At 36.2% G+C, this 115,343-nt stretch carries 120 protein-coding genes (2 of these 120 only partly in view); 115 read left to right on the top strand and 5 right to left on the bottom strand.

The genetic code is table 11. The features are described from left to right. The 95 genes from flgB to glnA form a co-directional block, all read left to right on the top strand. Nucleotides 1-229: the 3' portion of a flagellar basal body rod protein FlgB gene (flgB, locus tag BME96_RS10885; protein WP_071649075.1), read on the top strand. The gene continues 161 nt to the left of window position 1, outside the view; the window shows 229 of its 390 coding nt (coding positions 162-390); its start codon lies off the left edge, out of view; its stop codon occupies nt 227-229. A gap of 3 nt (nt 230-232) precedes the next feature. Continuing rightward, on the top strand, nt 233-679 hold the full coding sequence (gene flgC / locus BME96_RS10880) for a flagellar basal body rod protein FlgC (RefSeq protein WP_019375694.1): 447 nt from the start codon (nt 233-235) through the stop codon (nt 677-679). 16 nt (nt 680-695) lie between these two features. After that, on the top strand, nt 696-1,001 hold the full coding sequence (gene fliE / locus BME96_RS10875) for a flagellar hook-basal body complex protein FliE (protein ID WP_071649074.1): 306 nt from the start codon (nt 696-698) through the stop codon (nt 999-1,001). Nucleotides 1,002-1,058: 57 nt separating this feature from the next. Beyond that, nucleotides 1,059-2,654: a flagellar basal-body MS-ring/collar protein FliF gene (fliF, locus tag BME96_RS10870; protein ID WP_071649073.1), complete on the top strand. Its 1,596-nt coding sequence runs from the start codon at nt 1,059-1,061 to the stop codon at nt 2,652-2,654. Between the two features lie 12 nt (nt 2,655-2,666). Next, nucleotides 2,667-3,680, top strand: a complete 1,014-nt coding sequence (gene fliG, locus BME96_RS10865) for a flagellar motor switch protein FliG (protein ID WP_019375697.1) — start codon at nt 2,667-2,669, stop codon at nt 3,678-3,680. After that, nucleotides 3,673-4,428: a flagellar assembly protein FliH gene (fliH, locus tag BME96_RS10860; protein WP_071649072.1), complete on the top strand. Its 756-nt coding sequence runs from the start codon at nt 3,673-3,675 to the stop codon at nt 4,426-4,428. The genes fliG and fliH overlap by 8 nt, the downstream gene beginning before the upstream one ends. Continuing rightward, complete coding sequence (fliI, locus tag BME96_RS10855; protein ID WP_071649071.1) at nt 4,425-5,738, top strand: flagellar protein export ATPase FliI; 1,314 nt, start codon at nt 4,425-4,427, stop codon at nt 5,736-5,738. Before fliH ends, fliI begins: the two co-directional genes overlap by 4 nt. 5 nt (nt 5,739-5,743) lie before the next feature. Then, a complete protein-coding gene (fliJ, locus tag BME96_RS10850) occupies nt 5,744-6,190 on the top strand; it encodes a flagellar export protein FliJ (protein ID WP_071649070.1) in 447 nt (148 codons plus the stop codon). Between the two features lie 5 nt (nt 6,191-6,195). Next, nucleotides 6,196-6,780 (top strand): MotE family protein, encoded by a 585-nt coding sequence (locus tag BME96_RS10845; RefSeq protein ID WP_060680122.1) that lies wholly within the window; start codon nt 6,196-6,198, stop codon nt 6,778-6,780. 37 nt (nt 6,781-6,817) lie between these two features. Next, nucleotides 6,818-8,071, top strand: a complete 1,254-nt coding sequence (locus BME96_RS10840) for a flagellar hook-length control protein FliK (protein WP_231478717.1) — start codon at nt 6,818-6,820, stop codon at nt 8,069-8,071. 9 nt (nt 8,072-8,080) lie between these two features. Then, the gene (gene flgD / locus BME96_RS10835; protein ID WP_071649068.1) at nt 8,081-8,530 is read left to right on the top strand and encodes a flagellar hook assembly protein FlgD; all 450 of its coding nucleotides are present in this window, start codon (nt 8,081-8,083) and stop codon (nt 8,528-8,530) included. A gap of 20 nt (nt 8,531-8,550) precedes the next feature. Continuing rightward, nucleotides 8,551-8,922, top strand: a complete 372-nt coding sequence (locus tag BME96_RS10830) for a TIGR02530 family flagellar biosynthesis protein (protein WP_071649067.1) — start codon at nt 8,551-8,553, stop codon at nt 8,920-8,922. Nucleotides 8,923-9,005: 83 nt separating this feature from the next. Then, nucleotides 9,006-9,866 (top strand): flagellar basal body rod protein FlgG, encoded by an 861-nt coding sequence (flgG, locus tag BME96_RS10825; protein ID WP_019375705.1) that lies wholly within the window; start codon nt 9,006-9,008, stop codon nt 9,864-9,866. 46 nt (nt 9,867-9,912) lie between these two features. Next, nucleotides 9,913-10,128 carry a flagellar FlbD family protein gene (locus BME96_RS10820; protein WP_019375706.1) on the top strand — a complete coding sequence of 72 codons (216 nt, stop codon included), beginning with the start codon at nt 9,913-9,915 and terminating at the stop codon, nt 10,126-10,128. After that, nucleotides 10,121-10,540: a flagellar basal body-associated protein FliL gene (gene fliL / locus BME96_RS10815; RefSeq protein ID WP_071649066.1), complete on the top strand. Its 420-nt coding sequence runs from the start codon at nt 10,121-10,123 to the stop codon at nt 10,538-10,540. Before BME96_RS10820 ends, fliL begins: the two co-directional genes overlap by 8 nt. Nucleotides 10,541-10,572: 32 nt before the next feature. Continuing rightward, nucleotides 10,573-11,571: a flagellar motor switch protein FliM gene (gene fliM, locus BME96_RS10810; RefSeq protein ID WP_071649065.1), complete on the top strand. Its 999-nt coding sequence runs from the start codon at nt 10,573-10,575 to the stop codon at nt 11,569-11,571. Then, nucleotides 11,561-12,697, top strand: coding sequence for a flagellar motor switch phosphatase FliY (gene fliY, locus BME96_RS10805; protein ID WP_071649064.1), 1,137 nt, complete (start codon nt 11,561-11,563; stop codon nt 12,695-12,697). The genes fliM and fliY overlap by 11 nt, the downstream gene beginning before the upstream one ends. Before the next feature lie 19 nt (nt 12,698-12,716). Beyond that, complete coding sequence (locus tag BME96_RS10800; RefSeq protein ID WP_019375710.1) at nt 12,717-13,079, top strand: response regulator; 363 nt, start codon at nt 12,717-12,719, stop codon at nt 13,077-13,079. Nucleotides 13,080-13,093: 14 nt separating this feature from the next. Further along, nucleotides 13,094-13,735, top strand: a complete 642-nt coding sequence (gene fliO / locus BME96_RS10795) for a flagellar biosynthetic protein FliO (RefSeq protein WP_231478608.1) — start codon at nt 13,094-13,096, stop codon at nt 13,733-13,735. After that, a complete protein-coding gene (fliP, locus tag BME96_RS10790; RefSeq protein WP_071649062.1) occupies nt 13,728-14,393 on the top strand; it encodes a flagellar type III secretion system pore protein FliP in 666 nt (221 codons plus the stop codon). Before fliO ends, fliP begins: the two co-directional genes overlap by 8 nt. A gap of 35 nt (nt 14,394-14,428) precedes the next feature. Continuing rightward, nucleotides 14,429-14,698 (top strand): flagellar biosynthesis protein FliQ, encoded by a 270-nt coding sequence (gene fliQ, locus BME96_RS10785; protein WP_019375713.1) that lies wholly within the window; start codon nt 14,429-14,431, stop codon nt 14,696-14,698. A gap of 3 nt (nt 14,699-14,701) precedes the next feature. After that, nucleotides 14,702-15,481, top strand: a complete 780-nt coding sequence (fliR, locus tag BME96_RS10780; RefSeq protein ID WP_019375714.1) for a flagellar biosynthetic protein FliR — start codon at nt 14,702-14,704, stop codon at nt 15,479-15,481. A 1-nt stretch (nt 15,482) separates the two neighbouring features. Further along, nucleotides 15,483-16,562: a flagellar biosynthesis protein FlhB gene (gene flhB, locus BME96_RS10775; RefSeq protein WP_019375715.1), complete on the top strand. Its 1,080-nt coding sequence runs from the start codon at nt 15,483-15,485 to the stop codon at nt 16,560-16,562. A 19-nt stretch (nt 16,563-16,581) separates the two neighbouring features. Next, entirely contained in the window at nt 16,582-18,615 is a 2,034-nt protein-coding gene (gene flhA, locus BME96_RS10770) for a flagellar biosynthesis protein FlhA (RefSeq protein ID WP_060680126.1), read from the top strand. Further along, nucleotides 18,612-19,733 carry a flagellar biosynthesis GTPase FlhF gene (gene flhF / locus BME96_RS10765; protein WP_019375717.1) on the top strand — a complete coding sequence of 374 codons (1,122 nt, stop codon included), beginning with the start codon at nt 18,612-18,614 and terminating at the stop codon, nt 19,731-19,733. Before flhA ends, flhF begins: the two co-directional genes overlap by 4 nt. Next, a complete protein-coding gene (locus BME96_RS10760) occupies nt 19,726-20,589 on the top strand; it encodes a MinD/ParA family protein (RefSeq protein ID WP_019375718.1) in 864 nt (287 codons plus the stop codon). Before flhF ends, BME96_RS10760 begins: the two co-directional genes overlap by 8 nt. A 6-nt stretch (nt 20,590-20,595) precedes the next feature. Further along, nucleotides 20,596-21,636: a protein-glutamate methylesterase/protein-glutamine glutaminase gene (locus tag BME96_RS10755; protein WP_060680128.1), complete on the top strand. Its 1,041-nt coding sequence runs from the start codon at nt 20,596-20,598 to the stop codon at nt 21,634-21,636. A 38-nt stretch (nt 21,637-21,674) separates the two neighbouring features. After that, complete coding sequence (locus BME96_RS10750) at nt 21,675-22,136, top strand: chemotaxis protein CheW (RefSeq protein ID WP_019375720.1); 462 nt, start codon at nt 21,675-21,677, stop codon at nt 22,134-22,136. A gap of 4 nt (nt 22,137-22,140) precedes the next feature. Then, complete coding sequence (locus BME96_RS10745; RefSeq protein ID WP_019375721.1) at nt 22,141-22,776, top strand: chemotaxis protein CheC; 636 nt, start codon at nt 22,141-22,143, stop codon at nt 22,774-22,776. Then, nucleotides 22,769-23,266 (top strand): chemotaxis protein CheD, encoded by a 498-nt coding sequence (locus BME96_RS10740; protein ID WP_060680130.1) that lies wholly within the window; start codon nt 22,769-22,771, stop codon nt 23,264-23,266. The genes BME96_RS10745 and BME96_RS10740 overlap by 8 nt, the downstream gene beginning before the upstream one ends. Before the next feature lie 114 nt (nt 23,267-23,380). Next, the gene (locus BME96_RS10735; protein WP_071649061.1) at nt 23,381-24,157 is read left to right on the top strand and encodes a FliA/WhiG family RNA polymerase sigma factor; all 777 of its coding nucleotides are present in this window, start codon (nt 23,381-23,383) and stop codon (nt 24,155-24,157) included. 369 nt (nt 24,158-24,526) lie between these two features. Further along, the gene (locus BME96_RS10730; protein WP_060680132.1) at nt 24,527-24,790 is read left to right on the top strand and encodes a hypothetical protein; all 264 of its coding nucleotides are present in this window, start codon (nt 24,527-24,529) and stop codon (nt 24,788-24,790) included. 81 nt (nt 24,791-24,871) lie between these two features. Beyond that, nucleotides 24,872-25,312, top strand: a complete 441-nt coding sequence (locus BME96_RS10725) for a DUF6115 domain-containing protein (RefSeq protein ID WP_019375725.1) — start codon at nt 24,872-24,874, stop codon at nt 25,310-25,312. A 184-nt stretch (nt 25,313-25,496) separates the two neighbouring features. Beyond that, nucleotides 25,497-26,252 (top strand): 30S ribosomal protein S2, encoded by a 756-nt coding sequence (gene rpsB / locus BME96_RS10720; protein WP_019375726.1) that lies wholly within the window; start codon nt 25,497-25,499, stop codon nt 26,250-26,252. Between the two features lie 101 nt (nt 26,253-26,353). Then, nucleotides 26,354-27,238, top strand: coding sequence for a translation elongation factor Ts (gene tsf, locus BME96_RS10715; RefSeq protein ID WP_019375727.1), 885 nt, complete (start codon nt 26,354-26,356; stop codon nt 27,236-27,238). 153 nt (nt 27,239-27,391) lie between these two features. After that, on the top strand, nt 27,392-28,114 hold the full coding sequence (gene pyrH, locus BME96_RS10710; protein WP_019375728.1) for a UMP kinase: 723 nt from the start codon (nt 27,392-27,394) through the stop codon (nt 28,112-28,114). Continuing rightward, complete coding sequence (gene frr / locus BME96_RS10705) at nt 28,114-28,662, top strand: ribosome recycling factor (RefSeq protein ID WP_060680134.1); 549 nt, start codon at nt 28,114-28,116, stop codon at nt 28,660-28,662. The genes pyrH and frr overlap by 1 nt, the downstream gene beginning before the upstream one ends. 210 nt (nt 28,663-28,872) lie before the next feature. Continuing rightward, the gene (locus BME96_RS10700; RefSeq protein WP_019375730.1) at nt 28,873-29,634 is read left to right on the top strand and encodes an undecaprenyl pyrophosphate synthase; all 762 of its coding nucleotides are present in this window, start codon (nt 28,873-28,875) and stop codon (nt 29,632-29,634) included. Between the two features lie 11 nt (nt 29,635-29,645). Beyond that, nucleotides 29,646-30,440, top strand: coding sequence for a phosphatidate cytidylyltransferase (locus tag BME96_RS10695; RefSeq protein WP_019375731.1), 795 nt, complete (start codon nt 29,646-29,648; stop codon nt 30,438-30,440). A gap of 51 nt (nt 30,441-30,491) precedes the next feature. After that, entirely contained in the window at nt 30,492-31,757 is a 1,266-nt protein-coding gene (gene rseP, locus BME96_RS10690; protein WP_019375732.1) for an RIP metalloprotease RseP, read from the top strand. A 110-nt stretch (nt 31,758-31,867) separates the two neighbouring features. Then, nucleotides 31,868-36,157, top strand: a complete 4,290-nt coding sequence (locus tag BME96_RS10685; protein ID WP_060680138.1) for a PolC-type DNA polymerase III — start codon at nt 31,868-31,870, stop codon at nt 36,155-36,157. A gap of 173 nt (nt 36,158-36,330) precedes the next feature. Beyond that, the gene (locus BME96_RS10680) at nt 36,331-37,200 is read left to right on the top strand and encodes an STAS domain-containing protein (RefSeq protein WP_060680140.1); all 870 of its coding nucleotides are present in this window, start codon (nt 36,331-36,333) and stop codon (nt 37,198-37,200) included. 279 nt (nt 37,201-37,479) lie between these two features. After that, nucleotides 37,480-37,950 carry a ribosome maturation factor RimP gene (gene rimP / locus BME96_RS10675; protein ID WP_060680142.1) on the top strand — a complete coding sequence of 157 codons (471 nt, stop codon included), beginning with the start codon at nt 37,480-37,482 and terminating at the stop codon, nt 37,948-37,950. 15 nt (nt 37,951-37,965) lie between these two features. Beyond that, complete coding sequence (nusA, locus tag BME96_RS10670) at nt 37,966-39,072, top strand: transcription termination factor NusA (protein ID WP_071649060.1); 1,107 nt, start codon at nt 37,966-37,968, stop codon at nt 39,070-39,072. A gap of 57 nt (nt 39,073-39,129) precedes the next feature. Then, nucleotides 39,130-39,411, top strand: coding sequence for an RNase P modulator RnpM (rnpM, locus tag BME96_RS10665; RefSeq protein WP_060680145.1), 282 nt, complete (start codon nt 39,130-39,132; stop codon nt 39,409-39,411). After that, the gene (locus BME96_RS10660) at nt 39,401-39,700 is read left to right on the top strand and encodes a YlxQ family RNA-binding protein (RefSeq protein WP_019375738.1); all 300 of its coding nucleotides are present in this window, start codon (nt 39,401-39,403) and stop codon (nt 39,698-39,700) included. The genes rnpM and BME96_RS10660 overlap by 11 nt, the downstream gene beginning before the upstream one ends. A gap of 20 nt (nt 39,701-39,720) precedes the next feature. Further along, nucleotides 39,721-41,841, top strand: coding sequence for a translation initiation factor IF-2 (gene infB, locus BME96_RS10655; protein ID WP_060680147.1), 2,121 nt, complete (start codon nt 39,721-39,723; stop codon nt 41,839-41,841). Then, the gene (locus tag BME96_RS10650; protein ID WP_019375740.1) at nt 41,838-42,116 is read left to right on the top strand and encodes a DUF503 domain-containing protein; all 279 of its coding nucleotides are present in this window, start codon (nt 41,838-41,840) and stop codon (nt 42,114-42,116) included. Before infB ends, BME96_RS10650 begins: the two co-directional genes overlap by 4 nt. 54 nt (nt 42,117-42,170) lie before the next feature. Further along, nucleotides 42,171-42,512, top strand: coding sequence for a 30S ribosome-binding factor RbfA (gene rbfA, locus BME96_RS10645; protein WP_019375741.1), 342 nt, complete (start codon nt 42,171-42,173; stop codon nt 42,510-42,512). A 77-nt stretch (nt 42,513-42,589) separates the two neighbouring features. Then, a complete protein-coding gene (truB, locus tag BME96_RS10640) occupies nt 42,590-43,480 on the top strand; it encodes a tRNA pseudouridine(55) synthase TruB (protein WP_071649059.1) in 891 nt (296 codons plus the stop codon). A 21-nt stretch (nt 43,481-43,501) separates the two neighbouring features. Next, nucleotides 43,502-44,440, top strand: coding sequence for a bifunctional riboflavin kinase/FAD synthetase (locus BME96_RS10635; protein WP_071649058.1), 939 nt, complete (start codon nt 43,502-43,504; stop codon nt 44,438-44,440). 139 nt (nt 44,441-44,579) lie between these two features. Beyond that, nucleotides 44,580-44,849, top strand: a complete 270-nt coding sequence (gene rpsO / locus BME96_RS10630) for a 30S ribosomal protein S15 (RefSeq protein WP_019375744.1) — start codon at nt 44,580-44,582, stop codon at nt 44,847-44,849. A 129-nt stretch (nt 44,850-44,978) separates the two neighbouring features. Further along, nucleotides 44,979-47,093, top strand: coding sequence for a polyribonucleotide nucleotidyltransferase (locus BME96_RS10625; RefSeq protein ID WP_019375745.1), 2,115 nt, complete (start codon nt 44,979-44,981; stop codon nt 47,091-47,093). 132 nt (nt 47,094-47,225) lie between these two features. Then, nucleotides 47,226-48,170: a polysaccharide deacetylase family protein gene (locus BME96_RS10620; RefSeq protein ID WP_071649057.1), complete on the top strand. Its 945-nt coding sequence runs from the start codon at nt 47,226-47,228 to the stop codon at nt 48,168-48,170. 34 nt (nt 48,171-48,204) lie between these two features. Beyond that, nucleotides 48,205-49,428 carry a M16 family metallopeptidase gene (locus BME96_RS10615; RefSeq protein WP_071649056.1) on the top strand — a complete coding sequence of 408 codons (1,224 nt, stop codon included), beginning with the start codon at nt 48,205-48,207 and terminating at the stop codon, nt 49,426-49,428. A 287-nt stretch (nt 49,429-49,715) separates the two neighbouring features. Next, nucleotides 49,716-49,958: a YlmC/YmxH family sporulation protein gene (locus BME96_RS10610; RefSeq protein ID WP_019375475.1), complete on the top strand. Its 243-nt coding sequence runs from the start codon at nt 49,716-49,718 to the stop codon at nt 49,956-49,958. Nucleotides 49,959-50,212: 254 nt separating this feature from the next. After that, nucleotides 50,213-51,091, top strand: a complete 879-nt coding sequence (gene dpaA / locus BME96_RS10605) for a dipicolinic acid synthetase subunit A (protein WP_071649055.1) — start codon at nt 50,213-50,215, stop codon at nt 51,089-51,091. Between the two features lie 38 nt (nt 51,092-51,129). Beyond that, nucleotides 51,130-51,720, top strand: a complete 591-nt coding sequence (gene dpaB, locus BME96_RS10600) for a dipicolinate synthase subunit B (protein ID WP_019375477.1) — start codon at nt 51,130-51,132, stop codon at nt 51,718-51,720. 64 nt (nt 51,721-51,784) lie between these two features. Then, entirely contained in the window at nt 51,785-52,834 is a 1,050-nt protein-coding gene (locus BME96_RS10595; protein WP_071649054.1) for an aspartate-semialdehyde dehydrogenase, read from the top strand. A 15-nt stretch (nt 52,835-52,849) separates the two neighbouring features. Further along, nucleotides 52,850-54,070, top strand: a complete 1,221-nt coding sequence (gene dapG, locus BME96_RS10590; RefSeq protein WP_019375479.1) for an aspartate kinase — start codon at nt 52,850-52,852, stop codon at nt 54,068-54,070. Between the two features lie 39 nt (nt 54,071-54,109). Next, nucleotides 54,110-54,973: a 4-hydroxy-tetrahydrodipicolinate synthase gene (dapA, locus tag BME96_RS10585; protein WP_019375480.1), complete on the top strand. Its 864-nt coding sequence runs from the start codon at nt 54,110-54,112 to the stop codon at nt 54,971-54,973. Nucleotides 54,974-55,340: 367 nt separating this feature from the next. Next, nucleotides 55,341-56,075, top strand: coding sequence for a ClpP family protease (locus BME96_RS10580; protein WP_019375481.1), 735 nt, complete (start codon nt 55,341-55,343; stop codon nt 56,073-56,075). After that, nucleotides 56,075-56,275 carry a YlzJ-like family protein gene (locus BME96_RS10575; protein WP_019375482.1) on the top strand — a complete coding sequence of 67 codons (201 nt, stop codon included), beginning with the start codon at nt 56,075-56,077 and terminating at the stop codon, nt 56,273-56,275. Before BME96_RS10580 ends, BME96_RS10575 begins: the two co-directional genes overlap by 1 nt. Nucleotides 56,276-56,397: 122 nt before the next feature. After that, entirely contained in the window at nt 56,398-58,683 is a 2,286-nt protein-coding gene (locus BME96_RS10570; protein ID WP_071649053.1) for a DNA translocase FtsK, read from the top strand. 344 nt (nt 58,684-59,027) lie between these two features. Next, nucleotides 59,028-59,753 (top strand): GntR family transcriptional regulator, encoded by a 726-nt coding sequence (locus tag BME96_RS10565; RefSeq protein WP_019375484.1) that lies wholly within the window; start codon nt 59,028-59,030, stop codon nt 59,751-59,753. 120 nt (nt 59,754-59,873) lie between these two features. Continuing rightward, a complete protein-coding gene (locus tag BME96_RS10560) occupies nt 59,874-60,983 on the top strand; it encodes a BMP family lipoprotein (RefSeq protein WP_071649052.1) in 1,110 nt (369 codons plus the stop codon). 208 nt (nt 60,984-61,191) lie between these two features. Further along, nucleotides 61,192-62,733 (top strand): ABC transporter ATP-binding protein, encoded by a 1,542-nt coding sequence (locus tag BME96_RS10555; RefSeq protein ID WP_071649051.1) that lies wholly within the window; start codon nt 61,192-61,194, stop codon nt 62,731-62,733. Then, complete coding sequence (locus BME96_RS10550; RefSeq protein ID WP_019375487.1) at nt 62,720-63,769, top strand: ABC transporter permease; 1,050 nt, start codon at nt 62,720-62,722, stop codon at nt 63,767-63,769. Before BME96_RS10555 ends, BME96_RS10550 begins: the two co-directional genes overlap by 14 nt. Beyond that, complete coding sequence (locus BME96_RS10545; RefSeq protein ID WP_019375488.1) at nt 63,770-64,723, top strand: ABC transporter permease; 954 nt, start codon at nt 63,770-63,772, stop codon at nt 64,721-64,723. Nucleotides 64,724-64,857: 134 nt separating this feature from the next. Next, nucleotides 64,858-66,168 (top strand): EF-P 5-aminopentanol modification-associated protein YfmF, encoded by a 1,311-nt coding sequence (gene yfmF, locus BME96_RS10540; protein ID WP_060680166.1) that lies wholly within the window; start codon nt 64,858-64,860, stop codon nt 66,166-66,168. Further along, entirely contained in the window at nt 66,161-67,444 is a 1,284-nt protein-coding gene (gene yfmH, locus BME96_RS10535; protein WP_071649050.1) for an EF-P 5-aminopentanol modification-associated protein YfmH, read from the top strand. The genes yfmF and yfmH overlap by 8 nt, the downstream gene beginning before the upstream one ends. A gap of 9 nt (nt 67,445-67,453) precedes the next feature. Next, nucleotides 67,454-68,170 (top strand): elongation factor P 5-aminopentanone reductase, encoded by a 717-nt coding sequence (ymfI, locus tag BME96_RS10530; protein WP_071649049.1) that lies wholly within the window; start codon nt 67,454-67,456, stop codon nt 68,168-68,170. 81 nt (nt 68,171-68,251) lie between these two features. Continuing rightward, on the top strand, nt 68,252-68,506 hold the full coding sequence (locus BME96_RS10525) for a DUF3243 domain-containing protein (RefSeq protein ID WP_019375492.1): 255 nt from the start codon (nt 68,252-68,254) through the stop codon (nt 68,504-68,506). A 150-nt stretch (nt 68,507-68,656) separates the two neighbouring features. Beyond that, nucleotides 68,657-69,448 (top strand): YmfK family protein, encoded by a 792-nt coding sequence (locus BME96_RS10520; RefSeq protein WP_060680171.1) that lies wholly within the window; start codon nt 68,657-68,659, stop codon nt 69,446-69,448. A 17-nt stretch (nt 69,449-69,465) separates the two neighbouring features. Beyond that, nucleotides 69,466-70,377 carry a helix-turn-helix domain-containing protein gene (locus BME96_RS10515; RefSeq protein WP_071649048.1) on the top strand — a complete coding sequence of 304 codons (912 nt, stop codon included), beginning with the start codon at nt 69,466-69,468 and terminating at the stop codon, nt 70,375-70,377. Nucleotides 70,378-70,459: 82 nt separating this feature from the next. Next, complete coding sequence (pgsA, locus tag BME96_RS10510; RefSeq protein ID WP_071649047.1) at nt 70,460-71,038, top strand: CDP-diacylglycerol--glycerol-3-phosphate 3-phosphatidyltransferase; 579 nt, start codon at nt 70,460-70,462, stop codon at nt 71,036-71,038. Then, complete coding sequence (locus BME96_RS10505; protein WP_071649046.1) at nt 71,035-72,285, top strand: competence/damage-inducible protein A; 1,251 nt, start codon at nt 71,035-71,037, stop codon at nt 72,283-72,285. Before pgsA ends, BME96_RS10505 begins: the two co-directional genes overlap by 4 nt. Nucleotides 72,286-72,456: 171 nt before the next feature. Beyond that, a complete protein-coding gene (recA, locus tag BME96_RS10500) occupies nt 72,457-73,494 on the top strand; it encodes a recombinase RecA (RefSeq protein WP_019375497.1) in 1,038 nt (345 codons plus the stop codon). Between the two features lie 355 nt (nt 73,495-73,849). Further along, the gene (gene rny / locus BME96_RS10495; protein ID WP_060680179.1) at nt 73,850-75,415 is read left to right on the top strand and encodes a ribonuclease Y; all 1,566 of its coding nucleotides are present in this window, start codon (nt 73,850-73,852) and stop codon (nt 75,413-75,415) included. A gap of 128 nt (nt 75,416-75,543) precedes the next feature. Beyond that, nucleotides 75,544-76,341 (top strand): TIGR00282 family metallophosphoesterase, encoded by a 798-nt coding sequence (locus BME96_RS10490; RefSeq protein WP_019379344.1) that lies wholly within the window; start codon nt 75,544-75,546, stop codon nt 76,339-76,341. A gap of 106 nt (nt 76,342-76,447) precedes the next feature. After that, nucleotides 76,448-76,708, top strand: coding sequence for a stage V sporulation protein S (locus BME96_RS10485; RefSeq protein WP_019379345.1), 261 nt, complete (start codon nt 76,448-76,450; stop codon nt 76,706-76,708). A gap of 1,051 nt (nt 76,709-77,759) precedes the next feature. Then, nucleotides 77,760-79,328: a tRNA (N6-isopentenyl adenosine(37)-C2)-methylthiotransferase MiaB gene (gene miaB, locus BME96_RS10480; protein ID WP_060681851.1), complete on the top strand. Its 1,569-nt coding sequence runs from the start codon at nt 77,760-77,762 to the stop codon at nt 79,326-79,328. A 1-nt stretch (nt 79,329) separates the two neighbouring features. Continuing rightward, on the top strand, nt 79,330-79,758 hold the full coding sequence (locus tag BME96_RS10475) for a YlbF/YmcA family competence regulator (RefSeq protein ID WP_019378503.1): 429 nt from the start codon (nt 79,330-79,332) through the stop codon (nt 79,756-79,758). Between the two features lie 299 nt (nt 79,759-80,057). Further along, the gene (gene cotE, locus BME96_RS10470) at nt 80,058-80,627 is read left to right on the top strand and encodes an outer spore coat protein CotE (protein ID WP_019378502.1); all 570 of its coding nucleotides are present in this window, start codon (nt 80,058-80,060) and stop codon (nt 80,625-80,627) included. Nucleotides 80,628-80,803: 176 nt separating this feature from the next. Further along, nucleotides 80,804-81,277: an IS200/IS605 family transposase gene (tnpA, locus tag BME96_RS10465; RefSeq protein WP_071649045.1), complete on the top strand. Its 474-nt coding sequence runs from the start codon at nt 80,804-80,806 to the stop codon at nt 81,275-81,277. A gap of 446 nt (nt 81,278-81,723) precedes the next feature. Then, nucleotides 81,724-84,318 carry a DNA mismatch repair protein MutS gene (gene mutS, locus BME96_RS10455; protein WP_071649043.1) on the top strand — a complete coding sequence of 865 codons (2,595 nt, stop codon included), beginning with the start codon at nt 81,724-81,726 and terminating at the stop codon, nt 84,316-84,318. An 18-nt stretch (nt 84,319-84,336) separates the two neighbouring features. After that, complete coding sequence (gene mutL, locus BME96_RS10450) at nt 84,337-86,190, top strand: DNA mismatch repair endonuclease MutL (RefSeq protein ID WP_071649042.1); 1,854 nt, start codon at nt 84,337-84,339, stop codon at nt 86,188-86,190. 62 nt (nt 86,191-86,252) lie between these two features. Continuing rightward, the gene (locus BME96_RS10445) at nt 86,253-86,702 is read left to right on the top strand and encodes a Dps family protein (protein WP_060681855.1); all 450 of its coding nucleotides are present in this window, start codon (nt 86,253-86,255) and stop codon (nt 86,700-86,702) included. A gap of 25 nt (nt 86,703-86,727) precedes the next feature. Then, a complete protein-coding gene (gene miaA, locus BME96_RS10440) occupies nt 86,728-87,663 on the top strand; it encodes a tRNA (adenosine(37)-N6)-dimethylallyltransferase MiaA (RefSeq protein WP_071649041.1) in 936 nt (311 codons plus the stop codon). A gap of 38 nt (nt 87,664-87,701) precedes the next feature. Further along, entirely contained in the window at nt 87,702-87,926 is a 225-nt protein-coding gene (gene hfq, locus BME96_RS10435) for an RNA chaperone Hfq (protein WP_019378497.1), read from the top strand. Between the two features lie 272 nt (nt 87,927-88,198). Then, nucleotides 88,199-89,119 carry a stage V sporulation protein K gene (gene spoVK / locus BME96_RS10430; RefSeq protein ID WP_071649040.1) on the top strand — a complete coding sequence of 307 codons (921 nt, stop codon included), beginning with the start codon at nt 88,199-88,201 and terminating at the stop codon, nt 89,117-89,119. A gap of 88 nt (nt 89,120-89,207) precedes the next feature. Continuing rightward, nucleotides 89,208-90,443: a GTPase HflX gene (gene hflX / locus BME96_RS10425; protein WP_019378495.1), complete on the top strand. Its 1,236-nt coding sequence runs from the start codon at nt 89,208-89,210 to the stop codon at nt 90,441-90,443. Between the two features lie 9 nt (nt 90,444-90,452). Next, on the top strand, nt 90,453-91,697 hold the full coding sequence (locus BME96_RS10420; protein ID WP_071649039.1) for a methionine gamma-lyase family protein: 1,245 nt from the start codon (nt 90,453-90,455) through the stop codon (nt 91,695-91,697). A 133-nt stretch (nt 91,698-91,830) separates the two neighbouring features. Next, nucleotides 91,831-92,214: a MerR family transcriptional regulator gene (locus tag BME96_RS10415; protein WP_060681858.1), complete on the top strand. Its 384-nt coding sequence runs from the start codon at nt 91,831-91,833 to the stop codon at nt 92,212-92,214. Between the two features lie 57 nt (nt 92,215-92,271). Beyond that, entirely contained in the window at nt 92,272-93,609 is a 1,338-nt protein-coding gene (glnA, locus tag BME96_RS10410) for a type I glutamate--ammonia ligase (protein ID WP_019378492.1), read from the top strand. A gap of 249 nt (nt 93,610-93,858) precedes the next feature. On the opposite strand, the gene lexA is transcribed toward glnA, so the two are convergent. After that, entirely contained in the window at nt 93,859-94,482 is a 624-nt protein-coding gene (gene lexA, locus BME96_RS10405; protein ID WP_060681859.1) for a transcriptional repressor LexA, read from the bottom strand. Between the two features lie 296 nt (nt 94,483-94,778). Here lexA and BME96_RS10400 point away from each other — a divergent pair, with 296 nt between their 5' ends. From BME96_RS10400 to BME96_RS10360, 9 genes are all read left to right on the top strand, one after another. Next, the gene (locus tag BME96_RS10400) at nt 94,779-95,417 is read left to right on the top strand and encodes a YneB family resolvase-like protein (RefSeq protein WP_019378489.1); all 639 of its coding nucleotides are present in this window, start codon (nt 94,779-94,781) and stop codon (nt 95,415-95,417) included. 93 nt (nt 95,418-95,510) lie between these two features. Beyond that, the gene (locus BME96_RS10395; protein WP_019378488.1) at nt 95,511-95,744 is read left to right on the top strand and encodes a DUF896 domain-containing protein; all 234 of its coding nucleotides are present in this window, start codon (nt 95,511-95,513) and stop codon (nt 95,742-95,744) included. Between the two features lie 154 nt (nt 95,745-95,898). Beyond that, on the top strand, nt 95,899-97,899 hold the full coding sequence (tkt, locus tag BME96_RS10390) for a transketolase (protein ID WP_071649038.1): 2,001 nt from the start codon (nt 95,899-95,901) through the stop codon (nt 97,897-97,899). A gap of 275 nt (nt 97,900-98,174) precedes the next feature. Then, complete coding sequence (gene sirA / locus BME96_RS10385; RefSeq protein ID WP_019378486.1) at nt 98,175-98,636, top strand: sporulation inhibitor of replication protein SirA; 462 nt, start codon at nt 98,175-98,177, stop codon at nt 98,634-98,636. A gap of 45 nt (nt 98,637-98,681) precedes the next feature. Then, nucleotides 98,682-98,903: a YneF family protein gene (locus tag BME96_RS10380; protein ID WP_019378485.1), complete on the top strand. Its 222-nt coding sequence runs from the start codon at nt 98,682-98,684 to the stop codon at nt 98,901-98,903. 175 nt (nt 98,904-99,078) lie between these two features. Next, on the top strand, nt 99,079-99,783 hold the full coding sequence (locus BME96_RS10375) for a cytochrome c biogenesis CcdA family protein (protein WP_019378484.1): 705 nt from the start codon (nt 99,079-99,081) through the stop codon (nt 99,781-99,783). Between the two features lie 63 nt (nt 99,784-99,846). Further along, nucleotides 99,847-100,272, top strand: a complete 426-nt coding sequence (locus BME96_RS10370) for a Na(+)/H(+) antiporter subunit B (RefSeq protein WP_060681229.1) — start codon at nt 99,847-99,849, stop codon at nt 100,270-100,272. Between the two features lie 17 nt (nt 100,273-100,289). Further along, nucleotides 100,290-100,676 (top strand): response regulator, encoded by a 387-nt coding sequence (locus BME96_RS10365; RefSeq protein WP_019378482.1) that lies wholly within the window; start codon nt 100,290-100,292, stop codon nt 100,674-100,676. 21 nt (nt 100,677-100,697) lie between these two features. After that, nucleotides 100,698-101,183 carry a CcdC family protein gene (locus BME96_RS10360; RefSeq protein WP_019378481.1) on the top strand — a complete coding sequence of 162 codons (486 nt, stop codon included), beginning with the start codon at nt 100,698-100,700 and terminating at the stop codon, nt 101,181-101,183. 16 nt (nt 101,184-101,199) lie between these two features. Here BME96_RS10360 and BME96_RS10355 read toward each other — a convergent pair whose 3' ends face one another. Then, nucleotides 101,200-101,676, bottom strand: a complete 477-nt coding sequence (locus BME96_RS10355) for a DUF2621 family protein (RefSeq protein WP_071649037.1) — start codon at nt 101,674-101,676, stop codon at nt 101,200-101,202. 257 nt (nt 101,677-101,933) lie between these two features. On the opposite strand from BME96_RS10355, the gene BME96_RS10350 reads away from it, so the two are divergent. The 7 genes from BME96_RS10350 to BME96_RS10320 all read left to right on the top strand — a co-directional run bounded on the left by BME96_RS10350 (nt 101,934) and on the right by BME96_RS10320 (nt 108,293). Beyond that, nucleotides 101,934-103,025 carry an ATP-binding protein gene (locus BME96_RS10350; RefSeq protein WP_071649036.1) on the top strand — a complete coding sequence of 364 codons (1,092 nt, stop codon included), beginning with the start codon at nt 101,934-101,936 and terminating at the stop codon, nt 103,023-103,025. Between the two features lie 256 nt (nt 103,026-103,281). Beyond that, nucleotides 103,282-105,993, top strand: a complete 2,712-nt coding sequence (acnA, locus tag BME96_RS10345) for an aconitate hydratase AcnA (protein WP_071649035.1) — start codon at nt 103,282-103,284, stop codon at nt 105,991-105,993. A 254-nt stretch (nt 105,994-106,247) separates the two neighbouring features. Then, nucleotides 106,248-106,820, top strand: a complete 573-nt coding sequence (locus BME96_RS10340; protein ID WP_071649034.1) for a peroxiredoxin family protein — start codon at nt 106,248-106,250, stop codon at nt 106,818-106,820. Nucleotides 106,821-106,883: 63 nt separating this feature from the next. Then, on the top strand, nt 106,884-107,015 hold the full coding sequence (locus BME96_RS10335) for an FbpB family small basic protein (RefSeq protein WP_019378476.1): 132 nt from the start codon (nt 106,884-106,886) through the stop codon (nt 107,013-107,015). Nucleotides 107,016-107,117: 102 nt separating this feature from the next. After that, entirely contained in the window at nt 107,118-107,345 is a 228-nt protein-coding gene (gene tlp / locus BME96_RS10330; protein ID WP_060681233.1) for a small acid-soluble spore protein Tlp, read from the top strand. 223 nt (nt 107,346-107,568) lie between these two features. Further along, a complete protein-coding gene (locus BME96_RS10325; RefSeq protein WP_071649032.1) occupies nt 107,569-107,991 on the top strand; it encodes an acyl-CoA thioesterase in 423 nt (140 codons plus the stop codon). A 2-nt stretch (nt 107,992-107,993) separates the two neighbouring features. Then, nucleotides 107,994-108,293: a hypothetical protein gene (locus BME96_RS10320; RefSeq protein ID WP_071649031.1), complete on the top strand. Its 300-nt coding sequence runs from the start codon at nt 107,994-107,996 to the stop codon at nt 108,291-108,293. Nucleotides 108,294-108,366: 73 nt separating this feature from the next. Here the strand turns inward: BME96_RS10320 and yidD are convergent, their stop codons facing one another. The 3 genes from yidD to plsY all read right to left on the bottom strand — a co-directional run bounded on the left by yidD (nt 108,367) and on the right by plsY (nt 110,210). After that, nucleotides 108,367-108,594, bottom strand: coding sequence for a membrane protein insertion efficiency factor YidD (yidD, locus tag BME96_RS10315; protein ID WP_019378472.1), 228 nt, complete (start codon nt 108,592-108,594; stop codon nt 108,367-108,369). A gap of 11 nt (nt 108,595-108,605) precedes the next feature. Beyond that, nucleotides 108,606-109,544, bottom strand: coding sequence for a GTP cyclohydrolase FolE2 (folE2, locus tag BME96_RS10310; protein WP_019378471.1), 939 nt, complete (start codon nt 109,542-109,544; stop codon nt 108,606-108,608). A gap of 84 nt (nt 109,545-109,628) precedes the next feature. After that, on the bottom strand, nt 109,629-110,210 hold the full coding sequence (plsY, locus tag BME96_RS10305; protein WP_019378470.1) for a glycerol-3-phosphate 1-O-acyltransferase PlsY: 582 nt from the start codon (nt 110,208-110,210) through the stop codon (nt 109,629-109,631). Between the two features lie 169 nt (nt 110,211-110,379). Here plsY and BME96_RS10300 point away from each other — a divergent pair, with 169 nt between their 5' ends. The 4 genes from BME96_RS10300 to parE form a co-directional block, all read left to right on the top strand. Beyond that, a complete protein-coding gene (locus BME96_RS10300) occupies nt 110,380-111,441 on the top strand; it encodes an ABC transporter ATP-binding protein (RefSeq protein WP_071649030.1) in 1,062 nt (353 codons plus the stop codon). Then, entirely contained in the window at nt 111,438-112,964 is a 1,527-nt protein-coding gene (locus tag BME96_RS10295) for an ABC transporter permease/substrate-binding protein (RefSeq protein WP_071649029.1), read from the top strand. The genes BME96_RS10300 and BME96_RS10295 overlap by 4 nt, the downstream gene beginning before the upstream one ends. A 13-nt stretch (nt 112,965-112,977) precedes the next feature. Then, nucleotides 112,978-113,397: a CoA-binding protein gene (locus tag BME96_RS10290; RefSeq protein WP_019378467.1), complete on the top strand. Its 420-nt coding sequence runs from the start codon at nt 112,978-112,980 to the stop codon at nt 113,395-113,397. 342 nt (nt 113,398-113,739) lie between these two features. Further along, nucleotides 113,740-115,343, top strand: partial view of a DNA topoisomerase IV subunit B gene (gene parE / locus BME96_RS10285; protein ID WP_019378466.1) — the 5' portion only. 355 nt of this gene lie beyond the right edge of the window; the window shows 1,604 of its 1,959 coding nt (coding positions 1-1,604); its start codon is at nt 113,740-113,742; its stop codon lies off the right edge, out of view.

Raw genomic sequence — 115,343 nt, 5'->3', positions numbered from 1 at the left:
ATTGGAAGCTAAAAGAACTAATGAGAAACATTTGACTTTCAATAATATCGATTCGTCTTTTCGAACGATAAATAAAAATAATACTGTCTATAACCATAATGGTAATAATGTAGACGTAGATAAGGAAATGGCTGATTTAGCAAAAAACCAAATATATTATCAATCTCTTGTTGACCGTATCAATGGAAAGTTCGGGAGCTTGCAGAAAGTGATTAGAGGGGGGAACTAATAAGTGTCAATTTTTAATTCAATAAACTCCAGTGCGAGTGCGTTAACAGCACAAAGATTAAGAATGGATGTAGTATCTTCTAACATAGCAAATGCGCAAACAACTAGAGCTACCATTCAAGATGGAGAATATGTACCTTACAGACGAAAAATAGTATCAATGGAGCCAAAGCAAGCTAGTTTCAGCTCTTTATTACATAAAGCTACAGGGTCAAGCACAACGGCTGGGGTAAAGGTTTCACAGATCAAGGAAGACCAATCGCCATTTAAACTAGTTTATGATCCTACCCATTCAGATGCAAATGAGCAAGGTTATGTTCAGCTTCCGAATGTTGATCCATTAAAGGAAATGGTTGATTTAATGAGCTCGACCCGTTCCTATGAAGCGAATATTACTTCTTTGAATGCAAGTAAGGCTATGTTATTAAAAGCATTGGAAATTGGAAAATAAAATAGGAGGTTAAGAAATGAAAACAATATTCAAGCCTATGTCTAACTCACCAATACCCGTTTCTCAAGATATGAAACCTAAAATTTCACCGGGAAAAGCACAAGCTAAATTTGCTGACTCCCTAAAATCAGCGATGAATGAGGTAAACAAGGCACAAATAGCCTCCGATAAAAAAACGGATGATTTAATTAACGGAAAAGTGGATGACTTGCATGAGGTGATGATTACAGCACAAAAGGCAAGTATTACTTTGGATACTACAGTACAAATACAACGTAAGGCAATTGATGCTTATAATGAAATAATGCGAATGCAAGTATAATACAAAAATGCTATTAAATAGGCGTTTTATTTTTTTGGCACTTTGGTGGGGGAAACTATGAAAGAAAAATTATTGAAATGGAAAGAAACTTTAACCAGTTGGTGGACACAGCGAACGAAAAGTCAAAAATTTATATTTTTTGGATCTATCTTTTTTGTGATCATCCTGGTAGCAGGGCTAATCTTTTTTACATCAGGAAAGACTTTCGTCCCTTTATACAATAATTTGTCAATACAGGAAGTTGGTCAAATAAAAACGGAGTTAGATGCTAGAGGTATTGAGTATGAGTTACAGGATGGAGGCACTACTATTCTTGTGCCGGAAGCCCAAGTCGACTCTCTGCTTGTAGATCTTGCTGGTCAAGGCATTCCAGATAGCGGAAATATTGATTATTCTTTTTTTAGTGAGAATGCTTCCTGGGGTGTGACTGAAAATGAATTCAATATGATGAAATTAGATGCAATGCAAACAGAGCTTTCCAATATGATTGGGAAAATAGATGGTATTGAAGATGCTAAGGTAATGATTAATATGCCGGAAGAACCAGTTTTTGTTGATGAAAATTCTCAAACAGCCAGCGCATCTATTGTCCTGCAAACAAAACCTGGCTATGATTTTAAAAATAATCAAATTGAATCTTTATATCATTTAGTATCCAAAGCTGTTCCTAATCTACCAGCTGAAAATATAGTGATCATGGACCAGTACTCTAATTATTTTGACAGGGATGCACAAGCAACACAGGGATCTCAAGATACATATACATACCAGCAATCTGTTAAAAAGGATATAGAGAAGGACATTCAACGTAGAATGCAACAAATGCTTGGCGCAATGGTTGGTATGGAAAATGTCATTGTTTCTGTAACTTCTGATGTTGATTTTACACAGGAACAAAGGACTGAAAACATCGTAGAACCGGTAGATTTAGAAAACATGGAGGGTCTGCCTGTAAGTGTTGAGACGATTAAGGAGACTTATTCGGGCAACCCACCTGTTGGAGGTACAACAGGGACCGGTGAAGAGGACATTCCAAACTATCCTGCTGCTGATGAGGATGGAAACGGCGATTATGAAATGACGAAAGAGACAGTTAATAACGAGTTTAGCAGAATCCAAAAAGATATTGTCGAAAGCCCATATAAAATTAGAGATCTTGGTATCCAAGTTGCTGTTAATAACAAAAAAGATACAAATGGAAAGGAAATACAGTTTCTTACCCAGCAGGAGCAGACAGCAGTAGAGCAAGGGATATCTTCTATCCTTAATTCAATAGTTAGTACTTCCATAAGTAAAGAATATGGAGAGATTAATCCAGAAGAGAAGGTTTCTATCATCTTTCAAGAATTTAATGGAAAGCCTTCATTACCTGATTCTAAAGTGAGCGCAATCCCGAAATGGTTGTATATAACAGGTGCAGCACTATTAATAATAATAATTCTATTAGCAATTCTACTTTTCCGCAAAAGAAACAATGAGGAAGAAGAAGAAATTGAAGAAGATGTGACAGAAGAAAAAGTTACTACAATACCTGAAATGCCGGATAATGAACAATCGGAAGCTGTTATCCGCAGAAAACAATTAGAAAAGATAGCAAAAGAAAAGCCGGAAGATTTTGCGAAGTTGTTAAGAAGTTGGATAGGGGAAGATTAGGAGGTAATTGGTATGGCAAGACAAAAAGGAGTATTAACAGGTAAACAAAAGGCTGCAATTTTATTAATCTCCCTAGGTCCAGATGTATCAGCACAAGTTTATAAACATCTTTCCGAAGAAGAAATAGAAAAACTGAGTTTAGAGATTTCTTCAGTAAAAAAAGTAGATTCAAATGTGAAAGAAGAGGTGTTGGAACAATTTCACCAAATTGCTTTAGCGCAGGATTATATAACACAAGGTGGGATAGGATACGCAAAAACTGTACTTGAAAAAGCATTTGGTTCGCAAGAGGCTTCAAATATCATTAACAGATTGACTTCTTCTTTACAGGTAAGACCTTTTGACTTTGCCAGAAAGGCTGATCCACAGCAAGTATTAAATTTCATACAAGGAGAACATCCACAAACGATTGCTTTAGTTTTATCCTATCTTGACCCTGAGCAATCCGGACAAATTTTGTCAGCATTACCTCAAGAAATGCAAGCTGATATCGCTAAACGAATTGCAACGATGGATTCCACCTCGCCAGAAATTATTAGTCAAGTGGAGCAAGTGCTTGAGAGAAATATTTCTTCTTCGTTAACGGAAGATTACACGCAAACTGGTGGGATTCAAGCGGTTGTTGAAGTATTAAACGGTGTTGATCGGAGTACTGAAAGAACAATTTTAGATGCACTTGAAATTCAGGATCCTGATCTGGCAGATGAAATTAAGAAGAGAATGTTTGTATTTGAAGATATTGTTATTCTCGACAATAGAGCGATCCAGCGGGTAATCAGGGAAGTAGATAATGATGATTTGCGACTATCCCTTAAAGTGGCTAGCGATGAAGTTAAAGATATTGTATTTAAAAACATGTCCCAGAGAATGGCAGAGACATTTAAAGAGGAAATGGAATATATGGGTCCTGTCAGACTGCGTGATGTAGAGGAAGCGCAAACTAGAATTGTTGGAAGTATTCGTCGATTGGAAGATGTAGGAGAAATAGTGATTGCTCGTGGTGGAGGAGATGACATTATTGTCTAATTCTAACCTTAGTGGAAAGCGGAAGATTGAAGTGAAGTCTGTTGTTCCTGTCCCTTCAACAGATCCCTCAGGAACAACTGCTTCAGCTTTAGATGTAGTTGAAAAAGAGATAAGTGAACAGATAGATAATTTAAAACTTGAGTTAAAAGATTTGAGAAACCATAAAGAACTGCTTTTAAACGAGACTAATGCAGAGATACAGCAGGCAAAGCAAAATTGGGAGACAGAAAAACATGCTTATATAGAAAGCGCAAAAAAAGAAGGCTATCAGGCTGGTTATAAAAAAGGAGAGGAAGCTGCCCAACATGAATATCGCACTTTAATCGAGCAGGCTAATTCTATTGTTGAGAGTGCAGGGCTTGATTATCATACGACAATCGAGAAGCATGAAGAGTCTATCATTGAACTAGCAGTTTACACAGCCGAAAAAATATTGAGTCAACAGCTGGGGAAATCCCCTCAATCCTTTTTGCCAATTGTTAAATCAGCAATTCGTGAATTAAAAGATCAGTCGGTAATATCCATTTATCTGCACCCAGCTAATTATGAAACTGTTTTGGAGCAAAAAGAAGAGCTGCTGCAAGTACTGGAAGAGGATGTAAGGCTAGCAATTTATATAAATGTTGAAATACCGGAAAATGGATGTCTTATCAAACATCCATTCGGTCAAATGGATGCAGGTATTGATACCCAGTTAAATGAATTACGACAGGTATTGCATGAGGTTTCGAGGGAGAATGCGACATGAACATTCAGCCGCTATTAAAAGCTATAGACCAATCTAATCCTTATAAAAAGTATGGCAAGGTCATAAGGGTTGTCGGAATTATGATTGAGTCACAAGGACCAGAAGCCAATATAGGTGATGTTTGTTATATCCACGCATCTACCAGTGCCAGACCTCCTGTTCTTTCTGAAGTAGTAGGCTTTAATAATGAAAAAATTATTCTGATGCCATACTCAGAGCTTACAGAAATCGGACCTGGTTGTTTAGTAGAGTCAGAGGGGAGACCATTAAGCGTTAAAATAGGCCGAGGGCTTATTGGAAAGGTAGTTGATTCACTTGGTAAGAACCTTGATAAAACGGATCTACCAAAAGGATTATCAAACTATTTGACAGAACAGACGCCCCCAAACCCTATGTTACGGCAGCCGATTAATGAGCCTATTCAAGTAGGAGTAAAAGCGATAGATTCCCTGTTAACAGTTGGCAAAGGTCAACGAATTGGGATTTTTGCCGGTAGTGGTGTTGGGAAAAGTACACTACTAGGGATGATTGCTCGTAACAGCAGTGCTGATGTTAATGTAATTGCTTTAATTGGCGAGCGTGGTAGAGAAGTCAGGGAATTTATTGAAAAAGACCTTGGGAAAGAAGGGCTTAAGAAGTCAATTGTAGTGGCAGCTACATCAGATCAGCCAGCGTTAATGCGAATTAAAGGTGCCTATACTGCTACAGCGATAAGTGAATATTTTCGAGACCAGGGACTTAACGTGAATTTAATGATGGACTCTGTGACTAGAGTGGCGATGGCTCAGAGGGAAGTTGGTCTTGCGACAGGCGAGCCACCTACCACAAAAGGGTATACTCCTTCGGTATTCGCAACTTTACCAAAGTTACTTGAGCGGGCGGGTACAAATGAAGTAGGCACGATAACTGGCTTCTACACTGTATTGGTGGATGGGGACGATATGAACGAACCAATCGCTGACACAGTCCGCGGAATTTTGGATGGACATTTTATTATGGACCGAAAGCTTGCTGAGCGTGGACAATTCCCGGCGATTAACACATTAAAATCGATCAGCCGTATTATGAATCAAATAACAGACAAAGAGCATAAGAATCTTGCTCAGCAAATGAGATCTTTGTTGGCTGTATATGAAGAAAATAGTGAACTGATTCAAATAGGTGCATATAAGCGAGGGACAGATCCCGAGATCGATAGGGCTATTAACTTTTATCCAAAAATACAGTCGTTTCTTAAGCAAGAAATTTTTGAAACGATTTCCCTTGAAGATTCTATTAATAAAATGAAAGCATTGTTAAATGGAGGATAAATGAAATGTCTGGAACAGTATCATTATCTAAAGTATTGCAAGTCAGGGAATTGGAAAAAAATAATGCACAAAAAGCATATCACCAATCCATGGATGTATTTGAAGAAATGGCAACAAGGCTGTACAACATACTTAAAAAGAAGGAAGCAGCCGAAGCAACATATGAAACGGATCTGCATAACGGTGCTTCCATAAATAAAATAAAACAACAAGCTATTCATATTGAATATATAAACAAGCAAATAAATGATTTGCAGTCAGAGGTTCAGCAAGCAAGAAATGCAATGGAACAAAAGCAGATAAAATTGACTGATGCTCATATGGAAATGAAAAAATTTGAAAAAGTTATTCAAAATAGAAAGTTAGAGGAGCATGAACGCGTCCAAAGATCAGAGAATATCTTTATGGACGAATTATCTATCCAGCAATTTTTAGGTCAAAAAAACAGGTGACATAGATGAGTAAGCAAAACAAAACAGATAAGAAAAAGTTGAATCCGATTATTTGGTTTATCTTTGCAGTAATTGTACCACTGGTCGTAATAATAACCATAACCGTAGTGATTTTAAGTATGGCGGGTGTTAACGTAATAGATTGGACGAAAGACAAGTTAGCTCATATCCCTGGGGCTTCCACCTTAGTTTCCAGTAACGAGGATGAAAAAAAACAAGTAGACACCGATAAAAGCCAATCACAAGTGACTCAAAGAGAAAAAGAGATTAAAGAACTTAATCAACAAGTAGATGATCTGAAAACAATTAATAATCGATTGGAACAGAAAATTGTTAAATTGGAGAAAAACACGTCTAACCCCAGCATGGAAGAAGATTCAAAGGAATCAACTATGGTAGAAACCATGTCTCAATCCTTTAAAGGTATGGATAGACAGCAAGCAGCACTTATACTAACAGATTTAGAAATAGATACAGCAGTGAGTTTATTAAAAGAACTATCCAATAAGGTAAGAGGAGAAATCCTTGGAGAAATGGAGCCTGCAAAAGCAGCTGAATTAACACAAAAGTTAATTAATGATAATTCTTAATTTCTAACTTTTGAAGGGAGGTGAAAAGGTGAACGCTATGGGGATGTTTTTACCAAATACACAAATATCTGGAACCGGGAAAGATCATATGTCGAAAATGCCACATTCTCTGAAAGAGGAATCTCCATTATTTCAAATGCTATTAGCTAAGTTACAGCCTGCAAATGAGAATGCGTTAGACCCAGCTGTCTTAGATAACCAAGAGAATGTAGAGAGTATTATACATGATGCACAGCTTCCCAATCATTTGCAGACAGTTCTAATGGACTTGATAAAGCAAAATCAAATCGGAACTGTGGAAAATAACTCGACAAATCAAGAAGAAATGTTGTCATTGGTTGAAAATTTGTTTTTATCACAACCAATGTCACAGGATGTACCTATGATTTTGTCCCAGATGCCCGCGTCACTAGTTAATGAAAAAGTAATGAAGCAGATTGCTGAACTTTTTACAAAAGCCCAGCATCTTCTAAACCAAGTGACGACGGCTGTTACTAACCAAAAACAGATGAAGGAAAACGCTCCTGAGTTATTGAACATTTTAAAAGAATGGACTGCTATAAGTAAAAAATCCGGAGCTAACCAGCAAAATGTAGCAAAGGTTCAGTCCTTAATTGTAAAAGAATCACCTATATTTGAAGAGTTAGTTCAAAATTTCGCAAAGAGAAATCAACTTGTAACCAAACATCAATACAATAGTGCTGCAGAAGTAACTACTAACGATGTTGCGAAATGGATGAGTAAAGCATTAGAGAATCATGGGCTGACTGAAAAAATAAATGTACAAACGATAACTCCAACATCAATGCCAATGTCCAAAGTCGAGCAGTTTATTATTCATTTAAATCAGGCGCAAAGTACACAATCAAATGATCAACAGTTAATGGAACAATTTCAGCGGCTGATAAAATCAAGCAAATTTATGTCTACACCCAATGGAACCAACCAACTGAATATAACATTACGACCTGGAAATATGGGAGAAATGGTAGTGAAGCTGACGCAGATCAATGGAGAAATGACGGTGAAAATTCTAGTCTCCAGTCAAGCTGCAAAAGAAATGTTGGATTCCAATATGCATCAGCTGCGCCATATGTTCTCTCCTCAACAAGTAGTTGTAGAAAAACAGGAATTAAACTTGCAAAATGGCCAGTCATTACAAAAAGAAACATCAGATCAGCATTCAGATAATCAGGAGAACTCTCAACAATCACAACATGATCAAGAGAATAACCAAAATGATGATTTCGCTATGACATTTGAAGAAGCACTTTTGAATGAGAAAGTATAGGTGAAACGTATGACTAAAATAGACCCGTCTTTATATTTACAGAATCAGCAAAAGACAAGAACACCAAGTCCTGAGCTTGGAAAAAATGAATTTTTAAAGATTTTAATGACACAATTATCCAATCAGGATCCTACAAATCCTATGGACGATAGAGAGTTTATATCTCAAATGGCCCAATTTTCCTCTCTTGAGCAAACAACGAATATGGCTAATTCGATTGAAAAGCTAGTACAAAGTCAGTTAGTTTCGCCAGTTATAGAGTATAGCCATATGATTGGCAAAGAAGTTTCATACCAGGCGTTCGACAAGGATACAGGAGAGAAGCTTGATGTAGAGACAAGTAAAGTTGTCGCAGTAAGTCAAAAAGAAGGATGGGCAATTCTTGAGCTGAAAAATGGTGAAAAAATATATGCTGATGCTGTTTTACAGGTAAGTGAACCTACTATTAAAGAAGATTAGTGTGACAGGAAGGGAGAATTATGGACCATCGAATACACCAGTTACCACAGCAAGTAGCTCTGAATCCAGTTAAAAAATCAGTGGGTCCATCTAGCACAGTTCCATTTAAAGATTTTTTAACGTTGGAACAAAAAGAGTTGAAAATCAGTAAACATGCCAATCAACGTTTAAATGAAAGAAATATTCAAATCAACGAGAAGCAATGGCAATTAATCGGAGAGAAAGTTAGTGAAGCAAAGAAAAAAGGCATTACTGATTCATTAGTAGTCATGGACCAAGCAGCATTGCTGGTTAGCGCTAAGAATCACACCGTAGTTACTGCAATGAATAGGGAAGAGGCTACAAATCGCATTTTCTCAAATATCAATGGGACAATTATTATAAATAAATAGGCTGGACCTTAATAGGAAGCCATACTGTTGTTGAATGATAGATACAACAGAATAAAAATTAAATCCAAAAGGGGATAAATAACATGTTACGGTCAATGTATGCAGGTATTTCAGGAATGAAAGGTTTCCAAACAAAGCTAGATGTGATAGGGAACAATATTGCAAACGTAAATACTTCAGGGTTCAAAAAAGGGAGAGTAACCTTTCAAGATATGATGAGTCAAATGACCTCAGGTGCACAGGGGCCTACAGCAACTAGAGGAGGAGTAAATCCGAATCAAGTGGGCTTAGGGTCTCAATTAGGTACCATTGATAATATTCACACCCAGGGTTTCAGACAAACCACGAATAGCCCCTTAGACTTTGCTCTAGAAGGAGACGGTATGTTTGTGGTGGCCGATGATTTACAACCTAATTTAGATGATTCCAATGTTTCATATTCTAGAGCAGGAAATTTCTATTTAGATGATGATGGGTACGTAGTAAATCCCCAAGGGTTGTATTTAATTGCTGTAGAATTAGATGAAAATGGTGATACAGTAACAAACCCTGATGGTTCGTTAAAATATACACAAATACAGATTCCTGAAAATGCTAAAAGCTTTAGTGTTCAGTCCAATGGAATTGTTAACTATATTGATGATTCTGGCGACACGAAAATTTCTGGTCAGGTATTATTGGCAAACTTTTCAAACCCTGCAGGACTCCAGAAAGATGGAAGTAATTTATTCTTAAATAGTGAAAATGCTGGTTTTTCAGGATACGTGCTACCTGAATCCGAAGGTTCGGCTTCCATTATAAGTGGCTCACTTGAAATGTCCAACGTTGATTTATCAGAGGAATTTACGGAAATGATTACAGCCCAGCGCGGATTTCAGGCGAACACAAGAATTATCACAACATCAGATGAAATATTACAAGAGCTAGTAAACTTAAAACGATAGTAAGGAGGTAGGGAGTATTGTTCTAATATAAATACTCCCGCCCTATATGATTCAATTGACACGTCTCAATGGAGACCCATTTACCCTGAATGCAATGATGATTGAACAGATACAATCATTACCTGATACCACACTAACTTTAATAAATGGAAAAAAGCTTGTTGTAAAAAATCCAGAACAACAAGTAATTGAACTTATTACAAATTACTATCAAAGCATTGGTTTGCAAGGTTCGCTAAAGGAAGGTGAAGCAAGTGAGTAAACTGGTTAGAACAACAATTACTTCCATGGCGATATTACTAATCGTGGCTATTGCTGCTTTAATTGTTGTATTAAATATTTCAGGAGATAAAGATGAAGGAAAGGCCGAATCAATCGACAAGATCGTAGAATATGCATATGAAACACCCGAAATTACGACAGATCTGGAAGATGGAAGCTTTGTAAGGATCCAATTTCAGATATTAACAGACGGTAAGGATGCAAAAGAGGAAATCAGCAAAAGGGATTTTCAATTAAAGAACATTTTAATAAAAGAACTAGCAACAATGAATGAAGAGAAATTTAAAACAGGCTTGACTGATTTGGAAGCTGAAGTGAAAACAAAACTGAATGCTGTAATGACAGAAGGAAAAATAACTAATGTGTATACAGTAAGCAAAATTCTACAGTAAATGTTAGGACTCCAGAATGGAGGTGGGTTTAATTGGCTGATGAGATCCTTTCGCAAAATGAGATTGATGCTTTATTGTCCGCCATTACTTCGGGCGAAATGGACGCAGAGGAATTAAAAAAGGAAGAAAAAGAAAAAAAGGTACGGGTATATGATTTTAAACGAGCATTACGATTTTCTAAAGATCAGATCAGAGGAATTTCAAGAATTCATGAGAATTACGCTAGGTTATTAACAACCTTTTTCTCTGCTCAGCTAAGAACGTATGTTAATATTTCAGTCGCTTCTGTGGATCAAATACCATATGAGGAATTTATTCGCTCCATCCCAAAGATGACTGTTTTGAATGTTTATAGTTTAAAGCCTCTTGATGGTAGATTAATAATGGAAATAAACCCTAATATTGCTTATGCCATGCTTGATAGAGTGCTCGGAGGAAAAGGGAGCAGTGTAAATAAGGTTGATAATTTAACAGAAATAGAAACGATTCTTATGTCTCAGCTCTTTGAAAAAGCAGCAGTTAATTTACAGGAAGCATGGGCTTCTATTAGAGAGGTAGACCCGATATTAGAAGAATTTGAAGTGAATCCACAGTTTTTACAAATGGTTTCACCTAATGAGACCGTCGTGGTTGTTTCGTTGAACACAACAATTGGTGAAACAAGTGGAATGATAAATATTTGCATTCCTCATATTGTTCTTGAACCCATTATTGATAAATTATCTGTACATTACTGGATGGAAACAACTACTAAAGAAAGAGATATGGATGCATATGAAAAGCTTTCAAATAACATCCAGGGGGCCCAGCTAGAAGTGAAAGCAATTTTAGGACAAACAAGTATAAATATAGAAGAATTTTTGAACTTAGGGAAAAAAGATGTGATAGCGTTGGATCAACAAATTGACCAACCCTTATTATTATCAATAAATAATGAACCCAAGTTTCATGTACAACCAGGCAAACACAAAAACAAAATGTCTGTACAAGTATTGGAAGAAATTAAAGGGGTGAAACTGTATGATGAATGATGGAATGCTCTCCCAAGAAGAAATTGATGCATTATTAAAGGTAAGTGAGGATGAAGATGATACATCAGATCTTGCTGGAACATCTTATAAAGAGCAATTAACCACAATAGAAGAAGATACACTTGGGGAAATTGGGAATATTTCCTTTGGTAGTTCTGCAACAACACTTTCGACCTTGTTAAATCAAAAAGTAGAAATCACCACCCCAGAGGTTTCTGTTATTCAAAAAACTGATCTGGATGATGAATTTACATTTGAACCTGTTAGTGTAGAAGTGGAATACATAGAAGGTTTTAGTGGGAAAAATGTTTTCGTAATCAAATCAGAAGATGCTGCTATTATCTCGGATATTATGTTAGGTGGAGATGGTACCGCTCCTGCAGAGGAATTAAATGAAATTCATTTAAGTGCTGTTCAAGAGGCTATGAATCAAATGATGGGTGCTGCGGCTACAAGTATGTCAACTGTCTTTAATAAAAAAGTGGATATATCACCTCCAACTATCCGGATGGAGGACCCAGATAATGAAACTAAAAATATGTTTAACGAAGAAGCCTATGTAAAGGTGTTCTTCCATTTAAAGGTAGGTACGTTAATAGATTCTAATATGATGCAATTGATGCCGATTCATTTTGCTAAAGATTTAGTGAGTCAACTATTAAACGGACCAGCCAATGAAGAAGCAGCTACTATTATGGAAGAAACTAAAAAACCAACTGATATGAAACAGACTTCTGCACCACTCCCTTCAAGTGAAGAGACTAAGAATGAACCACATTATTTGGGTGAGACAAGCTATCAGCCAAATGATATTCAAGAAGCTGACTTTTCAAGCTTCGAATATGTAAATTTAAATAAAACAGAACAGCGAAACCTGGATATGCTAATGGACATTCCTTTAAAAGTAACAGTGGAATTAGGCAGAACGAAACGGTCCATTCGGGATATTCTTGATTTTACAGCTGGGTCAATTATTGAGCTTGATAAGCTCGCTGGAGAGCCAATTGACATCTTGGTAAATGAAAAGTTAATAGCTAAAGGTGAAGTAGTAGTTATTGATGAAAATTTTGGAGTGCGAGTAACCGATATTATTAGTCAATCGGATCGTTTAATGAAACTAAGATAACTCACAGGGGGGAGAAAAAATGGCACAACGTATTTTAGTTGTTGATGATGCAGCTTTTATGAGAATGATGATAAAAGATATATTGGTGAAAAATGGTTTTGAAGTAGTAGGTGAAGCACAAGATGGAGCCCAAGCAGTAGAAAAGTATAGAGAGCTAACTCCTGATCTTGTAACAATGGATATAACGATGCCGGAAATGGATGGAATCACAGCCTTGAAGCAAATTAAAGAGATTAATAAGGATGCGGTAATTATCATGTGTTCTGCAATGGGACAGCAGGCAATGGTAATAGATGCTATACAGGCCGGGGCAAAAGACTTTATAGTAAAACCTTTTCAGGCAGATAGAGTAATAGAAGCTATCCAAAAGGCTTTAGGCTAGGAGTAATGAGTAAAATGTTTAAACACTTGGCGGGCTTGCTTATAGTAATTATTTTAATGAATTCCTTCTCTACCACTGTAAGTGCTGAAGACCCCAGTGTGAACGATTGTATGGAAGAAGGAATCAATTGCGAAAAACTAGAAACTCAGGATACTAATACTGAAAATAAGAACACAGTACTAACTGACCAAGAAGAAGAAGGCTCGCTCATCATTGAACTGATAAAAATGTTTTTTGCTCTTGTTCTCGTTCTCGGTTTGATTTATCTATTACTTAAATTTCTTAGCAAAAGGAATAAGTTATTTAATCAGGTAAAAGCATTGGAAAATTTAGGTGGCGTCTCTGTTGGTCAAAACAAATCGGTGCAAATTGTTCGTGTTGGTAATCGATTTTATTTAGTGGGCGTAGGGGAAAATGTAGAATTGTTAGAGGAGATTACTGACCAGGAAGTAATTGATGATCTTGTAAGTAAAAACACCTCGACATCCATAAAGCAAGTGTCTGGTTTATCAGGTTTTTTCAATTCAATATCTAATCAAGATGGAAAAGAGAAGCAAGATTTCAATAAATTGTTCTCTTCTGAATTGGAAAAACTAAAAGCTAAAAGAAACCATCTGTTGCAACAAAGAAAAGACAAGGAAGATAGCCATGAATGAATTCATAAATATGTTTTCAGACGCCGACCCGTCCAATGTAGCCACATCTGTTAAATTACTATTATTATTTACTATTCTTTCCTTGGCACCTGGTATCCTAATATTGATGACCAGTTTTACTAGAATTATTATTGTATTATCGTTTGTCAGAACTTCACTGGCAACACAACAAATGCCACCAAATCAGGTTTTAATTGGAATAGCATTATTTTTAACTTTTTTTATTATGGCACCCGTATTTAATGAAGTATATGATGAAGCATTACAACCTTTATTTGATGAAGAGATATCTTTAGAACAAGCTTATGAAGAGGCAAGCCTTCCGTTAAAAGAATTTATGGCTAAACATACCCGGCAGAAAGACTTGTCTTTATTTATGAATTACTCCCAGTTGGAGAAACCTGAAACCATACAGGATATTCCGCTAACAACACTTGTCCCAGCATTTGCTATAAGTGAATTAAAAACTGCCTTCCAAATGGGATTTATGATTTTTGTACCTTTTTTAATCATTGATATGGCAGTTGCAAGTGTTCTGATGTCCATGGGAATGATGATGCTGCCGCCTGTAATGATCTCATTGCCATTCAAAATTTTATTATTTGTATTGGTGGATGGGTGGTATTTAATTACACATGCATTGTTAGATAGTTTTTAGGACTGCATGGATTTTGGATAAAGTAGGTGAAGCATTTGAGTAGTGAATTTGTATTAACATTAGCGGAAAGAGGAATCTATACAATTCTATTAGTAACCGGTCCTTTATTGATCCTAGCTCTTGCAGTAGGTCTACTGGTCAGTATTTTTCAGGCCACCACCCAAATACAGGAACAAACACTGGCATTTATTCCAAAGATCGTTGCAGTATTAGTAGGCCTTGTTTTTTTTGGCCCCTGGATGCTGTCCAAGATGGTAGAGTTTACTGCAAATCTATTTTTAAATTTAAATCAGTTTGTAGGGTAATGTATGTTAAATATTATAAATGTTAACAGTATACCTGTTTTTTTATTAATTTTAGTCAGGGTATCAGCTTTTTTTGTTACTTTACCTTTATTTTCTTATCGTACTATACCAGGCCATTTTAAAATTGGTTTCAGTTTTTTTCTCTCTCTTATCATATTTTATACGGTAGACGTAACAGTAATAGAAATTGATGGTACATATATTCTATTGGTTCTAAAAGAAGCAATGGTTGGTTTACTTGTCGGATTAATAGCTTATATCCTGCTATCAGCTATTCAAATTGCAGGTGGATTTATTGATTTCCAAATGGGCTTTGCTATTGCGAATGTAGTAGACCCCCAAACAGGTGCCCAAAGTCCTTTAATGGGGCAATATTTCTATATTATTGCACTATTATTTTTATTATCGGTTAATGGACATCATTTATTAATAGATGGTATATACAATAGTTATCAATTTATATCGATTGATGCATTTATTCCTTTTCAAAATGGCTCAATAGCTGATTTTGTTATCGATACATTTAATAAAATGTTTCTAATCGCGTTTCAAATGGCCATCCCTATTGTAGGTTGTTTATTTCTGGTAGATGTTGCCTTAGGTATTATCGCCCGTACTGTTCCGCAATTAAATGTTTTTGTTGTTGGATTACCTCTTAAAATACTTGTTAGCTTTATGGCCATTTTTATATTTTTAAGTCTCTATGTTTCATTGGTTAACCGGCTATTTGAATCTATGTTTAAAGTCATGCGACAGCTAATGCAGTTATTTGGGGGTGCTTAACTTGCAATTGCGGATGGATCTACAATTTTTTGCAGGTGAAAAAACAGAAAAAGCTACCCCGAAAAAAAGGCAGGATGAACGAAAAAAAGGAAAAGTTGCTAAAAGCCAAGATATTAATACAGCTATTTTACTTTTATTTTCATTTATGATACTAGTTGTTTTTGGTAGCTCAATGAAAAACGGAATGACTTCCTTATATGAACACACATTTACAGAATTCATTCATTGGGATGTAACCGAAGAAACAGTTCATCGGGTTTTTAGCGGAGCAACAATCGAAGCGGCCAAATTTCTTGCACCAATTATGATAATCGCTATAGTAGCAGGTCTTACATCTAATTTTATGCAGATTGGTTTTCTGTTTACCACAGAACCGCTGAAGCTAGACCTAAAGAAAATTGACCCGATTCAAGGAGCGAAAAGAATTTTTTCAGTCAGAGCTTTGGTTGAGCTGGCAAAATCATTATTAAAAATCGTGTTTATCGGTGTTATAACATTTTTGATTATATGGATGTTTAAAGACGACATGCTCATGCTTGCATTTAAAAATGCAGAGAATGCTCTTGGTTTCTTTGGGCGGACTACGATTATTATGGGAATAACCGCAGCATTCGCACTTTTACTCTTATCGGTTTTTGATTATGCATATCAACGGTATGATTTTGAAAAAAACATGAAAATGTCAAAACAGGATATAAAAGATGAGTACAAGAATATGGAAGGTGACCCATTAATTAAATCTAAGATAAAAGAAAAACAAAAGCAAATGGCTACTCGCAGAATGATGAGTGAAGTTCCACAGGCTGACGTTGTGATAACAAACCCTACACATTTTGCCATTGCAATTAAGTATGATGAAAAAAAAGCTAACGCTCCATACATACTTGCGAAAGGCGTTGACCAAGTGGCATTGAAGATTAAAGAAGTTGCAAAGGCCAATGATGTAGTTACAGTAGAAAATCGTCCACTCGCTCGCGCATTATACGGTGCAACTGATATAGGTGACGTAATTCCGGAGGATTTCTTCCAAGCTGTTGCAGAGATATTGGCATATGTTTATAAATTAGAGAGAAAAGTTTAAGCAATAAGGAGAAATAATAATGAAAGCACGTGACTTATCTGTACTCTTAGGCGTTATATTAATCATAATCATGTTAATCATCCCATTGCCCGGATGGCTTTTAAGTGTACTCATTTTATGTAATATATCGATTGCATTGATTGTAATACTAGTGTCTATGAATACACAGGAAGCGTTACAGTTTTCTGTTTTTCCAACTCTCTTATTGCTGTTAACCCTATTCAGACTTGGTCTGAATGTATCTACTACGAGATCTATTCTTTCAGAAGCGCAGGCTGGTGGAGTGGTAGAAACATTTGGTTCTTTCGTAATTGGTGGTAATCCATTGGTGGGATTTGTTGTATTTATAATTTTAGTCATCATTCAATTTCTTGTAATTACCAAGGGAGCAGAGCGTGTATCTGAAGTATCTGCCCGTTTTACATTAGATGCTATGCCAGGTAAACAAATGAGTATTGATGCAGATTTGAATGCTGGCTTAATTTCAGAGCAACAGGCAAAAGAGCGAAGAGAAAAAGTTGAGAATGAAGCGGATTTCCATGGTTCAATGGATGGGGCCAGTAAATTTGTAAAAGGGGATGCAATTGCTGGAATAATTATTGTCCTAATTAATATTATCTTTGGACTTATTATCGGTATGGTTCAGATGGATATGACTTTCCAAGAAGCCATCAACACTTTTATGCGTTTGACTGTTGGAGATGGACTTGTTAGCCAAATACCCGCATTATTAATTTCTACTGCGACAGGCATAGTAGTTACTAGAACTGCAAGTACAGGGAATTTGGGAACAGAGGTTTCTGGCCAGTTACTTCAATACCCTAAACTTTTATACATCGCTGCAGGTACAATATTCTTACTTGGATTAACACCTATAAACTTCTTTTTGACTACATTACTTGGTGGATTACTTGCATTAAGTGGATATTTATTACAGCGTCAAACAGCTGAGCCTGATATCCCTGATCCGGAAGAAGAAGATTTAACTGAAAGCTCTTCAATGAAATCTTCGGAGAATGTAGTCAGCCTTTTAAATATGGACCCAATTGAATTTGAGTTTGGTTATGCGCTTATTCCTCTTGCAGACAGTAGCCAGGGTGGTGACTTGCTTGATCGGATAATAATGATTAGACGTCAGTTGGCCATAGAGCTTGGTATTGTCATCCCAGTTGTAAGAATAAGAGATAATATACAACTGAATCCCAATGAGTACCGTTTAAAAATCAAGGGAAATGAAGTAGCGAAGGGAGAATTGTTGTTAGATCATTATTTAGCAATGGCTCCAGATATTGAAGAGGATGATATGGAAGGAATTGCTACAGAAGAGCCTGCATTTGGTCTCCCGGCAAAATGGATTACAGAAGAATATAAAGATGAGGCTGAGTTATCAGGCTATACCGTTGTTGATCCTCCTTCAGTTGTATCTACACATATAACAGAAATAATTAAAAAGTATGCTTATATATTATTAGGTAGAGAAGAAACAAAACAACTGATCGAGCATTTGCGTGAAAGTTACCCGACATTAGCTGAAGAAGTAACACCAGAGCCGCTAAATGTAGGTGATGTACAGAAAGTGTTAAGCAAGTTACTTAAAGAAAATATTTCGATTCGTAATTTACCAGTGATTTTTGAATCATTGGCAGACTTTGCAAGGTTAACAAATGATACGGAATTATTGGCTGAATATGTAAGACAAGCATTATCTCCACAAATAACAAAACAATATGTTCATGAAGATATGTCTTTAAGAGTGATTACTGTTTCCGGAAAGATAGAAAAGATGGTAGCGGAAAATATTCAGCAAACAGAGCATGGAAATTATTTGTCTTTAGATCCAGAGACGCAACAAGAAATTATAAAGACAATACATCATGAAGTGGAGAAACTTGCTATACAGGAGGAGACCGCGATACTGTTATGCTCTCCTGCGATTAGAATGTATTTAAAACAATTGGTGGAAAGGTTTTTACCGCAGGTGGTGGTGCTTTCTTATAATGAATTGGAGCCGACTGTGGAAGTACAAAGCGTGGGAGTTGTTAATATCGCATGAAGGTAAAAAAATATATAGGCCCTACTATGCCTGAAGTGATGAAAAAAATCCGAAAAGAACTAGGTTCAGAAGCTGTTATATTAAATTCTAAGGAAGTACGCCATGGGGGATTTTTAGGTTTATTTCAAAAAACAAAAATTGAAGTAGTAGCAGCCCTTGATCCGGACCCTGTATTGTCTCCTCAAAAACCTGCTATTGATAAAGAGATACCTTTGCCTTCTAAGGAAACACCTGAGGAATCCTTATCATCTAATCAACAAGTATTGGATGAGATTAAGCAACTGAAAAGTTTGATCAAGCATTCCGCTGAAGAAAAATACGATTATCCAGCAGATTTCCTGCTTGTCTATCAGCATCTTTGTGATCAAGAAGTAGACTCGTATTTAGCTGATAAAATAATTCGTTCCGTAATGGATAAGTTTAATGATCTCACATTGGTTGATTATAAGATGATAGTTAAAGAGACTAAAAATGAAGTTAAAGAGAAATTAAATGAACTTAATTTCTCGGGACTCAGTTATGAAAACAAAGTTGTCTATTTTGTAGGACCAACTGGAGTCGGAAAAACCACAACACTTGCAAAAATTGCAGCTAACAGTATGCTGAAAGACCATAAAAAAGTTGCGTTTATTACTATGGATACGTATCGAATTGCTGCTGTGGAACAGTTGAGAACGTATGCCCGCATTCTAGAAGTACCCATGGAGGTCGCATATTCCCAGAAGGAGTATCTGATTGCATTAGAAAAATTTAAGGATTATGATCTTGTCCTTGTAGATACTGCAGGGAGGAATTATAGAGATAAGAAGTATGTTAATGAAATTGAAGAGTATACTTCAATCGGAATGCAGTCAGAGATGTACTTGGTCCTTGCGATGACGGCCAAGTCAAAGGATTTAACCGAAGTTTATGATAAATTTAATTCCCTTCCTATAAAAAATGTAATATTTACTAAAATGGATGAAACGACTCAGTTTGGAAGTATGCTTACTATATCATTAGAAAAGCAAGTTGGAGTTGGATATATAACAAATGGGCAGGATGTGCCGGAAGATTTACTTGTTGCCACTCCAGAGCTGGTAACTGACTTTGTTTTTGGAAGTATCACGAATGAATGATCAAGCATCGGAATTACGGCGACGTCTGAATAAAAGTAAAGATGAACATGAAGCAAAAACAATTTCCATAATTAGTGGAAAAGGCGGGGTGGGGAAATCAAATGTAGCTTTGAATTTCTCCCTTGAACTTCTTATACAGAAAAAGAGTGTCTTGATTATAGACTTAGACATAGGTATGGGAAATATAAATATTTTACTTGGAGTGGACCCAAGGAAAACCATCATTGATATGTTCAAAGAACAATTATCAATTTTTGATATCATTGAACAAGGTCCCTGTAATTTGTCCTATATTGCAGCCGGTTCTGGTTTAGCAGATTTCTTTACCATGAATGATAAAAACAGGAATTATTTCTATAAGCAGTTCACTCGAGTAGCTTCCGAGTATGACTACATTATTTTCGATATGGGAGCAGGAGTGACTAGTGATAGTATTTTTTTTATGTTGGCTTCAGATGAATGCATATTGGTAACTACACCGGAACCTACTTCTATTACCGATGGATATAGTATGATTAAACATATTGTAGCTTATAATTCTGATTTACCAATTTCTATCATTATGAATCGGGCACAGAATGAGCGTGATGGGCAGACTGCCTCAACAAAATTCTCTGATGTTATTAAACAATTTTTAAATAAACAAGTGAGGATACTGGGGATTCTCCCTGAAGATAAACACGTTTCCAATGCAGTTAGAAGGCAAACACCTTATCTACTTCTTAATGAAAGAGCCCCTGTTTCAAAGGCGATTAAAAAAATAACAAGAACTTATATACAATGTGTTACAGAAAAGGATAACAAACCAAGTAGTTCATTTGTCCGAAAACTAAAACAGCTGATACTAGAGAGGTAATTTACTATGAGTGTAATTCGAGTACTAGTAGTTGACGATTCTGCTTTTATGCGAAAGGTTATAACAGATATTCTAGAAAGTGACGACAGAATTAGCGTTATTGGTACTGCTCGAAATGGTGAAGATGGCATTAAAAAAATAAACCAACTACAACCCGATGTAGTAACTTTAGATATACAAATGCCAGTAATGGATGGGATGACAGCATTACAAGAAATCATGAAAAATAGCCCTTTACCTGTAATTATGCTATCAAGCCTTACTTCAGAGGGGACCAGTAAAACAATTGAAGCTATATCTAATGGGGCAGTCGATTTTATAACAAAGCCTTCGGGGTCAATTTCTATGGATATGGATAAAGTACAAGCAGAATTAATTAAAAAAGTAGTTACAGCAGCAGAAATAAAACTTCCTAAAGTAGGACAATTTATTAAGCAACCAAAAATAACTCTAGGGTCACAACATCAAAGAGATTTAAAAACGATAGTTGCTATCGGAACATCTACCGGAGGACCTCGGGCCTTACAGCATGTACTAACTAAATTACCGGGGGATTTGCCTGCTTCTATTCTAATTGTGCAGCATATGCCAGCGGGCTTTACTAAGTCATTGGCAGAGAGGTTAAACTCTCTTTGTGCTATTCATGTAAAAGAAGCTTCAGATGGAGAAAGTTTACGTGAAAGCACTGTTTATATAGCTCCGGGTAATTATCATATGAAAGTAAATGGGACAAGAATTCAGCTAACACAAGATGAACCAGTCCATGGTCATAGACCTGCCGTTGATACACTATTCAATTCGCTTGCAAAGAGTCGTCATTACAATAAATTTGCAGTAATTCTTACAGGGATGGGGAGTGATGGCTCAAATGGTATTCGAAGTTTAAAAAGAGAGGATCCGAATACAATCGTCCTTTCAGAGGCTGAAGATTCTGCTGTTGTGTATGGAATGCCGTTTGCTGCAGTGAAAACAAAATTGGTAGATCATGTGATACCTTTACAGGAAATGGGACCAACTATTTCTACATTTGTTTTAGGTAACAAATAAGTAACTGGTGTTTAACTAAAAATAAGGGAGTAAGTATAATGGAAAATAGCACGCGTAAAATGATTGTATTTCAATTAGACAATGAAGAGTATGCAGTGTCTGTGCAGCAAGTAGGATTAATTGAGCGTATCACACCAATAACGAGAGTACCTCAAACTGTTGATTTTGTAAAAGGCGTAATCAATCTTAGAGGAGTAGTGACCCCAATTATAGATCTGCGAATTCGTTTTGGTTTATCGGAGGCTGGATTTACTGATCATTCACGAATTATTATTGTCAATATGGACGATAAGGAAGTAGGTTTAATAGTGGATGCTGCAAACGATGTAGTAGATATACCTGAGGAGACGATTGAACCTGCTCCTGAAGTTATTGGTACAGTAGACATTGATTATATTGAAGGAGTAGCTAAATTGGAAGAAAGGTTAATTATTCTTTTGGATCTTGAAAAAGTTTTATCTGCTGAGGAAGTCAATAGCCTCAAGCCAGTAAAGGAATAGAAAAATGAATATATCTCAACTGACATCCGTACAAAAAGACGTACTTCGTGAAATAGGAAACATCGGAGCTGGTAATGCTGCTACCTCCATGTCTAAACTTCTGGATAAAAAAATTGATATGCAAGTACCCTCCGTTAACATTGTCAGCTATGATGAAATGATGGACTTAATTGGCGGGCCGGAAGAATTAATTGTGGCTGTATTTTTTAGAATTCAGGGTGAGGCTCCAGGTTCCGTCTATCTCATTTTATCAATAGAAGAGGCTGAGTTATTAATAAATCAAATAACAGGTGACCAAATGATAAGTTTGATTAGTGAAGAAGGACCTGATGAATTGGCGGTATCCGTTATTCAAGAAGCAGGAAATATATTAACAGGGTCCTACTTATCAGCTTTGTCCGATTTCACTTCTATAAATATGCAACCATCCGTTCCGTTGTTGAGTATGGATATGGCAGGGGCTATTTTAACGGCAGGTTTACTGGAAATATCACAGGTTACCGATTTTGCTATCGTTATTGACACAAAAATAAGCCACACGGATTCCAAAAGAGGAATACAGGGTAATTTCTTTTTACTTCCTGACCCAGAATCATTCCACAAAATATTTTTAGCATTGGGAGTAACGGATAATGAATGATGTTCAGACTATAGTAAAAGTTGGTATTGCAGATTTAAATGTAATTAAAGCACCTGAACTAATTCGAACAGCAGGCCTTGGATCTTGCGTAGGTGTCGTATTGTACGATCAGACAAATCAAATAGCTGGTTTATCTCACATCCTTTTGCCTGATTCCAGCTTAGCAAAACAAGAAAATATTAATAAATATAAATATGCAGATACAGCAATACCTCTATTGCTTGAACAGATGGTCGGGATAGGTGCAAGGAAATCCTTGATTAAAGCTAAGATTGCAGGAGGAGCGCAAATGTTTCAGTTCTCTTCTAACTCGGACATTATGCGTATAGGTCCCAGAAATAGTGATGCTGTATTAGAAATTTTAAAAAAACTGAAGGTTCCGGTAATCGCTGCTGATATTGGAGGAAGTTCAGGTAGGACGATTGAGTTTGATCCAAGAACGAGTATGTTAAAAATCCGCAAAGTAAATAAAGAGGAAATATACATTTAAACTCTTTTGAATAGACTGCAAGCAGAAAAGAGTATTGGAAAATAGATTTATTAAATGTAATTTAAAGATACTTAGCTTTCCTTATTTAAATATAAGCTGAAGGGGGAGCCAAAAATGACAGAACATAATTTAACTCATGAACAACAACTGTGGAACGATTGGTATAAACGTAAATCAAATGAGAGCGCAAATGAATTAATTCAACATTATACGTATCTTATCAGCTTTCATGTTGAACGAATCTCAAGTCATTTGCCAAGCAATGTAAGTAAGGATGATATTAAGAGCTTTGCAACATTTGGATTGTACGATGCTTTAAATAAGTTTGAACCAGACAGAGATTTAAAATTTGATACGTATGCCTCTTTTCGAATAAGAGGTTCTATTATGGATGGATTGAGAAAAGAAGATTGGTTACCAAGATCTTTAAGGGAAAAAACGAAGAATATTGAACAGGTCGCCCAGGAACTGGAACAATCACTATATCGCAAACCGACCACAGAAGAAATTGCAAATAAAATCGGATTCACTGTTAAAGAGGTTGAAAATGTTTTAAGAGATTCTTTATTTTCTAATTTTCTATCGATGGACGAAAATCCAAAAGATATGGAAAATGATAAGGACAGAAATGGTTATTCGCTTCCGGATGATACAACAATTACTCCTGAAAACAGCTTGCTTTTTAAAGAATTGAAGGAAGAGCTTGCAAATGGGATGAAGACACTTAATGAAAATGAACAAATGGTTATAAGTTTGTTTTACAATGATGAGCTAACATTAACTGAAATTGGTCAAGTGCTAGGGTTAACAACTTCTAGGATTTCCCAAATACACAAAAGGTCAATCCTAAAGCTTAGAAGCACGTTAAAAAAATTGCATGAGATTAGTTAAGTAGGAGCAATAGATGGAAGACTTTTTGAAATACTAGTATCTTGCTGTTTCGAAAGATAAACTGTCAGTAAAGCAAGCAAAATATTTACAATGGCTATATAATTAAATGGATTGTTCTTGCATAGAGCTTAAGCAGAAAAACTCTCTATATAAAGTTAACAAGCATTCCTAGAAATAGGTTTTAAGGAAGACTGGAACAGAGAAGCATCTTTAGTTGTTAAGTATAATCTTCTTGCTAATGTTATTGTACCTTTGGAAAATAGTTTGGTAAGATCGATGTGAATCAACAGGATGTTGAAGTAACTGCAAAACCAAAAGAAAATGAGGTCAACAATCTTCCTTTATCTTAAAGAAATGGGTGGAGAGACGGTGAGCTGGAAATCGATAGAATTGCAGATTGCGTTACCAAGAACAATGGAAGCTGGCAAACTTCAGGACCAATTACACAGGCAGCCCCAGCATACTCAACATCTACTTACAGAAGCTCATTTAAAAAGAGAAGTAAAAAAGCGCAACCGTATTAATCATACTGAACAGCTTCGGAAAATAGTTGGCAATAATCATTCACAAAACCATCACCGAATCAAGATTGAAGAAAGAACCATCACCGAATCAAGATTGAAGAAAGAATAAGTAGAGATAAAGTTTTAAATACTTTGGACAAGCATCCGTACTTGGGAACCAAAGTCGATTTTAAGGGATAGAAGGGATTATATGTTTTCATTTTTATTTTTTATTAGTTTTCTATTACATATATTAACGCTTATAATAATTTTTCAACTTATCAAGAAGATAAACACACTCCAACAAGTACAATCCCCCTCTGAGATAATGGACTTATTTGATACATATCTGGAAGAAATTAAAGCAGAAAATGAGTATTTACAAAAAACATTGAACAATAATCCAGAAGATAATAAGCAAAATAACTCAGCTGAAAAGGTAATTAATCCTCCACATTCAGTCGAAACGGAACAACCATTCAACGTTTCGGATCAGGAAATACCGAAGGATGAAATGGAGGCTTCTTTACAAGCACGAATTCTTCATTTATATCAAAATGGCTATGCAGCAGAAGAAATAGCAAAACAATTGGACTGTGGTAAGACAGAAGCAGCATTAGTTATAAAATTACATACAAAAAGTTATAAGTAACTCTTGATTATCATACAACAATATGATATATTAACTTTTGGTGTAAATACTATGTTTATGTAGAATAAGCATGTACTAAAAACACACGTTTAGTAATTTGTATATATGGTGCCGGCTTTTAAAAGAAGGTATTTATACAAAAATGATCTAAACGGAGGAAAAAAACCATTAGGAGGAAATTATTATGTCAGCAATTTCAATGAAACAGCTATTAGAAGCTGGTGTACATTTTGGACATCAGACTCGTCGCTGGAACCCGAAGATGAAGAAATATATCTTCACAGAACGTAACGGTATTTATATTATTGATTTACAAAAAACCGTTAAAAAGGTAGACGAGGCTTACAACTATGTAAAGGATATCGCTGCAAATGGCGGTACTGTTCTGTTTGTTGGTACAAAGAAACAGGCTCAGGACTCTGTACGTGATGAAGCTACTCGTTCTGGTATGTATTATGTGAATCAACGTTGGTTAGGTGGTACCCTTACTAACTTCCAAACAATCCGCAAGCGTATCCAACGTTTAAAAGATATTGAACGTATGGAAGAAGACGGTACTTTTGAAGTATTACCTAAAAAAGAAGTAGTTAACTTATTAAAAGAAAAAGATCGTTTGGTTAAGTTCTTGGGTGGTATTAAAGAAATGAACAAGCTTCCTGACGCATTGTTCGTAATCGACCCACGTAAAGAGCGTATCGCGATCGCTGAGGCACATAAATTAAATATTCCTATTATTGGAATCGTAGATACTAATTGTGATCCAGATGAAATTGATTATGTTATTCCAGCGAATGATGACGCTATTCGCGCAGTAAAACTTTTGACTTCAAAAATGGCAGATGCTATTTTAGAAGTGAAACAAGGTGAAGAGACAGAAGAAGTTCAGGCAGAAGAACCTGTTGCTGTTGCTGAATCTGATTCTGATTCAAATCAAGAGTAATTATTAAAAGGTGGAGGGTGATAAGAGGATAAGAGCCTTTTATCACCTTTTTTACGAAGATTTTCTCTTAAAATAAGAATTATACACAAGGAGGATATATTATGGCTATTACTGCTAAAATGGTAAAAGAATTACGTGAAAAAACTGGTGCTGGGATGATGGATTGTAAGAAAGCTTTACAGGAAACAGATGGTAATCTAGATAAAGCTGTTGATTACTTGCGGGAAAAAGGAATTGCGAAAGCGGCTAAAAAGGCTGACCGTATTGCGGCTGAAGGCTCTACTTATATTGCTGTAGAAGGTAATAGTGCGGTATTATTAGAAGTGAATTGTGAAACTGATTTTGTAACTAAAAATGATCAATTTAAACAATTACTTTCTGAATTAGGTAGTCACATTGTAAAGCATCAACCCGAAACAGTTGAAGAAGCTCTACAACAAAAACTTCATGGTGAAGGAGATACAGTGGAAACATACATCAATTCAGCTGTAGCTAAAATTGGTGAAAAAATTTCATTGCGTCGTTTCACTGTTGTAAATAAAACTGATAATGATGTATTTGGGGAATACCTACACATGGGAGGCCGTATTGGGGTTCTAACATTGTTAGAAGGCTCCAATGATGAGCAGGTAGCTAAAGATGTGGCAATGCATGTAGCTGCTGTAAACCCTCGTTATGTATCTCGTGATGCTGTTTCTGAAGAAGAAGTAAATCATGAAAGAGAAGTATTAAAGACTCAAGCATTAAATGAAGGAAAACCAGAGAAAATTGTTGAGAAGATGGTAGAAGGTCGTCTTGGTAAATACTTTGAGGAAATTTGCTTGCTTGAACAGAGCTTTGTTAAAGATCCAGATCAAAAGGTTAAGAAGTATGTAGCTGATAAAGGGGCTGCTGTTAAAACATTTATTCGTTATGAAGTCGGAGAAGGCATGGAAAAACGTGAAGAAAACTTCGCCGATGAAGTAATGAGTCAAATTAAAAAATAATAGTATGAGGTGAAATAGGGAGCACATGTTGTTCCCTATTTCTCCACATGTATGTATAAGGGTTACTATTGCTTTTTTCCTGTACAAAGATATACTTCAATAAAGAGCCCAAAAAATACCATTAAAAATTAATCTATTCCTATGGAGGTTATTATGACAACAGCTCATTACCGTAGAATTGTTCTGAAATTAAGCGGAGAAGCTTTAAGTGGCAAACAAGGTTACGGAATCGAACCAGAAATTATTAACTCAATTGCAAACCAAGTGAAAGAAGTCGCAGAATTAGGTGTAGAAATTGCAATTGTTGTCGGTGGAGGTAATATTTGGAGAGGTAAAGTAGGAAGCGAAATGGGGATGGATCGGGCAACAGCTGATTATATGGGAATGCTTGCTACAATCATGAACTCACTAGCATTACAGGACGGATTAGAAACAATAGGAATCCCTACTCGCGTTCAGACGTCCATCGAGATGCGCCAGGTAGCTGAGCCTTACATACGCAGAAAAGCAATTCGTCATCTGGAGAAAAAACGTGTGGTTATTTTTGCAGCGGGAACGGGAAACCCTTACTTCTCTACGGATACTACTGCAGCTTTGCGTGCGGCGGAAATTGAAGCAGAAGTGATTTTAATGGCTAAAAATAATGTTGATGGAGTTTATACAGACGATCCAAAAACAAATGAAAATGCCGAAAAATATGAAAATCTTTCTTATATGGAAATGTTGAATGAGGGATTAGGTGTAATGGATTCAACAGCTTCTACACTATGTATGGATAATAATATTCCGTTAATCGTTTTCTCTATTATGGAAGAGGGCAATATTAAGAAGGTTGTTCAAGGAGAAACGATCGGAACAACAATAAGGGGGAAATAATGGTGGATACAATTATGAACCAAACAAAAGATAAAATGAAACAAGCTGTACAGGCTTTTTCTAAAAACTTGGCAACAGTCCGTGCCGGAAGAGCAAACCCGAGTTTATTGGATAGTGTTTATGTAGATTACTATGGTGCGTCCACACCATTGAATCAACTTGCCTCGGTGTCAGCTCCTGAAGCAAGACTGCTAGTCATTACGCCATATGATAAATCTGCAATCTCAGATGTTGAAAAGGCAATTCAAAAAGCTGATTTAGGGCTCTCTCCTTCCAGTGATGGGAATGTTATCCGTATTAATATACCTGCCCTAACGGAAGAGAGAAGAAGAGATTTGGTTAAGGTTGTAGGTAAATTTGCTGAAGAGTCACGAGTTCAAATTAGGAACGTGCGTCGTGATTCAAACGATCAATTGAAAAAAGATAGTGATTTACCTGAGGACGATTTACGGAGTGCCCAGGACGATGTTCAAAAACTTACCGATCAATTCATCGCAGAGGTTGATCAATTAGCTAAAGAAAAAGAAAAAGAAATTCTGGAAGTTTAAACACAAACCATGTAAAATAACATGTAGTAGCCCTCTTGTTTAAGGGGGCTTTTGTTTTTAGAACAGAAATCGTTATAATAAATAATGGGTTTAATGATATAATGTTGATTCATCCAAATTACTATAGTTGTAATATAATTTTATTTGTTACATATTGATTATAATTATAAGAAAACATACGGGAAATCAACTGCATTCGGAGGACAAACTATGTCAATGAAACTTCCTTTTTTTAAAAATAAACAAGAAGAAACTTCTGCACATACTGATTTGGAAAATATTCCAAATCATGTTGCTATCATTATGGACGGAAATGGCAGATGGGCAAAAAAACGTGCATTACCTCGCATAGCAGGTCACAAAGAAGGCGTCAATTCTGTTATTAAAATAGTTCGTGAGGCTTGTAAATTTAATGTCAAGATCCTCACTTTGTATGCTTTTTCAACGGAGAACTGGAAAAGACCTAAACCGGAAGTGGAATTCCTTATGAAACTTCCAAAGGAATTCTTACATATTTACTTACCGGAATTAATGGAAAAAAACGTCCGAATTGAGACAATTGGCGATTTTGACGCATTACCTGAACATACGAAAGAAGCAGTTCAGTACGCAAAAAATAAAACTGCTGATAATAATGGATTAATATTAAATTTTGCTTTAAACTATGGTAGTAGATATGAAATAATGCAGGCAATTAAACAAATTTTGTCAGATGTTGATACGAATAAAATTAATGTCGATAAATTAGATGAAAGTAGTTTTTCCAATTATTTATATACAAAGGATTTTTGCGATCCGGACTTGTTAATCCGCACTAGTGGTGAACAACGTTTAAGTAATTTCTTGTTGTGGCAATTGGCTTATACGGAATTTTGGTTTACCGATGTCCTATGGCCTGATTTTAATGAGGAAATTTTTCAACAGGCGCTCCGGGATTATCAGCAACGCAAGAGACGTTATGGAGGTTTATAGGTGATGGATATATGAAACAACGAATTATTACCGCTGTTCTCGCATTATTTATCTTTTTGCCATTCGTATTAATTGGTGATCTACCTTTTACTATTTTGGTCTATATCATGGCAACGATTGGTTTATTTGAATTAATGAGAATGCGGAAAATTGCAAAATATTCATTAGCCTCTATCTTAGGAATCGCATTATTATGGCTTGTTTTAATGCCAGTAGAAGCTGATATGCTTTTTGGAAGATTCTTGAAATCAGAGGTTATTATGCTTGCTGTAATGTTTTTATTAGCATATACAGTATTAGTTAAGAATAAGTTTAATTTTGACCATGCTGGCTTTATCCTACTTTCGACCATTTATGTTGGTATGGGTTTCTTTTTTCTGATTGAAACAAGGAATAGTGAAGTAAATGGTTTGACTATGATCCTTTATGTATTTCTAATTATCTGGGCAACAGATACAGGAGCCTATTTTTTTGGTAAAGCTTTTGGTAAAAGAAAGCTGTGGCCTGAGATCAGCCCTAATAAAACAGTTGAAGGAGCTGTAGGTGGTATACTATTAGCATGTTTGGTAGGTGTCATTTTTCAGTTGCTATCACCAATTGCAACCTCTGTACTAGCAATTATAGGTGTAACCGTATTGGCTTCTGTATTTGGACAAGTTGGAGATCTGGTTGAATCTGCTTTTAAGCGATATTATGGAGTAAAAGATTCTGGTAATCTTTTACCAGGGCATGGAGGAATATTGGATCGATTTGACAGTATGCTTTTTGTTTTACCAATATTACACTTTATCGGTTTTATTCACTAAAAAAGAAATCTCCAATCCAATTCAATTTATGAATAAAGGAAGGTGCTTTATTTGAATACAGTTATAGCTTTTATCTTCATGTTTGGACTTTTGGTTTTCATCCATGAATGGGGACATCTCATTTTCGCTAAAAGAGCTGGAATGCTGGCAAGGGAATTTGCGATAGGCTTTGGACCCAAAATATTTGCCTTCACAAGAAATGAAACAGTCTATACCATTCGATTATTACCGATTGGTGGGTACGTTAGAGTAGCGGGAGAAGACCCGGAAATTGTGGAATTAAAACCAGGGCACCATATTGGACTGGAATTCAATCAAGAAGGAAAAGTAAATAAAATAATCGTCAATAATAAGTCAAAACACCCTAATGCAAGAGTTATCGAAGTAGAGCATGCTGATTTGGATCACGCACTTCGCATTGATGGCTATGAAATTGATGAAGATGACCAAAAGCTAAGCTTTGAAGTGGATACAAAAGCAATGTTTATCATGGATGAAAAAGCAACTCAAATAGCGCCGTATGACCGACAGTTTGCATCTAAAAGTGTAGGTAAGAGAGCAATGCAGCTTTTTGCAGGACCGATGATGAATTTTATTCTTGCTCTTTTTATATTTTTTATCTTAGGAATTATCCAGGGTGCTCCAGTAGATGAAGCCAGAGTAAATAAAATTCAGCCGGATAGCCCAGCTGCAGAAGCAGGACTACAAGATAATGATGAAATTATAAAGATAGAAAATAATTCTATTTCTACTTGGGAAGAGTTCACCACTATTGTTCGAAAAAACCCAGGTCAAGAACTTGAGATGATTGTTAAACGAGACGGAGAACAAATTCCAGTAACGGTTGTACCTGATGAAGTTAAATTAGAAGGTCAAGAACAGTCTATTGGGCAAATTGGTGTATACCAAGCATTTGAAAAATCTTTTATTGGTACGATAAAATACGGTTTTGAACAGACATACGATACAACCAAATTAATTTTAACTAATTTATTTATGTTAATCAGTGGCCAACTGTCCATTGAAATGCTTTCTGGTCCTGTAGGAATTTATGACGTTACAGATCAAGTTGTTCAAACAGGTTTTACTAATTTCCTTATGTGGACTGCAATGCTGAGTATAAATCTTGGGATTGTAAATTTGGTTCCATTACCAGCTCTCGATGGGGGACGTTTGCTATTTGTTGGTATAGAAGCAATACGTGGCAAACCGATTTCACCGGAAAAAGAAGGCCTATTCCACTTTGTTGGGTTTGCCTTTCTTATGTTATTAATGATCATAGTAACATGGAATGATATCCAGAGATTATTTTTATAAATAATTAGAACGGCTAGCTTTATATAAGTACAATTAATAGGAGAATCTTTGTTGCATTAAATAACAGAGATTCTCCATAAAACGTTTATAGGGTATGAGGAGGACTACAAATGGATCTATCTAAGAGTGAAAAAATGAATTTATTGCTAAAGCAATTACAAATACCTTCAGAACATATCCAAAATCATTTCAAGGGGAGTTACCTGGAAAAGTTAGAAGTATATAAAAAGACAAAAATATGGCATTTCCACATTTATTTAGAAAATGTTTTGCCATTGGAGATACATGAGCTTTTCATAAATGCCTTAAGAGAATCATTTCAGCAGGTAGCGTCAGTGGAATTGACAATTCAAACTGGTGACAGTACCTGTGTTAACGAAACAGTTTGTGCGTACTGGCAACGGTTTATTCATTCCATTAATAATTTATCTCCAGCTTACAAGGATCTGATCTACAATCAAACCCCTATTATTCAAAATAATAAACTATTATTAACGGCCAGAAATGAAGCAGAAGCAAACGCTCTAAAGAAGCGTTTGGATGACAGTTTTAAAAAGTACTGCCAAAAAGTGGGTCTTTCCTTTTACTCTATTGAAACAACAATTAAGACAGAAGAAGCAGATATTCAGGCATTTAAAGAGCAAAAGGCCTTGGAAGATCAGCAATTAATCCAAAAGACTGTTCAGGAAAAAGAAAAACGAGAGCAAGCAAAACCAAATCATGAAAACAAACCATTAATGCTCGGGTATAAAATACAAGATGAAGCTATACAAATGGAAGATATTCAAGATGAAGAACGTCGTGTCACTGTCCAAGGTTATATATTCGCAGCTGAAATTCGTAAGTTACGTTCTGGGCGAAGTCTATTAATAATTAAAGCAACGGATTACACGGATTCACTGCAAATAAAGATGTTCTCCAAAGGTGATGAGGATGCAGAAAAATTTGAAACAGTTAAAAAAGGGATGTGGATCAAGGCCCGGGGTAGTATCCAAACAGATATGTATACAAATGAATTAGCTATGATGGCAAATGATATCCATGAAATAAGAGTGGAAGATAGAAAGGACACTTCCCCCGAAGATGAAAAGCGTGTTGAATTACATGCACATACGACGATGAGTCAAATGGATGCCGTGGTCTCACCGGAAACGCTGGTTTCTCAGGCAGCAAAATGGGGGCATAAAGCCATTGCAATAACAGATCATGCTGGCGTTCAAGGCTTTCCAGATGCACATGCGGCCGGAAAGAAAAATAATATTAAAGTATTATATGGTGTAGAAATCAATCTGGTTGACGATGGTGTGCCTATAGCTTATAACGTAAAGGATATTGAATTGAACAACGCAACATATGTCGTATTTGACGTTGAAACTACCGGTCTTTCAGCAGTTTATGATACTATCATTGAACTTGCTGGTGTGAAAATCCACCAAGGAGAAATTGTTGATCGGTTTGAGTCATTTGCAAATCCGCATCATCCGTTATCTCAAACGACAACAGATCTTACCGGCATTACAGATGAGATGGTGATGAATGCACCAGAAGTTGCTGAAGTGTTAAGTGATTTCCGCGAATGGATGGGAGACTGCATACTTGTAGCTCATAATGCCAGCTTTGATATGGGTTTTCTTAATCAAGGTTTTGAAAAAATTAACTTTCCTAAAGCGGATAATGCTGTAATTGATACATTGGAATTAGCCAGGTTTTTATTTCCTGAGTTAAAAAATCATCGACTGAATACGTTATGTAAGTATTTGGATATTGAGTTAACGCAACACCATAGAGCTATTTATGATGCAGAAGCAACAGGTTATTTGTTTTGGAAATTAGTGCAACGGTTGGTTGATAAGGAAATTTCAAATCATAAACAATTAAATAACCATATGGGAGAAGGAAATGCCTATCAGCGGTCAAGACCTTTTCACTGTACATTACTTGCTAAAACGCAGGATGGATTAAAGAATTTATATAAGCTAGTATCACATGCACACATAGACTACTTTTATCGTGTTCCTAGAATACCAAGATCCTTACTATTGAAATTAAGGGAAGGAATATTGGTTGGTTCTGGCTGTGATAAAGGGGAAGTCTTTGAAACAATGATGCAGAAATCTGCGGAGGAAGCGGAGAAGGTGGCTGAGTTTTATGATTACATTGAAGTACAACCACCTGCAAACTACAGCCATTTAATTGAAAAAGACTTAGTCCAAAATGAAGCACAAATTTTAGATATAATAAATAAATTGATTAAACTTGGCGATCGGATGAATAAAAAAGTGGTCGCGACTGGGAATGTGCACTATATTGATAACCATGATAAATTGTACCGTCAAATTTTAATTGCATCTCAAGCAGGTAATCCACTGAATAGACAGACATTGCCTGACACTCCTTTTCGTACAACTAATGAAATGCTGGAAGCTTTTCAATTTTTAGGTGTTGATAAAGCAAAAGAAATTATTATTCATAATCCAAATGAGTTAGCAGAAGAAATAGAGGAGATATCACCTGTCAAGGATGGATTGTACACTCCTACAATTGAGGGAGCAGATCAGGATATTCGAGATTTATGCTATAATCGCGCAAAAAAAATATACGGAGAACCAGTACCACAGCTTGTAGTTGATCGGTTGGAAAAAGAGTTGAAGAGTATTATAGGTCATGGCTTTGCTGTCATCTATCTAATCTCCCACAAGCTGGTAAAAAAATCGTTGGATGATGGTTATTTAGTCGGTTCAAGGGGTTCAGTTGGATCTTCCTTTGTTGCAACCATGACAGAAATCACTGAAGTGAATCCTTTGCCACCTCACTATGTTTGCCTGGAATGCCATCATCATGAGTTTATAACAGATGGGACAGTTGGTAGTGGATTTGATTTACCTGATAAGGACTGCCCCGCATGTAATAAACCTCTTACGAAAGACGGGCAGGATATTCCTTTTGAAACATTCTTAGGATTTAAAGGAGATAAGGTACCCGACATTGATTTGAACTTCTCGGGAACTTATCAACCAAGGGCTCATAATTATACAAAGGAATTATTCGGAGAAGATAATGTTTATCGTGCCGGTACGATAGGAACTATTGCTGAGAAAACTGCATATGGTTATGTGAAAGGCTATGCTTCAGATAAGCAACTCGTTTATAAGAATGCTGAGGTTGACAGACTGGTTCAAGGGTGTACTGGAGTGAAACGCACAACAGGACAGCATCCGGGTGGCATTATTGTTGTACCTGATGATAAAGAAATATTTGACTTTACACCAATTCAATTCCCTGCTGATGATAAGAAAAGTGAATGGAGAACAACCCATTTTGATTTCCATTCTATTCATGATAATTTGTTAAAATTGGATATACTAGGTCATGATGATCCAACTGTTATTCGCATGCTTCAGGATTTAAGTGGAATTGACCCGAAAACAATACCGACGGATGATGAAGAGGTTATGAAAATCTTTTCGGGAACGGAATCTCTTGGTGTCACTCCAGACCAAATAAATTGCAAAACTGGGACTTTAGGGGTGCCGGAATTTGGAACGAAATTTGTCCGTCAAATGCTTGAAGACACAAAACCAAATACATTTGCTGAGTTGGTAATTATTTCAGGACTTTCACATGGAACAGATGTATGGCTTGGCAATGCACAAGAATTAATAAATGATGGGATTTGTCAGCTTCCTGATGTTATTGGGTGTCGTGATGATATTATGGTATACCTTATGCACAAAGGATTGGAAGCATCACTTGCATTTAAAATAATGGAGTTTGTACGTAAGGGAAAAGGGCTACAGGATGAATGGATAACGGAAATGAAAAAACATGGTGTACCAGATTGGTATATCGAATCCTGTAAAAAAATTAAATATATGTTCCCTAAGGCCCATGCTGCAGCATATGTTCTAATGGCTGTAAGAATTGCTTATTTTAAAGTGCATCATCCAATCTATTTTTATGCAGCGTATTTCACAGTTCGTGCAGATGATTTTGAATTAGATACAATGATAAAAGGGTCATCAGCAATTAGAACGCGAATGGAAGAGATTTACGCAAAAGGGAACGATGCTTCTCCGAAAGAGAAAAACCTGTTAACGGTATTGGAAATCTCCTTGGAAATGTGTGAAAGAGGTTTTGGTTTGAATAAGGTTGATCTTTACAAGTCAAGCGCGACTGAATTCATAGTAGAAGGGGATCGTTTATTACCTCCTTTTAACGCTGTGGATGGTCTCGGAACAAATGCTGCACTAAGTATAGTGAAGGCTAGAGAAGAAGGAGAATTCCTATCCAAAGAAGACCTTCGGGAGCGAAGCAGAATTTCAAAAACTGTCTTGGAATATCTTGATAATCACGGTTGTTTGGAAGGAATGGCTGAGAAGAATCAATTGTCTCTCTTTTAAACCAATAAACATTAGATCGAAATAATTAGCTATTTGTAAAGATCCAGACGTTTATGCCTATCCCTATCTTTTCACAAGTGAAAATAGTAATGGAGTTGTGATATAATACTTGGGAACTTTATAAAATATTCTATTTTTATGTTGTGTAATAAACATAGGAAGGCGGGATCACAATGAGGCGAGATCTGATTTATACAGATGGACAGGATATTAAAGGATTTTTATCAGAGAATAAATCTATGTTTGAAGAAGTTTTGTTGCAACACGCAGCAAATGTTCGAGATAAAATTGAAGAAATTAAGCTTGTAGGTAATATAAACCTTTTGGGGAATGCTGTTAAACTTGTCTTAATGGTGGTAGAAGAAAAGCGTGACGATGTTATAGCTTTTGGAAATCAGGAAGGTATTGCCTGGGCTAAAACATCTTTAACACTTTCATTTAAATTGGAATGGGTACAGGCAATCCGGAAGACTTTATGGGAATTCCTCTATGAATACGATCATTTTACAGAAGATCAGGCTGATAGAGAACGTTTTTTTACTATGGAGAATAAGGTTAATGAGTTAATTGATGAGTTTTTTAAAGGTTTTTTTATTAGTTATTCCGAATATAAAGATAAACTTATTGAACAGCAGACAAAGCTGGTAGAAAATTTGTCTGTTCCGATCATTCCTGTGTCTCCCAATATTAGTATATTGCCTCTCATTGGCACAATAGATTCTTATCGTGCTTCAATTATAGAAGAAAAGGTCCTTTTTGAGATTGGCAAAAAGAGAGTTGAGATATTAATTTTAGATTTGTCTGGAATAGCTGAAATGGACCATGAAGCTATCCAAAACTTTCTAAAACTGCTTGATGGTGTAAACATGATGGGCTGTCGCACTGTAATTACTGGGTTAAGTCCAAAAATTGTACGAGAAATAGTAAATATGGACATTAGCTTTGGACAGAAAGCTGAAACAAAAGGAACATTGGAACAGGCCATGCAGGATTATATGAAACTATTCGACGCTTCCAGGTCAGATATTCAGTCCAATGTTTAGTCTTTCTCTTAACCGGAAACACTATTTATACCCACTTTCTTGCAAGAGGTTCTTCCTTATGATATAATTTTTTTGGTAAGAAATGATACGAACGGTTAAAAGAGTGGGTGATCACCCACTCTTTCTTCATACTTCTAGCTGACTCTTGAGTTAAAACTTCCCTCCCTTGCCACATACTGCCGGCAGGGGTTTTATATTGATTCACGGAATGCTCAAATGAAAAATAGTATGATGGTTCATAATAAGGGTTAATGATAATTCAGTAAAGGAGGATGAGACGTGAGTTCACAAGTAATTAAAACAACAGAAGAGTTACTTCACCCCATTCTAGAACATAAAGGGCTTGAATTAGTTGACATTGAATATGTGAAAGAAGGGAAAAACTGGTTTCTTCGAATATACATTGATAAGCCTGGAGGAATCGATATTACAGAATGTGGGGATGTATCTGAGGAACTAAGCGAGAAGCTTGACCAGCAAGACCCTATTAAAGAGGCATATTTCTTAGAAGTCTCTTCACCTGGAGTGGAACGTCCTTTAAAAACGAAAGATGACTTTAGTAATAATTTAAATAAGAACATCTATGTAAAGTTATATGAGCCAGTTGAAGGTGAAAAGGAATATGAAGGTATTTTAAAAGATTTCACGAATAATATCTTAACATTGGAAATTAAAGTAAAGACAAGAAGTAAACAAATTGAAATACCATATGACAAGATAGCAAAAGCAAGAATAGCTGTTACGTTTTAAAGGGGGAAAATAAAAGTGGCCAATCAGTTGTTTGACGCGATTGATTATTTAGCAAAAGAAAAAGGGATTGACAAAGATATTCTAATGGAAGCATTAGAAGCTGCTTTGATCTCTGCCTATAAGAAAAATTTTAAGTCAGCTACAAACGTAAGAGTAGAACTTAATGAACAAACAGGTAAAATGGGTGTCTTTTCAAGAAAAACTGTTGTAGAGGATATCGAGGATCCGCAAGAAGAAATTTCCTTAGAAGAAGCCAAGGGGATAAATCCTAATTATGAACTGGAAGACATTGTAGAAGTTGAAGTTACACCTAAAGATTTTGGTAGGATAGCTGCCCAAGCTGCAAAACAAGTAGTGACTCAGCGTGTAAGAGAGGCTGAAAGGGGAGTTATATTCTCTGAGTATTCTGATCGTGAAGAAGATGTGATGACTGGGATTATTCAAAGAAAAGATCCTCGTTTTGTCTATGTCAACCTGGGTAAGATTGAGGCCAAGCTTGCGGAAGCTGAACAAATGCCTACAGAAGAATACCACGTGCATGATCGTCTGAAAGTTTTTGTTACAAAGGTGGAAAACACGAGTAAAGGACCCCAAATATATATATCAAGATCTCATCCAGGGCTTCTCAAACGTTTGTTTGAAATGGAAGTACCAGAAATTTATGATGGTATTGTAGAGATTAAATCAGTAGCAAGAGAGGCTGGTGACCGTTCTAAAATTTCCGTATACGCACCAGATCCGGAAATAGATCCGGTAGGTTCATGTGTTGGACAAAAAGGGCAACGGGTCCAAGCGATTGTAAACGAGTTAAAAGGTGAAAAAATTGATGTAGTAGAATGGTCTGAGGACCCAGTAGTTTATGTGTCAAATGCACTTAGCCCTTCTAAGGTAGTAAGTGTGCTCGTCAATGAGGAAGAGAAAGCTACAACAGTAATCGTTCCAGATTATCAGCTTTCCTTGGCCATTGGTAAACGAGGTCAAAATGCCAGACTTGCTGCAAAGCTCACGGGTTGGAAAATCGATATTAAGAGCGAATCTGAAGCAAGAGAAGATGGCCTCTTAGATGAAACCGAAGAGTTACACGATGAGGAAGATTTGTTTAATTTTAGTGATGATGAATAAAACAACAATTTTATTTAGGAACTGACCAGGTTTTCCTGATTAGAGGGAGGCTTTCAAATGAACAAGAAAAGAAAAGTACCAGAAAGAAAATGTGTTGTTACGAACGAAACAAAACCAAAAAAAGAATTGATAAGAATAGTACGCAATAAAGAAGGCGAAGTTTTTGTAGACCCATCCGGTAAGAAAAACGGGCGCGGAGCTTATTTGACACTTGATATAGATGTCATAGATAAAGCTGAGAAATCGAATATTCTTAATCGCCAACTGAATGCGGAAGTTTCATCAACTATATACGAAGAATTAAAACAGCTTGCAGTAGGTAGTTCCCATGCGAAATAGCTATTTAAATATGATTGGATTGGCTTATCGGGCCAGAAAGTGCTCTTTAGGCGAAGAAACAATTGTGAAAGATATTCAGCAAAAGAAAGCAAAGTTGGTACTAGTGGCAAGCGATATTGGGCCACAAACGAAGAAAAAGATCACTGATAAGTGTAAGACTTACAAAGTACCATTTGAAATAGTAGATGATAGAGAAACTTTATCACATGCTATTGGAAAATCCCAGAGAGTGGCCGTTGCAATTTTAGATGCAGGGTTTGCTGAGAAGATAAAGTCTTTACTCGGGTAACTAAATTCGGGGGTGAACGTATGAGTAAAATGCGTGTATATGAATATGCTAAACAAAATAACACTTCAAGTAAAAATGTAATTAACTATCTAAAAGAAATGGATGTGGAGGTATCAAATCATATGTCGACTATATCCACAGATACCATTAACAAATTAGATAAAAAATTTAAAACTACTTCACAAAATAATGATAACAAAGCAGTATCAAAACCAAATGAAACTAAAAAAAATGATGCTAAACCAAACCCAGGTGGGAAACAGGTGAATAAACCAAATAATTTTAAGAAACAAGATAATAAAAGAAACAATAAACAAAATAATAAAAATCATAAGAGCAACAAAGGAAATAAGCAAGATTTCAAGCAACAACCGGCCAAAAAAGAAACACCAGAAAAAATCACATATAGTGGAGTACTCACTGTAAGTGAACTAGCAGAGAAGTTAAATAAAGAAGCTTCTGAAATAATTAAAAAGTTAATGTTTCTTGGTGTAATGGCTACAAAAAATCAGGATTTAGATGATGATGCAATTGAATTAATCTGTGAAGAATTCAACGTAGAAGTGGAAAAAGAAATCGTACTAGAGGACACTGATTTCGACAAGTATATTTCTGAAGAAAATGAAGCAGACCTTGTTGAAAGACCAGCTGTTGTTACAATCATGGGTCATGTTGATCACGGAAAAACAACGTTATTGGATGCTATCCGTCATACAAAGGTAACTGCGGGGGAAGCTGGTGGTATTACCCAACATATTGGAGCATATCAAGTAGAAAACGATGGTAAAAAGATTACTTTCCTTGACACACCTGGTCACGCTGCTTTTACAAGTATGCGTTCTCGTGGTGCACAAGTGACAGATGTTGCTATCCTAGTAGTCGCAGCAGATGATGGAGTTATGCCGCAAACCATTGAAGCAATCAACCATGCTAAAGCTGCTGAGGTACCTATCATTGTAGCTGTTAACAAAATGGATAAAGAGGGGGCTAATCCCGATCGCGTGATGCAGGAATTAACTGAATATCAATTGATTCCCGAGGATTGGGGCGGCGATACTATTTTCGTCAACCTTACTGCAATCAAAGGGGAAGGAATTGACGACCTGCTCGAAATGATCGTGCTTGTTTCCGAAGTTGAGGAATTGAAAGCTAATCCAAAGAGTGAAGCATTCGGTACAGTGATTGATGCTCAGTTGGATAAAGGTCGGGGATCCGTAGCTACATTGCTTGTCCAGAATGGAACTCTTCATGTGGGTGACTCTATCGTTGTAGGTCATACGCACGGACGTGTCCGAGCAATGGTAAATGATTTGGGTAAACGCGTGCAGGAAGCTGGACCTTCTACACCTGTTGAAATAACAGGGCTAAATGAGGTTCCACAAGCAGGCGATCAATTCCTTGTGTTTAGGGATGAGAAAAAGGCTCGCCAAATTGGGGAAGCTCGTCAACAAAAACAAATTCAAGAAAATCGAAGTGAACAAACGAAAGTTAGTTTAGATGATTTATTTGAACAAATTAAACAGGGCGATATGAAAGAAATAAATATTATAATAAAAGCAGATGTTCAAGGTTCTGCTGAAGCACTTGCTTCATCCCTGCAAAAAATTGATGTGGAAGGTGTCAACATTAAAATCATCCACACTGGTGTAGGGGCAATTACGGAATCTGATATTATTCTTGCATCCGCATCTAATGCAATTGTTATAGGGTTTAATGTTCGTCCAGACGTAAATGCGAAAAAAGCAGCAGAATCAGAAAAAGTAGATGTACGCTTACATCGTGTTATTTACAAAGCAATAGAGGAAATTGAAGCAGCGATGAAAGGTATGCTTGATCCGGAATTTGAAGAAAAAATTATTGGGCAAGCAGAAGTTCGTGAGACCTTCAAAGTCTCCAAGATCGGTACTATTGCTGGAAGCTATGTAACCGATGGGAAATTGACCAGATCCTCAGGAGTTAGAGTAATTCGTGATGGAGTAGTTCAATTTGAAGGTGAAATTGATACCTTAAAACGTTTTAAAGATGATGTGAAAGAAGTTGCGCAAAATTATGAGTGTGGAATAACTATTAAAAACTTTAATGACATTAAAGAAGGCGATGTAATAGAAGCATTCATTATGGAGGAAATTGAGCGTAAATGATTTTGTTTGCAGAGATCGAATGTATAATGTATGAAGGACATTCATTGAAGCAAAAAAGATCCGTACTCAAACGTCTTATGGCAAGACTCCAAAAAGATCTCAATGTAGCAGTAACGGAGTTGGATTACCATGATCTTTGGCAACGTACCAAATTAGGTATCGTGACAATATCGAATGACTTAACTCATTCGGAAAAGGTGATTCAGGAAGCATTACGCATAATTGATGATTATCCTGAACTGGAGCGGACCATAACAAATACGGAACGTATTTAACCAGGTTGATTGTTAGAATCGTAATCTTTTGTTATTAATCGAGGTGAAGACATAATGGCTGACATGCGAGCAAATAGAGTTGCCGAGCAAATGAAAAAAGAATTGGGCGAAATACTGACCCGTAAGATAAAAGATCCAAGGATTGGATTTGTTACAGTAACTGATGTGGAGGTCACCGGGGATTTACAACAAGCAAAGGTTTTTATTTCTGTTTTAGGTGACGAAAAGCAAAAGCAAGATACATTATTGGGACTTGCAAAAGCGAAAGGTTTTATGCGCTCTGAAATTGGGCAGCGAATTCGCTTAAGAAAAACACCTGAGCTTATATTTGAATTTGATGAAGCATTTGAATATGGAAATCGGATTGAGACAATACTTCGAGATTTAAACAAATAGTCTGACCGGAAAATCTGACTTTTATTGAGTCAGATTTTTTTCCATCCAAACTTTTAAATAGTGGAGGATGAGCATGCATGAACGGTATTTTGCCATTATGGAAACCAAAAGGTCTAACTTCTCATGATTGTGTTGTTAAAATAAGGAAGTTATTTAAGACAAAAAAGGTTGGACATACAGGTACACTTGATCCAGAAGTAGAAGGAGTATTACCTATTTGTATAGGTGAAGCCACAAAAATTGTTCCATTTTTGACCGACACGAAAAAAACGTATGTTGCAGATATTAGTCTTGGTATGTCTACAGATACAGAGGACTCACATGGGTATCCACTAGAGAAAGTGGTGGTCAATCAAATACCTTCAGATGAAGAGATAAATCTTGTACTACAAGGTTTTGAAGGGTGCATAACCCAAGTGCCACCAATGTATTCTGCAGTGAAAGTAAATGGAAAAAAATTATATGAATATGCTCGAGAGGGCATTGAAGTTGAACGTCCCAGTAGAAAAGTATATATATATGGAATACAATACTTAGGTTCAAATCCAGAAAGCAAAACATTTAAAATAGAAGTGGAATGTTCAAAGGGCACATATATACGTACACTAAGTGTGGATATAGGAAGGAAATTAGGATTCCCTGCGCACATGGCTGACTTAACCAGACTGAGAACTGGAGCTTTTTCAAAGAAAAATAGTGTAACTTTTGCTATGATAGAAAAGGCGGTAGACGATCAAACACACCATACGTTACTAAAACCGATTATATGTGGTATACAGCATCTCGATGTGATGAATGTGGACGAGGAAACAAAAAACAAGGTAAAAAATGGACAAAAGCTTCCATTTGAGCAAAGCATGAAGACAGATCCTTTCGCTGTTCTTTTTGAAGAGGAATTATTAGCTATTTATCAAAAACATCCAGAGAAACCTGATCAACTTAAACCAGTACGGGTTTTTCAAGGATAAAGAAGTGCAGGTGAGAAAACGATGAAAGTAATTGAATTAACGTATCCTCATACATTAACAGGGAACCAACAACCAGCATCAGTTAGTGCAATTGGCTTTTTTGATGGGATTCATAAAGGACATCAAAAAGTAATTAATACTGCTGTTTCTATAGCTGAAAATGAAAAAATAGACAGTGCAGTTATCACTTTTCATCCTCATCCATCCGTTGTTTTAAACAAGAAGGTACAGCATGTTAAATACATTACACCTTTACAACAAAAAAAGAAAATTTTGAAGGATTTAGGCGTTGATATTCTGTATATTATTAAGTTTAATAAAGATTTGGCTGCATTAGCTCCTCAGACCTTTATAGACCATTTTATAAAAGGACTGAATGTAAAACATTTGGTAGCTGGGTTTGACTTTTCCTATGGACATAAAGGAGAAGGAAATATGGATACCATTCGTGCCCACGCGGAAAATGAATTTGCTGTTACCAAAATTACTAAAGTGGAAATGGATGAAGAAAAGGTAAGTTCAACAAGAATTAGGAAACTATTGCAAACTGGGGATGTTGAAGAAGCGAGCAACTTGCTTGGTAGGCCTTTAGCTGCTGAAGGCCCTGTTATAAAAGGAGATCAAAGAGGGAGAACGATTGGATATCCTACTGCAAATATGAAGGTGGATTCTGATACAATTTTACCGAAAAATGGAGTATATGCAGTTAAAGTCACAATTGGTGAATCGCAATACTATGGTATGGCTAATCTTGGAGTAAAACCAACTTTTACTCCAGAAGAGGTTAAACCTTCTGTTGAAGTGAATATTTTTGATTTCCATAAAGACATCTATGACGAAACTATACTTATTGAATGGTATCGTTTTGTGAGGGATGAAATTAAATTTAGTAATGTAGAAGCTTTAGTTAAGCAAATTGCTGAGGATGAAAAAAAAATTCGGAACTATTTCGAGATATAATTGAAAGTTATTTATTTTTTTCTTGCATTTAATCGAAAAAACATGTACGATAGACAACGTAAAACCTTCGCTTGGCAGATCGTAACTCCGACGTTTGCTAGGGGAATGGGGCTAACTTATAATATAGGAGGTGGGCCGAATGGCTATCACACAGGAACGTAAGAATGAAATTATTAATGAATACAAGGTTCATGAGAATGACACAGGTTCTCCGGAAGTACAAATTGCTGTACTTACAGAAGAAATTACTACATTAAACGAACATTTACGTATTCATAAAAAAGACCATCATTCACGTCGTGGATTGTTAAAAATGGTTGGTAAACGTCGTAACTTACTTAATTACCTACGTAATAAAGACGTTACTCGTTATCGTGAACTTATTAAGAGACTTGGCTTACGCCGATAATCGCAAAAGCAGGAGGAATCCTGCTTTTTTTATACGTTTATAATTGATTTTACTACATAAAATTTACATTCTGGTTTAAAAACTATAAAATAAAAAATAGAATGTTTATTGAAAGGAGCACTATTTTAAATGGCAGACGAGAAAAAACAATTTTCAACTGAAATTGCCGGTAATAAATTTACTGTCGAAGTAGGAGAGTTAGCAAAGCAAGCTAATGGAGCATGTATGATCCACTATGGTGAGACAGCTGTTCTATCAGTAGCCACAGCATCTAAGGAACCAAAAGATTTGCCTTTCTTTCCTTTAACCGTTAATTATGAGGAACGTCTTTATGCAGTAGGAAAGATTCCAGGGGGGTTTATTAAACGTGAAGGACGCCCAAGTGAAAAAGCAATTCTTTCTTCCAGGTTAATTGATAGACCGATCCGTCCCTTATTTCCGGATGGATTCAGAAATGAAGTACAAGTTATCAGCACGGTTATGAGTGTAGATCAAGATTGCTCATCAGAAATTGCTGCAATGATAGGCTCATCCATCGCACTTAGTATTTCAGACATTCCTTTCGAAGAACCAATTGCCGGTGTGCATGTGGGAAGGGTTGATGGAGAATTTGTTATTAATCCAACCATAGAACAAGAGGAAAAAAGTGATATTGATTTAACAGTCGCTGGCACCAAAGATGCAATCAATATGGTAGAAGCAGGAGCTAACGAAGTCCCAGAAGAAGTGATGCTGGAAGCAATTATGTTTGGTCATAAGGAAATTATCCGTTTGGTTGAATTCCAGGAGGAGATTGTTCGTGCGGTAGGATTGGCAAAATCTGAAGTGACCCTTTTTGAGTTGGATGAAGAACTGACAGCTAAAATTGAAGCAGAAGCTAAGGACAAGCTTGTGTCAGCTATACAAGTAAAAGAAAAACACGCAAGAGAAGAAGCTATCAGCAATGTAAAAAAAGAAGTTGTTGAGAATTATGAAGAAGAAGAGGAAGGCGTAATTAAACAAGTTAAGTCAATCCTTGATAAGATGGTTAAGGAAGAAGTACGTCGTCTGATTACAAAAGAAAAGATTCGTCCAGATGGTCGTAAGATTGATGAAATACGTCCACTTTCCTCTAGAATTAATATTCTGCCACGCACACATGGATCCGGTTTGTTCACCCGGGGACAAACTCAAGCATTGAGTGTTTGTACACTTGGAGCTTTAGGAGATGTTCAAATTCTAGATGGTTTAGATTTGGAAGAATCAAAGCGATTTATGCACCACTATAATTTCCCACAATACAGTGTTGGTGAAACAGGACCTATTAGAGGGCCTGGACGAAGAGAAATTGGCCACGGAGCATTAGGTGAACGTGCGTTGGAGAAAGTTGTGCCATCAGATAAAGATTTTCCTTATACCATCCGACTTGTGTCAGAGGTTTTGGAGTCCAATGGTTCTACTTCACAGGCAAGTATTTGCGCAAGCACTTTGGCTATGATGGCCGCAGGGGTTCCAATTAAAGCGCCAGTTGCTGGTATTGCAATGGGGCTAGTTAAATCAGGTGAAGATTATTCAATTTTGACAGATATTCAAGGAATGGAAGATGCTCTTGGCGATATGGACTTTAAGGTTGCGGGTACGGCTAAAGGGGTTACTGCCTTACAGATGGATATAAAAATTGATGGACTATCTAAGGAAATTCTTAAGGAAGCTCTGAGCCAAGCTAAAAAAGGTCGTATGCAGATTTTAGATTCTATGCTTGAAACCATCAAAGAGCCAAACAAAGAACTATCAGCATATGCTCCTAAAATTTTAACAATGAATATTAATCCAGATAAGATTAGAGATGTTATAGGACCAAGTGGTAAGCAGATTAATAAGATTATTGAAGAAACTGGAGTTAAGATCGATATCGAACAAGACGGCAAAGTGTTTATTTCTTCAACAGATTCCTCTATGAATGATCAAGCAAAGAAAATCATTGAAGATATAGTAAGAGAAGTAGAAGCTGGTCAAATGTATCTTGGGAAAGTAAAACGAATTGAGAAATTTGGAGCATTCGTAGAGTTGTTTAAAGGAAAAGATGGTCTAGTTCATATTTCTGAATTAGCAGAAGAAAGAACGAATAAAGTAGAGGATGTAGTCTCTATTGGAGATGAGATTCTTGTTAAAGTTAAAGAAGTTGATAATCAGGGTAGAGTTAATTTATCCCGTAAAGCTGTATTAAAAGAAGAAAGAGAAAGAAAAGAAAAAGAAAATTCATAACATCTTTTTAAAAGGAAGCTGGTTAACCAGTTTCTTTTTTGCTTTTTAATTAAAGAAAATTGGTTCTAATATATCAATTTATAATACATACCTTGTCCATTGCTCACATATATAATATGGGAGGGGATTGGGGTGTACCGTTTAAGACAATTTATTACATTTTGTTTATTTCTATTAGTAGTTGGAATTTCTTTTAATTTAGATTATAATCCTTTTTCTGAACGAGAAGGGGAACAATTGATACAAACTACTGCTAAGAGAGATCCTTTGTATCAGGAGATTTTACAGAAGAGCAGTGATTATGCTGAGGAAGCTCAGGATGCGTATATTGATAAAGTATGGAAAAAAACTCCAGGGAGAAATGGATTACAAGTGAACCTCGAAAAATCTTATAGGAATATGAAAGAATCAGGTGAATTTGACGAAAACTTATTAAGCCTTGAACAAACCTCACCTAAAATATCCCTTGAGGATTTACCTTCAGCTCCAATTTATCGGGGCCACCCGGAAAAGGAAATGGTTGCTTTTCTCATCAATGTTTCCTGGGGTGCTGAATATATACCTGACATATTGAATGAACTAAAAAAAGAGAAGGTGAAAGCTACTTTTTTCATTGAGGGAAAATGGGCAAAAGAAAATGCTGAATTAGTTAAGATGATTAGTGAACAAGGACATGTAATAGGAAATCATGCGTATAATCATCCAGATATGGCTCGTCTTTCCAATCAAAAGAATATAGAGCAAATTTCCAGCACCAACGAAATTATTAAAGCAATAATAGATGAAGAACCTAAGTGGTTTGCTCCTCCAAGTGGCAGTTATAATCAACATGTGGTAGATGCTGCTCATAATTTGAATATGCATACGATTTTGTGGACAGTTGATACGATTGATTGGAAGAATCCGACAGTATCTGTTATGATAAACCGAGTAAACGATAAATTGCACCCAGGTGCGACGATTCTTATGCATCCAACAGAATCAATTGCAGAGGGGATAGGCCCTCTTATAAGACAAGTTAAACAAAAAGGTTTTAAACTGGGTACGATTGAAAAGCTTCTTAATGAGGAAAGATAATTAGTATACTTACAAAATTGGGAGGAAACTCACTTTGATAGAAAAACACACAGCTAAAAATGGATTAAGAATTGTTTCTGAATCTATGCCTTCCGTGCGTTCCGTCACTATTGGTATTTGGGTATTAACAGGATCCAGAAATGAAGTGGAAGCCAATAATGGGATCTCACATTTCTTGGAGCATATGTTTTTCAAAGGAACAGCGACTAGAACTGCTCAAGATATTGCAGAGGCTTTTGATTCTATAGGAGGTCAAGTAAACGCATTTACTTCAAAAGAATATACTTGCTTCTATGCAAAAGTATTAGATACTCACAAAGAATATGCATTGGAAATACTTTCTGATATGTTCTTCAACTCGCAATTTGATGAAGAAGAGATGGAACGAGAAAAGAAAGTAGTCTATGAAGAAATAAAAATGTATGAAGACACTCCAGATGATATCATCCATGATCTGTTGGCACGAGCTTCATATGGTGAACATCCACTTGGTTATCCTATATTAGGGACAGAAAAGCAGCTTAAAACATTTGCTCCTGATACATTAAGAGATTATATTCGAAAACATTATATACCTGAGAATGTTGTTGTATCTGTAGCTGGCAATGTGGATGATTCTTTCATTAAACAAATTGAAAGTCACTTTGGTAATTATACGTATGACAACCAAACATATTCAATTTTCAAGCCGTCTTTTGTAAATGGGCAAATTAAAAGACATAAGGATACAGAACAAGCCCATCTATGTATTGGCTATGATGGTCTGGATGTTGGCCATAATGATATTTATAGTTTAATTATTATGAATAATGTACTGGGTGGTAGCATGAGTTCCCGCTTATTTCAAGAAGTGCGGGAAAAGAAGGGGCTTGCATATTCTGTATTCTCTTATCACTCCTCATTTTTGGATAATGGATTATTGACTATTTATGCAGGAACGGGGAAGGAACAGCTGCCATTACTGGAAGAAACCATAGATAATGCAATTAAACAGTTTGCAGATCAAGGTTTGACAGATAAGGAGTTAATCAATAGCAAAGAGCAACTCAAAGGAAATTTGGTGCTTAGCTTAGAGAGTACAAATAGCCGTATGAGCAGAAACGGTAAAAATGAGTTAATTTTACAACGTCATCGAACACTTGATGAGATGATCAAGGAAATTGATGCTGTAGATCATTTTTCCGTTAAAAAGGTCATTGACATGATTTTTAGCCAATCACCATCTTCAGCACTTATTGCTCCCGAAGCTCCACAATAATGTTGGGGAATAACTAAATAAACTTTTAAGAAAGAATCCGAACTGATTCATAAATTAATATGACCAGTTCGGATTTTTTAGTTTCTAAAACATACGTGAGGAATATTCAAAGGTTCGCAAAATAGATAAACGCCGTATTAACCTAACTTTAAACTACCGGTTTGGAAAACATGTTTGGTAAGCAAGCTCTCTTTTGTTAATTGACAGGTACAGTGAATCATTTGAAATAGTATTATTGTTATTGCATATATATAAATAAATAAGGGCAAGAAGGAGGTGGATCTTTCATGCGGTATAAAGAAATAAGTGGGAAAGAAATAGTTGATGTTAATCAAGGAGCGAGGTTGGGTATTTTAGGACAAACTGATATGGAAATCAACGAAAAAACTGGACAAATTGAATCTTTTATTATTCCTAATTACAAGTGGTTCGGTCTAAAAAAAGAGGGCGAGGAAACAAGGATACGCTGGGATTCAATAAGGAAAATAGGGGATGACATGATCATTATTGATCCAGACAAGATTAGATAAGTATTTTTATCACAGGTTAATTTCTTAAGGTTATTAGTCAAACAAAACTATTCTGAAATTCTCGGGAAATACACGCTCTTTTTTAAAACAAGTAAGTAAAACAAACTAAATTAACTGTCAAATAGGCTGATTACTCTACAGGGTATCAGCCTTTTTTGTTGGAATTTTACTATGTGAATCACTAACATTACGAACCCACATAAGCTATAAAGAAGTTAATTCAGAAGCACAAAGTTTGGAGGGTGTTTATATAAATGGAGCGAAGACAGATTGCAGTAATAGGTGGAGATGCACGATATTTAGAATTAATTCGTCAGCTGCAGACTCTAAATGAAACAACCATCTTCCTTGTAGGTTTTGATAAATTAGCGCAAGGATTCACAGGTTCACAGCAAATTGAATTTAATGATATAGTACCTTCCAAATTGGATACTGTTATTTTATCAATTACAGGAACCGATATGGAGGGAAATGTTGATACAGTTTTTTCAGATGAAAAAATAAATTTGAATAAGCAATGGTTTAAAAAATTAAAAAGCTCATGCCTGGTTTTTACAGGGATAGCTAATGACTATCTGAAGGAAGCAACAAAAAGTGCAAACATCCATTTAGAAGCTTTATTGAACCGGGATGATGTAGCAATATATAATTCAATTCCAACTGCAGAAGGAACAATTATGATGGCAATTGAACATACTGATTATACGATTCATTCCTCACGTGTTATTGTAGTTGGTTTTGGAAGAGTTGGTCATACAGTGGCTAATAAATTCTCAGCACTGGGAGCAAAAGTTTCTGTAAGTGCAAGTAGTATAAAGGATCTAGCAAGGATTGATGAGATGGGATTAAACCCCATTCCATTAGAGGAATTACCTAATTATACAGCTTCATGTGACTTAATTATTAATACTATACCAGCACCTGTAGTGGGGAAGCAATGCATTCAACAATTGCCTTCCAATGCCTTGATAATTGATTTAGCTTCCAAACCAGGGGGCACAGATTTCAATTATGCAGAGCAGCGGGGTATTAAGGCTATCCTTTCACCGAGCTTACCAGGTATGGTAGCTCCAAAAACAGCCGGTAAAATCCTGGCAGATGTTATTAAACAGTTCATATTAAGTAATGAGTAATTTAGTAAGTTTAGAAATGAGAAGAGAGGGGATATAGTATGAGTCTGGAAGGAAAGCGTATTGGTTTCGGTTTCACTGGGTCTCATTGTACCTATGATCAAGTTTTTCCTCAATTAGAGAGGTTAATGGAGCAAAAAGCAGAGGTTGTACCAATTGTTACGTATACGGTAAGGTCGACAGATACTAAATTTGGTAATGCTGAAGATCATATTGACAAGATAGAAAAGATTACAGGAAAGTCTGTAATTTCAACAATGCAGGAAGCTGAACCACTTGGTCCGAAGTATCCGCTTGATTGTATGGTTATAGCGCCATTAACAGGAAATTCACTCAGTAAGATGGCAAATGCCCTGACAGATTCTCCTGTGCTCATGGCTGCAAAAGCCACGATGCGAAATCAAAGCCCTGTCGTTTTGGGTATCTCTACCAATGATGCCTTAGGGTTAAATGGGGTTAATTTAATGCGATTAATGGCAAGTAAATTTATTTATTTTATACCTTACGGGCAAGATGATCCACATAAAAAGCCTAACTCCCTTGTAGCTAAAATGGATTTATTAAGTGAAACAGTAGAGTCTGCCCTTCAATTTAAACAACTTCAACCAGTTATTGTTCCTCATCATGATTAAACTATGATAAAATTAAAAATTAGAAGCAATTTTATATAAAGGAGAATAGAAGGGAGAACCGAGGATGTCACAAAAAGAATTATACAATGTAGCAATATTGGGAGCAACGGGTGCAGTAGGTCAAAAAATTATGCGCTTATTAGAAGAAAAGGAATTTCCGGTAAAACAACTAAAACTATTATCCTCAAAGCGTTCAGCTGGAAAGCAAATGATATTTAATGGGGAAAATGTAACCGTAGAGGAAGCTACTCCTGACAGTTTTAAAGATATTGATATCGCATTATTTTCAGCAGGTGGAGCTATATCCAAAAAACTTGCTCCCGAAGCTGTGAAACATGGTGCGGTAGTAATAGATAATACAAGTGCTTTTCGAATGGATGAAAATGTGCCTCTAGTAGTTCCAGAAGTAAACAAGGAAGACTTGAAAGAGCATCAGGGAATTATAGCAAATCCAAATTGTTCAACCATTCAAATGGTAGCAGCATTAAAGCCAATCCAAAAAGCTTATGGAATAGAACGAATTATCGTATCAACTTATCAGGCCGTATCAGGTGCAGGGGCACAAGCAAATAAAGAATTAGAAAAACAATCAAAAGACTTTTTTGAAAAGGGTACAATGGAAGCGGAGATTCTGCCTGTTAAAGGTGATAAGAAGCATTATCCAATTGCTTTCAACGCACTTCCGCAAATTGATGTATTTCAAGAAAATGGCTATACCTTTGAAGAAATGAAAATGATCAATGAAACTAAAAAGATTTTACACCAGACTGATCTATCGGTTGCTGCAACGTGTGTTCGACTTCCGTTCTTTACTTCCCATGCAGAAAGTGTATATATAGAGTTGGCTAAAGACGGTGTGCATGTGGCGGACTTATGGAATGAATTAAGAAATGCAGAAGGTGTATTATTAGAGGATGATCCTGCTACCCAAACATATCCTACCCCGTTAAGTGCAGCAGAGAGGGAGGAAGTATTTGTCGGGCGTGTTAGAAAAGATCTGGATAATGACCGAGGCTTCCATCTCTGGGTCGTATCTGATAATTTGATGAAAGGTGCTGCATTAAATACAGTACAAATCGCAGAAACATTGATTAAGAATAACTGGTTAAAATAATAGAGGTGTTTTATTATGCAGGTAGTAGTTCAAAAATTTGGTGGAACTTCTGTTCAGTCTGAGGAGAACAGGGAACATGTAATTAGGCATATTAAGGATGCATTAGTTGAAGGATATAAAGTAGTAGTGGTTGTCTCTGCATTGGGCAGAAAACCAGATCCATATGCTACAGACACATTACTGAGTCTAGTTGATTTTCCTGCGAATTATAATTCCAACAGGGAAATTGATTTATTACTTTCCTGCGGAGAGGTGATTTCTTCTGTGGTTTTATCTAATGAACTTCAGAAAAATCATGTCGCAGCTACAGCATTAACAGGGGCTCAAGCCGGTTTCATTACAACAGAAGATTATAATCAAGCTAAAATAATTGAAGTTGACCCGTCACGGGTTGCAACTGAATTGGAAACCAAAGACGTTGTAGTGGTTGCTGGTTTTCAAGGTCAAACTAGATCAGGAGAAATTACTACTATAGGCAGAGGGGGTAGTGATACTACTGCAGCTGCCTTAGGTGCTACATTGGCTGCAGAACGTATAGAAATTTTTACTGACGTTAACGGAATTATGACAGCTGACCCACGGGTTGTTGAGTCAGCAAGACCTATTGATGTAGTCACCTATACCGAAATATGCAATTTAGCATATCAAGGTGCAAAGGTAGTTCACCCAAGAGCAGTGGAGATTGCTATGCAAGCAAAGATACCGATGAGGGTAAGATCAACTTATTCCGAAGAAAACGGGACCTTGGTAACTTCTTCCAGAGTGCTTGATAAGGGAACGGACGTTTCTGAACGGCTGATTACAGGAATTGCTCATATTTCATCGCTCACTCAAATTCGTGTACATTCAAAAGAAAATGGATTTCGTCTTCAGTCGGATGTGTTTAAAGCAATGGCGGAGGCAGGAATTTCTGTTGATTTTATAAATATATCACCCACAGGGGTAATTTATACCGTTGCAGATATGTTTGCAGAAAAAGCTGTTCGAATCTTAGAGACATTAGGCTTCCAGCCGGAAACTACTGCAAATTGTGCTAAAGTTTCTGCTGTGGGAGCGGGTATGACTGGGGTGCCAGGGGTTGCTTCAAAAATAGTTCAATCTCTAACAGATTCGAATGTCCAAATACTTCAATCCGCTGATAGCCATACAACAATTTGGGTGCTTGTGCACAACAAAGATCTAAAGGTGGCTGTAAATGCTTTACATGAAGTGTTTGAATTGGGAAATATGCATTAATGTGTATCAAGCTTCTTAATTAAAGAAAGGTGATAGCGAATGAATTTTGGTCGTGTTTTAACAGCCATGGTAACACCATTTAACCCTCGTGGTGAAGTAGACTATGACCAAACCACGAAACTAATTGAGTATTTAATTGAACACGGAACAGATGGTTTGGTAATTGCTGGAACGACGGGAGAATCACCAACACTAACATCAGCCGAAAAAATTGATTTATTTAAACATGTAGTAAAAGTTGTAAACAAGCGTATCCCTGTTATTGCTGGAACAGGAAGCAATAGTACTGCAACATCAATTTCATTAACAAAAGAAGCTGAAGCATGTGGAGTAGATGGGATTATGCTTGTAGCACCTTACTATAACAAACCGAGTCAGCAAGGGATGGTTGAACACTTTTCTGCAATTGCTAAAATAACAGATTTGCCAATCATGCTATATAATATTCCTGGCAGATCCGTTGTTAAAATGACTGCCGATACAATTGTTCAATTAAGTAAAGTCCCAGGGATAGTCTCCATTAAAGATGCAACAGGGGATATGGAACTAGCTGCAACCGTTATTGAAAAAACAGAAGATGATTTCAGTTTTTATAGTGGAGAAGATAGTATGACACTTCCATTACTATCTCTGGGAGCCATCGGAGTGGTCTCTGTTGTATCTCATGTGGCAGGAGAGAAAATGCAAGAAATGGCATCTCAGTTTCATCAAGGAAATATAAAAGAAGCAGCATCCATTCATCGGAAACTCCTTCCAACCATGAAAGCAATGTTTATGGCTCCTTCTCCCGCTCCGGTTAAATCTGCTTTACGTTTGAAAGGAATAGAGACTGGAAGGGTTAGATTGCCTTTAACTGAACTTTCAAAGGAAGAAGAGGAGAAGTTGCAAAGCTATTTTAGTTAATACAAAAAGTGATAACAAAAAAACCGGCTATTTTAGTCGGTTTTTTAACGCTTCTAATATATGCTGGAGCTGCCAATGATTCAACAAATAGATAAACTTCCAATAACCTTGATTGTAATGTAAATATCCAATTTAAATAAGTTTAGAAACTCACTCTCTAAGTTCATAATTTATTGCACAAGATTATACGTGGGAAATCAAGACTGTAATGGAAAAGTAATCCCATATAAATAGTAGTTATGCATGATTGCATTACATATCCTGAGTTTCTCTCTTCTGTTTTAGCTGCTTCCGCTATTCTTATGCATGTACCTCCCTAAATATGCTCATACTATGGCTAGAGACTCAATAAAGGATGTGCATACTAATGAATAAAGAAGATGAAAAAAAGGAAGACCAAAACCAAGATCAGCAAGCAAACTCTTCCTCTATTGTGCAAAAAATTCAGCAGCTGGGACAATCTAACATTCCTGCTGCCCCAGATTCCAATATCCATGTACTATCGATTATTGGACAGGTAGAAGGACATATACAACTACCACCACAAAATAAAACAACGAAGTATGAGCATTTGCTACCTCAATTGATTGCGATTGAGCAAAACCCAAAAATTGAAGGAATGATTATACTACTAAATACAGTAGGGGGCGATGTCGAGGCGGGTTTAGCACTGGCTGAGATGATTGCTTCCATCTCTAAACCGACCGTATCTATTGTACTTGGAGGAGGCCATTCGATTGGAGTACCTATAGCTGTGGCAACAGATCATTCTTTTATAGCTCCTACAGCAACGATGACCATTCACCCAGTTAGGCTTACAGGATTAGTAATTGGCGTACCGCAAACATTTGAGTATTTGGATAAAATGCAAGACAGAGTAATTAATTTTGTTATTAATCATTCAAATATTAAGGAAGAAAAGTTTAAAGATTTGATGTTTGCAAAAGGTAATTTAACGAGAGATATTGGTACAAATGTTGTTGGTGCAGATGCAGTAGATTATGGATTAATTGACGGTGTTGGCGGTGTGAAAGAAGCGATGGCCAAGCTAAATGAATTAATAGGACAGACGAACGAAACTGGAAAACAGGTGATTCAATAATGATCTTATATACACCTTTAACACAAGAAGAAATTTTTCCAGAGGAAGAAAATACAAATAGAGAATATATTACCTATGAAGGCAGATCAATCTGTGTGGATAAAACTGCAGAAGGACGATATCAACTGGTACAGTTATTATCTACAGACCCACAGGATTTTCTAGATGATAAATTCACACCTGGGAGAATTTTACCTTAAATACCTATATAATCTAGTTGTACACTTTATTTATGATATAATTAAAATGGATTTAATAACCCTTGCCTTACACGGCAAGGGTTTCCGGCTTTAGCAAAGTTTGTTAACAGAGGTGAGAAAGAATGGCGAAAAAAAGACGCAAGAAAAAGAGCAATAAAATAAAAAAACAGCTAAAGCTAGAATTACTTGGGCTGCTTTTTATTTTTTTGGCAATATTCGGTAGTGGAGCAAGCGCAATTAGTGACGGAGCAATACCAGGTGGACTGGAATATTTTTTTAGATTCTTTCTTGGTATATGGTATTTTGTAGCATCGATATTTCTGATGATTACGGGTTTGCTTTTAGTAATTAAAAGAAAGTACCCTGATTTTTTTAACAAAAAGCTTATCGGTTTCTATATTTTATTTATTGGTATTTTATTAATGACTCATATTCAAACATTTGATAGATTGTTAGTTAATGAAAATGTATCAATTTTAGCAATGACTTGGGAGCACTTTATAGCATTTATTAATGAAGAAGGTAATGCCGCAGCCTTAGGTGGTGGAATGATTGGCGCTATTCTGTTTATGTTTAGTTATTATCTCTTCTCCCTTGTAGGAGCGAAGATTGTTGCTTCATTTTCTATTATTATCGGTATAATATATATGACGGAATTTTCATTAGGTGATTTTTCTTCAAAATTACTTAAAAAGTTCTCATCTAAACTATCTACTATTCGTAATGGCTGGAAAGAAAGAAAGATAGCAAATAGAGAGACAAAGAAAACGAAAACTGAAAATGAGAAAATGGGTATGGAAAGCACATATGATGAAAAAGAAGAGCCTGTTATTCAGGATTTTACAGATACAGCATATTCTTATCAAGAGATTGAAAAAGAAATGCCGGAAAAACAAGAAATTGAACAAGATTCAGTTAACAAGACAGAGGACTTAGCGAAGGAAGATCCAATCGAACATTTGCCAATGACGGAAGTAGAAAACTACGAATATGAGTTGCCTTCCCCTAAATTGTTGGCTGAGCCATCACATAATTCACAGCAAAATGAGAAGTCTCAAATTCAGGCAACTGTTAAGAAGCTGGAGAAAACATTTCAAAGTTTTGGTGTGAAGGCTCGTGTAACTAAAGTAAATGTAGGTCCTGCAGTTACCAAATATGAAATATATCCGGAAGCAGGTGTGAAAGTAAGTAAAATTGTCAGCCTGCATGACGATCTCGCTTTAGCTTTGGCAGCTAAGGATATACGTATTGAGGCGCCTATACCGGGGAAATCAGCTGTAGGAATTGAAGTCCCAAATCAAGAAATTGCTATGGTATCTTTACGAGAAGTACTTGATAATTCAATGAACAATCTTAAATCAAAACTATTATTTGCATTAGGAAGAGATATTTCTGGAGAAGCAATTGTGGCCGAACTTAATAAAATGCCACATCTATTAATAGCTGGAGCAACAGGTAGTGGTAAAAGTGTTTGTGTAAATGGAATAATAACCACCATACTTATGCGCACTAAACCGCATGAGGTAAAAATGATGATGATTGATCCGAAAAAAGTGGAACTAAATGTTTACAACGGAATTCCACATCTTTTGGCTCCTGTAGTAACTGATCCGAAAAAAGCTTCAAGAGCTTTAAAAAAGGTTGTTTCCGAGATGGAAAGGAGATATGAATTATTCTCTGACACTGGCACACGTAATATTGAAGGATATAATGAGTATATCCGTAAATATAATCAGACTACAGACGAAGAACAACCAAATCTTCCTTATATTGTCGTACTAGTAGATGAATTAGCAGACTTGATGATGGTTGCATCAAATGACGTTGAAGATGCCATTACCAGATTGGCACAAATGGCCCGTGCGGCGGGGATTCATCTTATTATAGCGACACAACGTCCTTCAGTAGACGTTATTACTGGCGTTATTAAGGCAAATATTCCTTCCAGAATAGCGTTTAGTGTCTCTTCACAAACGGATTCACGCACAATACTGGATTCAGGTGGGGCGGAAAAACTTTTAGGAAGAGGAGACATGCTGTTTATGCCTGTTGGTACCTCAAAGCCAGTACGAGTTCAAGGTGCATTCTTATCTGATGAGGAAGTAGAACGAATAGTTGATCATTGTATCGATCAACAGAAAGCTTCATATCAGGAGGAAATGATTCCAGAAGAAACTAGTGAAGTAAAAGAAGAAGTGGATGATGAATTATATGAGGAAGCAGTTCAGCTCGTAACTGAAATGCAAAGCGCTAGTGTATCTATGTTACAAAGGCGCTTTCGTGTAGGCTATACGAGGGCTGCAAGATTAATAGATGCAATGGAAGATAGAGGGATTGTCGGTCCATATGAAGGCAGTAAACCAAGAACAGTTCTGGTTACTCAGGCAACAGAAGAACAAACATCCTAGAATAAGAACAAGTTTATACCCTCAGCTTTGTTCCTGGCATTTAAATAATAAAGATTTTATGAATATTGAATATGAATAACTGAACAATTTTATCTACAAAAAATCGAACCGATTCATGTTTTTAAAGCATGCTGGTTCGGTTTTTTCTTATGAATGAAGGAAGAAAATCATGCTTTTTGCCTGTTTTTCATAAAAAATTCGGAATTTGTCCAAATATTTTTGAGGAAAATGTCCTATAGCTATTTATTTATTTTTATAATAATGATATATTTATGACAGACAAACAGTCGAACGTCAGAAGTCAGATGTCTGGTAAATTAACCAGAGAAAAAAGGGGGGATTTTATGTCAATTAAGATGGATTCACGGCACTTATACTTACAAGTGATCGATCAAGTAAAACGAGATATTGAAAATGGTAAATATAAGGAAAAAGAAAAGCTTCCTTCTGAATTCCAGCTGTCTAAGCTACTAGGGGTGTCTCGTGCAACTTTACGTGAGGCATTGCGAATTATGGAGGAAGACAATATTGTAACTAGAAGACATGGTGTTGGTACCTTTGTTAATCCTAAGCCAATATTCTCCTCAGGAATTGAACAATTGAATAGCGTTACATATATGATTGAACAATCAGGAAAACATGCTGGGTCTCAATACCTAACAACTGAGTTTGTGAGTCCTACAGAAGAAGAACGCGAAAAATTCCATCCGAAAAAAGTAGAAACGCTTGCGAAAATAGAAAGGGTGCGTACAGCTGATAATACACCGGTTGTATTCTGTATTGATAAAGTCCCTGAACATTTGATTCCATTAGATAGAGTACATAAAGAGGATTCACTATTTCAATTAATGGAAGAATACGCAGGGAAGCGAATTGCCTATGCCGTTACTTATATAGAACCAATTGGGTATCATGATCGAATTTATGATATTTTAAATTGTGATCCGGAGCAATCTTTACTGCTGCTAAAACAAATGCATTACACAAACGAAGATGAACCTGTATTGTATTCAGCCAATTATTTCAGACCTGACTATTTTAGTTTTCATGTATTGAGAAAAAGAACTTAGTTCTTTTCAGGGCGATAATGAAAAGGTTTTCATATATTTTTTAGGAGGTGATGACCAACGCATAAAGCGATTTACAAGGAATTAATTTTATTACAAAACATTTATAGTGGGGGTTAGAAAATGAAAAATCGTAAATTTATTTTATTATTTGCATTATTGCTTGGACTATCTATGGTTCTTGCTGCTTGTGGAAGCGGTTCCGATAAGGAAGAAAAAGAAAGTGGTGGAGACAGCGGATCTTCGAAAGAAGCTGCAAATGAAGACTTTAGTGCAGCTATGGTAACAGATATTGGTGGGGTGGATGATAAATCATTTAACCAATCTGCTTGGGAAGGTTTGCAAGAGTGGGGAAAAGAAAACGGTCTTGAGAAAGGTAATGGTTTTGACTATGCTCAATCAAATGAAAAAGCTGACTATATTCCAAACCTTAACCGTTTAATCCGTGATGAATATGATTTAATTTTTGGTATTGGTTTTGAATTGAAAGAAGACTTACAAAAAGTTGCTAAACAATATCCAGAGACACATTTTGCACTAGTGGATGACACAATAGAAGCAGATAATGCAGTAAGTATCACTTTTAAAGAACATATTGGCTCATTTCTAGTCGGTGTTGCAGCTGCCCAAAAAACAGAAACAAATAAATTAGGATTTGTAGGGGGAGTAGATTCTCCATTAATTAACAAATTCGAATCAGGGTTTATTGCAGGAGCAAAATCTGTAAATCCAGACATTGAAGTGGAAGTAGAGTATGCTGAGTCATTTGGTGATCCTGCAAAGGGTAAGATAATTGCTTCAAATATGTATAACAATGGAATTGATATTATCTATCATGCTTCTGGTGGAACTGGAAACGGGGTATTTAATGAAGCTAAAGACATTAAGCAAAATGATCCTGAACGCAAAATTTGGGTAATCGGTGTAGACCGTGACCAGCATGAAGAAGGGCAAATCGGTGACCATAATGTAACTCTTACATCAATGGTTAAACGTGTGGACGTTGCAGTTAAAAATGTTACTGAACAGGCAATGAACGGAGAATTCCCAGGTGGAGAAAAGCTTGAATTCGGTCTGGAAGAAGACGCAATTAATGTTGCAACAACAAATGAGGATGCCATGACTAAGGAAATAGTTGATTCCGTAAATGAGTGGAAAGAGAAAATTCTAAACGGTGATGTGGAAGTTCCTCAAACACATGAAGAATTAAAAGGCTTTATTGATTCACTGTAATAGTTAGGTAGTAAAAATAGTAATCTTTTACATCTATTATGTAAAAATGTGGAAGGCTGGGAATACCAGCCTTTCCATCCTTTTCTAACTAAATTTTCAACTGAAGAGAATAATTGCTTGTTGTTCTTTTCATTTGGTGATTTTAGTAAATACTTAAATAGTGCAAAAAAGACAAATGAAATGAATGTGTTAAGAGGGGGGAGTAATTATGGATTATGTAATAGAAATGCTAAATATACGTAAAGAGTTTCCGGGTATAGTAGCAAATGACAATATAACTGTTCAAGTGAAGCAAGGTGAAATTCATGCCTTATTAGGTGAAAATGGTGCTGGGAAATCTACTTTAATGAATGTGTTATTCGGTTTATATCAACCTGAGCAAGGTGAGATTCGTGTTAAAGGTCAAAAAGTGAATATCACGAACCCAAATATTGCCAATGATTATGGAATCGGAATGGTGCATCAACACTTTATGTTAGTTGAACCATTTACTGTTACTCAAAATATTATATTGGGCAGCGAACCGACTACCAAATCAGGGAAAATAAATATTAAAAAAGCGGAACGCGAAATTCAGGAATTATCAGATCGCTATGGATTAAAAGTTGATCCAACCGCTAAAATTAGTGATATTTCCGTGGGGATGCAACAACGGGTTGAAATTCTTAAAACACTGTATAGAGGAGCAGAGGTGCTTATTTTTGACGAACCTACAGCAGTTCTTACTCCACAGGAAATAAATGAATTGATCGAAATTATGCGTTCTTTAATCAAGGAAGGGAAGTCAATCATTTTAATTACCCATAAATTAAAAGAAATTATGGAGGTTTGCGATCGTTGTACAGTTATCCGTAAAGGAAAAGGTATTGGTACAGTAAATATTAAAGACACCACTACAAATGAGCTGGCATCTCTTATGGTTGGTCGGGAAGTAAGCTTCCATACAGAGAAAAAGAAAGCAGTACCAGGTCAAACCATTCTGGAAATAGAGAATTTATTTGTTAAGGATGCTAGAAAAGTAGATTTGGTTAAAGGTTTAAATCTCGAGGTAAAAGCAGGTGAGATTGTAGGTATTGCTGGGGTAGACGGGAATGGTCAATCTGAGTTGATTGAGGCAATTACCGGACTAAGAAAGGCGAATTCTGGATCAATTAAGTTAAATAATAAATCCATTACCAACCTTAATCCACGAAAAGTTACTGAAAGTGGGCTTGGTCACATACCCCAGGATCGACATAAATATGGGTTAGTCTTAGATTATCCCGTTGCAGAAAATATGGTACTACAAACCTATTATAAGAAGCCTTACTCCAAAGCTACTGTTCTTAATTTTAAAGAAGTATATGATAAGGCTGAAAGTTTAATTAAAGAATATGATGTGAGAACTCCGAGTGCATCCACTCTTGCTCGCGCGCTTTCTGGTGGTAATCAGCAAAAAGCTATTATTGGAAGAGAAGTAGATCGATCACCTGATTTATTAATAGCTGCACAGCCTACCAGAGGCTTGGATGTAGGTGCAATTGAATTTATCCACAAAAAGCTGATTGAAGAACGGGATAAAGGAAAAGCAATTTTACTCGTATCTTTTGAATTGGATGAAATTATGGATGTTAGTGATCGTATTGCTGTTATGTTCGATGGAAAAATTGTTGCGAATGTTACTCCGGAAAACACAAATGAGCAGCAATTGGGTCTCTTAATGGCAGGTAGTCAACTAAGTGAGGCGGGTGTGCATAATGACTCAGAATAATAGACTATTTGGAATCTTGGTTCCAGTAATTTCCGTATTACTTGGATTACTTGCGGGTGCAATTATTATGCTAGTCTCAGGCTATAGCCCCATTGAAGGGTATGCAGCTTTATGGAATGGCGCTTTTGGTGATGCATTTACGATCGGGGAAACGATCAGAAGAATTACTCCATTAATTTTAACTGGGTTGGCTGTTGCGTTTGCCTTCCGGTCCGGGTTATTTAACATAGGTGCCGAAGGACAGGTAATTGTTGGCTGGCTTGCCGCTGTATGGGTAGGATTAGCAGTAGATGCGCCTATGATTTTACATTTACCTCTTGTTTTAATTGTTGCAATGCTTGCTGGAGCTCTTTGGGGTTTCGTTCCAGGGCTACTAAAAGCTAAATTAGGAGTTCATGAAGTTATTGTAACAATTATGATGAACTATATTGCTTTATTTATAACGAACGAAATTATTCGTAATGTTCTAACTGAGCAAGAAACAACAACAGAAGCCATACCAGCAACAGCTTCTTTAGCTTCAGAATGGTTGCAGACATTGACGTTTTTCTCAAGGATGCACTATGGAATTCTTGTAGCTTTGTTTGCTGCAATAATTATGTGGTTTATTGTTCAACGTACAACGATTGGTTATGAACTGAAAGCGGTTGGTTTTAATCAACATGCTTCTAGATATGCAGGTATGAATGTTAGTAAGAATATTATTCTATCAATGGTAATTTCAGGCGCTTTTGCTGGGCTTGCGGGAGCGATGGAAGGTGTAGGTACGTATGGCACGATATCTGTTATGTCTGGTTTTACAAATCTTGGGTTTGACGGGATTGCTGTTGCGTTACTTGGATCAAATAATGCTTTAGGTGTTGTTTTGGCGGCAATTCTCTTTGGGGTTCTTAAGGAAGGGGCCGGTCAAATGCCAACTAGTGCTGGTGTTCCTACTGAATTAGTTGACATTATAATCGCACTAATTATTTTCTTTGTCGCATCTAGCTATATAATTCGCTGGTTCTTACTTCGCTTTAAAAAGGAGGGGAAATAAATGATTGATATTTTACAATCACTGATCCCGACAGTTTTATTCTTTTCAGCTCCATTAATTTTTACAGCATTAGGCGGAGTATTTAGTGAACGATCCGGTGTTGTTAATATAGGCTTGGAAGGGTTAATGGTTATGGGAGCTTTTGTAGGAATTGTTTTTAACCTAACCTTTGCGGATGTTTTTGGATCATGGACCCCATGGGTATCCATTATTGTTGCTACATTCATCGGCGCCATATTTTCTATTATTCATGCGGTAGCTTCCGTATCGTTTAGAGCTAATCAGGTTGTAAGTGGTGTAGCAATCAACATGTTAGCTTTGGGTATTGGAGTTTACTTAACAAAACAATGGTATGGTAAAGGGCAGACAGATATGGTATCTGAACCGTTCTTTAGAACGGACATTCCTATTCTCGCAGACATTCCAATTATCGGGCCTATCTTCTTCCAGGGAATATATGTAACATCATACATCGCTATTATTTTTGCTTTTATAGCATGGTATGTATTATATCGTACTCCATTTGGTTTAAGACTTCGAGCGGTTGGTGAACATCCGATGGCTGCGGATACAAATGGTATTAATGTATATCGTATGAGGTATATTGCTGTTATTCTTTCTGGAGCATTAGGTGGCTTAGGTGGATCTGTATTTGCGTTAACCATTGTGTCTAACTTTTCTCATTCGACTATAGTGGGGCAAGGATTCATGGCACTTGCGGCTGTAATATTCGGAAAATGGCATCCACTCGGTGCTATGGGTGCTGCTCTTTTCTTTGGTTTAGCACAAAGCCTGAGTGTAGTAAGTGGAGGGATTCCTGTATTGCAGGATGTTCCCCAGGTGTTCTTGTTAATAGCACCTTATGTACTTACAATACTTGCTTTAGCAGGTTTTATAGGGCGAGCAGAAGCACCCCGAGCGAATGGAGAACCATATATTAAAGGAAGCAGATAATGATTTCTTACTGACTTGCTATGTAATTATAGCAAGTCAGTTTTTTTTGTTTTATAATGGATTATAAATGGAAGATATGTGCAGAATAAGATAAGTAAGCCTATGGGTATACGACATTTACTGGAGGTTATAGAATGCTCGGATTTACTGAAAGAATTAAAAATGAAAAAGGATTTAACCTACATTTTATTAAAACAAAGAAATATAAGACATTATCAATTGTTGTTAAAATAAAAGGCAACTTAGAAAGAGAAACAATTACGAAAAGAGCACTCCTTCCTTATATTTTGCAGCAAGGGACTGAAAACTATGCAACCAAGCAGGATTTACAAAAGAAACTTGCTGATCTATATGGTGCAACATTATCCATTGATGGAGGAAAAAAGGGAGAGAGTCATATTTTAAGTCTCAGGTTAGAACTTGCAAATGAAAAATTTGTGCCTGATGCTTCCAGTATTACAGAGGAAGGGATTGCTTTATTGATTGAACTGCTGTTTAATCCGAGAAAAGTGAACGGCTCCTTTGACAATGCAGTTATACTACGAGAAAAAGATACCTTGCTAAGAAAAATTCAGTCTGTACAAGATGATAAAATGGCTTATGCAAATATAAGGTTGATTGAGGAAATGTGTGAAAATGAAAACTATCGTTTACACGTCCATGGGTACGAAGAAGATCTAGCCGAAATAGATAGCACTAATTTATACAACTATTATAAGAAAATGTTAATGGAAGATCAGATTGATATATATATTCAGGGAGATTATGATGAAGAACACATTAATGACATTCTTTCTCCGATGCTTCATAAGCAATTGGAAGATAAAAAAAGTAATGTGCTAACAGAAAAGTCTTCTAAACAAAAACAAACTAAAAAAGAAGTAAAACAACCGAAAGAAATAATTGAAAAGCAACAACTTCAACAGGCTAAGCTTCATATTGGATATCGAACGAATGTTACTTTCCGGGATGACGACTATTCTGCTTTACATGTATTTAATGGGTTATTTGGTGGTTTTCCAAGCTCTAAATTGTTCATCAATGTAAGAGAAAAAAACAGTCTTGCGTATTATGCTGCCTCCCGTATGGAAAGTCAAAAAGGTTTGTTACTTGTATTTAGCGGGATTGCCCCAGAGGATTACGAAAAAGCGCGTGATATTATTAGACTTCAAGTTGAAGCAATGAAAAATGGGGATTTCTCTCTTGAGGATATGCAACAGATAAAAGAATTGATAACAAATCAACTACTGGAAACAATGGATCATCCCCAAGGTTTGATCGAATTATTATATCAACAAGTATTATCTGATTGGATTTTACCTCCAAAACAACTTATTGATAATATAAATAAAGTCACAAAAGAAGATGTAGTCCAAGTAGCAAAGAAACTGGAGGAAGATACATTATATTTATTAACAACAAAGGGGGATGCTTCTGATGAATAGCAAAAATTATTCACATATAGAAGAGACTATCTATTCAGAGAAACTGGCCAATGGATTAACTGTCCTCTTATTACCAAAAAAAGAAATGGCAAAAACATATGGTCTTTTTACAACAAATTATGGATCGATTGATCAGACGTTTGTACCTATTGGAGAGAAGAATAAGGTCACTGTTCCTGAAGGGGTTGCGCATTTCCTCGAACATAAGCTATTTGAAAAAGAGGATAGGGACGTATTTGCCGACTTCGGAAAACAAGGGGCATCTCCGAATGCTTATACTTCTTTTACGAAGACTGCTTATTTATTTTCCGCTACAGATCATATTGAAAAGAACGTACTAACATTGATTGACTTTGTACAAGATCCATACTTTTCTGAGCAATCGGTAGAAAAGGAAAAAGGCATAATCGCTCAAGAAATTAAAATGTATGATGATCAACCTGATTGGCAAGCTTTTATGGGGACTATAAAAAGCATGTTTAAAAAGCATCCCGTGAACATTGATATAGCTGGTACGGTTGAGTCAATACATTCTATCACGAAAGATGATTTATATATGTGTTATAACACGTTTTATCATCCAGAAAACATGACTCTATTCTTGGCGGGGAATTTTGAAGCCGGAAAAATGATGTCTCTCATTAAAGAAAATCAGGAATCTAAGCAATTTGCAAAAATGGATGATATTTTAAGGGAGTTCCCAGACGAGCCAGAACACGTAGCCAAAAAAGAAACTTACTTAAATATGCCTGTATCTATACCAAAGTGTACGGTTGGTATTAAGGAATCTGTTCGTGAACTTTTTGGTAAGGACTACTTACACAAGGATCTATTGCAAAATATGCTACTCAGCCATTACTTTTCAAAAAGCGGAACATTTTATCAGGAATTATATGAACAAAATTTAATTGATGATAGTTTTTATTTTGAAACGAATTTAGAAAAGAACTTTGGTTATACTTTGATAGGCAGTAATTCTGCAGAGCCGGAAAAGTTTGCTGCTAAAGTAAAAGAACAACTATTATCAACCAATCGTATTCAACTTACAGAAGAAGAATTTGAGCGTATGAAAAAGAAAAAAATTGGTCAATTGTTGAGACAAATGAACTCCTTAGAATTCATTGCCAACCAATATACTCAATACCACATGCTGGACATTGACTTTTTTGAGGTCATTCCTGCTATACAGAAACTTAGCCTTGAAGATGCAACTCAATTCCTCCGACAGTGGATTACTGAAGAAAGAATAGCTGTTTGTACGATTTCAGCTAAATAGGTTAAAGATATGGGGAATAATGTATTAATAGTTGGAGCAAGTGGTGATATTGGTATGGCGATCTCAAAAAGATTGGCTCAAGATGGATATAAGCTAATTCTCCATTACAATAAAAACAAAGAAATTTTGGATTATCACATTAAAGATTTGGGTAGTGAATCCGTATTACAAATGATTCAGGCTGATTTAACTTCTTCCAACGAGCTGAAAAATTTTCTGAAACAATTGGTTTTTCCTGTAGATCATCTCATATTTGCGAGTGGTAAGACATCTTTTGGTGTTTTCCAGGATGCTACAGAATCACTAATGGATGAAATGCTTGCATTACATGTTAAATCGCCATGGATGCTTATAAAGCATTTATTGCCTTACATGGTCCAACGCCAAAACGGCAATATTATTTTTATTACGTCTATTTGGGCGGAGCAAGGCGCAAGTAATGAAGTTCTTTATTCTTCAGTTAAGGGCTCGCAAAACAGTTTTGTTAAAGCTCTTGCAAAAGAAGTTGCTCGTTCAGGTGTTTCAGTGAATGCAATAAGTCCAGGATATATTGATACTAAAATGAATGGCCATTTTCTAGAAGAGGAAAAAAAAGTAATAATAGAAGACATACCAATAAACCGGGCAGGACATCCTGATGAAGTTGCTCATGTAGTAAGTTTTCTAATGGATAGCCGCTCAGCTTATATTCAAGGCGAAGTAATTAATATTACTGGTGGATGGTAATTAAATTTCTTCAGTAAGCATGTATAAACAAATAAGATACTCAAATACTATACATGTAAAAAAACTGAAGGAGGCATATATATGTCAGTTCTTGATAACTTTGAATCATGGAAAGGTTTTTTGGCCAATAAATTAGATCAAGCGAAGCAGCAAGGTATGAGTGAGGATACGATTCAAAACGTTGCACATGAGGTTGGAGATTATCTTGCACAAAGCGTTGATGCTAAAAATAATGAAGAGGCTGTACTTCGTGAACTGTGGAATGCGGCATCAGAACAAGAACAACAAGCAATTGCCAACACAATGGTAAAATTAGTACAAAATAAAGGCAAATAAGTAACGTTATAAAAAGCTGCAGAATAATTACCTGCAGCTTTTTATTGTTTTTATATTTTGTAAAGATAATTACTTTTCACCCAGCCAAAAATCATTTATGATAGACTTATATTAATCTTGTATTATTATGGAAACAGAAGGAGACTACTCATGGAAAAAACGGAATGGTATTTTGAATATGAGATTCAAGTAAACCGTCCTGGTTTACTTGGTGATATTTCCTCTTTGTTAGGAATGCTTTCCATAAATATTATTACAATAAATGGCGTGGAAAATCAGCGAAGAGGAATGCTGCTCCTATCTCAGTATGATGAAAATATAAAGAGGCTAAAACTAATCTTGGAAACAATGGATACAATAATTGTTACAAAACTTAGAAAACCTAAGCTACGTGATAAATTAGCTGTCCGCCATGGGAAATATATCCATAGAGATGTGGACGATCGTAAAACTATTCGATTTGTTCGTGATGAACTTGGAATATTAGTTGATTTTATGGCAGAATTATATAAAGAAGAAGGTCATAAATTAATTGGTTTACGAGGAATGCCACGAGTTGGTAAAACAGAATCAGTGGTCGCTGCAAGTGTTTGTGCAAATAAAAGGTGGTTATTTGTTTCCAGCACCTTATTAAAGCAAACAGTACGAAGTAAATTGATAGAAGGAGAGTACAACACAGATAATATCTATATTATAGACGGAGTTGTTTCTAAACGACGAGCAAATGAACAACATTGGCAATTAATTAGAGAGGTTATGCAGCTGCCTGCTATAAAAGTAGTCGAACACCCTGATATCTTTGTTCAATCTACAGAATATAATATAGATGATTTTGATTATATTATTGAATTACGCAGTCATGAAGATGAAAAAATTACATACGAGCCGCTTGAAGACCAGCAATTTAATCAGGAAAGCGGATTTTCTATGTTCGATTTTTAAAATGGATGGTGTTAGTTATGGAAGTAGGTTCAAGGCTTAAGGAAGCTAGAGAAGCAAAAGGGCTATCATTGGATAGCTTGCAGGAAACTACGAAAATTCAAAAGAGATATTTGAAAGCTATTGAGGACGGCAACCTGCATATTTTACCTGGTAAGTTTTATGCCAGAGCTTTTATTAAAGAATACGCTAATGCTGTTGGAATAGACCCAGCTGAGTTATTACAAGAGTATAAAGAAGAAATACCTAAAACAGAAAATGATGAAGAGGTCCAATACAGCAGAATACAACGGACTAGAAAAGATAACAACCAGGATAAAAACTCGAAGGTGTTTTCTGTTATCCCTACAATAATTGTTGTGTTATTAATTATCGGTATCTTTTTCGTTGCATGGTTTTTAATTAAACAATCCATGGAAGATTCTAATTCGACTTCTCCACAAAAACAGGACGAAAATGAAATAATAATTAATAACCCAGAAGATAATAAACAAGACAACAAAGATAATGATGAGCAAAAAAATGAGGACGAATCAAAAGAAGGAGAAGGCGATCAGTCAAAAGATCAGCAAGAACAAGAGAAGGCTAAACAACCGGAGCTTCGTTTGGATGAAGAAGCGTCCAGTGGTACAAAGTCAACTTTTAATTTACTGAATGCTACAGATGAAGTAACAGTGACTTTGGAAGCGTCTGGAGAAACATGGTTAGATGTGAATGATGAAAAGAATGAATCACTTTATAGTGGGATGTTAACAAGTGAGGACACACCTATGGAGTTGGAAGCCTCCAAGGCAGAACAACTTTATTTTAACATTGGAAACGCTTCTGCCTTAACAATCAACATAAATGGGGTGGAGTTAAATTATCCTGTTGACCCAAATGAAAATGTAGTGCAGAAGATATGGGTAAATCTGCAAGAGCAATCTGAATAATTATTATACCCGTGTACACCCTTCCATTTAACAGGAAGGGTTTTATACCTTATTTTTGTTAGCCTAGGAGGAAATCGTACTAATGAATATACCAAATAGAATTACCATATCACGTATTTTATTAATCCCCATCTTTATTCTCTTGTTAAGCCTTCCTTTAAATTGGGGAAACTGGCAGATTGGTGAAAGTACATTACCAATAGCCGATTTTGTGGCAGCAATATTATTTATTTTCGCATCCGTTACTGATTGGGTAGATGGTTTTTATGCCCGTAAATATAATTTAGTGACGAATTTAGGGAAGTTTTTAGATCCGCTTGCAGATAAATTACTTGTTTCAGCAGCCTTAATTCTATTAGTTGAAATGGGATTTGCTCCTGCATGGGTTGTCATAATTATCATAAGCAGAGAGTTTGCTGTCACTGGTCTTCGCCTTGTTGCGGCAGGTGAAGGTTTTGTCCTTGCAGCAGGGAGTATGGGCAAATTAAAAACAGCAACCCAGATGATTGCTATTGCAGCTCTCTTACTTCACAACTTTCCTTTTTCCTATATCGGGTTTCCTTTTGGAACATTAATGCTTTATGTAGCTTTGTTCTTTACAATTGTTTCAGGTGTGGATTACTTTATTAAAAATTGGCATGTTATGAGGGATTCTAAGTGACAAAACAGATTAAAACAGAAATTATTGCAGTAGGCACTGAATTATTGCTTGGTCAAATTGCAAATACAAACGCCCAATGGTTGTCCCAACAGCTGGCGAAGTATGGATTAAACGTCTATTATCATGGTGTGGTTGGGGATAACCTTACGAGAGTAGAGGAAACCTTTAGATCAGCACACGAACGCTCTGATATTATTATTGTGACAGGCGGTCTTGGCCCAACAGACGATGATTTAACGAGGGAAGGTTTCCAGCGTATAAGTAATCTTCGGATTGTTGAGGATCAGCCAGCTATGGAAAAGATCATCTCCTATTTTAAAAAGCAAAATACTGAAATGACACCTAATAATCGTAAACAAGCGCGGATTTTTGAAGGCGCACATGTATTGGATAACAAAATGGGAATGGCACCTGGAATGATTGTAAGCTTCGAAAAAAAGACGTGGATTTTCCTTCCGGGAGTACCACGCGAAATGAAATACCTTGCGGAGAATGAGGTCTTCCCGTATTTGCAGGAAATGACCGGCCAGTCCGATATTATTAAATCTACCGTACTAAAATTTATCGGGATTGGTGAGTCACGCTTGGAACATGAACTTTATGATTTAATAAAAAATCAAAGTAACCCAACTATAGCACCTTTAGCTCAAAATGATGGTGTAGTTATTCGGTTAACTGTCAAGGCGAAAGCAGATGAAGAAGCTGATAAACTACTTGATTTAACGAAACAAAAAATATTGGGCAAGATAGGAAGATACCATTATGGTACTGATGAACAAACTGTTGAGGAAGAATTGATTAGGTTACTAAAACAAGCTGGTAAGAAAATAGCTGCTGCCGAGAGCTTAACGGGAGGTAAATTTACTGAAAGACTAGTGTCTGTTGAAGGTGCTTCACAGGTTTGCCGCGGTGGTATAATATGTTATGATGCTAAAATGAAATCTGATCTGTTAGGGGTCTCTGATGAAGTTATTCGATCATTTGGTACAGTGAGTAAAGAATGCGCTTTGGAAATGGCTGAAAATGCGTGGAAGCGAACAGATTCAGATTTTGGGATCGGATTTACAGGAGTAGCAGGTCCAGGACAAATGGAGAATAAGCCTGTTGGTACCGTGTTTATTGCGGTTAGTGATCGTGCAGGGAAGCATGTAGTTCAAGAATATTATTTTCAAGGAGACCGAACAGCTATTCGAAGTAAAGCAGTCCTAAAAGGATTTGAAATTCTTTTTAATTATATAAAATCATAATTCTTTTCAATGTAATACAAGAAATTAGCTTATTTAATAAAAGATATTGTCAGAAAATCAATATCTACTGCTTTTTTACTTGTGAAAAAGCAGAACATTTATTCGTGTTTTTCTTGGCAAATATCAAAAAACATAGTATGATGTAAATAGTAGATTAAAGGAGGAAATACTTTGAGCGATAGAAAACAAGCGTTAGATATGGCGTTAAGACAAATAGAGAAGCAATTTGGTAAAGGGTCCATTATGAAATTAGGTGAACAGGAACTACAAAAAATAGCCACCATCCCTAGTGGATCTTTAGCTTTGGATGTAGCATTAGGAATAGGCGGCTACCCAAGAGGTAGAGTAGTAGAAATATATGGTCCGGAATCTTCTGGTAAAACTACTGTTGCACTTCATGCTATTGCGGAAGCGCAGAAACAAGGTGGACAAGCGGCGTTTATAGATGCAGAGCATGCACTCGATCCTAACTATGCACGTGCCTTAGGAGTTAATATTGAAGAGTTATTACTATCTCAGCCAGATACTGGTGAACAGGCATTGGAGATCGCTGAAGCTCTTGTGCGAAGTGGTGCAGTAGATATTATTGTAGTGGATTCTGTAGCAGCTCTTGTACCAAAAGCAGAAATTGAGGGTGAAATGGGAGACTCTCATGTTGGTTTACAAGCACGATTAATGTCGCAGGCTCTGCGAAAACTTTCAGGTGCTATTAATAAATCACATACAACAGCAATTTTTATTAACCAAATTCGTGAAAAAGTTGGAGTTATGTTTGGTAATCCAGAGACAACACCTGGGGGACGTGCGCTTAAGTTTTACTCTTCAGTACGATTAGAAGTACGTCGTGCTGAGACATTGAAACAAGGTAATGATATAATGGGGAATAAAGCGCGTATAAAAGTAGTAAAAAATAAGGTTGCCCCTCCATTTAAACAGGCAGAAGTTGATATCATGTATGGTGAAGGTATTTCTAAAGAAGGAGAAATTCTTGATATTGGTTCAGATCTTGATATTGTTCTGAAAAGCGGTGCATGGTATTCCTACAATGAAGAACGCCTAGGCCAAGGTAGAGAAAATGCAAAGCAGTTTTTAAAAGAAAATACAGATATGATGGCGGAAATTCACCGCGCTATACGCGATCACTATCAATTAGATGAAACAAAAGAAGAAACAGAAGAAGAAATAGGTCAAGGAAGTTTAGATGTTTAATAGATGAGAAGTTCCCTTCCTCTACACAATAGAAGAAGGGGCTTTTTTTATTAAAAAGAGATTATTAAATAGCATTTCCAGCTTGATTTGAACATTATCTCTGGATTCGGGGGTATAGAGACGTTTTTAACCAAAGATTATTTGTTAGTAAATAACTTTATTCAATAAAAATATTTTCCCATATTCACCCAACAACTTATGACGTTTCCTTGACATTCATGTGACAGACAATTAAAATTAATAATGTATAAATTTATAATTTATATTCTATGATTTATTATTAATTTTGCATTGAAAAATGGTACATGCCGACAATAATGAATTGTAAAATTTTATAGCAACAGGAGGTGAAATTATGGACAATCCTTTAATCATCTCCATTTTGCTTGCTCTATTCCTAATCGTCGGTATTGTTGTTGGTTATCTGATTCGTAAATCTATTGCGGAAGCTAAAATTTCTAGTGCAGAGACGTTAGCTAAACAAATAGTAGATGAGGCACACCGAAATGCAGATGCCGCTAAAAAAGAGGCACTTCTTGAGGCGAAGGATGAAAATCACAGACTTCGTCAGCAGACAGAAGAGGAATTGCGTGACCGCCGAAACGAAGTTCAAAAGCAAGAAAATCGTCTGATGCAAAAAGAAGAAAATCTGGACAGAAAAAGTGAAACACTGGACAAGCGTGAGCTCTTGTTAGAGAAGAAAGAACAATCACTAACAGAAAAACAACAACAAATTGAAGAAATGGAAAGCAAAGTGGAAACTACATTACAAGAGCAGCAAACGGAGCTTGAGCGCATTTCAGGATATACAACTGACCAGGCTAGACAAGTTATTTTAGAGCGGATTGAAAAAGAAGTAGCTCATGAATCGGCTTTAATGATTAAAGAAGCAGAAAACCGTGCAAAAGAAGAAGCTGATAAAAAGGCTAAAAATATTCTTTCGTTGGCACTCCAACGTTGTGCTGCAGATCATGTTGCAGAAACAACTGTTTCAGTTGTTAACTTGCCAAATGATGAAATGAAAGGACGTATTATTGGCCGTGAAGGAAGAAATATACGAACCTTGGAAACACTGACAGGTATTGATTTAATCATCGATGATACACCAGAGGCAGTGATTTTATCCGGTTTTGATCCTATTCGAAGAGAAACAGCTCGTATGGCTTTAGAGAAACTTGTTCAAGACGGCAGAATCCATCCTGCTCGTATTGAGGAGATGGTAGATAAAGCACGTCGTGAAGTGGATGAGTATATACGTGAAATAGGGGAAGAGACAACTTTTGAAGTAGGAGTACACGGTCTGCATCCGGATCTAATAAAAATTCTCGGTCGTCTAAAATATCGGACTAGCTATGGACAAAATGTATTGAAGCACTCTACAGAGGTTGCATATCTTGCTGGGCTGCTTGCTGCTGAATTAGGTGAAGATGTTACCTTAGCAAGAAGAGCCGGATTACTACATGATATTGGTAAAGCAATTGATCATGAAGTGGAAGGTAGTCATGTGGAGATCGGTAAAGAGCTTGCAATGAAATATAAGGAGCACGAAGTAGTCATTAATTCAATTGCTTCTCACCATGGGGACGAGGAACCTACTTCCATTATCTCTGTACTAGTTGCTGCTGCTGATGCATTATCTGCAGCAAGACCAGGTGCACGAAGTGAAACATTAGAAAACTATATCAAACGTTTAGAGAAACTGGAAGAAATTTCTGAATCATTTGCCGGGGTTGAGAAATCATTCGCAATTCAAGCAGGTAGAGAAATCCGAATTATGGTTAAACCTGATGAAATTGATGACATTGAATCTGTTCGAATTGCCCGAGATATACGAAAGCGAATCGAGGGAGAGCTTGATTATCCCGGTCATATAAAAGTTACTGTTATTCGAGAAACGAGATCAGTAGAGTATGCAAAATAAAAGCGGTCATATGGCCGCTTTTATTTTTGCTTAAGAAACAATTAGATATATGTTATAGCTTATAATCGTTATATGAGTTACATACGGAAGAACTTTTGGGAAACTAGTATAAGGAGATGGATATAAACATGAAAATATTGTTTATTGGTGATGTTGTAGGTTCACCAGGGAGAGACATGGTACATGAATACCTACCGAAGTTAAAGGAAAAGTATCGACCACACCTTACTATTGTTAATGGAGAAAATGCAGCTTCTGGTAAGGGAATAACAGAGAAAATATATAAAAAGTTCCTTGAAGATGGAGCAAATGTAGTTACGATGGGAAATCATACATGGGATAAAAAGGAAATATTTGATTTTATAGATGATGCGAAGAACCTTATAAGACCGGCTAACTTCCCGGAAAACAATCCTGGTAAGGGAATTGTCTACATTAACCTCAATGGTCAGGAAGTTGCCGTTATTAACTTACAGGGAAGGGCATTTCTTCCACCAAGCGATGATCCTTTTGTAAAGATTGATGAATTAGTTACAGAAGCAAAACAGCGGACGAATATAATTTTTCTGGATTTCCATGGAGAAGCAACTAGTGAAAAGCAAGCTATGGGTTGGTATCTTGATGGAAGAGTAAGTGCAGTTGTGGGGACTCACACACATACACAAACTGCAGATGAGCGCATTTTACCAAATGGAACGGCATATATATCAGATGTTGGAATGACTGGTCCTTATGATGGAATATTAGGGGTTGAAAGAGATGCCGTAATTAAGAGATTCCTTACTTCTATGCCGGTACGTTTTGAAATTACAAAAGAGGGAAGAACACAATTAAACGGAATTCTGGTTACAATAGATAAGTCTAACGGAAAAGCTACGCATGTAGAAAGAATTCTAATAAACGAAGACCATCCGTTTTTTGGATGATTCATTGAATGTTTTAAATTTTTGGTTCATAATAATGTAATAAGCTAACATCTCCAGGAATATAGTAGAAATAGAACTATAATAGGAAATCAAGGAGGTACTAGTAATGGACGTATTAAAGGTTTCAGCAAAATCAAATCCAAATTCAGTAGCAGGTGCACTTGCAAATGTCTTGCGTGAACGTGGATCAGCAGAAATTCAGGCTATTGGTGCGGGTGCTTTAAATCAAGCAGTTAAGGCAGTAGCTATCTCCCGGGGATTTGTTGCACCAAGTGGAGTAGATCTTATTTGTATACCAGCTTTTACTGACATCATGATTGATAATGAAGAAAGAACGGCTATTAAGCTTATTATTGAACCAAGATAGCTTATTTTTCCAGAAACAAGCAGCAGTATTACGCATAAACGTAATACTGCTTTTTGATTGGTTAAAGTATATAAAAATGTCTCAAAGAGTTAACCAATGATTCGGTAAATAGATAAACTACGACGTAACTTTTCGTCTTTAGCGTATGAAAAATAACTGTGTTGCTCGAAAGTTCACTGAAATATTGAATCTGATTACACCTCCGCTACGGAAAACACTGCGCTTTTCGGGAGCGGCTGATGAGCCTCCTCATGCTAACGCATTCCGGGGTCTCACCTATGCCTCATCTCCCCCAGAAGTCTCCGTATTTTCCTCCGCTTAAGTGTTACTTTTTAGCGATAAATTAACTTAGTATTGATAGTAAAAAGGTCACTTTACATCACCGAGGGCAAGTGAAAGACCCACTCCGCATTTGGAATATTAGAGCTCATACAAATTGATTGGAGTGGAGGGCGGCGACTCCTGCCGGAATAGCATGAGGCCACTGAAAAAGTCATTTTCTACTAAAATAGAAGTTTTTCAAAAGACGCTATCCCAAAATTTTGTTTTGTTAATATGCATAAATGGAGAGCCAGAACCAGTTTATTCCACTCATAGGCTAAAAAGTGGTGATGTAATTTTTTGGAACTAGCCTTCTCAAGAATTTACCGGACTTTTTCAGTGGCCTCGAATAGCATGAGGCGAAGACCCTGGACGGAGCGTAGCGGAGGAAGCGGCTGAGGCCATGCCAGTGGAAAGCGTCCGCCTGAAACGGAAATCAATGGGGCAATTCTCCTCAAATATTTCACTGAGCTTTTCATTGATAAAGTTACGTCGCAGTTTCCTCCTACTGTAATGTATGGAATGAATTTAAAAAATAACATTAGCAGTAGTAATAAGTGGAACGATTATAATTTTATTGCTGGATAATTGTTTATGACAATTTTAGTAAATTATCTTAAGACAAGCGAAATTATCCTATTAGCTATTTGGTTACATATTGTTAATTTTGTTTATAGGGCTTATACTGGAATAATGTATAACCTTGCTAAAATTGAAAGGAGTTTCTTTAATGAACGAACAACAGCGTAAAGAGCAAGCACAAATTAAACAAGTGGATGCCGCGGACAGAAAATCCGGTCTGGAAAAACCACTTAGTGAAAAAACAAGTGCAGATTTTGCAAAATATTTTGAGACTACGTATGAGCCTCCAAATTTAAATAAAGCACGTAAACGTGGACGAGATAAAGTAAATGTACATTATGACTTTGCTATCCCTGAAGACATGGAGAATATCGGTGAAGGTAAAAAATTCCTTATCCGTACATACGGGTGTCAAATGAATGAACATGACACAGAAGTAATGGCAGGCATCTTAACAGAAATGGGTTATGAATCGACAACAGAAACAGAAGAAGCAGATATTATTTTGCTCAACACATGTGCTATCCGTGAAAATGCAGAAAATAAAGTATTTGGGGAAATCGGTCATTTAAAACCATTGAAGTTGGAAAAGCCTGATCTCATTCTTGGTGTTTGTGGATGTATGTCACAGGAAGAATCTGTTGTAAATAGGATTCTAAAAAAACATCAGCATGTTGACTTGATCTTTGGTACACATAATATTCACCGATTGCCACACTTGGTCAAAGAAGCAATGTTTGGTAAGGAAAAGATAATAGAAGTGTGGTCAAAAGAGGGAGATGTAATTGAAAATCTTCCTAAGGCGCGTAAAGGGAAAATTAAGGCATGGGTTAATATAATGTATGGCTGTGATAAATTTTGTACCTATTGTATTGTCCCAATGACTCGTGGTAAAGAACGGAGCAGAAGACCAGAAGACATCATTCAAGAAGTGCGCCATTTAGCAGCACAAGGTTATCAAGAAGTAACTCTACTAGGACAAAATGTGAATGCTTATGGTAAAGATTTTGATGATATGTCCTATGGATTGGGTGATTTAATGGATGCAATTCATAAAATAGATATCCCGCGTGTTCGCTTTACGACGTCTCATCCAAGAGATTTTGATGACCGTTTGATTGAAGTGTTAGCAAAGGGCGGTAACCTATTGGATCATATTCATTTACCTGTCCAATCTGGTAGCAGTGAAGTATTGAAGAAAATGAATCGTAAATACACACGTGAAGAATATTTGGAATTAGTTCATAAAATACGAAAGGCCATGCCGAACGCCACTTTAACCACAGATATTATTGTAGGTTTCCCTAATGAAACTGATGAACAATTTGAAGAAACGATGACTTTAGTGGAAGAAGTAGGTTTTGAAGCAGCATATACATTTATATACTCTCCACGCGAGGGTACTCCAGCCGCTCGAAAGAAAGATGATATTCCAGAGGATGTTAAAAAACAACGTTTATACCGCCTAAATGAATTGGTGAATAAGCAATCGGCAGAGTCAATGAAGACGTATGACAAGAAAGTTGTTAGTGTATTGGTAGAAGGAGAAAGTAAAAAGGATCCTGATGTACTTGCCGGCTATACGGAAAGGAATAAGCTTGTTAACTTTAAAGGACCAAAATCAGCAATAGGAAAAATTGTAGAAGTTGAAATAACAGAAGCGAAGACTTGGTCATTAAATGGTATCATGGTAGAAAATACAGTAGAGGTGAACTGACATGGCTCAATATACACGTACAGAAATATTGAATGAAGCAAAGAAGTTGGCGAGTATGCTTGCTAGCACGGAAGAGATTGACCGATTTAAGCAGGTAGAGGCAAAGATAAATGAAAATCAGAAGGTACAGCAACTAATCAAACGAATAAAGGCACTACAAAAACAAGCTGTGAACTTCCAAGCTTATGGAAAATCAGAAGCTTTAAAGAAAGTTGAAGCAGAAATTGACCGTTTGCAGGAAGAGATCGACGCAATTCCTGTTGTGCAAGAGTTTAAAGAAACACAGGTTGTAGTGAACGATGTATTACAATTAGTTTCAGGGACCATAGCAAGAGAGGTAACAAATAATGTAATAGAATCCACTGGTGGAGACCTCCTTGCAGGAGAAACAGGTTCCAAAAAGCAAAATAGCATGGGTTGTGGGCATTAAATTAAGGAAAGAAACCAGAAAAAACAAGTTGTTTTTTCTGGTTTTCTATTTTTAAAAATAATGTTCTTATAAATAAATGGCTATGTTCAATTCCTGTGAGCAGTAACTAGCAAATTACCCTCTTCTTTCTAATTTAAATAAACGCTAAAATAATGGTTTTTAAGGTTAACAATTGTAAGTTGCTATCAAAGGCTAAAGTTTTTCTTCATTCATTCCTCTTTTTCTTATTCAGATGTTATGCACTTTAGGTATTTGTCTTGCATAAAATGATTATGAACAAAGAGGAGGTAAAAGTAGCTATGACTTTTCTAAACCGTGACTATAGAGAAATCATTACGAAAGCCGTTTGTGGTAAAGGAAAAAAGTTCACTCAAACATCCCATTCAATTACGCCAACCCATAAACCGACAAGCATACTTGGGTGCTGGGTAATTAATCATTTATACAATGCTAAGAAAAAGTCGGAGGACACAGTGGAAATCAATGGTAGTTATGATATAAACATCTGGTATTCGTATAATGACAATACGAAAACAGAAGTAGTCACCGAAAGGGTCACTTATTGTGATATTATCCCGCTCTCCGTTAAAGATGAGCATTGCATAAATGATGAGTTTGATGTCATTGCCAAGGTGATTCAGCAACCTAATTGCCTTGAGTGCAAAATCTCCAACAAAGGACATAAAATTGTTGTGGAAATTGAAAGAGAATTTGTTGTTCAAGTAATTGGTGAGACGAAAATTTCTGTTAAAGTAAACCCACATTGGGAAAAAGATCACGAAGATGAAGATGATGACGGATGGGATTTTGAGTTAACGGACGATGAACTAGGTGACGTAGATCCTGAATTTATGGAGCATAAAGACTAATTTTAAATACGAGGATTTAATCCTCGTATTTTATTTTTTTATGGTCTTTGAAAACCCCTGGCTATGCCGGGGGTTCCATAGAGCTTCTAGCGTGGGGACAAAAAAAGCCTCTCTTCATGATAAGGTAAGGTTGGTTTCCCGACCACCAAATCTCATCAAAGAAGGAGGCATGTCCAATGCAGGACAAGAATAGTTTAGCACATACACAGTGGAGATGTAAGTTCCACATAGTTTTTGCACCAAAATATAGAAGACAAATTATTTACGGAAAATATAAAAAAAGCATCGGAGAAATAGTAAGAGAGCTTTGTGAAAGAAAAGGGGTTGAGATACACGAGGCAAATGCATGCAAAGATCACATTCATATGTTAGTAAGCATTCCACCAAAACTAAGTGTATCTCAGTTCATGGGCTACCTAAAGGGCAAAAGTAGTTTAATGATATTCGATCGCCACGCTAATTTAAAGTATAGATATGGTAATCGCAGATTTTGGTGTCGAGGCTACTTTGTAGATACAGTGGGCAGAAATAAAAATCAAATTCAAGAATATATTAGAAATCAGCTTAAAGAGGACTACATGAGTGATCAGTTAACATTATTTGAAGAATTTGACCCGTTCACGGGAGAGAAAAATAAGAAGAAAAAATAAGAGATTCTTTTAGAATCAGTGAGTGAATGTGGTGCAAAAGGGAAACCATTCAGTGGGCCTTTAAGGCCGAGGCCGGTAATATAGGCTTTCAGCCGCAGAGCAAACCACCAGTTCACACTGGTGGTTTTGATTGTAAAGTCAAAAGGGAATTTTTTATTAATATTGTCCTAGTTTTCTTCTTAGAAAAGATTTATCTAATTTTAGGCTTTACTAAGTTCTCCTTAAAAGACACCTGCAGTTAAACTGGCGGGACGTTCTAGTGTGGTAAATCTGAAGTAGGACGAGTAAGTGAATTCTAAGGTCAGACAGGCATTAAAAAGGACAGGTCTAACCTGTCTTTCTTATTTCAGACGCTTGCGCTATTATTATTGGTTGCGTTATTCGTCGGAAGGAAGGGAAATATGCTATAATGGCAAAAGAATAAATGGGTAAGTGGAGGAAAAATGATGGCAAAATATACACCAATGATGGAGCAATATCTAAAAATTAAAGCAGAAAACAAAGATGCTTTTTTATTTTTTCGGCTAGGTGATTTCTATGAAATGTTTTTTGATGATGCAATTCAAGCATCCAGAGAGCTGGAGATCACACTTACGAAAAGAGATTCAGGACAAAAAGAACCTATACCCATGTGCGGAGTTCCATACCATGCTGCGGAAAATTATATTAAGACACTCATTGAAAAGGGATATAAGGTAGCAATTTGCGAACAAGTTGAAGACCCGAAAACAGCAAAAGGTGTGGTAAAAAGAGAAGTGGTTCAACTTATTACTCCAGGTACTGTTATGGAGTCAGCAATGCTTCGTGAAGGAGAGAATAATTATATAGCCAGCCTTTCCCATTTTCAGGACGGATCGTACGTAGTTGTTTATCATGATTTATCTACAGGAGAAAACAGATTAGCTCTCATCATGGATGGATGGGATGCAGTTATTCACGAATTATATAATCAGCCAATTAAGGAAATAGTTATCTCTTCTAATCTACCAGAACAATTACAACAGCAATTAAAGGGTAAGTTAAATGTTACCTTATCCTATCAGGATATTGTAGATTTTAATGCTGAATACCGTGACCTTTGCGAAAACTTAAATGATGAAAGGCTATTAAAAGCTTTCAGCCGGTTATTGAATTATGTTCAACACACACAGAAACGTTCTTTGCACCATTTACAGCAAGCCAAAGTCATTGACCTGCAGCATCATCTTTCCTTGGACATGTATTCAAAAAGGAATCTCGAATTAACCGAGACCATTATTAAAAAAGGAAAGCATGGTAGTCTGCTATGGGTTCTGGACAAAACTGTAACCGCAATGGGATCAAGGCTATTAAAAAAATGGTTGGAACGTCCTCTCTTAAACCAAAAAAAGATTGAAGAGAGACTTGAAATAGTAGAAGGCTTTATTCAAGCATTTATGGAGCGAGACCAATTAAGAGAAGTATTAAAGTCTGTATATGATATGGAAAGATTAGCAGGCAGAGTAGCGTTTGGAAATGTAAATGCCAGGGATTTAGTGCAACTTAAACAATCTTTAGAGAAACTTCCTGAGATTAAGGCAATTCTTTCAGGCTTTCAAGGTGAGGAAATAAACAAGCTAGCTGATAAGATACTATTTCCAAATCAGCTAGTAGACTTATTAAACACGAGTTTAGTAGATAATCCCCCCATTTCCATCAAGGAAGGTTCGATAATTAAAGATGGTTATCATTCCCAATTGGATACTTACAGGGATGCTTCTAGAAATGGAAAACAATGGATAGCCGAGCTTGAGCTGAAAGAAAAGAAAGAGACAAACATTAAATCGCTAAAGATTGGATATAATCGTGTTTTTGGTTATTATATAGAGGTTACGAAAGCAAACCTTCATTTGTTGCCAGAAGGTAAATATGAACGAAAACAGACGCTGACAAATGCAGAGAGATATATTACTCCGGAATTGAAAGAAAAAGAGCAGCTCATTTTAGAAGCTGAAGAAAAAATTATTGAGTTGGAATATCAGCTATTCCTTGAAATCAGAGACCAAATAAAAGAGCATATACCACAGTTACAACATATTGCTGATGTAGTCAGTAAAGTCGATGTATTACAAGCATTTGCTACAGTGAGTGAAATAAATAATTATCGACGACCAAGTTTTTCTTCTAATAATACACTAACTATAAAAAAGGGCAGGCATCCGGTCATTGAACAAGTTATGAAAGATGGTACATTTGTTCCGAACAATATTTCGTTGAATTCGGAGAGGAATATGCTTTTAATTACTGGGCCGAATATGTCAGGAAAAAGTACATATATGCGGCAATTAGCCTTAACCGTCATTATGGGGCAAATCGGCTGCTTCGTTCCTTGTGAAGATGCAGAACTGATTATTTTCGACCAAATATTTACTAGAATTGGGGCAGCAGACGATCTTGTTTCTGGTCAAAGTACTTTTATGGTAGAAATGCTAGAGGCGAAACATGCTTTATCCCATGCGACAGATCGCAGTTTAATATTGTTGGATGAAATAGGAAGAGGGACTAGTACGTATGATGGGATGGCGCTTGCCCAAGCAATTGTAGAATATATTCACAATAACCTTCAGGCGAAGACATTGTTTTCAACTCATTACCATGAGTTGACAATATTGGAAGAATCCCTGCCACAACTGAAAAATATTCACGTACGTGCAGAGGAATATGAAGGTAATGTGGTTTTTCTTCACCAAATAAAAGAAGGTCCTGCAGACAAAAGCTACGGTATCCACGTAGCGAAACTGGCTGAACTACCAAATGAACTAATAGATCGAGCAAGTGAAATATTAGAGAAGCTTGAGAACGAAGGAAAGCCCACTACGGACGGAGACACAGAGGAAATTAAAAGTGGTCAATTATCCTTCTTTAATGAAGTACAAACCTCTAGCCCAACTCTTAATGAAAAACAAATAGGCTCTTCAGAAAAAGTAATTAAAGATCTAAAGGAATTGGATCTTTTCGCATTGACCCCACTTGATGCTATGAATGAATTGTACCGCTTGCAAAAACAAGTTAAAAAGTACTAAGGGAAAGGAAATGTTTGCATGAAAATTATACAAATGCCAGATGCCTTAGCTAACAAAATAGCTGCTGGGGAAGTAGTTGAACGCCCTGCATCTGTTGTAAAAGAATTAGTAGAGAATAGTATTGATGCAAACAGTACATGGATTAAAGTTGAACTTATGGAAGCTGGGCTCCAGCACATTAAAATTACTGATGATGGTGAAGGAATGGCAGAGGACGATTGTGAACATGCATTCCTTCGTCATGCTACGAGTAAAATTAAAAATGAAACAGATTTATTTCATGTAAAAACATTGGGATTTCGTGGAGAAGCCTTAGCAAGTATTGCATCTGTAAGCAGACTAACCATAAAAACCTCACAAGGTAAGCATGCTGGTACTGTATTGCAATTAGAAGGCGGAAAAATGATTGAAAGAAAAAAAGGGGATGCACGACGTGGTACGGAGATAACGGTGGATGATTTATTTTTTAATACTCCAGCTCGATTAAAGTATATGAAAACCATTCATACAGAATTAGGGCACATTACTGATTTATTAAATAGGCTTGCATTGTCTCATCCAGAAATCAGGTTTGAAGCTACCCATAATGGGAAAGGATTGTTTAAAACCCCTGGCACAGGAGATGTTTTGCAGGTTATATCACAAGTATACGGTATGGGAGTTGCCCGCAAAATGCTGCCAATCAAGAAGAAGACTTTGGATTTTTCCATTCATGGTTATATAGCGAAACCTGAAATCACGAGGGCTTCCAGAAACTATGTATCTACCATTATTAACGGCAGATATATAAAAAGTATTCCTTTAACACAGGCAATCATTCGTGCATATCACACCTTGCTACCTATTGGCAGATCTCCTATTGTAGTCTTAGATATAAAAATGGACCCTATATTAGTAGATGTAAATGTCCATCCAACAAAGCTTGAAGTGCGATTTAGTAAAGAAAAGGAACTGTTTTCAGCCATCGAAGATACAATTAAACATAAATTTCGTGAGATCACCCTTATACCAGAAATGCAGCAGAAACCTGCAAAAAAAGAAGTGACGCAGCAAAATATGATGGATTTTGGTGACAGCTCAACACATGAAGTAAGATATCCTACTCATGAAGAGACTATACGTGAACAAAGCTACCAGGAAGCAGAAGAACCTTCTAATAAAGAGGGCGAAGAAGCAAATACGTATCAACCTAATGGTCCTGTAGCTGATTTTTATGCACCTTCCTCTCAAGTAGATATGAAGGAGGATGAGTCAGTTTTAAATGAAAAGCAGATTACCACTCATACCCAACGGGTGCCAATTATGTATCCCATTGGTCAGTTACAGGGCACCTACATTTTAGCGCAAAACGAGAATGGGTTATATATGGTTGATCAACATGCTGCACAAGAAAGAATTAAATATGAATTTTTTAAGAAAAAGCTTGGAACAACAACTAATGAGTCACAAGAATTATTAATCCCTCTAACTTTTGAATTTTCCAAACAAGAATCCCTGTTTCTTGAAACTTATAAAGAAGAGTTAGAAAAAGTTGGTTTGTTTTTTGAACCTTTTGGTCATCAAACATATGTAATTCGATCACACCCTAATTGGTTTCCTAATGGTTTTGAGGAAGAGATCATTCGTGAAATGATCGACCAAATAATGAATGAGGAAAAAGTGAATATTGAAAGTATAAGAGAAGAAGCCGCTATTTTAATGTCTTGTAAAAGATCTATAAAAGCAAATCACTATCTGAACCATGATGATATGTTTCGTCTGTTAGAAGATCTGCGTAAAACGACAGACCCATTCACTTGTCCACATGGCAGACCAATAATTATTCATTTTTCTTCCTATGAACTAGAGAAAATGTTTAAACGTGTAATGTAAATGCTGTATAAAAACAATACACCAAGTGAATAATGAGTACAAAAAGCTCAGAGGTGTAAAAAATGGAAAATCAAAGGTTAATTAACTTTCTGAATCAGTTACTATCAAATTACTTTGTATTGTATGTTAAGTTGCATCGATACCATTGGTTTGTACAAGGTAGACATTTCTTCCAGCTTCATGAAAAATTTGAAGAGTTATATGAGTTATTTGCCAGTGAACTAGATGAAATAGCAGAAAGAATTTTAATGATAGAAGGAAAACCTTTGGCTACGATGACCAAGTATTTAAAAGAGTCTACATTAGAAGAGGCAAATGCAGATGATAAAGAAAGTGAAATAGTATCTCAACTAATAAAAGATTTCGAACAAATTATTTCAGAAATTAGGGATGAGGGACTTGTTTTAGCTGATAAGCACAAGGATTACCCTACTGAAGATTTACTAATTTCATTACAGACAAAATTGGAAAAGAATCTATGGATGTTCCGAGCATATCAGGCTTATGAGTAAATAATCAGTATGTAGGGGAAGAGGTATGAAAAAAACAGTAATTGCAATTGTCGGTCCCACAGCAGTAGGGAAAACCAAACTAAGTATTGAGATAGCAAAGCGATTTGAGGGTGAAATTATCAGCGGAGATTCTATGCAGGTATATAAAGGAATGGATATTGGGACTGCAAAAGTTGATGAGCGGGAAATGCAAGAAATCCCACATCATTTAATTGATATAAAAGAGCCTAATGAACCTTACTCTGCTGCAGATTTTAAAAACCATGTGCAAACATGTATTGAATCTATAGATGCCAAAGGAAAGATCCCGATTATTGTAGGAGGAAGCGGCCTATATATACAGTCCGCTTTATTTGACTACAATTTTTCTCCAGCAGGACGTGATGAGCGAATTACGAAGCGATTGGAAAACGAACGGGTAGAATTAGGAGTTAAACATCTATATGACCGGTTACGTGTAATTGATCCGGAACAGGCTGAAAAAATTCATCCAAATAACTATCGAAGAGTAATTCGAGCATTAGAGATTTATGAGATAACAGGAGTGAAAATGTCTCAGCTCCAAAAAGAGCAAACGATAGAGTCTCCATACAACGTTATTTTTATCGGCTTGGAAATGGAGAGAGACCTACTATATAAACGGATTAACCAGCGTGTAGACAAGATGATTAAAGACGGACTGGTTGAAGAAGTGAAATCGTTATATGAAAAGGGTTATGAAAAATATGGTTCCATGAAGGCGATCGGTTACAAAGAAATAGTTCCCTATATTCATGGAAAGCAGCCATTTGAAGAAGCGGTTGAAAATTTAAAGAAAAATTCAAGAAGATACGCAAAACGGCAATATACTTGGTTTCGCAATAAGATGAAAATAAGTTGGTATTCCATTAATCCAGATACATATCAGGAAGATTTTATAAAGATTTTAGATGATCTAGCAGGATTATTGCAAGACAAATAGAAATAGTTATATATAGATAGAAATGAGGAGGAAACATAATGGCTCAAAATGTTAATATTCAAGACCAATATCTAAATCAATTAAGAAAAAATCACATCGCAGTAACTGTTTTCTTAACAAATGGATTTCAATTAAGAGGGACATTAAAAGCATTTGATAATTTTACAGTTTTACTTGAGACAGAAGGAAAGCAACAATTAATTTTCAAACACGCAATTTCCACTTTCGCTCCAGTTAAAAATGTGTCTTTAGAAACAGAATAGATGTTGAAACGGGTGCTGCTTAGCACCCGTTTTTATATGTAAATTATTAAGAAGTTATCTGAAATAAGTTTGAATTGAATGTTTTGAGGAACAAACTCTCCTTTAAAATCATTATCTACAGAAGTAAATTATTACTCCGACCCTTGTTGTATTTGCATTTTGGGGCCTTTTGTATACATTAAACGAACTATCAAAAATACTCTCAGATATATAGGCGAATGTCACACCATATTGATTAAGTGCGTATACTGAATTGACTGAGAGGTGATGGTATGGAAACACAATTAATCAGGAATAAGAAAAGTCAAATTAATATTGTTTTAAAAGAACAAAAAAACGATGAAGGAAAATCACAGAAAACAACTTCGTCACTTGAAAACAATCCATTTACACATATAGATCAAGAATTCTCTTCGATTATTGGCTTGCAAGATTTGAAAAAAACAATAAAAGAAATTTATGCAACAGTAGTAATTAATCAAAAAAGACATGAATTAGGATTAAAGAGCTCTAAGCAAGTTCTCCACATGCTATTTAAAGGAAATCCCGGGACAGGAAAAACTACTGTGGCAAGGAAGTTGGCAAAGCTATATTTTGAAATGAATTTATTGTCAAAAGGGCACTTTATTGAAGCTGAAAGAGCCGATCTTGTTGGTGAATATATTGGTCAAACCGCTCAAAAGACCCGTACTATTATTCAAAAGGCAATGGGAGGAATTCTGTTTATAGATGAAGCTTACTCACTGGCGCGAGGCGGCGATAAGGATTTTGGAAAAGAAGCTATTGATACGTTAGTAAAACATATGGAAGATCACCATAATGATTTTGTACTAATCTTAGCGGGCTATCCGTATGAGATGGAAAGATTTTTAACGTTAAATCCTGGCTTACAGTCAAGGTTTCCATTTATATTAGATTTTGAGGATTATGAAATAAGTCAATTAATGAAAATAGCCAGGCAAATGGCAGCAGAGCGTGAATATCGTTTAACAAAAGAAGCGGAACAGGAATTAAGAATGCATTTATATAAAAAAACTCAAGAAAAAGCCCGTAATTTCTCCAATGCCCGCTATGTAAGAAATGTAATTGAAAATGCAATCAGGCTTCATGCAGTTCGCCTGTTAAAAAGGAATAACCTAACTACAGACGACTTGATTACATTAACAGAAAAAGATCTGCTGTTCGATAATTGATAGCGCAATATTTGGTTATCAGATGCTCCGTTTGGTATGATAATACATGTAGATAATACGTTAAGGGTTGATAGAAAGAGGTTTAAATATGACAGTAGAAAAAATACTAGTTATTGCAGTTATGCGACCGAGACAAAATGAAGAAAGATTTCAATCTTCTTTAGAAGAACTCATTTCTTTAAGTCAAACTGCTGGCGGGGCAGTCCAGAAAATAATGGTACAGAAACGAGACCGAATTCATCCAGCTAATTACATTGGAACTGGGAAAATGGAAGAAATAAAACAGGAAATTGAGGAACTGGATATCGAGTTGGTTATCTCAAATGATGAGCTTTCTTCAGGTCAATTACGTAATTTAGGAAATGAATTTGGCGTACGGATAATCGATAGAAGCCAATTAATCCTCGATATATTTGCACAAAGGGCTAGAACCAAAGAAGGAAAGCTCCAAGTAGAACTTGCCCAGTTGGAATATATGCTACCGAGACTCCGTGGTCAAGGAGCGAGCATGTCCAGATTAGGAGCGGGGATTGGCACCAGAGGTCCTGGTGAGACAAAGCTGGAGACAGATCAAAGACATATTAGACGTAGGATTTATGATATTAAAAGAAGACTGTCCTCTGTAGCACAGCAAAGAGAGCAATATAGAAAGAGACGAAAAGCCAATGAAGTATTTCAAATTGCCGTTGTAGGTTATACAAACGCTGGAAAATCAACTTTATTCAATCGTTTAACTGATAGTGAAAGTATGGTAGAAGATAAACTTTTTGCTACTCTGGACCCATTAACTCGACAAATTAAACTGCCGTCGGGCTTCCAATCATTACTAACAGATACGGTAGGCTTTATTCAAGATTTACCTACATCTTTAATTGCAGCATTTAAGTCCACGTTGGAGGAAGTATCTGAAGCGGACTTTCTTCTGCATGTCGTAGATGGCTCAAATCCTGATCTGGAACAACACCAACATACTGTCCGTATATTATTGGAAGAATTACATGCAGATACAATTCCTATGTTAACCATTTATAACAAAAAGGATTTAATGGAAAAAGATTTTATACCTTCAAACCACCCTTATTTCATTATGAGCGCCTATGAAGATGGGGATGTAGATTTGTTGCAAACCAAAATTGAAGAATCTTTAATAAAAGAGTGGAAGTATTACAAGCTGGAATTACGCCCCGATGAAGGAAAAATAATGACCAGACTTGAGTTAGAGACAATCGTCAAGGATAAATATTTTAATGAAGAAAAAAATTATTATATAGTAAAAGGCTATATGCAGAAAAATCACGCTTTAGAAAGCCTATTAGAGGAGTAAAAACAACCAATGTTAGAACAATTAGTAGAAAAAGCAGAAAAAGATTGCAAGCATATTCATAATAAGATTAATAAAACTGTAGAGATAAATCAGAAACGAGTGCTAGATGCGTTTAAGCAAAATCGTGTGAGCGATAGTCATTTTAATTCGACAAGCGGCTACGGCTATGATGATATGGGAAGAGAATCCCTAGAGAAAATATACGCAGATGTATTCGGAGGAGAGGATGCACTCGTCAGACCCCAATTGGTATCAGGTACTCATGCTATTTCCACTACTTTATTCGGGTTGTTAAGACCTAATGATGAACTTATTTATATAACTGGAAAACCGTATGATACGTTGGAGGAGGTTATTGGTAAACGTGGTAAAACTGATACCGGCTCGTTAAAAGACTTTCAGATTTCCTACAAAGAAGTCAATTTAAATTTAAATGGGTCCATTAATTATCCTTCCATCGAAGAAAATATAAGCGACAAAACAAAAGTAATTGGGATTCAAAGATCGAAAGGATATGATGATCGGCCTTCGTTTACTGTCGAAGAAATAGGGGATATGGTTAAATTCATTAAGGATATAAATGAAGATATTATCATTTTTGTAGATAATTGTTACGGTGAATTTGTAGAAGAAATAGAACCATTACATGTCGGGGCAGATATTATGGCGGGATCATTAATTAAGAACCCGGGTGGAGGAATGGTCCGTGCCGGCGGTTATATCGTTGGGAAAGAAAAATTAGTTTTAAAGTGTGCCAATAGGCTAACAGCGCCAGGTCTTGGTAAGGAAACTGGAGCAACTCTGAATACATTGCATGAAATGTATCAGGGATTTTTTATGGCACCTCATGTTGTCGGGGAAGCCTTAAAAGGCGCAGTTTTCACTTCCAGATTGTTAGAATTAGCAGGTTATACAACATCTCCACATTATCAAGCAGTTCGTACGGACTTAATTCAATCTGTAACGTTTCAAGAAGAGAAGGAAATGGTAGCTTTTTGTCAGGCTATTCAGGAAAGTTCACCTGTCAACTCATTTGTGAAACCTTATCCAAGTGAGATGCCCGGATACGAAGATCAAGTTATTATGGCTGCCGGAACGTTTATTCAGGGTTCAAGTATTGAATTGTCAGCAGATGGCCCACTGCGGTATCCTTATATTGTTTTTGTTCAGGGGGGTTTAACCTATGCTCATGTAAAGATAGCTCTTACCCAATCAGTAAAAGAACTCCAAATAAAAGGTTTTTTAACTTTATAAAAGGGAAAAGGAAGAGAAGTAGCTATCTCTTCCTTTTAATTTATTCTTTTATGTGAGGAAACCTAACATCAATTTGACAGTTAATCTCACATAATCTATAATTAGTTACATAATTACATAAGGGGGTTATGTATTGAATGATAAAGAGAGACGATCCATGCCCTTATTCTCTATTGGGATAGTTATTAAACTAACGGAGTTAACAGCAAGACAGATAAGATATTATGAAGAAAATAACCTGATTCATCCCGAAAGAACTACAGGTAATCAAAGATTATTCTCGTTTAATGATGTGGATAAATTACTAAAGATTAAATCACTACTTGACCGAGGTCTAAACATTGCCGGTATTAAATTATTACTTGAAGAAGAAAAAGATTTGCCAAAAGCCCAAGGTAAATCAGAGCTTTCGGATAAGGAACTGCGAAGTATTTTACGAAATGAGTTAAATGAAGCAGGAAGGTATGGGAAAGCGAGCTTAAGACAAGGAGAATTATCAAGATTTTTTAGGAATTAGGAAGAAGAGAGTAGTTCTCTCTTTATATAAATCCAACTCAAATCAGGAGGAGAAATGATGGGAAAACGAATTACCAAAGAGGAAATTTTAAGGCAAATCGATGAAGAGAATGTACGATTTATTCGTCTGCAATTTACAGATATGCTTGGAATTATTAAGAATGTAGAAATTCCACTGAGTCAACTTGAAAAGGCACTGGATAATAAGATGATGTTTGACGGGTCTTCCATTGAAGGTTTTGTTCGCATTGAAGAATCAGATATGTATTTATATCCAGATCTTGATTCATTTGTAGTATTTCCGTGGACATCTGATAAAGGTAAAGTAGCCCGCTTTATTTGTGATATTTACAATCCGGATGGAACACCATTTGAGGGTTGTCCTCGATATAATCTAAAGCGTAATTTAAAGAAAATGGAAGAACTAGGTTTTGATGCATTTAATATTGGAACAGAGCCGGAATTCTTTTTATTTAAATTAGATGAAAAAGGGGATCCTTCTTTAGAGTTGAATGATCGGGGCGGGTACTTCGACCTGGCGCCAACTGATCTAGGAGAGAATTGCCGTAGGGACATTGTTCTTGAATTAGAAGAAATGGGCTTTGAGATTGAAGCTTCTCATCATGAGGGTGCTCCGGGCCAACACGAAATTGATTTTAAATATGCTGATGCGGTTAAACATGCCGATGATATACAAACATTTAAACTAGTAGTAAAAACAATTGCCAGAAAGCATAATCTACATGCTACTTTTATGCCGAAGCCTTTATTTGGTGTAAATGGTTCTGGAATGCATGTAAACATGTCCTTGTTTAAAAATGGAGAAAATATGTTTTTTGATAAACAGGGTGACATGCAACTAAGTGATGTAGCATTTCAATTTACAGCCGGTATCATGAAGCATGCAACAAACTTCACAGCAGTAACTAATCCAACGGTGAACTCATATAAGAGGCTTGTTCCTGGATATGAGGCTCCTTCCTATGTAGCGTGGTCTGCAGCGAACAGAAGCCCGTTGGTTCGTATCCCATACTCTAGGGGTCTAAGTACACGGATTGAAGTACGCAGTGTCGACCCTGCAGCTAATCCTTACATGGCTATGGCGGTATTATTAGCAGCTGGACTTGATGGTGTGGAAAATAAATTAACACCACCGGCAGCTGTTGACAGAAACATTTATGTAATGACCAGAGCAGAACGTGAGGAAAACGGTATTAAGGATTTACCGTCGACACTGATGGGTGCTTTGAAAGAATTGGAACAGGATAAAGTTATCGTTCAAGCGCTTGGAGATCATTTATATGAACATTTCATGGAAGCAAAAGAAATTGAATGGGATATGTTCCGTACGACGGTACATCCTTGGGAAAGAGAACAATATTTAAGCACCTATTAAGATTGATTAAAATCTAAAAAACTGCCATAATGGCAGTTTTTTTATGAGACAGAATATAATTTTGTGCTCAGGTTTTTAGTCAGCAACCGTTTTGCTTAACTTCTTACACTAGTGATCTTTAGCAGTTAACCTACATGATCATTGTCTTTTTGCTTTTTCTCACATAAGCTCATGGAAGTAAGGGATACAGAACACAAATGGTTCAGTGACGAATAACACATTTCAGTTTCGTGTTATGCAGAAGCACTATTAATGTATATTGCGATACAATCCAATAACTTTTCCAAGTATGCTTACATTTTTGTACAGTAAGGGTTCCATTGTAGCGTTCTCAGGTTGTAAGCGTATATGATCGCTTTCTTTAAAGAAGCGTTTAACCGTTGCTTCATCTTCTTCTGTCATAGCAACGACAATATCGCTGTTCTGGGCGGTGTTTTGCTGTTTAACGATAACCATGTCTCCATCAAGTATCCCGGCTTCAATCATACTTTCTCCTTCAATTACCAAAACAAACAGATGATCATCCGGACCTGCTGTATTACTTGGAAGAGGCACAAACTCCTCAATATTTTCTACTGCTGTAATTGGAAGACCAGCAGTTACCTTACCAATAACAGGAGCATATCTCGCTTCCTCTCTTGGGATACTTTCTTCGCCTGTAATATCAAGTATCTCAATTGCTCTAGGCTTTGTAGGATCCCGGCGAATAAAACCTTTGCTTTCCAGTCTGGCAAGATGGCCATGGACGGTTGAGCTGGAAGCAAGCCCCACAGCAACAGCTATTTCTCTGACAGAAGGTGGATACCCCTTGTTAGTAACTTCTTCCTTTATAAAATCCAAAATCATTTGCTGTCTATTAGAAAGTTTTGTCATCTATCAAACACCTCGCACATATAGTTTAACTATTAATAGTTTATCATTGAGAAATAGAAAAAGCAAACGTTCGTTCGAAAAATGACTTGACAAGATCATATGTTCGTGCGATACTCATATTAGATAAGCGAACAAAGGTTCTAAATTTGCGGGAGGTGGATTTTACTATGTTTGGAAAATTAACAAAAACAGACGTATTCTATCTGGTGGCATTTGCTTTAACCTTAGGTTTCTTGTATTATTCTATGGTTACAAGCTGAGTAGTATATAAGTAAAGGGCAGGAGAAGTTTATTAAATGAATGCTATTATTTATTGTCGGGTAAGTACAGATAAATCAACACAGGAGACCTCTTTAAGCAGGCAAAAAGAAGAACTACAAAAACTTGCAAGACAAAATGGATTTACTATTATTGCATGTATAGAAGAACAAATAAGTGGATATGAAATTAATAGAGACGGTATCTATGAAATGCTTGATTATTTTACTTCCAATAGAGCGGATTGTCTACTTATTCAGGATGAAACAAGGCTTGGGCGAGGAAATACGAAAATTGCTTTATTCCATCATTTGAAAAAGCTCGACATACCAATTTTTACAGCTATACATGAAGGAGAACTGGAGTTATCTGAATCAGACTCTATGGTTTTACAAATTGTCGGTATCGTAGAAGAATATCAACGTATCATTCATAATACAAAGATAAAACGAGGGATGAAGAAGGCTGTTAAAGAAGGTTATAAGCCTCAAAATAATTTATCACGTCAAGACAAAGCTCCAGGAAGAGATAGAATTTCCTTTCCTATAGAAGAAGTAATCAGATTAAGAGAAAAAAATCTCACATTTGAAGAAATTGCAACAACGCTAAATGGTTTAGGATATTCTGTTTCTAAAGCGACAGTACATCGAAGATTTAAGGAGTTTCAAAACACTTGAATATAAGTATTATGGAGCGTAATATAAAAAGACAGGAACGATCGTTCCTGTCTTTTTATATTGCTATTCACTCGAGCAGGAGGTTTAATTATAATGTTATCCAAAGATAAGTTAGAACGTATCAATCAGTTAGCTAAAAAATCAAAGCAAGAGGGTTTATCGACAGAGGAGAAGAAAGAACAAAAGAAGTTGCGGGAAGAATATTTAAAAAATGTCCGCAGTTCTTTTAAAAACCAATTTAAAACCATGACAGTTATGGATCCGGAAGGTAATGACGTTACTCCTCAAAAAGTGAGGGACTTACAAGAAAGAAACAAAAAACATTAGCTAAATACTGCTCTAAATAAATAAATAATTTCTTAAAGTTTGTTCAAACTATCACAGAATTGTTTTTTGAATCCTATAATACTTGTTACTAATGTTTTTTCGTTATAGAATAAAGTAGGATATTATAGTTGTATTTACGAGAGGAGCTTATTATATGCCAAACAATATTGAAGAACAATCAGTGAATACCATTAGAACCTTATCTATTGACGCTATCGAAAACGCAAACTCTGGTCATCCTGGTCTCCCAATGGGGGCTGCTCCGATGGCTTACACATTATGGACTGACTTTATGACACATAATCCGAACAATTCAAAGTGGTTTAATAGAGACCGCTTTGTGTTATCTGCGGGACATGGATCAATGTTGCTATATAGTTTACTGCATCTATCTGGATATAATGTGACAATTGAGGATTTAAAAGAATTCAGACAATGGGATTCTAAGACTCCTGGTCATCCAGAAGTAAATCACACGGACGGAGTTGAAGCAACTACCGGACCTTTGGGACAAGGTATTGCTATGTCTGTTGGTATGGCAATGGCTGAAGCTCATTTAGCAGCCAAGTTTAATAAGGATGATATTGCCGTTGTTAACCATAATACGTATGCTTTAGTCAGTGATGGAGACTTAATGGAAGGTATTTCGCATGAAGCTGCATCTCTAGCAGGTCACCTTGGTCTTGGAAAACTAATTGCTTTGTATGATTCTAATGATATTTCTTTAGATGGAGAATTAAACCGTTCTTTCTCAGATAATACAGAGCAACGGTTTGAAGCTTATGGTTGGCAAGTGATCCGTGTAGAAGATGGGAATGACCTAAATGAGTTAAGGGCTGCGATTAAAAAAGCGAAAGAAAATACCGACCAGCCTACTTTGATTGAGGTCAAAACAGTTATTGGTTACGGGTCACCTAATAAGTCAGCATCAGCTGCTTCACATGGCGCACCACTTGGGAAAGATGAAGTGAAACTAACAAAAGAATTCTATAAATGGGGGCATGAAGATTTTCATGTACCAGAAGAAGTTTATGCAGATTTCAAGGGGAAAATTTCAGACAATGGCGCAGCTGCTGAAGAAAAATGGAATCAACAGGTAGCAGTATATAAAGAAAAATATCCAGAGCTAGCTAATGAATTTGAATTAGCACTGAATGGCAAGCTTCCTGCAGATTGGGAAAAAGACTTACCTGTATTTGAACCTGAAAAAGACACGTTGGCTACAAGGGCTTCATCTGGTAAAGTGCTTAACGCCATAGCTAAAGCTGTACCGAACTTCTTTGGTGGTAGTGCCGATTTAGCTGGTTCTAACAAAACTACCATCAATGACGAAGATGATTTTACACGGAATAATTACGCTGGTCGTAATGTGTGGTTTGGTGTAAGGGAACATGCAATGGGTGCTGCTTTGAACGGGATGGCTTTACATGGTGGTTTAAACGTATATGCAGGAACCTTCTTTGTTTTTAGTGATTATCTAAGACCAGCAGTAAGGTTATCATCCATCATGAATGTTCCTGTAACTTATGTTTTCACCCATGATTCTATTGCTGTGGGAGAAGATGGACCGACACATGAACCTGTAGAGCATTTAGCTGCTTTACGTGCTATGCCTGGTTTATCATTGATTCGTCCTGCAGATGGAAATGAAACACAGGCTGCTTGGAGACTTGCTTTGGAATCTACAGACACACCTACAGCATTAGTTCTTACAAGACAAAATTTACCAACACTAGAAGGAACAAAGGAACATGCCTATGAAGGTGTCAAAAAAGGTGCGTATATTGTAAGTAAGGCTGAAAAGGATACTCCTGATGCGCTATTGCTTGCAACTGGTTCTGAGGTGCAGTTGGCAGTTGCAGCTCAGAAAGAATTGGCTACAAAAGGAATTGACGTGCAGGTTGTCAGCATGCCTTCTTGGGATCGTTTTAATGTACAGGAAGAGACATATAAAAATACAATTCTTCCACCACAAGTGAAAAAACGCGTTGCCATTGAAATGGCAGCTTCCTTCGGTTGGGAACGATATGTTGGTAGTGAAGGAAAAATTATTGCTATCGATAAATTCGGAGCTTCGGCTAACGGAGATAAAGTAATAGAAGAATATGGCTTTACTGTTGAAAATGTAGTAAACCATGTAAAATCTTTACTATAAAATAATACCCTTTTCTAATTGCAACATAATAAAGAGATGACCCTAATTAAGTATGGGTCATCTTTTTATTTTTAGCTCTTTATTTTTTTATGGCTAATAGTACCTTGACTATTCTAAAAATAAATGTGTAGCTGCTTTCATTTAAAAATCTATTTAAAACTTGAGAATCGAACTAATATACTTCTCATCGACAAAACAAGTGTTATTTTGCGTTACAATGTGACATTATTCTGAAATTTAATGCGTATAATAGATTATATAAAGGGGGAGATAAAATGGATGCTTATTCTATCTACTGGATAAAAGAAGAGGTTGCAGCACATTATTTCCACAAAAGTAATTTATTATATCATTTTTTTAAAGATTATAGAAACGATCTATCAAACGATATTTTACAAAAACAGTTTAATTATATTACACGTTCCTTTCCTAAATCACATTTAATTTCACATATAAAAAACTACTATAATAAGACTTTTATGTTACAATTTAATGGCTCACAACTAATCATTCATCAAAAAAAGACTTATATTTCTTTACATATGGATGAAAAACAATTAAAATTTCGTTGTAATTCTTTGCAGGATGCAGAAGAAATATTATTTCCTATGCTAAGAAGTTTCCATAGCAATTTGTTTATCACAGGTAGAAATGTGAATAACTTTGGATGGATTTCTCCTGTAATTACTAGTAATCATGGAAATGAGAGTGAACAAGTATTGTATTCCTTTCTTTGATTTACTATACTGTATAAGAGACAACACGAAGGAGGAAAGCTTGACATGAGCACTATTTGGGTCGTATTAATTGCTATTGCAGCATTAATTGTTGGTGTTGCTCTTGGATTTTTCATTGCCAGAAAATATATGATGAGCTATTTAAAAAAGAATCCACCTATTAATGAGCAAATGCTTCGTACGTTAATGATGCAGATGGGGCAGAAACCATCACAGAAGAAAATTAATCAAATGATGCGTGCTATGAATAATCAGACAGGAAAATAAAGCACTAATTCTCTTATCCATGGTCCAAGCCCCTTGCTATGAATAGCAAGGGGTGTTTGCATTCCATGCATTTCGTTGAGAATAACCAAAAATTTTCGTTTATTTGTCAAAAACGATATACACCTTGATTTTTTTATCTGATAGACTGTAAATAAGGATCTTTAGGAGGTATACTATGGCAGAGATAAATATATTTTTAGCGTTTGGTGCAGGCTTTTTATCTTTTATATCACCATGCGTGCTGCCCTTATATCCTGCATTTCTATCTTACATAACAGGAATGAGTGTTAGCGAAATAAAAGAGGAGAATAAAAAGCTAAATAAAAAAGCTATTCTTCATACTATTTTCTTTTTAATTGGTTTTTCCAGTGTATTTATTATGATGGGATTCCTAAGCTCATACGTTTCTGATTTTTTACTTACGTATAGGAACATCATTCGGCAAGTGGGAGCTATACTAATCATTTTCTTTGGGTTAGTAATTGTCGGGATATTAAATTTTAAATTCCTAATGAAAGATAAAAAAATTACCTTTAAAAATAGACCAGCTGGTTTTGCTGGATCGTTTTTAATTGGAATGGCGTTTTCTCTTGGGTGGACTCCCTGTACAGGGCCTATTTTAGCAATTGTGCTATCACTGGCTGCAACTAATCCAGATACAGGTATGATTATGATGATCAGTTACATTCTCGGCTTTTCAATACCTTTTTTACTACTTGCTTTCTTTATCGGCAAACTAAACTGGTTCAAAAAACATAGCATGAAACTTGTGAAAATTGGTGGATATGTCATGATTTTTATGGGGGTAGCTTTGTTCTTTAACTGGATGGATAAATTAACTTCATTTTTGGCGGGTTGGTTTGGATTCTATGGTTTTTAATGGATTTTATTATAGTCGTATATTAATATAGGAAGAAGATATAGGATAAAGGAGCACGCTTACATGTATAAACCGAATGATCTTGTATTACGTACAACAACATCTTTAATCGCATTTATCTTACTCGGATTTGCTATTTATTTATTGTTGGCGGGGCATAACTCTCCAGGGGGAGGGTTTGTAGGCGGTTTGCTGACATCAGGAGCAATCCTTCTCATGTATATGGCTTACGGAATGGAAGTTGTGAAAAAAATTATTCCAATCAATTTCACATTATTGATTCCTATTGGACTGTCTTTTGCAGTCGGAACAGGTTTAGGCTCATTTATTTTTAATGTGCCATTTTTATCTCAAACATTTGGGTACTTTCACTTGCCTATTTTTGGGGAAATTGAATTGGCAACCGCTATGATCTTTGATATTGGTGTATATTTCACTGTGGTCGGAGTGATGATGACAATTATTTTAACCATTGCCAATGATCAGTAGAAGGGAGCAAAATAACAATGGGGCAAGTATTATTAGTAGATGATACTGCATTCATAAGAATGAGTTTAACTTCTATATTAACGGAGGCAGGTCACGAGGTAGTAGGAGAAGCTAATGATGGGCTAGAGGCAATTCAACAGTATAAGAAGCTGATGCCCGATCTTGTTATCATGGACATCACTATGCCGGTTATGAACGGCATAGAATCCTTGAAAGAAATAATTACATTTGACTCTGACGCTCAGATTATTATGTGTTCAGCAATGAATCAACAAAAAGTGGTAGTAGAAGCAATTGAATCCGGCGCAAAAGACTTTTTAGTTAAACCCTTTAATGAAAATTGCGTTCTAGAGACATTGAACAGAGTTCTACATATTAATCATAACAGTTTTAAAAGTAATTAAGCCTCAAGAGAGAGTGATTTGATGTTTTGGTTAGTGGCAAGTACAATAGTAGCAGCGTTTATGGCTGTCACAATGATTTTTGTAAGACTAAAAGCCGCAAAGCAACCGGCTAGTGTTAAAAAAATTATACTGCCACCTATTTTTATGAGTACAGGTGCACTAATGTTTGTAGTTCCAGAGTTTCGAGTTACTTTTTCAGAGTTTGCAGAAGCAATCATAGTTGGTATTATCTGCTCCATATTCTTAATAAAAACATCTAACTTTGAAATTCGTAAAAACGCCATATACTTAGTCCCATCAAAAGCATTTGTTTTTATATTAGTTGGACTGTTGTTATTTCGTATCATATTTAAGCTAGCAATAGGAAGTACAATTTCTCTTGGGCAGACGAGTGGCATGTTTTATCTGCTAGCATTTGGGATGATTGTCACTTGGAGGCTGGCTATGTTAATAAAATTTATGAAATTAGAAAAGAAAATGAACGCTTCAGCAAAAAAGAGCGTCTAACCAATGGTTAGACGCTCTAATTTTTTTTATATCGCTTATCCCAATCTGCTGAATAATCGTTTTGAGATTGGCTAAAGAATTGTTCGTATGGTTTAACATCTATATTTTTCTGTTCTAATTTATTGCGTAAAAACTTATGGTCACGCTTTGGAGTGGCTAGTATATATCCTTGAATTAATACATCTTGATTAATTCTATTCATATTTTTAGTGAGCGCAACTTCTCCAATTTTACTAGCTATTTTGTGTCTGGCTACATCTCTAAATAATTCGGGCACGGGTGAAACTAATTCTTCAAGCAACTTTTTTTCATTCTCTTCCCACATATGTTTAGACTTATCCATGTAGTATTCTTCCCAATCCATGATTGATTTGCCATCTTCTTTAGGTAGTCGCTTAAGAAACTTACGAAACATAAAAAAGCCGCCAATTCCCATTAGACCAATCATTATAAATCCCCAAGCTATAATTAAGTAATCAAAAATCACAGACATAATTTCACCCTTATTCTAATTATTATACGTTATTTTCACAAAATTCAATTGATTACCACAAAAAGTAAATTTTATTTTTTTTAGTACTTATAGTATATTACTAATAATTGACAAGTTATAATTAGTAATGGTCTATTTATATTATAATAGTAAAAAGTTTAACAGACAAGAGACATACATAAGTGAAAGATATCATATAGTTAAGAGCGTATAGGGTTAAAATGTTTAGAAGTGACACTATTGAAGGGGGTATATAGATGAGACCAGATAATGACGGGGCTGTGAATCAAGAGGATAGTTACCTTCATAATGAAATTTTTCCTGAATTATCATCATTAACGCCAGCTATGTTGTCCTGGGTGGATAAAAATAGTTATGATATTATCCTGGTTCTTAATAAGGATGGTAGATTCATTTTCTTATCAGAATCAATAGAGAGAATATTAGGATTTTCTGTTGAAAAGATGATAGGGGAAAAATGGTATGAAAAAACGTCAGCTGCAGATGCCTTATTTATTAAAAAAAATTTTAATCATGCTGATCCTGCCCAGGTTTTCTCAATTAATGTGTTAAATGACAAGGGAATCTATATTATGTTTGAGTGTACAATAGAAAAATTAGTAGATAAAGACGAAGTTTATTTTATATCTACTCTCAAAGATGTAACAGATAAGAAAGAATCAGAAGAAATGATGATTAGATCCGAAAAAATGTCAATTGCAGGACAATTGGCTGCTGGAATTGCTCATGAAATTAGAAATCCACTTACCTCCTTAAAAGGATTTTTGCAATTGTTACAAGCAGGACTAACTAGTAAAGAAGAATATTATCAAATTATGCTTGAAGAAATCGAAAAAATGGAATCTATAACCTCTGAACTATTATTTATTTCTAAGCCTTTAACGGATAATAAAAAAACAGAAGCTATTAATGAAATGATTGAAGATGTAGTAATGCTTATGAAGCCTCAAGCAAAATTGAAGGATATACAATTAGGTTTCGAAAGTGAAGAAACTGCATTTATATATTGTGATCGATCACAAATTAAACAAGTTATATTGAACTTAGTTAAAAACGGAATTGAGGCGATGGACCAACCCGGAACAATTGTTATCAGATTGGAAGCAAATCACGAATCCGTAATTATTCGTGTCATTGATGAAGGTGGAGATATACCATCTGATCTTATAAATAAAATCGGAGAGCCGTTTTTTACAACGAAACAGTCAGGTACTGGTCTTGGCTTGATGATTTCAAAGCAAATATTGGCACAGCATAATGCAATTTTGGATATCACACAAAACAAAGATAGAGGAAGTACGTTTCATATTATATTTCCGGTAAAGTAATTGCAATTTTATTTATAACTATTTATTTTATAAGTCCTGTTTTCATATAAGTATTTGTTATCACTTTACATAAGATTTTAATATATATTGACAGAGTCTATACCATTGTTTTATTTTAATGTTTCATATAAGATAGAAAAAGAAGGCTTTATCTATACTAGAATAAAAGAATTGTAGAAAAAGCTCAATGTTTGAAATGTAGTTAGGTTATACACGATATATAACTTGCTACAAAAGAAAGAAAGGGGTTTGCATTATGGGAGCGAATAATACGTTTCATGCAAAAAAACAGTTTGAGTTAAATGGGAAAACGTATAACTATTATCACTTAAAAGCATTAGAAGAAGCTGGATTAGGTAAAGTTTCACGCTTACCTTTTTCCATTCGTGTACTTTTAGAGTCACTTGTACGCCAACATGATGGGCATCAAATTAAAGATGAACATGTACAAAGGCTGTCTAAATGGGGTACAGACGAAGGAAAAGGTGTTGATGTACCTTTTAAACCTTCAAGGGTAATTCTGCAGGACTTTACAGGAGTTCCAGCTGTAGTTGATTTGGCATCCTTAAGAAAAGCAATGGTCGATATGGGTGGCGAACCTGACAAAATAAATCCGGAAGTACCTGTAGATTTGGTAATTGACCATTCCGTGCAAGTTGATCAATATGGTACACCAAATGCATTGAAAGCGAACATGGACTTAGAATTTGAGAGAAACGCAGAGCGTTATGAATTCTTAAACTGGGCCCAAAAAGCATTTGAAAACTATCGTGCGGTTCCACCAGCAACAGGTATTGTGCACCAGGTTAACCTGGAGTATATTGCTAACGTGGTACACGGATTAGAAAATGAAAATGGAGAATATGATGCTTTCCCTGACACACTAGTAGGTACTGATTCCCACACAACTATGATTAATGGACTAGGTGTTCTTGGTTGGGGTGTTGGCGGTATCGAAGCAGAAGCAGGCATGCTTGGTCAGCCATCATATTTCCCAGCTCCGGAAGTTATTGGAGTTAAATTTACTGGGAGCTTCCCAAATGGTACGACAGCAACTGACTTAGCATTGAAGGTTACTCAAGTCCTACGTGAGAAAAATGTTGTTGGTAAGTTCGTTGAATACTTTGGACCTGGATTAAAAGATATGCCACTTGCTGACCGTGCTACTATTTCCAACATGGCACCAGAGTATGGAGCTACTTGTGGTTTCTTCCCGGTGGATGAAGAGTCGTTAAACTATTTACGCCTAACCGGTCGTGACAAAGAGCAAATTGATTTAGTAGAACAATATTGTAAGGCAAATGACTTGTGGTATTCTGCAGATCAGGAAGATCCGGAATATACGGAGTTAGTTGAGATTAATCTATCTGAATTGGAACCTAATCTCTCCGGTCCAAAACGTCCGCAAGATTTGATTGCTTTATCTAATATGAAGAAAGAGTTCAACAAAGCAATTACTGCTCCAGAAGGTAACCAAGGGTTTGGTATGGATAAATCTGAATTTGATAAAGAGGTAACTGTGGAACATCCAAACGGAAGTACTTCCGTAATGAAAACAGGAGCTCTAGCAATTGCAGCTATCACTTCTTGTACAAACACTTCCAACCCGTACGTTATGCTTGGAGCTGGATTGCTAGCTAAAAAAGCAGTAGAAAAAGGCTTACAGGTACCAGACTATGTAAAAACATCTTTAGCACCTGGTTCAAAGGTTGTTACACGTTACCTTGAGGATTCTGGACTAATGCCTTTCCTTGACCAACTTGGCTTTAACTTAGTAGGGTATGGGTGTACTACGTGTATTGGTAACTCTGGACCATTACGTGAAGAAATTGAACAGGCAATTATGAAAAGTGACCTTACTGTTTCTTCTGTTTTATCTGGTAACCGAAACTTTGAAGGGCGTATCCATCCACTTGTAAAAGCTAATTACCTTGCATCTCCACCACTAGTAGTTGCATACGCATTAGCTGGGACAGTCGATGTCGACCTTTCTAAAGAGCCACTTGGCAAAGATAAAGATGGAAATGCAGTTTATATGAATGATATCTGGCCAACAATGGAAGAGATCAAGGATCAAGTAGAAAAGGTTGTAACACCTGAAATATTCCGAAAAGAATATGAGAATGTTTTCCAATCTAATGAAAAATGGAATGAGATCAATACAACTGATGAGCCTTTATTTGAGTGGGATGCGGATTCTACTTACATTCAGAACCCACCATTCTTTGAAGGGCTTGGCAAAAATGCAGGTACGGTTCAACCATTGACCAACTTAAGAGCTATTGGGAAGTTTGGTGACTCTGTAACAACTGACCATATTTCACCTGCTGGAGCAATTGCCAAAGATATGCCTGCAGGAAAATATCTTCAAGATAAAGGAGTTTCTCCAAGAAACTTTAACTCCTATGGGTCACGCCGAGGTAACCATGAAGTTATGATGCGTGGTACGTTCGCTAATATTCGTATCCGTAACCTTCTAGCTCCAGGTACAGAGGGCGGATATACAACATATTGGCCAACAGAAGATGTTATGCCAATATACGATGCTGCCATGAAGTATCAACAGGATGGAACAGGCTTGATTGTAATTGGTGGAAAAGATTATGGCATGGGATCATCTCGTGACTGGGCAGCAAAAGGTACTAACTTGTTAGGTATTAAAACTGTTATTGCTGAAAGCTTTGAACGTATTCATCGTTCCAACCTTGTAATGATGGGAGTTCTGCCTTTACAGTTTGCAAAAGGCGACAGTGCTGATAAGTTAGGCTTAACTGGAAAAGAGAGCTTTACAGTTGAAGTTAATGAAGATGTAAAACCACATGACCTAGTAAAAGTTACTGCTGTGAGTGAAGATGGTAAAACAACTACATTTGATGCAGTTGCTCGATTTGATAGTGACGTAGAGATCGATTATTACCGCCATGGTGGCATCTTACAAATGGTTTTACGTAACAAACTTGAAGTTTAATTTATAACGATAAATCCCTTCTACCATACCTTATGGAAGAAGGGATTTATTTAATTGCGTTCTAAATATATATTAGATTATTTATTGAATCGTAAGAGAGATAAATCTTCCAGCATTTCCAATAGATCTTTTTTATAAAGAAAGCAATTAACATACTGTCTAATGAACTTTTTTAGAACAATTGGTTTTATACTTTACAAAAAACTTTAATCGGTCTACCATTTACATTATATAATGTGTAAGGAGCTTATAACATGTTAAAAAAATGGTTAGGAACAGCATTGCTTTTTGTCTTAATTGGTATTGTAGTCTTTAATATACTTCAGGAAAATAAAGACGGATCGACAGGTGATATAAAAGAATCAAAGGGCGGAATGATTGCACCTCCTGAGAGCGCAGGACTTGAACCTGGTCAAATGGCCCCAAATTTCGAACTAGAAACTTTGGGAGGAAAAAAGCTTAAATTATCCGACTTACGTGGTGAAAAGGTTATTTTGAATTTTTGGGCAACCTGGTGTCCACCTTGTCGTGAAGAAATGCCAGAAATGCAAAAAATCCACGAAGACTTTGGAGATAAGATTAACATTATTGCGGTTAATTTAACTGGATCCGAAACCAAGGAATCAGATGTTAAGGAATTTATCGATAAGTACAATTATACATATCCGATTTTACTTGATAAAAATTCTCAGGTAGGCGAAACATATAAAGCCTTTACAGTCCCTACTACTTATTTTATTGGTACAGATGGTAAAATTCAGAAAGAGAGAAAAGTAGGGCCAATGTCTTATGAATTTATGCAAGAAACATTAGAGTCTTTAGAGTAAGATGTTATATATTTTCTAAGAAGTGGCAATACTTTTATTTAAAAGGAGTGAATTGCCATTTCTTTGAAACGAAAAGTAACTTTTGAAGAACTTTTAGCCGAGAATCGACAACATATTCTAAAGGACAAGATGCTCATGGAACAATTGGAGCGTAAATGGGAACAAAGAATGCATAAAACCGTATACAAAAAGTAAGAAAGAGAAAACTCTTCCGTTAGAAAATGGAAGGGTTTTTTATGTATAAGCATTTTCCATAAACAAATAATAACTTTAGTTAAATCGAAAGGAGAATATACATTGTCTAAAGACTACAAACCAAAACCAGATGACCGAAGTGATAACGTGGAAAAATTACAAAGCATGGTGCAAGACACAATTGAAAATATAGAGGAAGCGCATGAGACAATGAAATTTAGCTCTGGAGAAGAGAAACAAAAAATTCAGGAAAAAAATAAGCGTCGTGAACAATCGATTAAAGGAATGAGAGCAGAGATTAAGGACGAATACAACTATAATAATGATTAATGTATAAAGAGGCTGTGACAAAAAAATTTTTATACATTGAATATCCGAACCGATTCGTACTATTAATGAATCGTGGTTCGGATTTCTTTTTTTCGGAGTGGACTTCCACACTATAGAGCAACAATTTTTTTATTTTATCTTTCCTTCTTTCCTAGTTAAGTAAAAAGCGATTTAATAGAAAATATGTTACGATAAGCAATGTATTAATATGAGGGGGATCAGAATGCTAAAAGTAAGAACACCTGTTGAGGTAAGATACCAGGAAACAGACCAAATGGGCGTCGTTTATCATGCAAACTATTTAGTTTGGTTTGAGATTGGCAGAACTAAATATATTGAAGAGCTAGGTTTTAAATATGCTGATATGGAGAAGTATAATGTAGTCTCACCGGTAACGGATGCAAAAATAAAGTTTATTAAACCCATTCGGTACGGAGAGCAAGCCATGGTAGAAACATGGCTTGAAAAATATACAGGAATACGAACTGTGTATGGTTATAGAATTTACGATGGTGATGGAGTAGTTTCAGTAGAAGGAACTACAGAGCACGTAATAGTTAATAAAGAGAATTTCCGTCCATTATCTTTAAAAAAAACCTTTCCCGATTGGCATGAAGCATATCAAAAACAGTTAAAGGGAGAATGAAAATGGCTTTCGGTGTGAAAAAAAACGAATTATTGGCATGGAAAAGAGAAGTTTCTAATGGAAAAATAGCTATTTTAACTCACTATTGGATGGATAAGCGTTTTCCAGGCTGCTTCACCGTTACAAAGGTTGGTTGCCGGGACGTCGAAAAACTGATTTTATGGGGGAGAGAATACTGTTTACTACCTGAATGGATACATATGGATAAAAACTATCCACATTATGATTTATTTGGTGAAAAACAGAAAGAAGTTTTAACAAAAGAAGGGCAAAGGGAGCAATTAAATAGATTTCACCTTTGATAGGTATTCTAGCATCAGGTAAAAGAGCTAAACAAGGAGTATATTCCATTTGTTTAGCTCTTTTAAATGAAGTTTATTTATTTTTCTTTTTTTCTGGTACAAGGTCTACGCCACCTGAGTGAAATGGATGACATTTACTAATCCTCTTTATTGTTAAAAAAAGTCCTTTCCATGTGCCAAATCGCTGAAAAGCTTCTAAGCTGTATGCTGAGCAGGAAGGATAAAAGCGACATGATGCTGGTGTGAAAGGGCTGATGGCTGACCGATAAAATTTTACTAATCCTATAAATAAAAATTTCATTTCATTCAACCTCACGATGGAAAAGTCATGTTGTTTTTATCATAAGTTATTGATGCGATGGCATCATGCATATGAATAGATTCTTCATTACGACACTGGACTTTAAATTTAGTTACCAGATCCATTTCGTATAGATCAGCAGCTACTAAACGAACCATATCCTCTACAAAGCGAGGATTCTCATATGCTTGTTCTGTAACCATTTTTTCATCTGGACGCTTAAGAACAGGGTGCAGTCTGGAACTAGCATTACTTTCAGCGGCCTCAAGCAACATTTGCTTCCAATCATCGACATTAACAGCCTCCAACTCGTCCAGTTCAACGTCAATGGAAACCTCTCCACGCTGGTTATGTGCACTATATTCACTTATCTCTTTAGAACATGGGCAAAGTGTAGTCACAAATACGGATAGAGATGCACCTAACGAAAATCCAGTATGTTGATCATAGGTCACCCGCATGGCCACATTAGCATGATTCATTCCTGCAAGCTCAGTTTGGGGGCCTTTTCGTTCATAAAACCAAGGAAACTCCATTTCTATGGTGGCATCGGATTGCTCCAGGCGTTCTGTCAGTTCTTTCACAAACTGCTTTAGTGTAGAGAATTCTGCTGTAAAACCCTTCTCATGGTAATAAGCCAGCTGTTCAGTAAAGCGGCTCATATTAGTTCCTTTACTCGTGTTTTTTAGGCTGGAAGTGAATTGAATTTCCCCTACACTAGTTTGTACATGTGGTTCAAGCTTACTGTATATTGTAACAGGATGCTTCACATTGGCTACACCAACAGCATCCAGATCAAATAAAAAGTCTTTTTTTGTGTTCTGTAAATCTGCCATTTCACTTTTTTCGACTGGTTTTGTTTTTAGGACAGGAGTCACAGAACCAAATAATTTATGGCGTTCTTTTTTGTTTGGTAATTTTCTTGACGGGAATGTCTTTGTGTTGCCCATAACATGGTCCCCTTTCTCTGTGTAGATAGTCAAAGTATACTGTACGTAAAGGTTTTATTCAATTTTTTAGTTTGAATGCTTTCATTACATCCAAGTGATTTTTGGTTCTGTTTTATCTTTAATTCGTTTAATGTTCGCTTTATGACGGTAAAATACAAAAATAGTTAAGATAGAGGTTACAATAATAAGACCAATATCTTTAAATAATGAGGAAACAATAATTGTAACAATTCCTGTTATCATAGATGATAAAGAGACATATTTTGATATATATAGTGTTATCAAAAAGGTTGCAATCATAATAGCAAACAGTAAAGGATTAATTCCTAAAATAATCCCTGCTGACGTAGCAACGGCCTTTCCCCCTTTAAACCGTGCGAAAATAGGATAGGTATGTCCCAAAACTGCGAATAAGCCAATGATTAAGCGATACACATCTGCGTCTGCTAACAGTGGCAGCAATGTGGCAGCAGTCCCTTTTAGAATATCGGACAAGGTAACTATTATACCGGCTTTCATTCCCAACACACGGAATGTATTCGTAGCTCCTAGATTTCCACTTCCATGTTGGCGGATATCAATATTATATCCTAATTTTCCTACCACTAGTGCGGAAGGGATAGAACCTAAAAGATATGCAATAATTGCAAATAATATGTATTCCATTGTAATTCCCACTTTCTTGAGTATTGTCCAAGGGTATAGTATATATTTTAGCATGAAGATGGGTTAGAAAGTACTATAAATTCCACGAAAATATTTGAAAGGTTTTACATCAAAGAAAAAGGGTATGTGAATAAATAGAAAAAGTAACCCTAAAGAAGGGAAGAAGATTATGATTGAGTTTAAAAAAGTGAATAAAACTTATTCAGATGGAACAGAAGCAGTAAAAGATTTTTCATTACATATTGAAGAAGGAGAAATAGTAACTCTTATCGGGCCAAGTGGTTGTGGCAAAACAACTACGATGAAAATGGTCAATCGTTTAATTGAACCTACTTTAGGAGACATATACATAAATAATAAAAATATTAAAAAGTATAACATCCACGAGTTACGATGGAATATAGGTTACGTTTTGCAACAGATTGCCTTGTTTCCTCACATGACGATAGGAGAAAATATCTCTGTGGTGCCTGAGATGAAAAAATGGAAACGCAAGGATGTTGATAAGAGAGCTGATGAACTTTTGCAAATGGTTGGTTTAGATCCTTCCACTTTCAAAAAGCGAATGCCTCAGGAACTTTCCGGAGGGCAGCAACAACGAATAGGCGTTATTAGGGCACTTGCAGCAGATCCAGACATTATTTTAATGGACGAACCATTTAGTGCGCTTGATCCGATAAGCAGGGAACAGTTACAAGATGATATTCGCAAATTACAAAAGGAAATTAAAAAAACAATTCTGTTTGTTACTCATGATATTGATGAAGCGATGGCTTTAGGAGATAAAGTTTGTTTAATGAAGGGCGGAGAAATTGTTCAAGTAGACACTCCTCAGAACCTCATTCTTTACCCGGCTACTGACTTTGTAAAAGATTTTATTGGGGAGCGCAAATCTCCTTGGCAAACAGCTGTTGATGTAATAGCTGTTCCGGATGATGAGGTCGTACTCTCTCAGGAACTATATAAAAAAGGAGAATATGATGAACAGAAAATTTATTTTGTTATAGAGGAAAATGGTACTTATTTAGGTACCCTTCAGTACGGAAAACTAATCGACGGGGAAACTTTGGATAATAACATTCCTTTATACAAGGCCACAGAAGCTCTTCAATCAAAAGAAAAGCTTCCTGTGCTAAATGGCAATAAGTTGGTTGGTGTATTAAGCTATAAGTTGATTGTCAATTATTTAAAAAGTAAAACCAAAGTAGAAAACGGAGTGATTCACTCATGAATGAATTCATTTCCGTATTTCAAAGTAGACAAGATATGCTTATAGAAACAATTTGGGAGCATTTGCAAATTTCTCTGCTATCATTGGTTATCGCCATAATTATTGCAGTCCCCCTTGGAATTATTCTGACAAGGTATAGAAAAGTTGCCGAGCCTATTATTGGTGTATCGGCTATTATGCAAACAATACCGAGTCTCGCTGTACTGGCATTTCTGATTCCTTTTTTCGGAATAGGTACCACACCTGCAATTATAGCATTGACAGCATATGGGCTATTGCCTATTCTAAGGAACACGTATACTGGTATTAATGAAGTAGATGCGGCTTTAACTGAAGCTGCCACGGGAATGGGTATGAATTCATTCAAACGGCTTACGAAAGTTGAACTCCCTATAGCTATGCCTGTCATTATGGCCGGTATTAGAACGTCTATGGTTCTGATTGTTGGAACTACAACAATCGCTGCTTTAATCGGGGCAGGTGGCCTGGGAGAACTTATTTTGTTGGGTATTGACCGCGGAGCAGATGTTAACTTAATATTGTTAGGCGCCATTCCTGCTGCATTGCTTGCAATTGCGCTCGATTTCATTTTAAGAGGGTTTGAACATGTTTCAAAAAAAGCAGGCTTTAAAGCATTTATTGCCATGCTCATAATAGCAGTTATTGTTGTAACCACTCCTTTCTTTTTAGATAGTACTAAAAAAGCAGATATTGTAATTGGTGGTAAATTAGGCTCTGAACCTGCTATATTAATTAATATGTACAAGCATTTGATTGAGGAAGAATCTGACTTATCTGTGAAGCTTGAGCCTGGTCTTGGTAAAACCGCATTTGTTTTTACAGCTTTAAAGAACGGGAGTATAGATATTTATCCTGAATTTACCGGGACGGCTATTGTTACACATATGGAATCAGAGGCAAATAGTAATGATCCCAAAGAAGTGTATCAACAAGCAAAAGAAGGAATGGGCCAACAATATGATATGGCTTTTCTGCAACCAATGAAATTTAATAACACATATGCTGTAGCTACGACTAAAGAATTAGCAGATAAATACAATTTGAAAGAAATAGGAGACCTAAAGCAAATTGAAGACCAAATCACAGCCGGATTTACACTTGAGTTTAAAGATAGATACGACGGTTATGTCGGAATGCAAGACGTGTACAATCTGGATATTGCACAAGTGAAAACGATGGAGCCTGGTATTAGACAAGATGCGCTTGCAAACGGTAATGTGGATATTATCGATGCTTATGCCACAGATAGTTATATGATAGAATTAGACTTAGTAACTCTAAAAGATCCTAAGAATCTCTTTCCTCCATATCAAGGTGCTCCATTAATGAGAAATGAGACACTTGATAAATATCCTGAATTAAAAGAAATATTAAATCAACTTGCTGGTAAGATCAGTGATGAAGAGATGAGAGAGATGAATTACAAAGTAGATTATGACGATCAATCTCCTAGTAAGGTAGCTAAAGACTTCTTAATAAACAAAAATCTGCTTGATAATTAGAAGGAGGCATATTATGAGTTGGGAGAATCCTTCCAGGGAAACGATAAAAGAAATTCTGGAAACAGCAAAAACAATTGCAGTTGTTGGTTTGTCAGATAATCCGGGTAGAACATCCTACCAGATTTCTAAGATCATGCAAGAAGAAGGTTATCGAGTTATTCCAGTAAATCCTACTGTAGACGAAGTATTGGGGGAAAAGGCATATTCTTCTTTAACAGATATTCCTGAAAAAGTGGATATCATTAATGTTTTTAGAAGACCAGAATTTTTACCTGGTATTGCGAAAGAAGCAGCTAATATAGATTGTCGTGTATTTTGGGCACAGCAGGGAATTGTAAACGAGGAAGCATATGATTATTTGACAGAAAGAGATTTTACGGTAATCATGGATATGTGTATAAAAGTATTACATGCTGTATTAGTAGGAAAATAAAAGTTTTTGGGGTGACATTAATGTCATCCCTTTATTATTCTTCCAAAACTAACCAGTAGAACTTATGGAGAATATGTATTTTTGGCTTAAACTCATCCTGTTCTAATTTGTTCTATTCACTTTTATAGAAAGCGGAATTTAATTTTATAAGAGAATTCATTGCTTTTTCCTTCTATACAAGCCATTTTCATGTATAGTATACTTAATAGCATGCCTGTAATGAAGCTTAGTGATAATCAATCATATTTACAAATGCAAACATTTGTTCTATTATGTTATAAACAAGAAAATTATTATTGAAATGATGGACCCCTGCTTAAATAAAAAGGAGTAGATGATATCTTGGCAAAGAAACCAGTTAGTTATAATGATGAGTCTATCCAAGTACTTGAGGGTTTAGAAGCAGTTCGAAAAAGACCCGGTATGTATATTGGAAGCACGGACATGCGCGGATTGCATCATTTAGTATTCGAGATCGTGGACAATGCGGTCGATGAGGCATTGGCAGGATATGGCAATGTTATAAAAGTTACTGTACATAAGGATAATAGTATCTCAGTAGAAGATAATGGCCGTGGAATTCCAACAGGTATGCATAGCACAGGAAAACCGACAACAGAGGTTATATTTACCATTTTGCATGCTGGTGGAAAGTTTGGACAAGGTGGTTACAAGACCAGTGGTGGGCTACATGGAGTTGGCGCTTCTGTAGTAAATGCATTATCCGAATGGTTAGAGGTAACTATTCATAGGGATGGTAATACTTATTTTCAGCGATTTGAAAATGGAGGAAAGCCAGTAAGTTCCTTAGAAAAAAAAGGAAGTACAAGAAAGAAAGGTACTACAATTCATTTTAAACCTGATCCAGCAATATTTTCTGCCACTGTGTATGACTTCGAAACCTTATCAGAGCGACTGCGCGAGGCTGCATTTTTACTTAAAGGCCTTCATATTGAATTAAATGATTTACGACATGAAATGCATGTATCATACGAATTCCCTGATGGATTAGAGTCCTTTGTAAATTACTTGAATGAAGAAAAAGATGATTTACATCCCGTTGTCTCTTTCGAGGGTGAAGCCCAAGGGATAGAAGTTGATTTTGCATTTCAGTTTAATGACGGATATGCAGAAAGTATGCTCTCTTTTGTGAATCATGTACGTACAAGAGATGGCGGAACTCATGAATCAGGTGCTCGTACAGCAATAACAAGGACATTTAACGATTACGCCAGGAGAGCAAATTTACTAAAAGAAAAAGAAAAAAACCTGGAAGGAACAGATATAAGGGAGGGGCTTACTGCTATTGTCTCTGTCCGTGTTCCCGAAGAAAGCCTGCAATTTGAAGGCCAAACAAAAGGAAAACTGGGGACGACCGAAGCACGCTCAGCAGTAGATGGAGTAGTGTCCGAAAAGCTATCCTATTTCCTGGAAGAAAATCCAGAGGTTGCAGGACTTTTGATCAAAAAATCCATAAAAGCTAAAGAGGCACGTGAAGCGGCAAGAAAGGCACGTGAAGAAGCTAGAACCGGAAAAAAGAAGCGCAGAAAAGATACCATGCTAAGTGGAAAACTAACCCCTGCACAATCAAAAAACCCTAAGAAAAATGAACTTTACTTAGTTGAGGGTGATTCTGCTGGTGGTTCCGCAAAACAAGGGAGAGACAGGAAGTTTCAGGCTGTGTTACCTTTACGGGGAAAAGTTATCAATACAGAAAAGGCTAAGCTGCAGGATGTATTTAAAAATGAAGAGATTTCAACTATCATTCACACGATCGGCGCAGGTGTCGGTGGTGATTTTGATTTGGAAGATGCACAATATGATAAAATTATTATTATGACAGACGCAGATACGGATGGAGCACATATTCAAGTACTGTTATTAACATTCTTTTATCGATATATGCGTCCATTAGTTGAGAATGGTAAAATATATATTGCCTTGCC

This window comes from Virgibacillus halodenitrificans (assembly GCF_001878675.1).
GTDB lineage: Bacteria > Bacillota > Bacilli > Bacillales > Amphibacillaceae > Virgibacillus_Q > Virgibacillus_Q halodenitrificans.
This window is presented reverse-complemented; position numbering and strand designations above follow the sequence as displayed.

Bases quoted from the DNA above. Each gene is read 5' to 3' on its own strand.
- BME96_RS10755 (WP_060680128.1), top strand. From the start codon at position 20,596: ATGAGTGTAATTCGAGTACTAGTAGTTGACGATTCTGCTTTTATGCGA.
- BME96_RS10545 (WP_019375488.1), top strand. From the start codon at position 63,770: ATGATTGATATTTTACAATCACTGATCCCGACAGTTTTATTCTTTTCA.
- BME96_RS10725 (WP_019375725.1), top strand. From the start codon at position 24,872: ATGTTTTCATTTTTATTTTTTATTAGTTTTCTATTACATATATTAACG.
- pgsA (WP_071649047.1), top strand. From the start codon at position 70,460: ATGAATATACCAAATAGAATTACCATATCACGTATTTTATTAATCCCC.
- tnpA (WP_071649045.1), top strand. From the start codon at position 80,804: ATGCAGGACAAGAATAGTTTAGCACATACACAGTGGAGATGTAAGTTC.
- hflX (WP_019378495.1), top strand. From the start codon at position 89,208: ATGACAGTAGAAAAAATACTAGTTATTGCAGTTATGCGACCGAGACAA.
- miaA (WP_071649041.1), top strand. From the start codon at position 86,728: ATGAAAAAAACAGTAATTGCAATTGTCGGTCCCACAGCAGTAGGGAAA.
- ymfI (WP_071649049.1), top strand. From the start codon at position 67,454: ATGGGGAATAATGTATTAATAGTTGGAGCAAGTGGTGATATTGGTATG.
- lexA (WP_060681859.1), bottom strand. From the start codon at position 94,482: ATGACAAAACTTTCTAATAGACAGCAAATGATTTTGGATTTTATAAAG.
- fliY (WP_071649064.1), top strand. From the start codon at position 11,561: ATGATGAATGATGGAATGCTCTCCCAAGAAGAAATTGATGCATTATTA.
- BME96_RS10355 (WP_071649037.1), bottom strand. From the start codon at position 101,676: ATGTCTGTGATTTTTGATTACTTAATTATAGCTTGGGGATTTATAATG.
- folE2 (WP_019378471.1), bottom strand. From the start codon at position 109,544: ATGGGCAACACAAAGACATTCCCGTCAAGAAAATTACCAAACAAAAAA.
- BME96_RS10295 (WP_071649029.1), top strand. From the start codon at position 111,438: ATGAATGAATTCATTTCCGTATTTCAAAGTAGACAAGATATGCTTATA.
- BME96_RS10845 (WP_060680122.1), top strand. From the start codon at position 6,196: ATGAGTAAGCAAAACAAAACAGATAAGAAAAAGTTGAATCCGATTATT.
- fliP (WP_071649062.1), top strand. From the start codon at position 13,728: ATGAATGAATTCATAAATATGTTTTCAGACGCCGACCCGTCCAATGTA.
- BME96_RS10325 (WP_071649032.1), top strand. From the start codon at position 107,569: ATGCTAAAAGTAAGAACACCTGTTGAGGTAAGATACCAGGAAACAGAC.
- flhA (WP_060680126.1), top strand. From the start codon at position 16,582: ATGAAAGCACGTGACTTATCTGTACTCTTAGGCGTTATATTAATCATA.
- tkt (WP_071649038.1), top strand. From the start codon at position 95,899: ATGCCAAACAATATTGAAGAACAATCAGTGAATACCATTAGAACCTTA.
- spoVK (WP_071649040.1), top strand. From the start codon at position 88,199: ATGGAAACACAATTAATCAGGAATAAGAAAAGTCAAATTAATATTGTT.
- BME96_RS10320 (WP_071649031.1), top strand. From the start codon at position 107,994: ATGGCTTTCGGTGTGAAAAAAAACGAATTATTGGCATGGAAAAGAGAA.
- flgG (WP_019375705.1), top strand. From the start codon at position 9,006: ATGTTACGGTCAATGTATGCAGGTATTTCAGGAATGAAAGGTTTCCAA.
- BME96_RS10375 (WP_019378484.1), top strand. From the start codon at position 99,079: ATGGCAGAGATAAATATATTTTTAGCGTTTGGTGCAGGCTTTTTATCT.
- BME96_RS10740 (WP_060680130.1), top strand. From the start codon at position 22,769: ATGAATGATGTTCAGACTATAGTAAAAGTTGGTATTGCAGATTTAAAT.
- BME96_RS10300 (WP_071649030.1), top strand. From the start codon at position 110,380: ATGATTGAGTTTAAAAAAGTGAATAAAACTTATTCAGATGGAACAGAA.
- acnA (WP_071649035.1), top strand. From the start codon at position 103,282: ATGGGAGCGAATAATACGTTTCATGCAAAAAAACAGTTTGAGTTAAAT.
- BME96_RS10580 (WP_019375481.1), top strand. From the start codon at position 55,341: ATGAATAAAGAAGATGAAAAAAAGGAAGACCAAAACCAAGATCAGCAA.
- dpaB (WP_019375477.1), top strand. From the start codon at position 51,130: ATGAGTCTGGAAGGAAAGCGTATTGGTTTCGGTTTCACTGGGTCTCAT.
- dapA (WP_019375480.1), top strand. From the start codon at position 54,110: ATGAATTTTGGTCGTGTTTTAACAGCCATGGTAACACCATTTAACCCT.
- dapG (WP_019375479.1), top strand. From the start codon at position 52,850: ATGCAGGTAGTAGTTCAAAAATTTGGTGGAACTTCTGTTCAGTCTGAG.
- BME96_RS10760 (WP_019375718.1), top strand. From the start codon at position 19,726: ATGAATGATCAAGCATCGGAATTACGGCGACGTCTGAATAAAAGTAAA.
- plsY (WP_019378470.1), bottom strand. From the start codon at position 110,210: ATGGAATACATATTATTTGCAATTATTGCATATCTTTTAGGTTCTATC.
- fliE (WP_071649074.1), top strand. From the start codon at position 696: ATGAAAACAATATTCAAGCCTATGTCTAACTCACCAATACCCGTTTCT.
- BME96_RS10395 (WP_019378488.1), top strand. From the start codon at position 95,511: ATGTTATCCAAAGATAAGTTAGAACGTATCAATCAGTTAGCTAAAAAA.
- sirA (WP_019378486.1), top strand. From the start codon at position 98,175: ATGGATGCTTATTCTATCTACTGGATAAAAGAAGAGGTTGCAGCACAT.
- BME96_RS10635 (WP_071649058.1), top strand. From the start codon at position 43,502: ATGAAAGTAATTGAATTAACGTATCCTCATACATTAACAGGGAACCAA.
- BME96_RS10650 (WP_019375740.1), top strand. From the start codon at position 41,838: ATGATTTTGTTTGCAGAGATCGAATGTATAATGTATGAAGGACATTCA.
- flhF (WP_019375717.1), top strand. From the start codon at position 18,612: ATGAAGGTAAAAAAATATATAGGCCCTACTATGCCTGAAGTGATGAAA.
- fliR (WP_019375714.1), top strand. From the start codon at position 14,702: ATGTTAAATATTATAAATGTTAACAGTATACCTGTTTTTTTATTAATT.
- BME96_RS10800 (WP_019375710.1), top strand. From the start codon at position 12,717: ATGGCACAACGTATTTTAGTTGTTGATGATGCAGCTTTTATGAGAATG.
- BME96_RS10695 (WP_019375731.1), top strand. From the start codon at position 29,646: ATGAAACAACGAATTATTACCGCTGTTCTCGCATTATTTATCTTTTTG.
- BME96_RS10820 (WP_019375706.1), top strand. From the start codon at position 9,913: ATGATTCAATTGACACGTCTCAATGGAGACCCATTTACCCTGAATGCA.
- mutL (WP_071649042.1), top strand. From the start codon at position 84,337: ATGAAAATTATACAAATGCCAGATGCCTTAGCTAACAAAATAGCTGCT.
- yfmH (WP_071649050.1), top strand. From the start codon at position 66,161: ATGAATAGCAAAAATTATTCACATATAGAAGAGACTATCTATTCAGAG.
- BME96_RS10565 (WP_019375484.1), top strand. From the start codon at position 59,028: ATGTCAATTAAGATGGATTCACGGCACTTATACTTACAAGTGATCGAT.
- BME96_RS10625 (WP_019375745.1), top strand. From the start codon at position 44,979: ATGGCAGACGAGAAAAAACAATTTTCAACTGAAATTGCCGGTAATAAA.
- BME96_RS10560 (WP_071649052.1), top strand. From the start codon at position 59,874: ATGAAAAATCGTAAATTTATTTTATTATTTGCATTATTGCTTGGACTA.
- BME96_RS10660 (WP_019375738.1), top strand. From the start codon at position 39,401: ATGCGAAATAGCTATTTAAATATGATTGGATTGGCTTATCGGGCCAGA.
- BME96_RS10570 (WP_071649053.1), top strand. From the start codon at position 56,398: ATGGCGAAAAAAAGACGCAAGAAAAAGAGCAATAAAATAAAAAAACAG.
- hfq (WP_019378497.1), top strand. From the start codon at position 87,702: ATGGCTCAAAATGTTAATATTCAAGACCAATATCTAAATCAATTAAGA.
- rbfA (WP_019375741.1), top strand. From the start codon at position 42,171: ATGGCTGACATGCGAGCAAATAGAGTTGCCGAGCAAATGAAAAAAGAA.
- flgD (WP_071649068.1), top strand. From the start codon at position 8,081: ATGACTAAAATAGACCCGTCTTTATATTTACAGAATCAGCAAAAGACA.
- miaB (WP_060681851.1), top strand. From the start codon at position 77,760: ATGAACGAACAACAGCGTAAAGAGCAAGCACAAATTAAACAAGTGGAT.
- BME96_RS10750 (WP_019375720.1), top strand. From the start codon at position 21,675: ATGGAAAATAGCACGCGTAAAATGATTGTATTTCAATTAGACAATGAA.
- BME96_RS10550 (WP_019375487.1), top strand. From the start codon at position 62,720: ATGACTCAGAATAATAGACTATTTGGAATCTTGGTTCCAGTAATTTCC.
- fliO (WP_231478608.1), top strand. From the start codon at position 13,094: ATGTTTAAACACTTGGCGGGCTTGCTTATAGTAATTATTTTAATGAAT.
- rpsB (WP_019375726.1), top strand. From the start codon at position 25,497: ATGTCAGCAATTTCAATGAAACAGCTATTAGAAGCTGGTGTACATTTT.
- fliI (WP_071649071.1), top strand. From the start codon at position 4,425: ATGAACATTCAGCCGCTATTAAAAGCTATAGACCAATCTAATCCTTAT.
- BME96_RS10290 (WP_019378467.1), top strand. From the start codon at position 112,978: ATGAGTTGGGAGAATCCTTCCAGGGAAACGATAAAAGAAATTCTGGAA.
- BME96_RS10525 (WP_019375492.1), top strand. From the start codon at position 68,252: ATGTCAGTTCTTGATAACTTTGAATCATGGAAAGGTTTTTTGGCCAAT.
- pyrH (WP_019375728.1), top strand. From the start codon at position 27,392: ATGACAACAGCTCATTACCGTAGAATTGTTCTGAAATTAAGCGGAGAA.
- BME96_RS10420 (WP_071649039.1), top strand. From the start codon at position 90,453: ATGTTAGAACAATTAGTAGAAAAAGCAGAAAAAGATTGCAAGCATATT.
- rpsO (WP_019375744.1), top strand. From the start codon at position 44,580: ATGGCTATCACACAGGAACGTAAGAATGAAATTATTAATGAATACAAG.
- frr (WP_060680134.1), top strand. From the start codon at position 28,114: ATGGTGGATACAATTATGAACCAAACAAAAGATAAAATGAAACAAGCT.
- rny (WP_060680179.1), top strand. From the start codon at position 73,850: ATGGACAATCCTTTAATCATCTCCATTTTGCTTGCTCTATTCCTAATC.
- BME96_RS10735 (WP_071649061.1), top strand. From the start codon at position 23,381: ATGACAGAACATAATTTAACTCATGAACAACAACTGTGGAACGATTGG.
- rnpM (WP_060680145.1), top strand. From the start codon at position 39,130: ATGAACAAGAAAAGAAAAGTACCAGAAAGAAAATGTGTTGTTACGAAC.
- BME96_RS10840 (WP_231478717.1), top strand. From the start codon at position 6,818: ATGGGGATGTTTTTACCAAATACACAAATATCTGGAACCGGGAAAGAT.
- fliG (WP_019375697.1), top strand. From the start codon at position 2,667: ATGGCAAGACAAAAAGGAGTATTAACAGGTAAACAAAAGGCTGCAATT.
- truB (WP_071649059.1), top strand. From the start codon at position 42,590: ATGAACGGTATTTTGCCATTATGGAAACCAAAAGGTCTAACTTCTCAT.
- infB (WP_060680147.1), top strand. From the start codon at position 39,721: ATGAGTAAAATGCGTGTATATGAATATGCTAAACAAAATAACACTTCA.
- BME96_RS10610 (WP_019375475.1), top strand. From the start codon at position 49,716: ATGCGGTATAAAGAAATAAGTGGGAAAGAAATAGTTGATGTTAATCAA.
- BME96_RS10350 (WP_071649036.1), top strand. From the start codon at position 101,934: ATGAGACCAGATAATGACGGGGCTGTGAATCAAGAGGATAGTTACCTT.
- BME96_RS10830 (WP_071649067.1), top strand. From the start codon at position 8,551: ATGGACCATCGAATACACCAGTTACCACAGCAAGTAGCTCTGAATCCA.
- cotE (WP_019378502.1), top strand. From the start codon at position 80,058: ATGACTTTTCTAAACCGTGACTATAGAGAAATCATTACGAAAGCCGTT.
- dpaA (WP_071649055.1), top strand. From the start codon at position 50,213: ATGGAGCGAAGACAGATTGCAGTAATAGGTGGAGATGCACGATATTTA.
- BME96_RS10700 (WP_019375730.1), top strand. From the start codon at position 28,873: ATGTCAATGAAACTTCCTTTTTTTAAAAATAAACAAGAAGAAACTTCT.
- BME96_RS10490 (WP_019379344.1), top strand. From the start codon at position 75,544: ATGAAAATATTGTTTATTGGTGATGTTGTAGGTTCACCAGGGAGAGAC.
- BME96_RS10485 (WP_019379345.1), top strand. From the start codon at position 76,448: ATGGACGTATTAAAGGTTTCAGCAAAATCAAATCCAAATTCAGTAGCA.
- BME96_RS10745 (WP_019375721.1), top strand. From the start codon at position 22,141: ATGAATATATCTCAACTGACATCCGTACAAAAAGACGTACTTCGTGAA.
- tsf (WP_019375727.1), top strand. From the start codon at position 26,354: ATGGCTATTACTGCTAAAATGGTAAAAGAATTACGTGAAAAAACTGGT.
- mutS (WP_071649043.1), top strand. From the start codon at position 81,724: ATGGCAAAATATACACCAATGATGGAGCAATATCTAAAAATTAAAGCA.
- BME96_RS10555 (WP_071649051.1), top strand. From the start codon at position 61,192: ATGGATTATGTAATAGAAATGCTAAATATACGTAAAGAGTTTCCGGGT.
- glnA (WP_019378492.1), top strand. From the start codon at position 92,272: ATGGGAAAACGAATTACCAAAGAGGAAATTTTAAGGCAAATCGATGAA.
- BME96_RS10595 (WP_071649054.1), top strand. From the start codon at position 51,785: ATGTCACAAAAAGAATTATACAATGTAGCAATATTGGGAGCAACGGGT.
- fliF (WP_071649073.1), top strand. From the start codon at position 1,059: ATGAAAGAAAAATTATTGAAATGGAAAGAAACTTTAACCAGTTGGTGG.
- BME96_RS10520 (WP_060680171.1), top strand. From the start codon at position 68,657: ATGGAAAAAACGGAATGGTATTTTGAATATGAGATTCAAGTAAACCGT.
- BME96_RS10370 (WP_060681229.1), top strand. From the start codon at position 99,847: ATGTATAAACCGAATGATCTTGTATTACGTACAACAACATCTTTAATC.
- fliJ (WP_071649070.1), top strand. From the start codon at position 5,744: ATGTCTGGAACAGTATCATTATCTAAAGTATTGCAAGTCAGGGAATTG.
- BME96_RS10380 (WP_019378485.1), top strand. From the start codon at position 98,682: ATGAGCACTATTTGGGTCGTATTAATTGCTATTGCAGCATTAATTGTT.
- BME96_RS10515 (WP_071649048.1), top strand. From the start codon at position 69,466: ATGGAAGTAGGTTCAAGGCTTAAGGAAGCTAGAGAAGCAAAAGGGCTA.
- BME96_RS10680 (WP_060680140.1), top strand. From the start codon at position 36,331: ATGAGGCGAGATCTGATTTATACAGATGGACAGGATATTAAAGGATTT.
- BME96_RS10575 (WP_019375482.1), top strand. From the start codon at position 56,075: ATGATCTTATATACACCTTTAACACAAGAAGAAATTTTTCCAGAGGAA.
- BME96_RS10400 (WP_019378489.1), top strand. From the start codon at position 94,779: ATGAATGCTATTATTTATTGTCGGGTAAGTACAGATAAATCAACACAG.
- BME96_RS10685 (WP_060680138.1), top strand. From the start codon at position 31,868: ATGGATCTATCTAAGAGTGAAAAAATGAATTTATTGCTAAAGCAATTA.
- yidD (WP_019378472.1), bottom strand. From the start codon at position 108,594: ATGAAATTTTTATTTATAGGATTAGTAAAATTTTATCGGTCAGCCATC.
- BME96_RS10360 (WP_019378481.1), top strand. From the start codon at position 100,698: ATGTTTTGGTTAGTGGCAAGTACAATAGTAGCAGCGTTTATGGCTGTC.
- BME96_RS10340 (WP_071649034.1), top strand. From the start codon at position 106,248: ATGTTAAAAAAATGGTTAGGAACAGCATTGCTTTTTGTCTTAATTGGT.
- yfmF (WP_060680166.1), top strand. From the start codon at position 64,858: ATGCTCGGATTTACTGAAAGAATTAAAAATGAAAAAGGATTTAACCTA.
- BME96_RS10365 (WP_019378482.1), top strand. From the start codon at position 100,290: ATGGGGCAAGTATTATTAGTAGATGATACTGCATTCATAAGAATGAGT.
- BME96_RS10475 (WP_019378503.1), top strand. From the start codon at position 79,330: ATGGCTCAATATACACGTACAGAAATATTGAATGAAGCAAAGAAGTTG.
- BME96_RS10445 (WP_060681855.1), top strand. From the start codon at position 86,253: ATGGAAAATCAAAGGTTAATTAACTTTCTGAATCAGTTACTATCAAAT.